The organism is Enhygromyxa salina (assembly GCF_002994635.1).
In the GTDB taxonomy this organism is placed as follows: domain Bacteria; phylum Myxococcota_A; class Polyangia; order Nannocystales; family Nannocystaceae; genus Plesiocystis; species Plesiocystis salina_B.
This window is the reverse complement of sequence record NZ_PVNL01000135.1, coordinates 402,918-518,260: the sequence shown is the minus strand read 5'-3', so window position 1 is coordinate 518,260 and position 115,343 is coordinate 402,918. Positions and strand designations below refer to the sequence as shown.

General features: G+C 67.4%; 93 protein-coding genes and 2 pseudogenes (1 of these 95 only partly in view). 37 read left to right on the top strand and 58 right to left on the bottom strand.

What is annotated here, in order from left to right; all coding sequences use genetic code 11:
* Positions 1-803, bottom strand: partial view of an NAD(P)-dependent alcohol dehydrogenase gene (locus tag ENSA7_RS36405; RefSeq protein ID WP_106094098.1) — the 5' portion only. It extends 145 nt beyond the left edge of the window; only the first 803 of its 948 coding nucleotides appear in the window; it begins with the start codon at positions 801-803; its stop codon lies off the left edge, out of view.
* A gap of 92 nt (positions 804-895) precedes the next feature.
* Between ENSA7_RS36405 and ENSA7_RS36400 the strand changes: the two genes are divergently transcribed.
* Positions 896-1,753 carry a LysR family transcriptional regulator gene (locus ENSA7_RS36400; RefSeq protein WP_106094011.1) on the top strand — a complete coding sequence of 286 codons (858 nt, stop codon included), beginning with the start codon at positions 896-898 and terminating at the stop codon, positions 1,751-1,753.
* Positions 1,754-1,759: 6 nt separating this feature from the next.
* Here the strand turns inward: ENSA7_RS36400 and ENSA7_RS36395 are convergent, their stop codons facing one another.
* The 3 genes from ENSA7_RS36395 to ENSA7_RS36385 form a co-directional block, all read right to left on the bottom strand.
* Entirely contained in the window at positions 1,760-2,491 is a 732-nt protein-coding gene (locus ENSA7_RS36395) for an OmpA family protein (protein ID WP_106094010.1), read from the bottom strand.
* A gap of 254 nt (positions 2,492-2,745) precedes the next feature.
* Positions 2,746-4,725, bottom strand: coding sequence for a DUF4215 domain-containing protein (locus ENSA7_RS45590; RefSeq protein ID WP_244924026.1), 1,980 nt, complete (start codon positions 4,723-4,725; stop codon positions 2,746-2,748).
* A 123-nt stretch (positions 4,726-4,848) separates the two neighbouring features.
* A complete protein-coding gene (locus ENSA7_RS36385; RefSeq protein ID WP_146158551.1) occupies positions 4,849-6,060 on the bottom strand; it encodes a hypothetical protein in 1,212 nt (403 codons plus the stop codon).
* Positions 6,061-6,403: 343 nt separating this feature from the next.
* Between ENSA7_RS36385 and ENSA7_RS36380 the strand changes: the two genes are divergently transcribed.
* Positions 6,404-6,955 carry a DUF1801 domain-containing protein gene (locus tag ENSA7_RS36380; protein WP_106094097.1) on the top strand — a complete coding sequence of 184 codons (552 nt, stop codon included), beginning with the start codon at positions 6,404-6,406 and terminating at the stop codon, positions 6,953-6,955.
* A 56-nt stretch (positions 6,956-7,011) separates the two neighbouring features.
* Complete coding sequence (locus ENSA7_RS36375) at positions 7,012-7,929, top strand: hypothetical protein (RefSeq protein ID WP_146158550.1); 918 nt, start codon at positions 7,012-7,014, stop codon at positions 7,927-7,929.
* A gap of 4 nt (positions 7,930-7,933) precedes the next feature.
* Here the strand turns inward: ENSA7_RS36375 and ENSA7_RS36370 are convergent, their stop codons facing one another.
* The gene (locus ENSA7_RS36370) at positions 7,934-8,662 is read right to left on the bottom strand and encodes a histidine phosphatase family protein (protein WP_106094007.1); all 729 of its coding nucleotides are present in this window, start codon (positions 8,660-8,662) and stop codon (positions 7,934-7,936) included.
* Between the two features lie 53 nt (positions 8,663-8,715).
* On the opposite strand from ENSA7_RS36370, the gene ENSA7_RS36365 reads away from it, so the two are divergent.
* Positions 8,716-9,513, top strand: coding sequence for an SDR family NAD(P)-dependent oxidoreductase (locus tag ENSA7_RS36365; RefSeq protein ID WP_106094006.1), 798 nt, complete (start codon positions 8,716-8,718; stop codon positions 9,511-9,513).
* Positions 9,514-9,778: 265 nt separating this feature from the next.
* Here the strand turns inward: ENSA7_RS36365 and ENSA7_RS36360 are convergent, their stop codons facing one another.
* From ENSA7_RS36360 to ENSA7_RS36345, 3 genes are all read right to left on the bottom strand, one after another.
* Positions 9,779-11,299, bottom strand: coding sequence for a Kelch repeat-containing protein (locus ENSA7_RS36360; RefSeq protein WP_146158549.1), 1,521 nt, complete (start codon positions 11,297-11,299; stop codon positions 9,779-9,781).
* A gap of 932 nt (positions 11,300-12,231) precedes the next feature.
* The gene (locus ENSA7_RS36350; RefSeq protein ID WP_181234454.1) at positions 12,232-12,705 is read right to left on the bottom strand and encodes a transposase; all 474 of its coding nucleotides are present in this window, start codon (positions 12,703-12,705) and stop codon (positions 12,232-12,234) included.
* A gap of 690 nt (positions 12,706-13,395) precedes the next feature.
* Complete coding sequence (locus ENSA7_RS36345; RefSeq protein ID WP_146158548.1) at positions 13,396-13,956, bottom strand: hypothetical protein; 561 nt, start codon at positions 13,954-13,956, stop codon at positions 13,396-13,398.
* A 351-nt stretch (positions 13,957-14,307) separates the two neighbouring features.
* Between ENSA7_RS36345 and ENSA7_RS36340 the strand changes: the two are divergent.
* Positions 14,308-14,718: pseudogene (locus tag ENSA7_RS36340) on the top strand (IS3 family transposase); the annotation flags it as partial.
* 171 nt (positions 14,719-14,889) lie between these two features.
* On the opposite strand, the gene ENSA7_RS36335 reads toward ENSA7_RS36340, so the two are convergent.
* The 3 genes from ENSA7_RS36335 to ENSA7_RS36325 form a co-directional block, all read right to left on the bottom strand.
* Positions 14,890-15,972, bottom strand: a complete 1,083-nt coding sequence (locus ENSA7_RS36335) for a hypothetical protein (RefSeq protein ID WP_106094000.1) — start codon at positions 15,970-15,972, stop codon at positions 14,890-14,892.
* Positions 15,973-16,098: 126 nt separating this feature from the next.
* The gene (locus ENSA7_RS44585) at positions 16,099-16,434 is read right to left on the bottom strand and encodes a hypothetical protein (protein ID WP_181234452.1); all 336 of its coding nucleotides are present in this window, start codon (positions 16,432-16,434) and stop codon (positions 16,099-16,101) included.
* A gap of 28 nt (positions 16,435-16,462) precedes the next feature.
* A complete protein-coding gene (locus ENSA7_RS36325; RefSeq protein WP_106093998.1) occupies positions 16,463-16,831 on the bottom strand; it encodes a histidine phosphatase family protein in 369 nt (122 codons plus the stop codon).
* A 53-nt stretch (positions 16,832-16,884) separates the two neighbouring features.
* Here ENSA7_RS36325 and ENSA7_RS36320 point away from each other — a divergent pair, with 53 nt between their 5' ends.
* Positions 16,885-17,682 carry an SDR family NAD(P)-dependent oxidoreductase gene (locus ENSA7_RS36320; RefSeq protein ID WP_106093997.1) on the top strand — a complete coding sequence of 266 codons (798 nt, stop codon included), beginning with the start codon at positions 16,885-16,887 and terminating at the stop codon, positions 17,680-17,682.
* Between the two features lie 48 nt (positions 17,683-17,730).
* Here the strand turns inward: ENSA7_RS36320 and ENSA7_RS36315 are convergent, their stop codons facing one another.
* Both ENSA7_RS36315 and ENSA7_RS36310 read right to left on the bottom strand, forming a co-directional pair.
* Positions 17,731-18,747, bottom strand: a complete 1,017-nt coding sequence (locus ENSA7_RS36315; RefSeq protein ID WP_181234451.1) for a fibrinogen-like YCDxxxxGGGW domain-containing protein — start codon at positions 18,745-18,747, stop codon at positions 17,731-17,733.
* A gap of 554 nt (positions 18,748-19,301) precedes the next feature.
* Entirely contained in the window at positions 19,302-19,484 is a 183-nt protein-coding gene (locus ENSA7_RS36310; RefSeq protein WP_106093995.1) for an FKBP-type peptidyl-prolyl cis-trans isomerase, read from the bottom strand.
* Positions 19,485-20,568: 1,084 nt separating this feature from the next.
* Here ENSA7_RS36310 and ENSA7_RS36305 point away from each other — a divergent pair.
* Positions 20,569-21,255: a hypothetical protein gene (locus ENSA7_RS36305; RefSeq protein WP_146158547.1), complete on the top strand. Its 687-nt coding sequence runs from the start codon at positions 20,569-20,571 to the stop codon at positions 21,253-21,255.
* A 172-nt stretch (positions 21,256-21,427) separates the two neighbouring features.
* Here ENSA7_RS36305 and ENSA7_RS45585 read toward each other — a convergent pair whose 3' ends face one another.
* Together ENSA7_RS45585 and ENSA7_RS36295 are read right to left on the bottom strand one after the other, a co-directional pair.
* Positions 21,428-22,378, bottom strand: a complete 951-nt coding sequence (locus tag ENSA7_RS45585; RefSeq protein ID WP_106093993.1) for an FKBP-type peptidyl-prolyl cis-trans isomerase — start codon at positions 22,376-22,378, stop codon at positions 21,428-21,430.
* 50 nt (positions 22,379-22,428) lie between these two features.
* Positions 22,429-23,904, bottom strand: a complete 1,476-nt coding sequence (locus ENSA7_RS36295; protein WP_106093992.1) for an SDR family NAD(P)-dependent oxidoreductase — start codon at positions 23,902-23,904, stop codon at positions 22,429-22,431.
* A gap of 105 nt (positions 23,905-24,009) precedes the next feature.
* Here ENSA7_RS36295 and ENSA7_RS36290 point away from each other — a divergent pair, with 105 nt between their 5' ends.
* Positions 24,010-24,666 carry a hypothetical protein gene (locus tag ENSA7_RS36290; RefSeq protein ID WP_106093991.1) on the top strand — a complete coding sequence of 219 codons (657 nt, stop codon included), beginning with the start codon at positions 24,010-24,012 and terminating at the stop codon, positions 24,664-24,666.
* A gap of 3 nt (positions 24,667-24,669) precedes the next feature.
* Here ENSA7_RS36290 and ENSA7_RS36285 read toward each other — a convergent pair whose 3' ends face one another.
* The 5 genes from ENSA7_RS36285 to ENSA7_RS36260 are packed head-to-tail and all read right to left on the bottom strand — an operon-like array spanning position 24,670 to position 32,451.
* Positions 24,670-26,355, bottom strand: coding sequence for an aminotransferase class V-fold PLP-dependent enzyme (locus ENSA7_RS36285; RefSeq protein ID WP_106093990.1), 1,686 nt, complete (start codon positions 26,353-26,355; stop codon positions 24,670-24,672).
* 43 nt (positions 26,356-26,398) lie between these two features.
* The gene (locus ENSA7_RS36280) at positions 26,399-27,100 is read right to left on the bottom strand and encodes a hypothetical protein (RefSeq protein ID WP_146158546.1); all 702 of its coding nucleotides are present in this window, start codon (positions 27,098-27,100) and stop codon (positions 26,399-26,401) included.
* A gap of 40 nt (positions 27,101-27,140) precedes the next feature.
* Positions 27,141-29,108: a hypothetical protein gene (locus tag ENSA7_RS36275; protein ID WP_106093988.1), complete on the bottom strand. Its 1,968-nt coding sequence runs from the start codon at positions 29,106-29,108 to the stop codon at positions 27,141-27,143.
* Positions 29,109-29,151: 43 nt separating this feature from the next.
* On the bottom strand, positions 29,152-30,609 hold the full coding sequence (locus tag ENSA7_RS36270; RefSeq protein WP_146158545.1) for a hypothetical protein: 1,458 nt from the start codon (positions 30,607-30,609) through the stop codon (positions 29,152-29,154).
* A 39-nt stretch (positions 30,610-30,648) separates the two neighbouring features.
* Complete coding sequence (locus ENSA7_RS36260; protein WP_106093985.1) at positions 30,649-32,451, bottom strand: AMP-dependent synthetase/ligase; 1,803 nt, start codon at positions 32,449-32,451, stop codon at positions 30,649-30,651.
* Positions 32,452-32,674: 223 nt separating this feature from the next.
* On the opposite strand from ENSA7_RS36260, the gene ENSA7_RS44580 reads away from it, so the two are divergent.
* On the top strand, positions 32,675-33,751 hold the full coding sequence (locus tag ENSA7_RS44580) for a hypothetical protein (protein ID WP_244924024.1): 1,077 nt from the start codon (positions 32,675-32,677) through the stop codon (positions 33,749-33,751).
* A gap of 106 nt (positions 33,752-33,857) precedes the next feature.
* Here ENSA7_RS44580 and ENSA7_RS36250 read toward each other — a convergent pair whose 3' ends face one another.
* The gene (locus ENSA7_RS36250) at positions 33,858-34,685 is read right to left on the bottom strand and encodes a glucose 1-dehydrogenase (RefSeq protein ID WP_244924023.1); all 828 of its coding nucleotides are present in this window, start codon (positions 34,683-34,685) and stop codon (positions 33,858-33,860) included.
* 26 nt (positions 34,686-34,711) lie between these two features.
* Between ENSA7_RS36250 and ENSA7_RS44575 the strand changes: the two genes are divergently transcribed.
* Together ENSA7_RS44575 and ENSA7_RS36235 are read left to right on the top strand one after the other, a co-directional pair.
* Positions 34,712-36,613 (top strand): IgGFc-binding protein, encoded by a 1,902-nt coding sequence (locus ENSA7_RS44575; RefSeq protein WP_181234449.1) that lies wholly within the window; start codon positions 34,712-34,714, stop codon positions 36,611-36,613.
* 122 nt (positions 36,614-36,735) lie between these two features.
* Positions 36,736-39,582 (top strand): MSCRAMM family protein, encoded by a 2,847-nt coding sequence (locus ENSA7_RS36235; protein ID WP_181234448.1) that lies wholly within the window; start codon positions 36,736-36,738, stop codon positions 39,580-39,582.
* Positions 39,583-39,593: 11 nt separating this feature from the next.
* Here the strand turns inward: ENSA7_RS36235 and ENSA7_RS36230 are convergent, their stop codons facing one another.
* Both ENSA7_RS36230 and ENSA7_RS36225 read right to left on the bottom strand, forming a co-directional pair.
* Complete coding sequence (locus tag ENSA7_RS36230; RefSeq protein WP_106093981.1) at positions 39,594-41,033, bottom strand: cytochrome P450; 1,440 nt, start codon at positions 41,031-41,033, stop codon at positions 39,594-39,596.
* 105 nt (positions 41,034-41,138) lie between these two features.
* On the bottom strand, positions 41,139-43,106 hold the full coding sequence (locus tag ENSA7_RS36225) for a protein kinase domain-containing protein (RefSeq protein ID WP_181234447.1): 1,968 nt from the start codon (positions 43,104-43,106) through the stop codon (positions 41,139-41,141).
* Between the two features lie 258 nt (positions 43,107-43,364).
* Between ENSA7_RS36225 and ENSA7_RS36220 the strand changes: the two genes are divergently transcribed.
* On the top strand, positions 43,365-43,919 hold the full coding sequence (locus ENSA7_RS36220) for a hypothetical protein (RefSeq protein ID WP_106093979.1): 555 nt from the start codon (positions 43,365-43,367) through the stop codon (positions 43,917-43,919).
* Complete coding sequence (locus ENSA7_RS36215) at positions 43,916-44,233, top strand: hypothetical protein (RefSeq protein ID WP_181234446.1); 318 nt, start codon at positions 43,916-43,918, stop codon at positions 44,231-44,233. The genes ENSA7_RS36220 and ENSA7_RS36215 overlap by 4 nt, the downstream gene beginning before the upstream one ends.
* A gap of 19 nt (positions 44,234-44,252) precedes the next feature.
* Here the strand turns inward: ENSA7_RS36215 and ENSA7_RS36210 are convergent, their stop codons facing one another.
* On the bottom strand, positions 44,253-45,059 hold the full coding sequence (locus ENSA7_RS36210) for an SDR family NAD(P)-dependent oxidoreductase (RefSeq protein ID WP_106094095.1): 807 nt from the start codon (positions 45,057-45,059) through the stop codon (positions 44,253-44,255).
* A 33-nt stretch (positions 45,060-45,092) separates the two neighbouring features.
* Between ENSA7_RS36210 and ENSA7_RS36205 the strand changes: the two genes are divergently transcribed.
* Complete coding sequence (locus ENSA7_RS36205) at positions 45,093-47,186, top strand: M1 family metallopeptidase (protein ID WP_181234445.1); 2,094 nt, start codon at positions 45,093-45,095, stop codon at positions 47,184-47,186.
* A 12-nt stretch (positions 47,187-47,198) separates the two neighbouring features.
* On the opposite strand, the gene ENSA7_RS36200 is transcribed toward ENSA7_RS36205, so the two are convergent.
* Positions 47,199-47,762 (bottom strand): hypothetical protein, encoded by a 564-nt coding sequence (locus ENSA7_RS36200; RefSeq protein WP_146158542.1) that lies wholly within the window; start codon positions 47,760-47,762, stop codon positions 47,199-47,201.
* An 8-nt stretch (positions 47,763-47,770) separates the two neighbouring features.
* A complete protein-coding gene (locus ENSA7_RS36195) occupies positions 47,771-48,394 on the bottom strand; it encodes a bifunctional 4-hydroxy-2-oxoglutarate aldolase/2-dehydro-3-deoxy-phosphogluconate aldolase (protein WP_181234444.1) in 624 nt (207 codons plus the stop codon).
* 196 nt (positions 48,395-48,590) lie between these two features.
* Here ENSA7_RS36195 and radC point away from each other — a divergent pair, with 196 nt between their 5' ends.
* Together radC and ENSA7_RS36185 are read left to right on the top strand one after the other, a co-directional pair.
* Complete coding sequence (gene radC / locus ENSA7_RS36190) at positions 48,591-49,349, top strand: RadC family protein (protein WP_106093975.1); 759 nt, start codon at positions 48,591-48,593, stop codon at positions 49,347-49,349.
* A gap of 159 nt (positions 49,350-49,508) precedes the next feature.
* A complete protein-coding gene (locus ENSA7_RS36185) occupies positions 49,509-50,525 on the top strand; it encodes a hypothetical protein (protein ID WP_106093974.1) in 1,017 nt (338 codons plus the stop codon).
* On the opposite strand, the gene ENSA7_RS36180 is transcribed toward ENSA7_RS36185, so the two are convergent.
* Positions 50,480-51,940, bottom strand: coding sequence for a DUF2306 domain-containing protein (locus ENSA7_RS36180; RefSeq protein ID WP_106093973.1), 1,461 nt, complete (start codon positions 51,938-51,940; stop codon positions 50,480-50,482). The two genes, ENSA7_RS36185 and ENSA7_RS36180, sit on opposite strands and share 46 nt — an antisense overlap.
* A 160-nt stretch (positions 51,941-52,100) precedes the next feature.
* Between ENSA7_RS36180 and ENSA7_RS36175 the strand changes: the two genes are divergently transcribed.
* From ENSA7_RS36175 to ENSA7_RS36155, 5 genes are all read left to right on the top strand, one after another.
* Positions 52,101-52,340, top strand: a complete 240-nt coding sequence (locus ENSA7_RS36175; protein WP_106093972.1) for a hypothetical protein — start codon at positions 52,101-52,103, stop codon at positions 52,338-52,340.
* Positions 52,341-52,672: 332 nt separating this feature from the next.
* On the top strand, positions 52,673-53,788 hold the full coding sequence (locus ENSA7_RS36170; protein WP_106093971.1) for a hypothetical protein: 1,116 nt from the start codon (positions 52,673-52,675) through the stop codon (positions 53,786-53,788).
* 1 nt (position 53,789) lies between these two features.
* Positions 53,790-54,305, top strand: a complete 516-nt coding sequence (locus ENSA7_RS36165) for a hypothetical protein (protein ID WP_106093970.1) — start codon at positions 53,790-53,792, stop codon at positions 54,303-54,305.
* Positions 54,306-54,424: 119 nt separating this feature from the next.
* Positions 54,425-56,695 carry a thiamine pyrophosphate-dependent enzyme gene (locus ENSA7_RS36160; protein ID WP_106093969.1) on the top strand — a complete coding sequence of 757 codons (2,271 nt, stop codon included), beginning with the start codon at positions 54,425-54,427 and terminating at the stop codon, positions 56,693-56,695.
* A gap of 200 nt (positions 56,696-56,895) precedes the next feature.
* Positions 56,896-57,162: a hypothetical protein gene (locus ENSA7_RS36155; RefSeq protein ID WP_106093968.1), complete on the top strand. Its 267-nt coding sequence runs from the start codon at positions 56,896-56,898 to the stop codon at positions 57,160-57,162.
* Between the two features lie 17 nt (positions 57,163-57,179).
* Here ENSA7_RS36155 and ENSA7_RS36150 read toward each other — a convergent pair whose 3' ends face one another.
* From ENSA7_RS36150 to ENSA7_RS36135, 4 genes are all read right to left on the bottom strand, one after another.
* Positions 57,180-57,533, bottom strand: a complete 354-nt coding sequence (locus tag ENSA7_RS36150) for a hypothetical protein (RefSeq protein WP_106093967.1) — start codon at positions 57,531-57,533, stop codon at positions 57,180-57,182.
* A 252-nt stretch (positions 57,534-57,785) separates the two neighbouring features.
* A complete protein-coding gene (locus tag ENSA7_RS36145; RefSeq protein WP_106093966.1) occupies positions 57,786-58,979 on the bottom strand; it encodes a hypothetical protein in 1,194 nt (397 codons plus the stop codon).
* A 73-nt stretch (positions 58,980-59,052) separates the two neighbouring features.
* Entirely contained in the window at positions 59,053-60,141 is a 1,089-nt protein-coding gene (locus tag ENSA7_RS36140) for a hypothetical protein (RefSeq protein WP_146158541.1), read from the bottom strand.
* Positions 60,142-60,210: 69 nt separating this feature from the next.
* Positions 60,211-61,041: an AAA-type ATPase lid domain-containing protein gene (locus tag ENSA7_RS36135; protein WP_181234443.1), complete on the bottom strand. Its 831-nt coding sequence runs from the start codon at positions 61,039-61,041 to the stop codon at positions 60,211-60,213.
* A 163-nt stretch (positions 61,042-61,204) separates the two neighbouring features.
* Here ENSA7_RS36135 and ENSA7_RS36130 point away from each other — a divergent pair, with 163 nt between their 5' ends.
* The 3 genes from ENSA7_RS36130 (at position 61,205) to ENSA7_RS36120 (ending at position 63,222) form a co-directional block, all read left to right on the top strand.
* Positions 61,205-61,486 carry a hypothetical protein gene (locus ENSA7_RS36130; RefSeq protein ID WP_106093963.1) on the top strand — a complete coding sequence of 94 codons (282 nt, stop codon included), beginning with the start codon at positions 61,205-61,207 and terminating at the stop codon, positions 61,484-61,486.
* Between the two features lie 10 nt (positions 61,487-61,496).
* Positions 61,497-62,324, top strand: coding sequence for a 2,3,4,5-tetrahydropyridine-2,6-dicarboxylate N-succinyltransferase (locus ENSA7_RS36125; protein WP_106093962.1), 828 nt, complete (start codon positions 61,497-61,499; stop codon positions 62,322-62,324).
* Positions 62,325-62,643: 319 nt separating this feature from the next.
* Positions 62,644-63,222: a hypothetical protein gene (locus ENSA7_RS36120; protein ID WP_106093961.1), complete on the top strand. Its 579-nt coding sequence runs from the start codon at positions 62,644-62,646 to the stop codon at positions 63,220-63,222.
* A gap of 19 nt (positions 63,223-63,241) precedes the next feature.
* On the opposite strand, the gene ENSA7_RS36115 is transcribed toward ENSA7_RS36120, so the two are convergent.
* The 4 genes from ENSA7_RS36115 to ENSA7_RS36100 all read right to left on the bottom strand — a co-directional run bounded on the left by ENSA7_RS36115 (position 63,242) and on the right by ENSA7_RS36100 (position 70,248).
* Complete coding sequence (locus tag ENSA7_RS36115; protein WP_106093960.1) at positions 63,242-65,632, bottom strand: lytic transglycosylase domain-containing protein; 2,391 nt, start codon at positions 65,630-65,632, stop codon at positions 63,242-63,244.
* A gap of 109 nt (positions 65,633-65,741) precedes the next feature.
* Positions 65,742-67,904: an AAA family ATPase gene (locus ENSA7_RS36110; protein WP_106093959.1), complete on the bottom strand. Its 2,163-nt coding sequence runs from the start codon at positions 67,902-67,904 to the stop codon at positions 65,742-65,744.
* A 9-nt stretch (positions 67,905-67,913) separates the two neighbouring features.
* Positions 67,914-69,206, bottom strand: coding sequence for a P-loop NTPase family protein (locus tag ENSA7_RS36105; RefSeq protein WP_106093958.1), 1,293 nt, complete (start codon positions 69,204-69,206; stop codon positions 67,914-67,916).
* 46 nt (positions 69,207-69,252) lie between these two features.
* Positions 69,253-70,248, bottom strand: a complete 996-nt coding sequence (locus tag ENSA7_RS36100; protein ID WP_181234442.1) for a S66 peptidase family protein — start codon at positions 70,246-70,248, stop codon at positions 69,253-69,255.
* Positions 70,249-70,356: 108 nt separating this feature from the next.
* Here ENSA7_RS36100 and secA point away from each other — a divergent pair.
* The 5 genes and pseudogenes from secA to ENSA7_RS36080 form a co-directional block, all read left to right on the top strand.
* Positions 70,357-72,354, top strand: a pseudogene (secA, locus tag ENSA7_RS46380) (preprotein translocase subunit SecA); the annotation flags it as partial.
* A gap of 84 nt (positions 72,355-72,438) precedes the next feature.
* On the top strand, positions 72,439-73,533 hold the full coding sequence (locus tag ENSA7_RS46375) for a hypothetical protein (RefSeq protein ID WP_443655672.1): 1,095 nt from the start codon (positions 72,439-72,441) through the stop codon (positions 73,531-73,533).
* A 17-nt stretch (positions 73,534-73,550) separates the two neighbouring features.
* Positions 73,551-73,997: a Holliday junction resolvase RuvX gene (ruvX, locus tag ENSA7_RS36090; protein ID WP_106093955.1), complete on the top strand. Its 447-nt coding sequence runs from the start codon at positions 73,551-73,553 to the stop codon at positions 73,995-73,997.
* The gene (gene mltG / locus ENSA7_RS36085; protein ID WP_181234441.1) at positions 73,994-75,163 is read left to right on the top strand and encodes an endolytic transglycosylase MltG; all 1,170 of its coding nucleotides are present in this window, start codon (positions 73,994-73,996) and stop codon (positions 75,161-75,163) included. The genes ruvX and mltG overlap by 4 nt, the downstream gene beginning before the upstream one ends.
* Before the next feature lie 205 nt (positions 75,164-75,368).
* On the top strand, positions 75,369-76,430 hold the full coding sequence (locus ENSA7_RS36080) for a PEGA domain-containing protein (protein WP_181234440.1): 1,062 nt from the start codon (positions 75,369-75,371) through the stop codon (positions 76,428-76,430).
* Between the two features lie 68 nt (positions 76,431-76,498).
* Here the strand turns inward: ENSA7_RS36080 and hisB are convergent, their stop codons facing one another.
* The 17 genes from hisB to rplU form a co-directional block, all read right to left on the bottom strand.
* Positions 76,499-77,116, bottom strand: a complete 618-nt coding sequence (gene hisB / locus ENSA7_RS36075) for an imidazoleglycerol-phosphate dehydratase HisB (protein ID WP_106093952.1) — start codon at positions 77,114-77,116, stop codon at positions 76,499-76,501.
* A gap of 10 nt (positions 77,117-77,126) precedes the next feature.
* Positions 77,127-77,645: a J domain-containing protein gene (locus tag ENSA7_RS36070; protein ID WP_106093951.1), complete on the bottom strand. Its 519-nt coding sequence runs from the start codon at positions 77,643-77,645 to the stop codon at positions 77,127-77,129.
* Between the two features lie 59 nt (positions 77,646-77,704).
* A complete protein-coding gene (locus ENSA7_RS36065; RefSeq protein ID WP_106093950.1) occupies positions 77,705-79,336 on the bottom strand; it encodes an Hsp70 family protein in 1,632 nt (543 codons plus the stop codon).
* Between the two features lie 75 nt (positions 79,337-79,411).
* Positions 79,412-80,008: a polysaccharide biosynthesis/export family protein gene (locus tag ENSA7_RS36060; protein WP_106093949.1), complete on the bottom strand. Its 597-nt coding sequence runs from the start codon at positions 80,006-80,008 to the stop codon at positions 79,412-79,414.
* Between the two features lies 1 nt (position 80,009).
* A complete protein-coding gene (locus ENSA7_RS36055) occupies positions 80,010-81,368 on the bottom strand; it encodes a hypothetical protein (RefSeq protein WP_146158540.1) in 1,359 nt (452 codons plus the stop codon).
* Between the two features lie 124 nt (positions 81,369-81,492).
* Positions 81,493-82,245 (bottom strand): hypothetical protein, encoded by a 753-nt coding sequence (locus ENSA7_RS36050; protein WP_146158539.1) that lies wholly within the window; start codon positions 82,243-82,245, stop codon positions 81,493-81,495.
* A 285-nt stretch (positions 82,246-82,530) separates the two neighbouring features.
* Positions 82,531-84,483, bottom strand: coding sequence for an AgmX/PglI C-terminal domain-containing protein (locus tag ENSA7_RS36045; protein WP_106093946.1), 1,953 nt, complete (start codon positions 84,481-84,483; stop codon positions 82,531-82,533).
* Between the two features lie 332 nt (positions 84,484-84,815).
* Positions 84,816-85,349, bottom strand: coding sequence for a biopolymer transporter ExbD (locus ENSA7_RS36040; RefSeq protein ID WP_106093945.1), 534 nt, complete (start codon positions 85,347-85,349; stop codon positions 84,816-84,818).
* A gap of 42 nt (positions 85,350-85,391) precedes the next feature.
* A complete protein-coding gene (locus tag ENSA7_RS36035; RefSeq protein WP_106093944.1) occupies positions 85,392-85,967 on the bottom strand; it encodes a biopolymer transporter ExbD in 576 nt (191 codons plus the stop codon).
* 112 nt (positions 85,968-86,079) lie between these two features.
* Positions 86,080-86,712 (bottom strand): MotA/TolQ/ExbB proton channel family protein, encoded by a 633-nt coding sequence (locus ENSA7_RS36030; protein WP_052555059.1) that lies wholly within the window; start codon positions 86,710-86,712, stop codon positions 86,080-86,082.
* An 873-nt stretch (positions 86,713-87,585) separates the two neighbouring features.
* A complete protein-coding gene (locus ENSA7_RS45930; RefSeq protein ID WP_181234439.1) occupies positions 87,586-89,100 on the bottom strand; it encodes a tetratricopeptide repeat protein in 1,515 nt (504 codons plus the stop codon).
* Positions 89,097-92,609: a tetratricopeptide repeat protein gene (locus ENSA7_RS42785; RefSeq protein WP_146158538.1), complete on the bottom strand. Its 3,513-nt coding sequence runs from the start codon at positions 92,607-92,609 to the stop codon at positions 89,097-89,099. The genes ENSA7_RS45930 and ENSA7_RS42785 overlap by 4 nt, the downstream gene beginning before the upstream one ends.
* The gene (locus ENSA7_RS36020; protein ID WP_106093942.1) at positions 92,609-95,017 is read right to left on the bottom strand and encodes a tetratricopeptide repeat protein; all 2,409 of its coding nucleotides are present in this window, start codon (positions 95,015-95,017) and stop codon (positions 92,609-92,611) included. Before ENSA7_RS36020 ends, ENSA7_RS42785 begins: the two co-directional genes overlap by 1 nt.
* A 23-nt stretch (positions 95,018-95,040) precedes the next feature.
* Positions 95,041-96,036, bottom strand: coding sequence for a COX15/CtaA family protein (locus ENSA7_RS36015; RefSeq protein WP_146158537.1), 996 nt, complete (start codon positions 96,034-96,036; stop codon positions 95,041-95,043).
* Between the two features lie 171 nt (positions 96,037-96,207).
* Positions 96,208-97,689, bottom strand: a complete 1,482-nt coding sequence (locus ENSA7_RS36010) for an Obg family GTPase (RefSeq protein ID WP_219908119.1) — start codon at positions 97,687-97,689, stop codon at positions 96,208-96,210.
* A gap of 109 nt (positions 97,690-97,798) precedes the next feature.
* The gene (gene rpmA / locus ENSA7_RS36000) at positions 97,799-98,089 is read right to left on the bottom strand and encodes a 50S ribosomal protein L27 (RefSeq protein ID WP_106093940.1); all 291 of its coding nucleotides are present in this window, start codon (positions 98,087-98,089) and stop codon (positions 97,799-97,801) included.
* A 45-nt stretch (positions 98,090-98,134) separates the two neighbouring features.
* Positions 98,135-98,452, bottom strand: coding sequence for a 50S ribosomal protein L21 (gene rplU, locus ENSA7_RS35995; RefSeq protein ID WP_244924022.1), 318 nt, complete (start codon positions 98,450-98,452; stop codon positions 98,135-98,137).
* Between the two features lie 237 nt (positions 98,453-98,689).
* Between rplU and ENSA7_RS45170 the strand changes: the two genes are divergently transcribed.
* The 4 genes from ENSA7_RS45170 to ENSA7_RS35975 all read left to right on the top strand — a co-directional run bounded on the left by ENSA7_RS45170 (position 98,690) and on the right by ENSA7_RS35975 (position 102,198).
* The gene (locus tag ENSA7_RS45170; protein WP_219908118.1) at positions 98,690-99,667 is read left to right on the top strand and encodes a lytic transglycosylase domain-containing protein; all 978 of its coding nucleotides are present in this window, start codon (positions 98,690-98,692) and stop codon (positions 99,665-99,667) included.
* A gap of 25 nt (positions 99,668-99,692) precedes the next feature.
* A complete protein-coding gene (locus ENSA7_RS35985) occupies positions 99,693-100,931 on the top strand; it encodes a cysteine desulfurase-like protein (protein ID WP_106093938.1) in 1,239 nt (412 codons plus the stop codon).
* Entirely contained in the window at positions 100,928-101,644 is a 717-nt protein-coding gene (locus ENSA7_RS35980; protein ID WP_106093937.1) for a hypothetical protein, read from the top strand. The genes ENSA7_RS35985 and ENSA7_RS35980 overlap by 4 nt, the downstream gene beginning before the upstream one ends.
* 146 nt (positions 101,645-101,790) lie before the next feature.
* The gene (locus ENSA7_RS35975) at positions 101,791-102,198 is read left to right on the top strand and encodes a host attachment protein (protein WP_106093936.1); all 408 of its coding nucleotides are present in this window, start codon (positions 101,791-101,793) and stop codon (positions 102,196-102,198) included.
* 297 nt (positions 102,199-102,495) lie between these two features.
* On the opposite strand, the gene ENSA7_RS35970 is transcribed toward ENSA7_RS35975, so the two are convergent.
* The 4 genes from ENSA7_RS35970 to trxB all read right to left on the bottom strand — a co-directional run bounded on the left by ENSA7_RS35970 (position 102,496) and on the right by trxB (position 108,584).
* A complete protein-coding gene (locus ENSA7_RS35970) occupies positions 102,496-105,402 on the bottom strand; it encodes a protein kinase domain-containing protein (RefSeq protein ID WP_106093935.1) in 2,907 nt (968 codons plus the stop codon).
* A 57-nt stretch (positions 105,403-105,459) separates the two neighbouring features.
* Positions 105,460-106,032 carry a Crp/Fnr family transcriptional regulator gene (locus ENSA7_RS35965; protein ID WP_106093934.1) on the bottom strand — a complete coding sequence of 191 codons (573 nt, stop codon included), beginning with the start codon at positions 106,030-106,032 and terminating at the stop codon, positions 105,460-105,462.
* A gap of 168 nt (positions 106,033-106,200) precedes the next feature.
* Positions 106,201-107,550 carry an NHL repeat-containing protein gene (locus tag ENSA7_RS35960; protein ID WP_106093933.1) on the bottom strand — a complete coding sequence of 450 codons (1,350 nt, stop codon included), beginning with the start codon at positions 107,548-107,550 and terminating at the stop codon, positions 106,201-106,203.
* Positions 107,551-107,642: 92 nt separating this feature from the next.
* A complete protein-coding gene (trxB, locus tag ENSA7_RS35955; RefSeq protein ID WP_106093932.1) occupies positions 107,643-108,584 on the bottom strand; it encodes a thioredoxin-disulfide reductase in 942 nt (313 codons plus the stop codon).
* A gap of 159 nt (positions 108,585-108,743) precedes the next feature.
* On the opposite strand from trxB, the gene ENSA7_RS35950 reads away from it, so the two are divergent.
* Both ENSA7_RS35950 and ENSA7_RS35945 read left to right on the top strand, forming a co-directional pair.
* Entirely contained in the window at positions 108,744-109,982 is a 1,239-nt protein-coding gene (locus tag ENSA7_RS35950) for a fatty acid desaturase family protein (protein WP_106093931.1), read from the top strand.
* Positions 109,979-110,953 carry a MerR family transcriptional regulator gene (locus ENSA7_RS35945; RefSeq protein ID WP_106093930.1) on the top strand — a complete coding sequence of 325 codons (975 nt, stop codon included), beginning with the start codon at positions 109,979-109,981 and terminating at the stop codon, positions 110,951-110,953. Before ENSA7_RS35950 ends, ENSA7_RS35945 begins: the two co-directional genes overlap by 4 nt.
* Here ENSA7_RS35945 and ENSA7_RS35940 read toward each other — a convergent pair.
* Positions 110,947-111,693 (bottom strand): hypothetical protein, encoded by a 747-nt coding sequence (locus tag ENSA7_RS35940; protein ID WP_106093929.1) that lies wholly within the window; start codon positions 111,691-111,693, stop codon positions 110,947-110,949. The two genes, ENSA7_RS35945 and ENSA7_RS35940, sit on opposite strands and share 7 nt — an antisense overlap.
* Positions 111,694-111,800: 107 nt before the next feature.
* Here ENSA7_RS35940 and ENSA7_RS35935 point away from each other — a divergent pair, with 107 nt between their 5' ends.
* The gene (locus ENSA7_RS35935; protein WP_146158536.1) at positions 111,801-112,499 is read left to right on the top strand and encodes a glutathione S-transferase family protein; all 699 of its coding nucleotides are present in this window, start codon (positions 111,801-111,803) and stop codon (positions 112,497-112,499) included.
* A gap of 36 nt (positions 112,500-112,535) precedes the next feature.
* Positions 112,536-113,192, top strand: a complete 657-nt coding sequence (locus ENSA7_RS35930) for a hypothetical protein (protein ID WP_146158535.1) — start codon at positions 112,536-112,538, stop codon at positions 113,190-113,192.
* 123 nt (positions 113,193-113,315) lie between these two features.
* On the opposite strand, the gene ENSA7_RS35925 is transcribed toward ENSA7_RS35930, so the two are convergent.
* Positions 113,316-115,148 carry a hypothetical protein gene (locus ENSA7_RS35925; RefSeq protein WP_146158534.1) on the bottom strand — a complete coding sequence of 611 codons (1,833 nt, stop codon included), beginning with the start codon at positions 115,146-115,148 and terminating at the stop codon, positions 113,316-113,318.
* Positions 115,149-115,343 lie beyond the last annotated feature (195 nt).

Below are 115,343 nucleotides of genomic sequence, written 5' to 3'. Positions count from 1 at the left end.
TCGGCTTGGGTCGGCTGCGCCGCCAACACCACCACGTTGCGACCAGGCGCGAGCGAGAGCAACAGCGCCCTGAGCAACCACCCGGTTCGGCCAACCGAGGACACGTACACACCAGACGGGCTCAACACACGCCTACAGGCCGAGATCGACGCGCTCCCAACCAGATCGAAGATCACATCATAGCGCTCCGCGGTAGCTGTAAAGTCACCCTTCGTATAGTCCAACACATGGTCGGCGCCGAGCGACCGGACCAAGTCGAGGTTCCTGGTGCTGCATACCCCGGTGACCTCGGCGCCCAAGGCCTTGGCGATCTGTACGGCGAAGGTACCGACCCCCCCGGATGCACCATTGATCAAGACCTTGTGCCCAGGCTGAACCTTGGCCTTGTCACGGAGCCCCTGCAGCGCTGTCATTGCAGCGACCGGCATGCAGGCCGCCTGCTCGAAGCCGAGGTTGGCGGGCTTGAGCGCGATCTGATCCTGGCGAACGCTCACGCGCTCGGCGTACGCTCCGGCGATCTCACCGTAGACTTCGTCGCCTGGCTTGAACTGTGTGACGGCGGCGCCAACAGCCACGACCTCGCCGGCCATGTCCATGCCAATCACCGGGTTGCGGGGCCGAAGCAGACCATAGACCAGGCGCAAGGGGAGCGGCTCACCCATCAAGATCAGCCAGTCGGCGTGGTTGATCGAGGACGCCCGAACGCGAATCGAGACCTCGTCGTCACCGATGAGCGGTGCGTCGATCTCTCGCAGCTCGAGGACGTCGGGCCTGCCATAGCCGAGCTGGACGATCGCCTTCATGGTCATCGCTGTGTGCATCCCGCTCAACATGAGCGGGCGCTCGCGGCCGGGCCACAGTCGATTCCGCCCACGCGCTGTGCAAAGATGCACAGGTGAACTGGGACGACTTGCGGTATGTACTGGCGATCTCCCGCGACCAGACCCTGAGCGGCGCGGCCGAGCGCCTGGGGGTGACCCACACGACCGCTGGGCGGCGCCTGCGGGCGATCGAGGAGGCGTTGGGGGTACGCCTGTTCGATCGAACGCCAGAGGGCTTCATGCCTACGGCCGCCGGGCAGGACATCGCGGAGGTCGCCGAGCGGCTCGAGGGCGAGGTCTTGGCGCTCGAGGGGCGGGTGCTGGGCCGCGACGCCCAGCTGCGCGGCAAGCTTCGGGTCGCGACGATGGACATGCTGTTCCGCCGGTACCACGGCGCGTTCTCGTCCTTCATGACCCGCTACCCGAGCGTCGAGCTCACGGTGGTGTGCAGCGACAACGAGGTGTCGCTGACCCGACGCGAGGCCGACGTGGTCCTGCGGATGACCAACACGCCGCCGGAGTACCTGGTCGGGCGCAAGGTCGGGCGGGTCGAGTTCGCGGTGTTCGCAAGCACGGAGCTGTACGAGCGCATGGGTCCCGACGCGACCTACGCCGACTACCCGTGGATCCACTGGGACGAGCGCCTGAACATGCGCTGGCTCGACGCGTGGCTGGCCGACAACGCCCCCAACGCCCGGGTTGCCATGCGCATCGACTTTCAGCCGCTGTTGCTGCGGCAGGCGATCGCGGCGGGGATCGGCGTGCACTTCCTCGCCTGCTTCGAGGGCGACGACGATCCCGGCCTGACGCGCGTGGGCCCGGTCCAGTCGGATTACAGCCGCGACCTGTGGCTGCTGACCTTGCCGGACCTGCGCAACACCAACCGCATCCGCGCGTTCATGGATCACATCGCCGAGCGGCTGTGTACCTGAAGCCGATCAGTCGTCGGTCTCCATGATCGGGGTGAGCTCGCTGAGGTCGGGCAGCAGCACGAGCTCGATCCGCCGGTTCTTCTTGCGCCCGTTCTTGCTGTTCCTGGCGACCGGGTCGAACTCGGCGTGGCCGGCGGCGCTGAGCCGCTGCGGCGTGACGCCCTTGTCGATCAAGTAGCGGGTGACAGTGAGGGCGCGCTCGGTCGAGAGCTGCCAATTGTCGGTCCACTTCGACTTCTTGGTTGGCTGATCGTCGGTGTGGCCAGAGACCTGAATACGCTGATCCGTCATGCTCGCGAGCGCGGCCCCGACTCGCTCGAGCGACCTGCCGCCCTTCTCCGACAGCTCGGCGCTGCCGACCGCAAACAGGACCTCCGAGGGCAGGGCGATCACGGGCAGGCCGTTGCGCACGTAGACCTCGAGATCACCAGCGGCGATCAGCTCGGCGAGCTTCTCATTGAGCTGCCGAAACGCCTCGAGCCGCTTTTCTACGGCCTCGCGCTGGCGGCGAAGCTCGGCGAGCTCGGCCTCGGTCGCGGCGAGCTGGTCGGCGAGCTGGGCGTCAGAGTTGACCGAGTTGGTCGCCATCTGAGCCTGGCATGCCGCGAGCTGCTCGGCGAGCCCAGTGTGGGCCTTGCGGGTCGCGTCGAGGTCTTTGAGCGCGCTGTCGTACTCGGCTTGTGCGACACAGCCCGCGAGCGACAACAGCATGACCAAGGGAAGCGAGGAGCGAAACATGGTGACCAGGCTACGGCAATCCGGCGTCGCGGGGGGATAATTGGGGCTGCGTAATTTGCGCGAGTTGATTGAGTGGCTCAGCTAACCATGACTACGATCATGCCCATGAACTGACCTAGTTGTAATTGCACATATCTAACTTTGCTCGCGCTACCGATAGTCAGTCGCCTCGACCCCAAGCTCGTCGACCCAGGGGAATGGGTCGTTGCTAGTCGGGAGCTCATGGGTCGGGCCGCGCTCGACCAACCGCAGGATTAGGGTCGAGGGCCTCTGGATCGCGCGGAGACCCGGCCGCCGGACGACCCGAGCGCGCTCAGGGCGAGGAGTCCCAACAATGCGAGCCATCCTTGCCACCAGGTTCCGGTCCGCGACGCTCGACACTCGCACCCGTCGCCTTCGACCAGGCCAGCGCCACCGGTCTCGCCGCCGGCCGTCTCATCGCCTCCCGTGCCGGCCTCGGCCGGCTCGTTGGCCTCCTCCTCTTCGTCGACTACTTCGAGACCACAGGCGACGCAGCCGTCATCGGGGACGTCGTTGCCGTCGTCACAGGTCTCCGCTCCCTGCACGATCCCGTTGCCACACACGACCGCCCGGGGCTGAAACATTCGCGGATGGGGATCGTTCACGCTGCCCCACAGCCCCACGCCGAGCGGCCATTCGTCGTTTGGATTGGGGAACGCCTCCGTGCCGTCTGCCGCCAGCCCAGGGTAGCTGCCCAGCGAGAATCGCCGCTCACCCGTGCTACCCAGCAAGGTCTCGCCGCCGTCGAGCAAGCTGAGGGCGCCGTAGGTGTTGACCGTGTCCAGGACCTCGGTCGACAGCAACAGCAGGGCCTTGGTCCGCGCGTCGATCTGGATCTCGGCGACGCCGAAGTCGGGGCCACCAAACGCCGACTCCGAGAATGGCACGAGGCAGCGATCACCCGCGCACAGCGGCGCACCAACGCCATAGGCGTGCACGCCCTCGAGGTTGAGCACCGGCCCCAGCGCGGCGCCGTCGAGGTCGAACAGCACGACCTCGAGCTGGGTCGTGTCCGCCTCCAGGGTCGTCACCACAAACACCCCCGGAGCCGGGGCATACGCGGCCGACAGCCGATTGACCCGAAAGTCGCCGGGGTGGTTGGAGAAGGTCCAGTCGAGGTTGTCCGTCGAGCGCACGCCCGTCCGCAAGGTCATGAGCGAGCTGTTCGGCTGTTCGTTTGCCATCCAGGCCACGAACACGCGGTCGTCAATCCCGTCACCGCCGAGCGCGACCGCGGGCATGGCCCAGGTCCGCCCGCTCGAGCCCGGGTCGACCACGGCGTCGCCTGGTGCGGGCGTCAGAGCACCCGCCTCGTTCATGAGTCGGTGCAGGACTCTACCATCGGGCCCGGTGGTCACCAGCGCCTGGGTGCCGACAGGCGAGCGGTTCGAGACGACCACAGAGCGCGAGACCGGCATCCCGACCACGGAGGTCCCGGCGGCGTCGAGCGGGTAATCTGGATAGTCGGTGTCGGGCCACCACGCGATCTCGAGCGGCTCGACCGCGGATCCATAGATATGCTCGAAACCCGAGAGATCGTCTCTGCGCCATGATCTATACGCGGCAAAATTGGAGGGCACCGCGGTCTGCATGACCCCGCTGGCGCCAGCGTCGAGGCCCCCGTGCACGAGCCCTTTGTCGGCGCACTCGGCCTCGGCCTGATTGGCGTGATGCAGGCCCAGGGTGTGCCCGATCTCGTGCAGCAGCAACTGGCTCGCGTCGACATACCCGGTCATCAGCAAGCTGTCGTTGTTGGCGCCGTCGCAGTTGGGCGGCACCACGGCCACCATGCCGATCGGATCGCCCCAGCTCGCCACCTCACCGAGCTTCGGGCGGGCGACAAAGCGTGCGCAGGCCTTGGCGCCGCCGTTGCAAATGGGCTGCTGGGCCGCCTCGGCGCAGGTCATGCTCAAGATGTTGACCCCAGCTGGCAGCTCGATCTCCGGGATGCTCGGGTCCTGCGCGAGCGGGTCATAGGGCGCGCTCGTAAAGCCGGCAAAGTACAGCTTGGGCGCCGAGACCGACTCATTGTGACGCGCGATGACCTCGATGATGAGCCTGGCCACGTCTTGCGGTGTCTGCCCCGTGTGGGCGACTGAATAGTTGGTCGAGATATTGAGCCAGACCGGTAAGCGAAGATCCGGGAACTCCGTCGACCAAAACGTCACCATGCCAGCAGGGGCCACGCAGTAGGCGTGGGCCGGAGCGGGCACTGTACAAAGGGAGAGCACAATGGCTGCCAGTATTGACACTGACGCGGCTCGTCCGGTTCTAGTTCTAGTTCTAGCTCTTCGATTCAGCTGCATTGTTCACCTCGATGGGTTCGCCCTCAGTCTCTAGTACGATATCAGACACGAGCGGAGCAGGGACGAGTCGCCGGGCCCCCACGCCTTGCTAGCTGCCCGGATCCGGCCCTCGGCATCGCGCACCAACACCTTGTACTCGTTGTGGTCGTGGTCGGCTGGGCGGTTGGCATGTTGCCACCGAAGCGCGCCGTCGCTGGCCACGCTGCCCAGCCAAGCGTGGATGCTGGGCGTGTCAGCGTCGGCTGTGATCAGCTGGCCGCCGGCCGCGAGGACCCCGTCGTCGACGCCCACGATCCCCGCGAACCCAACGCTGTCGAGGAGCTCGTCGCTCGTCCACTCCCAGCGCTGCTCGGGGTCGACTCGCGCGACCCACAGCTGCGCGTCGACGCCAACACTTCGGGGCCGTTGCACACCACCGACAAACCACCGGCCCGCAGCGTCCGCGCTGATGCTCGACGCGTGCCTCGCAATCGGTGAGTCTGGCGTCGCGGGCAGCAGCGTGCGCGTGCGCTCGGTGCCTTGCAGGTCGAGCTGGATCACCAAGATGTCGGTCGTGGCCGTGAGCAGCAGGTCGTCGTCAAAATTGGGGCTGGTGCTCACGGTTGCTGCAATCGCGAGCTCGGTTGGACTGACGCCCATCGCCTGGACCTCATCTTTGAACCCGAGGTGGTCCTCGAGCAAGCGCGTGGTCGTGGCGTTGGTCGTAGGATCGTGAACCGCCAGCCACATGTCGGCCTGACTCGTGCCCGCGACCCAGATGCCCGCGCTCGTGGCCGCGATGGCGCGCGCGCTGACGTAGAGTCCGACCTCTGCGTCGAGATCGACCGTGCTGACGCTGGCGCCGTCCTGATCGAGATGGACCAAGTAGTCCATCGTGGGCGACACCGCCAACGCCCACACACCACTGGCTTGATCGGGCGCGAGCGCGAGCACCCGGACGTCGACATCGACGTCGTCGGAACTGGGGAGCTCGATCTGGGTGAGCCATCGCTGCTCCCCGGACTCACTGAAGCTCGAGACCCAGCCGCGCGTGGTCGACCCCACCTCGATCGCGCCGGCCGCGAAGAACTGGCCGCTATCGGCAGGTAGCAGCGCGAGTACGTCGTTGTTCGACGAACCCTCGAGGAGCTCGACACACCCGCGCTCGGTGCCCACGGGTCCGCAATCTGGGCCGCAGTTGTCGTCGGCGGAGCCGTCGTACTCGATGACCTCGACACTGCACCCGCTACTCAGCGCGACCACCAGACCAACCACTCGTATTCTCGTGCGTGCGCAACATGGGAGCCCTCGGCCTGCCATTGCAGGTACGTAGCACGGGGCGATGGGCGGGCTACGAAAGCGCACCTTTGGCAGCGTAATCGCTGCCCCGGCGGGACAAGTCTGACATGGTGTGAGTCGGGTGAGGTCGATGCTGCTTGTCTCGGTGGCCCTCGACACCCGAAGATCGCCAGGTGTGCGGGGCGGTCGAGACCACCAGCGCGATCAACTGGATAGTTGCGTGAAGATCCGCCGGTCCAAATCAGCGGAGCGCTCGCGTGAGAACCGAGTCACCTCCGCTTCAGCTGGATCTTCGGTAGACTTGGCCGTGGCCGAGCTCCAGACCAAACCCACAGACGCAAAGGTTACGGACTTTCTCGCCGCGATCGCTGACGAACAGCAGCGCGCCGACGCCCAGGTGATCGTCGAGTTGATGCGCGAGGTGACCAAGGCCGAGGCGCAGATGTGGGGACCGAGCATCGTTGGCTTCGGCTCCTGCCACTATGTCTACGAGAGCGGTCGTGAGGGCGACTGGTTCTTGACCGGCTTCTCGCCGCGCGCCCGCAACCTCACGCTCTACATCATGCCGGGCTTCGAGGACTACGCGGAGCTGCTCGGCCGGCTTGGAAAGCACAAGACCGGGAAATCTTGCCTGTACATCAACAGGCTCGCGGACGTCGATCTGAAGGTCCTGCGCACGCTGGTCAAGAAGTCGGCCGCGCATATCAAGCGCAAGTACAAGCCGTCGTCGCCGGGCGCCGCGAAGGGGGTGGCGAAGCAGCCCGTGGTGAAGAAGCCCGCGGCGAAGAAGGCCGCTGTGAAGAAGGCTGCGGCGAAGAAGAAGCCTGCGGCGAGGAAGAAGTCCGCGAGTCGGGTCTGAGGGCCGGTCGCTGGGCAGAATTGCGCGGCGTCGTCGGGCGGTCCTATGATGAGGGCATGTCTCGCGCGTGTTTGACCTCGATCGCCCTCGCCCTCGCTGGTGGGCTCGCCTGCGGCCAAGGCCAGACCACTGGCGACGACAGCAGCACCACGTTTGGGATCACGCTCGGACCCAGCGAGACCAGCGGCGACGGCGATCCAACTGGTGACGGCGATCCAACCGGCGACGGCGACCCGACTGGCGATGGCGATGGCGATCCAACCGGCGACGGTGACGGCGACCCAACCGGCGAGCCCAAGTTCGACATCGCCGCGGAGGTCGACCTCATGCAGATGGAGTGCATCGACTGCGCGCTGACGATCGCCTCCATGCAGTCGGGCGTGTTCGAGATCACCGGAGACGACGTGTTTGCGAGCGCGACGCTGATGAACGAGATCGTCTACGCGTTGGGCAACCATGGCAACGGTCGCTTCATCGCTTCGGCCGACAGCAGCCTGCCCTTCAACGAGTCCACCAACTGCCCGCTGCACGCGTGGCTGGCCGGGACCGAGGGCGATCCGACCATTTTGAGGTTCGGCTGGACCGACTCCGACGGCCCGATTAACTTCAACATCAACGCGACCGTGGCGGGCATTCACATGCCCGCGCAGTATATCGGAAACCCCGGGCAGCTCGCCGCGGACTTCGACCTCGTCATCTACTTGGAGGCGTCGGGCCAGTTCGACGGCGGCGACGAGCCCAGTGACGCCGAGATGCAGACCCTGATCGACTATGTTGCGATCCACGGCGGCGGGCTGTACATGGTCTCGGAATTCGCCAGTCCCAACCTCAACGCCTACCTCAACCAGAATGACCTCGACAGCGTCAATCGGGTGATGCAGCCAATGGGGGTCACGGCGCTGCAGGTCAGCCTCAATTGGGGCAACGTCGACGGCAACATCGAGTTCGACTGCTTCCCCGCGCCGGTTGGCTGAGTGATCAGCGGTGGGTCCACTCGCCGAGGGGCAGGTGGGCGACCTCGTTGAAGCCGTCGAGGGTCATGCGATCGCCGCTGTAGATCACCCGCGTGATCGAGGTGTTGTACAGCCGCCAGGCCTGCTCGAACGCCCGCTCGGGCGGCAGGCCCAGGACCTCGTGAAGCACCACGGCGGTCGGCCCCACCGAGGTGAACAGCGCCACCTCGCCCTTGGCGGTGGCGCGCAGGGTCGCGAACGCGTCGCGCACTCGCTGGTGAAAGCTCGGCCAGGTCTCGACGCCGTCGAGCTCGAGCCCGCCGCGTAGCCAGCGGCGCATGATCGCCTCGAACAATTGCTGCCACGACTTGGCGCGCTGACGCGGGTTCACGGTCGTGTCCATCGCGTGCGTGGCCAGCTTGGCGAGCCCAGGTTGATCGTGTGGAAGCTGGCCGAGCGCCGCGACGACCAGCGCCTGCCCGTCGTGCTCGTCGAAGCCCGCGAGCACGACCGGATCGGGAAAGCTCAGGTCTGCGCTGGCGAAGCCCGCGGCGGCCAGCGCAGCGGTGTGCTCGTGGCGGCGCGCGGGCCCGCTGAACACCGCGTCGAACCCAGGACGCTCGGCCGCCACCCAGCGCCGCGCCAGCACCTCGCCGAGCGTGCGCGCCTGCTCACAGCCGTGGGCTGACAGCTTGTCGTAGTCGGCCGCGAACATCGAAGCTTGGGCGTGGCGGATCACATGGACGGTGCTCACGGCCGCAGCCTACCGCCTGGACGCGGTCGCGGCAGCCGTCTAGAACCACAGGCATGAGCGAGACCACGCGCGCCACCAAGTTCGACCTCAGCGGCAAGGTAGCGATCGTCACGGGCGGCTCGCGGGGCATCGGCCTGGCCGCGGCCACCTCGCTCGCGGCCGCCGGAGCCAAGTTGGTGTTGGCCTCGCGCAAGCCCGAGCCGCTCGAGCTCGCGGCCGCCCAGATCCGCGAACAGACCGGCGCCGAAGCGATCGGTGTCGCCGCCCACACCGGTGACGAAGAGGCCGTCAACCGCGTCGTCGAGCGAGCCGTCGCCGAGTTTGGCGGCGTCGACATCCTCGTCAACAACGCCGCGACCAACCCTCACTTTGGGCCGATCCTCAGCTCCGACGACAGCCACTGGGACAAGACCTGGGACGTCAACGTCAAGGGCTACTTCCGCATGGCGCGGGCCTGCGTCCCGCAGATGAGCGAGCGCGGCGGCGGGCGGATCATCAACATCGCCTCGGTCGCCGGTCGCCGCGTGCAGCCCGGCATGGGGATCTATTGTGTGTCCAAGGCCGCGGTTGTGATGCTCACCCAGGTGTTGGCCGTCGAGCTCGCGGATCAGAAGATCAACGTCAACGCGCTGACCCCCGGGTTTGTGAAGACCAAGTTCTCGAGCGCGATCTGGGGGAACGAGGCGATCTCCGACGCGGTGATGAAGGCGATCCCGCAGCACCGCATGGCGGCGCCGGAGGAGATTGCGAACATGATCCTGTTCTTGGCCTCGAGCGAGAGCAGCTTCGTGACCGGGTCGATCATCGACATCGACGGCGGCCAGCTCGCGGCCTCGGGCGTGGTCGTCTAGAGCACCGACCAGTTTGAATTCACGACGCCAGGCCCTCTCGTCGACCGGCGGGCGCCGAGCGCCATGGTCGTTCGCTCGACGACCTCGACGACACCAAGCTCGCGCCGATCTGCAACCCGACGCTGGAGCGGCTTGGGTATGAGCCCATCGTGCATCGGCGATGACGACGACGGCGACGAAGAAGACTACGCCGAGGCGGCCCGGCGTCGCTACGAGTTTGGTTTGCTGCTCAACCGCATGAAGAAGCAGTGAGGGGCTCCCGCGCTCAACCGCAGCTGGCGTCGCAGATTGATGTGGCCTCGTGCACGCAGAGGGGGTCCCAGGCCCCGTCCGGATCACAGCAATAGGGGTCGACCGCACAGACCTCGGCAGCGCACGGATCATCGCAGCTCGATGCCAACGACTCGCCGAGATTACAGACATCATGGGCGCAGGCGGTGGTCGACGCCGCCGTGATCGCGACGGTGCCTTGCCAATCCCCCCTCAGACCGACCGGGGCATACCAGCCGGTGTCCGGGTTGACGCGCCACAGCGTCCCGTTCTGCACGATGTACAACCAGCCATCGTCCGTCGTCATGCTGACGGTGCTCCACCAGTCGTCCTCGGTCCCGATTCGAAGCCACTGTCCGTCGCTCGGCTGGGCCTGCCACAGGGTGTCGCCCTGCACGATGTACAACAGCCCGTCGACAGTCGTCATCGCGGCCGTATCCCCCCAGCTTCCGGGGGAACCGAGTTGTTGGTAACTGCCGTCCTCCGGGCTGGCCCGCCACAAAGTGCCGCCCTGCACGACGTAGAGCATGCCGTCGATCGCGGTCATCGCCGCGGTGTTGGACCAGGCGCCGGGTGAGCCGAGCTGTTGAAAGCTGCCGTCTTCCGGGCTGGCCCGCCACAAGGTGTTGCCTTGAACGATGTAGAGCATGTCGTCGATCGCGGTCATCGCCGCGGTGTTGGACCAGCTCCCCACGTTCCCGAGCCGCCGCCAGCTGCCGTTGGCGGGGTCGGTCTGCCACAGAGAGTTGCCCTGCACGATATAGAGCATGTTGCCGAGTGAGGTCATCGCGGCCGTATTCGACCAATTGATCTCGGTCAGGCGATTGATCGGCGTCCCCGTCAACACGGTTTGGTCGGTGACATACAGGCGGTCTTCCGCGACGGTATAGAGGCTCACGTCCGGGAAGTCGTGGTCGGGGTCGAGGCCGCAGTCGCGTGGGGGCTCGGTGCTCAGCGTTGCGCCAACCCGGATGTTGCCGGACATATGCGTACCGCGCCGGTTCTCCTCACAGTAGGCTGCCTGGACTTCGCCCGACCAGTCCATGACGCCGTGCGCGAACCCTTTGGCGAGGGTCTCATCAAACGCGTCGTCGTCATACCAAGGGTACGGATAATGGTAATTGACGATAAGGGCCTGAGCCGCGTCGGCGTGTGCGAAAGCGTCATCCCAGGTGGCGAACCAACTACAGTACAGGATGTCGTAGGTGCCGGTGAAAAAAGTGTCGACCTGAGCCCACTCGTTATAGTCGAGTTCCCAGATTGCGTTGTCCAACTCGTCGACCCTGCCGAGCGGCACGTTGTAAAGAGGCGGGCAACAGGTGACGAAGCGCGACGAGGCCGATGCGTCACGATTCCAGATCTTCGACGCCTCCGCCTCGGGGGCGACGAGACACAGACCAATGCTCAGCAGGGTGAGAATGGGCTTGGTTTTGATGCTTCGATATAAACACGACGCTCGCCACGGTCCATGAGGGGTTGACCCTAATGGCGAAGGGGTCTCTCCCAGGCGCGCCACGATCTCCAAATTGATACGAAGCCGGGGGCGGGCACACAGATCCGCGTGCGCCTGCCTCCGGCTCCGACTCCGACTCCCGTCGATACTTCCTATGGACGATAGCGAAAGCCGAGCTGCCCGGGTGGATAGGATGCACGATGGGGGTCGGGCTGCGCGAACGTCGCGCCACTACTGTTCAGCGTGCGGATCGGCCGGCGCAGGCAGCCGGCGCAGGCAGGCGAAGTGGTCCCAGGCCAGGTCGGGTGACGAACAGGCCCCCCGACTTCACCCGGTTCGGCGTGGTCTCGCGCCGAACCTGCCTCGGTCCCTGAGCCCAAGCCACGGCTCGACCATCACGGCCTGGTGCGCCTAAGACATCCAATCCATGGTCGGCGGGGGCGTGAACATCGCGCGACTGTGTTCTCGGTCCGGGCAGCCGCAGGTCAGGTACCGCACAGGGGCCGGCTCGGCATGAGTCGCCCCCAAACTTACCCAGATCCGTGAGCCCGCACTCGATGTCGCCCCGAAGCTGCCCAGCTGCGTCCACGCGAGGCACGGCTCGACCATCACGACCTGAGCAGAGTCGGGTCGGTCACGCAGCGAAGTCGAGCGCGAGCTGTCCAGTCGGAGGAGGCCTCGGCCTCGGCGGCGGACGGGCACCGAGGCCCAAGTCGGCGAGCACTCGTGCGATCTGGCCGGGCCTGTTGGCGATCTTGACCAAGCGCATCGCACCGCGGCAGCGCGGGCAGGTCATGATGTCGACCGCGAACACGCGCTGCAGCAACCAAGCCCATGGATGCCGAGTGGGTTGTTTGGCGAGGCCCTCGAGCGCTGTCGGAGCGCCCGCGAACGACAACGGGATCTGCGTCGGCTCAGCGCTCTCGGGCCGACGACCTAGCACGACTTCGGCCCGCGCGTTGACTGCGGTCGGCCTGGCGGCCGTCCTCGTCTACCTACGCGGACTCCGGCCAGCAAGCTGGCCTCCATCCGCTCCGGTTGGCGTGGGCCGCGAGCACGCCATGGTAGCGCAACATGTGGAACCTTGGTGGCGGGATCAGGGCACACAGCCGCGCAATGAGATCGAGCGGATCGAGCAAGACCGCGTGCACACCATTCTTCCACGCATGCCGAAAGTTGTAGCGGCAGCGGCCGTCGGCGGTGAACTCGAGGCGCTCCTGAGCGAGTGGCGGCCGTGCGACGTAACGACACAATCGCTCGAGCCGCCGGCGATCGCGGCTGGGCACGGCCGCACCCGCGTGCACGTTCACTCCACCAACCTCGGCGAGCGCATCGTTGGGCTTGGGCTCGGCGACTTCTCGCACTGCGTGCGCGAGCTTGCGAGTCTGCTGCCCGGGCGCGTCGCCCAGTAGCTGTTGGTCCGCAGCCGAGGCCCCGTAACACGACGCCAGGACCGGCTGCTCTTGCACGAGCACATCGGCCGCGGTGTCGTCGTCCGCGAGCCGGGACCGGCAGTTCTAGTTGTCGCCAAGCGGCAAAAATAGATGTCGTCGATCAGGTGTCTTGGTGAGGTGCCGGTGAGGTGCTAGGATCTGCCGCATGCCCAGGTCCTACAACTACGTGGGTCCCCTTGAGATCAGAGCCGCCGCCGCAGGTTGCCATGTCGGTGTCACGATCCATTCGGCCGAAGACCTTGCCACGTGGGTCCGCAGCGAAACTGAGTGGGATGGGAGTTCTCTCACCGCAACTTTCGTTGTTCTGCCCAACGGTATACTTCGCGTGGCTCCCCGCCGCTCCGAACACGTAGCGTGTGCACTTGACGGAGCCGTGTGGGCTGCTGGTGAGTTGACCATCTGTTTGGAACCACAGCTCGAGATTGTGGGTGCGACGAATCTATCAACAGGATACTGTCCGCAGCCATCTTGCTGGGATGTTGCCTACAAAACCTTGATCGCCATCAAAATCCCATGCCCAACGGAACTCACCTCAGCATACCATTTTCGCCGATGCCCCGCCTGTGGTGAACACAATCTAGTAAAGGAGAACTGGTTCGTGTGTACATTTTGCAACACCGAACTCCCCCTGGAGTGGAACTTCGATGGGTAAATCGTAGCCCATCTTATGCCACGATCTAAATGCTGGGTTTGGGTGTCGACGGGTCAGAGTTTCGAGAATGAATGGGATCGCAGCGACTTGATGGTGGCCGTCTCCACGGCGCCAGTCCAGATCTCCGGCTTGACGGCAAGAACCCAATAGCGCAGCGCGGATTGCGAATCTGTCGCTATCCCTTGGGTCCACTCCAACTTCCACTTGGGGTCGCCGCGAAACCGTACAAGTACCTCCCGTCCGAAGGATCGACAGAACTGGTAGACCGTTTCAGTCAATTCGAGATTCTTAAGGAAGTCCCACACGCTCTGCACCAGGGGCTCTGGCGGCCCCTGCACGACTGCCGCCACCGCCTCTACTGCTGTACCTAATAAGTAGCTCGACCACACCAAACAGTTCGACTTGTCGACAAACCGTTGCAGCATGTGGGCGCAGAGAGCCTCGAGATCCGAGTCCGATATCACAGTGCCTTGTGGTCGCGGACTGGGTAACGGCGGAGCAAGGCCCAGCCATGCGAAGATCGGATAGGATACAGCCCATTGCGGTCGAGACCAGTCGTTTGGGACTGCGCGGCCTTGCGCGACGGCCTCCAGGTATTCGGTAATATCAGTCATGAAGAAGAATCCTGACTGGAGTATCTGCTGGGAGAGTGCCGGCCGCTACTCGGCGCTGTATCTCGTTGAGTCGGTGATGTCCACCGGTGACGTTGAGGCTGCCGTCTGTCATTCCATGGGAGCTAATGGGGTCGTCCGGTCGAAATTGAAGAAGCTCGTCGTTCGACAGTGAGCCAGCTTGAGTCGGATTTGTGGCATGGAGTGTTGAATTTACGTCGATGTCCCCGGCAGAATCCTCGTAGACTCGTGGGTTATAATCAGAAACTGCCGGTGCGGTCGGGTTCGACGGTGTCCCGAAGTGACGTCCTTTCGAATCTGTCCGGCTGATTCGAAAGAGAACACTATCTGGCAATCACCTACGTCTGGACCATCGCCGGCTGGGTGTACCTCGCCGTCGTGATCGACCTGTTCTCGCGTCGGGTCGTCGGCTGGTCGAGCGCCGACCATATGCGCGCTGACCTCGTCCTCGATGCTCTCAGCGCCGCGCTCGGGAGCCGTGAGCCCTCACAGCAAGGCTTGCTCTTCCATTCGGATCAGGGCTTCCAGTACAAGGCCACGCGCGTCCGCGAGACACTCGGCGACGCAGGGATCACTTGCAGCATGAGCCGCCGCGGCAACTGCTGGGACAACGCGGTCGCCGAGGCCTTCTTTGCCTCCCTGAAACGCGAGCACGTCTATCGCAAGATCTTTCTCACCCACGATGACGCGATGACGTCTATTGCAGAATGGATCGAAGTTTGTCGACAGCGGTCAGATTCCGCGGCTAGATGACGGCGAGTCGGACCCCCGAGCAAGCGCGGCTCGACCCGCCCGGTATCTCGGCGGCCCACTCGTGCAGCTCAATGCGCGATTGTGGCCTCGCAGCTGCCACCGCTTCTGCGAAGACTCCCCGCCCGGTTTGTCGCGGGTTCTCCCTTCTTGGGGAACCTCAACCTATTGAGTTTTAGCGAATTCAAGTAGACTTTCGCCCTCGAAGTCTGAAAACACGCTCGGCTGCCTTTCACCGATCGCACAATATCCAACAGCCAGAACGTCACCCAAGACGCCCGTTTCCACCCGAGATGGATCTGGCTGAAGCAGCAAGATTTCCATGACTTCGTGCTTCGCAGCGAGTAACCCGATCTCTCGCACGACAGCGGCCGGAGACTCAGGATCGCCGATGAGCAGGAGCCGCCTTAGATCTCCGCCTGCATCCTTTTGAAGAGAGACGGCAGTCTCCACTGCATGCTCGAGTTCGACAGTTGGCGTGATATCCATGGTCCTGCGAGCCATGCCTGGGTCCAGTACGACCGCCCTCGACGGATCGTCCGTCGCGCGCCCATCAGCGGTTACAAACAAGAAACTGTCCCCGTCAACGGGGAAATCTGGCTGCCAAGAGATACAGTCGACGCCAGGTTGGCGACCGAACTCATATACTCCGCCAACCCAGCGGTTGTCATTCTTAAGTCGCCCGCTTGACGTAATGGAATAGGCCGCACTCATCACAACGCGAACACCGGCTTCGAGGCTCAACGTCACCAGACAAAAGGCGCCCCACGCGATCACCTGCGGCGTGGAATATGCGGACGGCGTCCGTCGCTCGCCCCATACCCACCACGCGATGCTCCCGGCCAAAGCCAGAGCGAGTGCCCCGCGCCCATGCAGGGGAACCAGTGCGTCGTGAGGGGCGGCGCTTGCGATGAGACTCAAACCAAGCACCGCAGCGCATGCCAAATGCGCCAATGGATTGATCTTCTCATCGTCGTGTAGGATTTTACCGAATGATGCAATAGCCCAAGCGGCTCCGTACGCGGCCAATGCGACAACCCCAACCCGGACCTGGATCTCGTCCACCTGCCTCAACCGTGGCTCGGTCAACTCGGTGTAAGGAATAGCGAACCACGCACCACCTTTGAGCACAAACAAGGCATCGACGGTGAGGCAGACCTGGTACATGAGAAGCAACGCCAGGAACCCGAACGCCACGAGCGGGCGCAGAAGTAGACGCAAGGCAACACCGGCAGAAGCCCACGTCATCGCCCGAGTTGCTCCAGAATGACGTTTAGCCAGATGAGCCTCAGGCTGCAGTAAATAAAAAGTCCGACCGCCCCCGAGCGAAGCAGCCGAGGCCAAAACTCGCTCGACAACATGAGTCCTTGATCCTTAGCGAAAGACATCCCTGCCCCCCATCTTCCTCGTTGAGATGACCTCGGGAATTGATCCGCGCAGCACCGGACCGAGACCGATCGAAGATAGAAAAGCGTCTGAGAAAACGACGTCGAAACGGACGATGCCTTCGAAATACGCGGATCCACCCAATGTGGACTGTGACCTCGGCTCGACGAGCGCGCCCTGGTCACCTTCTTCAATCTGGAGCAAGTTTCCGATACGGCCTTTGGCAGCGAAAATCTGCCCCCGCGCCAACGTCGCCACCAAAGGATCTAGCACGGCGAACGGGAGATTTTTGTCCGCCAAATAATCTGCCGACCCAAAACTCATCGATCGCCCCTGGCTTTCTTGGTCATAGTCATGCCGATTTGCCCATCGCGTGCGTGGCCAGCTTGGCGAGCCCAGGTTGATCGTGTGGAAGCTGGCCGAGCGCGGCGACAACCAGCGCCTGCCCGTCGTGCTCGTCGAAGCCCGCGAGCACGACCGGATCGGGAAAGCTCAGGTCTGCGCTGGCGAAGCCCGCGGCGGCGAGCGCAGCCGTGTGTTCGTGGCGGCGCGCGGGCCCGCTGAACACCGCGTCAAACCCAGGACGCTCGGCCGCCAGCCAGCGCCGCGCCAGCACTTCGCCGAGCGTGCGCGCCTGCTCGCAGCCGCGAGCTGACAGCTTGTCGTAGTCGGCCGCGAACATCGACGCTTGGGCGTGGCGGATCACATGGACGGTGCTCACGGCCGCAGCCTACCGCCTGGACGCGGTCGCGGCAGCCGTCTAGAACCACAGGCATGAGCGAGACCACGCGCGCCACCAAGTTCGACCTCAGCGGCAAGGTAGCGATCGTCACGGGCGGCTCGCGGGGCATCGGCCTGGCCGCGGCCACCTCGCTCGCGGCCGCCGGAGCCAAGCTGGTGTTGGCCTCGCGCAAGCCCGAGCCGCTCGAGCTCGCGGCCGCCCAGATCCGCGAACAGACCGGCGCCGAAGCGATCGGCGTCGCCGCCCACACCGGTGACGAAGAGGCCGTCAACCGCGTCGTCGAGCGAGCCGTCGCCGAGTTTGGCGGCGTCGACATCCTCGTCAACAACGCCGCGAGCAACCCCAACTTTGGGCCGATCCTCAGCTCCGACGACAGCCACTGGGACAAGACCTGGGACGTCAACGTCAAGGGCTACTTCCGCATGGCGCGGGCCTGCGTGCCGCAGATGAGCGAGCGCGGCGGCGGGCGGATCATCAACATTGCCTCGGTCGCCGGCCGCCGCGTGCAGCCGGGCATGGGGATCTACTGTGTGTCCAAGGCCGCGGTCGTGATGCTCACCCAGGTGTTGGCCGTCGAGCTCGCGGATCAGAAGATCAACGTCAACGCGCTGACCCCCGGGTTTGTGAAGACCAAGTTCTCGAGCGCGATCTGGGGGAACGAGGCGATCTCCGACGCGGTGATGAAGGCGATCCCGCAGCACCGCATGGCGGCGCCGGAGGAGATTGCGAACATGATCCTGTTCTTGGCCTCGAGCGAGAGCAGCTTCGTGACCGGGTCGATCATCGACATCGACGGCGGCCAGCTCGCGGCCTCGGGCGTGGTCGTCTAGCCCAGTAGGTCGAGGTTCGGCGCTGCCTCAGCGCCATCCCCGCACACGTCACCGCACGAACACTTGAATGTAGTTCTCGCCGAGTTCGGCGGTCCCGCTGTTGAGACCGAGTGCCCCAGCGAAGCCCCGACCGCCAGATTCGAGCATGTCTCTGCCTAGTTCACAGCAACCACACTGGCTGGCGGGACCCAGTCCCGCGAGATCTGCATCGTCGAATGGACATCCGTTGTTGCCACCCCGATTCCATGCCAAACCGTGGGTCGCGGTGGAGCACACATCCGAAACCAGGCAATAGTCCAAGCTGGTCTCGTGATCCCCGATGTTGAAGTAGAGGTCTGTGTCGCACAGCCCGACATCGTTCTCGAGGTTGGAGGCCAGCGTTCCGTCCGTCATCTCGATACCATTTCCCGCCATCGCGTAGTCACAGTTAGGTGAAGGCTCCGCGCCCACGTAGTGCCCGAGGTCTGTGCTGCCCTGCGTGACGTCGTCGTACTGTGCCCAGATGTCCGACGGTGCATGGACGGCGAGAATGTCTCGAAACACCATCTCGTTGTAGGCCCGCGACTTGTAGTCACGATTTGTCTCGTCGAGGCTACCGACGACCGTGGCGTCCGTCGTCAGCCATGCCCGGTGCTCCCACGTCCAGGTGTGTTGGGCGTCGTCGCTCGAAACCAGCACCAAGGTCCAACCACCACCACCTCGTTCGAGTTCACACAGGACCTCGAACGGTGTGTTGGGACCATCCCCGTCGACATCGATCCAGTAGCGACCACTAGGGGCCTCCGGTGTGTTGCTGTTGATCTCCTCGCAGCTCTCGGTGTAGCCACACACACCCTCGAAGCAGCCCCAAGTCTCACAGTCGCTCGAGGCGTTGCAGTTGAGCCCCACACCGCAAGGTAGGCAACCTCCGCCACAATCGACGTCGCTCTCCATACCACTGACCAAGCCGTCACTACAGCCGGGGGCCTCGCACAGGGTCGTGCATGTGTCGTCATTTGTGGCGTTGCCGTCGTCGCAGGCCTCGTGTCCAATGTGAAGTAAGCCATCACCACAGACAGCCAACATGCAAGTGGTCGTACAGCCGCCGTTGTCCGAGTTGAGTGGACCAAGGTCGCACTCTTCTTCCGCGCCGACCTTGCCATCGCCGCATCGGGGTTCGGCTTCGCCGGAGTCCGACGTATCCGTGACGCCGCTGTCGTCCCCGCTTCCACCATCCCTGGACCCGGTGTCGCTCGCATCTGTGCTGGTGACGTTGGTCTCGGATTGAGTCCACGACACATTCGAGTCGGATGTGGGTTCGCTTGATCCACAACCGACAACAACGGTCACGATCCAGGCAGCCAGTGCTCTTGTATTGGAGGGATATTGCCGCATCGGCGGAGGCTACGACAATGGGTTGCGGACCGGTGACCCCGCATGACTCAGCGCGTTCGCCCCCCGATCAGGCCGCCCCGGCCAGGCAGTCACCCCTCCTCCGCCGGGGCAGATCTACATGGGCATGGGTGGCTCCTGCCAGCAGGCTCCCACACATTTCCTGTCGGCGGCCTCGGGAGTGGTCGTTTAGACCAGTTGGTAGGAGGGTCGCTTCTAGACCAGCGTCATCGCCGCACCGATCAAACTCAGCGCGGACGCGGTGCCGGGCGCTGCGGTTGCGCGGGGGCGTCGCGGATCGACATCAGCTCGACAGTAAAAGTCAGCCGCGAGTCAGCGGGGATCTTGCCCTTGGCGCGGGCCCCATAGGCGAGGTCCGACGGGATCGTCAGCCGCCGCAGACCACCGACCTTCATGCCCGCGATGCCCATGTCCCAGCCCAAGCTGCGCAGCGAGGTTGTCCCGGGCCCCGCCCCCCGAGCCGGCCGAGCCCACGCAGCTGAAGCTGTTGTGCGAGGGGCGAAGCGACCGAGTTCGAGCCCGGCACGAAGCCTCCGAGCCGTCACCCTTGGGCCTGGCTGCCGCAGCGAGTGTTCGCAGTCGACATCATGGTCTGCCCGGGTTGGCTCGCTGAAGCTGGTCGAGATCGCCAACGAGCGCGACACGATCACCCGAGTCCTCGCCACTGTTGGACTCGGGCCGAGGCCACCACCGCGACTTCGGCCGCCGCTTCCCGGCCAGCTCGCGCTAAAGTTCGCCGCCTGAGCGCCGCGACTCCAAACAGGTTGCGATGGCGTCGCCGTGTCTCGAAGGGTGAGCTCGACCAGGCCAGGCCCGAAGTCGCTCACGGAGATTGCCGAAGTCGCTGATGGCCATCACCCAAGGGGGTCGCTCGCCCGGACCCGGACCCGGAGACTTGGCCGAGACCCGGCCCGCCCGACACCGATACGTGTTTCTCGCCATCCAGACCGGCGTCTCTCGCTGCCAGACCACCGTTCGGAAGTCCTTGACGCACAGCGACTGCGTGGTGACCATTGATCCCACCGAATGGCTGGAAATTTGAAGTATCAATGGGGACCTAAAACTTTTTGGGAACGCTGGGACAGGCGGCTGTCGGTCGGTCGCCAGAGACTCTACGTCATCTGGATATCTGGCTGTCTCGCCTGCAGTGAGCAGTCGGAGGCAGGTCCCCAGTGCATCAACGCTATCCTCGAGGGTGACGGGATCAACTTCGGTTTGCTCGGCCTCGATCCCGAGGACATCTGCGCGTCGAGCTTCGAGGCATCGGAGTCACACGTAAAGTGGATGTCCGCGGCGTGGGGGGTCGAGTCATCGCCGATCCGATACGCGCTATATGAGTCGCACGACGCAGGCTGCTGGATCTGCTCCGATACTGTATCCGCATGCGGAATCGACGGCAGGCTCGGCTCGACCTTGATTCCCCACCGTCACGAACTGTCCCACGCTGGCCGTGGGCCGAACTGCTCCTCGTTCATCGAGGAGGGGTGGGCAACCTTGTATTCGGACGCTAACGAAAATGCGGAGTCCGTCGGGACCCTGCGCGACGCGATGCTTGCGATTCAAGAGCATGGTCGCCTGACGGGAATGTACTATCCGCTGGCCCAGCGGGTCGTTGCGTTCTTGCTGGAGACTCGCGGGCTCGGGACCGTGCATCGGATGTGTTCCAAGCCACTCGGGAGTGAGGAGGAACTCGAGGTGGCGTTGCTCGACGAGCTCGGATTGTCGATCGACCAGTTCCAAGCCGAGCTCGACGCCTACCCGCCGTGGAGTGTGGCCCAACTTCGTCAGGATCAGGCCTGTGAGGGAGCCGACGCCGTCGTCAGCCAGGCCGCATGGACGATCGAGCTGGGGTGTTCGGCCCCCGGGGTCGAGGGCCGGCTCGGCGGCGAGGTCTCCAGTCACGTGCTCGTCGAGATCGCCGAGTTCGGCCAGTACGCGTTCGACTTCAACACCTCCGAGCCGCTGCAGAACCTAAAGGTAGAGCTACGCGGCTGCGAGCGAGACGGCCTCGCCTCGATCTACTACACGACGTGGATCGGGAGCACCGGTGAGAGCAACCACCTCGCGCCGATCTTCAACGACTTGACGCCGGGCGTCTACGTGCTGCGCTTCAGGCTGAAGGACTCATCCAGCCTTGGACCCGACGTCCAGATCGCGCTCAGCGTCGCCCAGTGGCCGTGACGCTCCACCTTCCATGGCAGCTGTACCGGGCGACGATTGCACAACGGGGGGCATGTCACATTCTCGCGATGGACAACGCAGGGACCCGTACCAGTTGGCTCGATCGTGGTTGGCTTCGCGCCTCGACGAAAAATCCGGCGCGAGGAGCCGCGATGCATTGCACCACCGGCCGCTAGCGCGGACGCGGTGCCGGGCGCTGTGGCTGCGCCGGGGCGTCGCGGATCGACATCAGCTCGACAGTAAACGTCAGCCGCGAGTCAGCGGGAATCTTCCCCTTCGCGCGCGCCCCATAGGCGAGGTCCGAGGGGATCGTCAGCCGCCGCAGACCACCAACCTTCATGCCCGCGATGCCCATGTCCCAGCCCTTGATCACCCGCCCGGTCCCGAGCACGAACGAGATCGCCTTCTTGCGGGTCACCGACGAGTCGAACACGGTCCCGTCGTCGAGCTTGCCCGTGTAGTGCACGGCCACGTTGTCGCCGTCGGCGGCGACCCGGCCTTCACCCAGGGCGAAGTCTTCGATCACCAAGCCACCCTCGAGCTCGGATTTTTGCAGCGGCTCCCCGGCGAACGCGTCGTCGCCCTTTGGATCGGGCAGCGGCGGCACGACCTCGACCAGCTCGAGCGTGAAGGTCAGCCGCGAGTCAGCGGGGATCTTGCCCTTGGCCCGCGACCCGTAGGCGAGGTCGGCGGGGACCGTGAGCCGCCGCTTGCCGCCAACTTTCATGCCGGGCAAGCCCTGGTCCCAGCCCTTGATCACGCGGCCCTCGCCGATCGTGAAGGTGTAGGGGCGGTTGCGCTTCTTCGAGGTGTCGAACACGGTGCCGTCGTCGAGGGTGCCGGTGTAGTGCACGCTGACCTCGCTGCCGACCTTGGCCTCTTCGCCGGTCCCGATCAGGAAGTCGTCGACGATCAGTCCGCCGCCGAGCGTGGCCGTGGACACTGGCTCGCCGGTAAACCCTGGCTCGGCGGTGACCGCTGGCTTTTGCTGCTCACCCGCGGTGGCGGCCGGCGGGGCGGCAGCGGAGGGCTTGCCACCGTCGGCGGCGCTCGGCGGATCGATGCAGGCCGCGAGCGAGACGAGCAGGCACGAGCAGAACAGGGAGCGGGTCAGGGCAGTCATCGCGGCGCAGATATATCAGCCCGAGCGGAGGAAACAATCGCGCCTGGCGATCACCAGTCGGTGGGCTTGTAGTCCTTCAGAAACCGGCCCCACGCGTGCTCACCGGTGATCTGACCCTGGAAGATCGGGTCGACGATCCGCGCGGCGCCGTCGACGATGTCCAGCGGCGGATGAAAGCCCTCTTCGCGCTTGCGATCCGCGATCTCGGCGGGGTCTTCGTCGGTGACCCAGCCGGTGTCCACGCTGTTCATGTGGATCCCGTCGCGCACATAGTCCGGCGCCGAGGTCCGCGTGAGCATGTTGAGCCCGGCCTTGGCCATGTTGGTGTGGGGGTGCCGCGGGGTCTTGAAGGTCCGGTAAAACTGCCCCTCCATCGCCGACACGTTGACGATGTGCTTGTCCCGCTCCGGCGTCCGCGTCATCAGCGACTTGAGCTGACCGTTGAGCACGAACGGCGCGACCGCGTTGACGAGGTGGACCTCGAGCAGCTCGACGGCCGAGACCTCGTCGAGCAGCAACCGCCAGCTGTTGACCTTGCGAAAGTCGAGCTGCTGCTCGTCGGCGTCGAGCGCCCCGGTCGGGAACAGGCGCACGGAGGTGTCGAGATCCTCGGCGAGCAGCGGGACTTGGCTGAGCTCGGCGGCGCCTCCGGTGTGGGAGGACAGTTGGGCGGTGAGCGGGGCAGGCAGCGTCTCGACCCGGGACACCACGCCGCGCGCGGCGGCCGAGAGCTGCTCCGGTTGGCGCTCGGCATCCATCAAGTGCGCATAAAAACCAGCCGGTCGCCGGACGGTCTGGCAGGCGTTGTTGATGATGAAGTCCAGGCGCGACTCCTGGTCGAGCAGCTCGCGGCAAAACTGCTGGACGCTGGGCGTGTGACGCAGGTCCAAGCCATGAATGGCCAGGCGGTGGCCCCACGCTTCGAAGTCGTCTTCGGCGGCGTAGCGGCGCGCGGCGTCATGCGGGAACCGAGTGGTCACGAGCACCCGAGCCCCTGCGCGCAGCAGCTTGATCGCGGCCTGGTAGCCGATCTTCACGCGGGCGCCAGTGATCAACGCGGTCCGCCCGGTGAGGTCTGCGGTCTGGTGGCGGCGCTCGAGGTTGAGCTCGGCGCAGTCGCAGCAGAGCTTGTCGTAGAAGTGGTGGACCCGGGTGAACTTGGACTTGCAGACGTAGCAGTTGCGCGCTGACTCGAGCTCGGGTTGCTCGAAGCTACCGGCCTCGGCCGCGAGCTCGCGGGGGGCGTCGCGACTGGGGGTCGCAAACACGGGCTGGGCTCGCTTGCGGCGGATCATGAGGGCGTCGAGCACCTTCTCGTCCGCGCTGCGCTGCTTGGACTTGCGCTCGCGCTGCTCGGCCCGACGAAACACCCGTTGCTCGGTCCGCGACGGTCGGGAGGCCATGCCCGCGGCCTTCATGAGTCGCGTGCGGAGCTCGGGGTCGACTTGGGCGAGCAGGCCACGGTCGGCGACGATCGCCTCGAGGACGTCGACCGCGTCACCAAGCTTTTGCGCGAGGTTGTCCATGCGGGGGGTCTATAGTTTGATCGCGGGATCGGGGGCAACTGCGGCCGGGCGGGTGATCCGCGGGCGGCAGCTGGTAGCCGCGGGCGGGTATAGTGCGGCCTCGCCATGTCACGGTTCACGCAGGTGTGTCTGGGTCTGATGGTGCTCGCGCTCGCGGCCCTGTTCATGTGGCCGGATCGGTCACCGGGGCCGCAGCAGGCCGAGCCGGTCGCGGACCGTGCCGATCCCGCGGGTCCGCAAGCCGCGTCCAAGTCTGCGACCCGCACGATCGAACGCCCGCCGAGCCAGGCGAAGGCGCCCCCGTCGGAGCCGACGCCGCAGGACGCTCGGGTCGCGCGCGAGCAGCTGCGGGCGAGCATCCTCGCGCAACAGGCTCGGCGCGCGAATGAGCCTGCGCCTGCGCGGCCAGATCGCGCGGAGCCAGTCGAGGCCGCCGCGCCAACCGGTGAGCTGCGCAATCGCATCGGCGGTCACGAGGATCTGCTCGCGCAACTCAACACGGACTTCATGCCCTTGGCCGGCGAGTGCATCGACGCCGCCCGCGAGCGCGACCCCGATCTGGGCGGCATGCTCACGGTCAACGTCGAGATCATGAGCGACGAGGAGCTCGGCAGCATCGTCGAGACCGTCGAGTTTGGGGATCAGGACGGGATCAATGATGAGGAGCTGCGCACGTGCATCCGCGAGACCACGCTGAGCATGATCTTGCCCGAGGCGCCGACCGGCCAGGAGCAGTTCATGCTCACGCTGCCTCTGGAGTAGTTTCTAGGCCATTCGCTCGCCGGGCAGCGGAAACCAGCGCAGGTGCTCGAAGTCCTTGGTCGGCGCCACAACCGGCTCGCGCTGTCCGGGCTCCGCGTTGGCAAGGATCTCGCGCGCAGCCTCGAGGTAGCCGGGGAGCGCGTCTTCGCTGGCGTAGACCCGATGCGGCCGGTGCGACATCCCCTCGGGTCCATAGCTGATGTCGCGGAGGCTGAGCGGCTCGGCGCCGCCGCCCTTGCGGTGCTTCCACAGCCCGGTCTTGGCACAAAAGTCATACTCGTCGAGCAGCTTCCAGCCCTCGCGCGCGACGATGTGCACGGCCTCGAGGATGAACTCGAACACGGCCTCGGAGATGAAGTAGTTGAAGTTGACGCGGACCCAGCCGGGCTTGATGCCCTCGCAGCCCCGCCCGATCTCGCGCTCGAACTCGTGCGAGGTCTCGAGATCGATCCCCAGCAGTCGGTGGCCGTAGGGGCCCGCGCACGAGCACCCGCCGCGAGACTGGATGCCAAACACATCGTTGAGCAGCGCGACCACGAAATTGTGGTGCAGGTACTTGTCGCCGTGGCGGACCACGAACGAGACGATCGACAGGCGCTGGGCCGTCTTGTTGCCGAGGATCTGGATCGCCGGGTTGCCCGACCACGAGTCGATCGCGCGGTGAATGAACGACTGCTCGCACTCGCGGATCACGTCGGTGCCGACCGCCTGCTTGAGCTGAAACACCAGCCCGGCGCGGATCGACTCGACGATCGCCGGGGTCCCGCCCTCTTCGCGGTGCTCGGGGTTGTCGATGTAGCGGTGCTCGGTCGGGTTGACGTACCAGACCGTGCCGCCGCCGGGCACGGTCGGGATCGTGTTGGCGCACAGCTCCTTGCGGAGCACCAGCAGGCCCGGCGTGCCCGGGCCGCCGATCAGCTTGTGCGGCGAGATGAAGATCGCGTCTTTGTACGACAGGTGGCCGTCCTCACCGTCGTCGAGCGGTCCCATGGAGATCGAGACATACGGAGCCGCGGCCGCGCAGTCCCAGAACGAGAGCGCGCCGTGGCGGTGCAGGGTGATCGCAATGTTGCGGGTGTCGCTGACGATCCCGCTGACGTTGGAGGCGGCCGAGAACGAGCCGATCTTGAGCGGGCGATCTGCGTAGTGGATCAGCGCGCGCTCGAGCTCGGCGAGATCGATCTGGCCGTGCTCGTCCTCGCGGATGACCACGACCTCGCAGATCGACTCGCGCCAGGGCAGCTCGTTGGAGTGGTGCTCGTACGGGCCAATGAACACGACCGGGCGCTCGTCGGCGGGGATGTGCTTGGACAGGCCGTAGCGCTGGTCGAGATCCCGCGGGATCCGGCAGTTGAGGATCCCGATCATGCGATCGATCGCGCCGGTCGAGCCCGAGCCGCTGAAGATCACCGCGTGCTCGTCGGTCGCCCCGACCGCGTCGCGGATGATGCTGCGGGCGTCCTCACGAAACCGCGTGGTCTGCAGCCCCGTGCCCGAGCTCTCGGTGTGGGTGTTGGCGTAGAGCGGCAACACGGCGTTGCGGATGAAGTCCTCGATGAAGCTCAGCGAGCGGCCCGAGGCTGTGTAGTCCGCGTAGGTGACCAGGCGCGGGCCGTAGGGCCCAACGACGGCCTCGTTCCCCCCAATGACAGAGGCCCGGACGAGTTCGATGAGCGAGGCGTTGGACATCGGTGGCCGAGTCTATCCGAAGCCCACGCCCGACCCCAGCCGCCTACCCGGGCAGCCAGCCGACGTAGACGTCTTCGACGATCCACGAGTCGACCACGACGGGCTCGAGCCCCTGCGCCTCGAACGTGACGTTGGTCAGCTCGAGGGTGGCGTCGGCCGGCATCTCCCATGGTTGGGGCTCGCCGGTCGGGACCACGGTGAGGGTGACGGTCCCGCTCACGGCCGTCCACTCGTGAGTGATCTGCGGGCCGCTGCCCGTGTCGTTGCAGCCGTCGTCCAGCAGCGTGCCGATCGCCGCGGTGAGCGTGACGTCGGGGCTGGGGAGCTGGCTCTCGCGGACCTGGGTCTCGCCCATGTCGTGAGCGGTCGCCGCGATCTCCGTGCCGCTAAACAGGATGCCGACCGTGCCATCTTGGTTGGTCACGCCAATGTAGACATCACCGCAGCCGCCGGCTTTGGTCAGCGAGGCGGGGAAGTCGGCCGGGAGACTGGTGGGGTCGTCGCCGTCGCCGTCGCCGTCTCCGGTGTCACCGTCGCCGTCTCCAGTGTCGCCGTCGCCATCCCCGCTGTCGCCATCGCCGTCGCCATCCCCGCTGTCGCCATCCCCATCCCCATCGCCATCGCCATCCCCAGTCTCCTCGTTGGCCGCGTCGTCGTTCCCGCCGTTGACAACACAGCCGAGCCCGCTCGTCGCGCTCAGTACCAACACACCAGCCAAGCCAAAGTTAGTCAGAGTCGTTCGCATCTGGCGAGGATAGCAGAGCTCCCCAGCGTGGACAGTGGGCTCACTTCGGACCGCGACCGTCCCCAAACAGAACCTCGCGATTGCCGACATAGGGCAGCGCCGGCCTCGGGACCGTCTGCGACCCCTCGACCGGCGGGATGTCCCAGCGCATCAAGCCTTGCCGGGTCGAGATCAAGAACAAGAACGAGGGATCGTCGAGCGAGCGGGTAAAGCTGAAGCGCAGCCGGGTTGGATTGCCGCCGCCGTCATCCGCCAACACCTCCACGTCCATGGTCGGATAGTCAAAGGTCGAGCCGGCGGCCAGCGAGTGATCCGAGCGGCGAAAGAACAGCTCCCCCGCGGTCAGCAGCCACGCGCCGCGGATCGCCGCGAGCTCGAGCACCTTGTCGCTGGGGCGAAACACCCAGATCGGGTAGTCGCCGCCGAGCGCGAGCGAGCGCCAGCTGTTGGGCTCGGGCATGCCGTGGACGTGGAGCACGAACGGGCCATACATGCCGACCGACTGGCTGGGGCCGTTCATCACGATCACGTCGCGGCCGGCGAGCTCCTGGTCGAGCAGATCCCCCTCGGTGAACGCGGCGGCGTTGGACGCCTGCATGCCGTCGAGGTGGACCAAGTAGCGACGCGTCCACTTTAGATCCTCGACGGTGTGGAGCCACAGCATGACCGCGGCGATCGGCAGCAGCGCGACGCCGAGCACCCGCTGCACCACCAGTTTCGCCGCCCGCCCGCGACCGAGCAGCAGCCGCGCGCAGCCAAACATGATCAGCGAGACCGCCACGCACGCGCCCAGCTGCGCGACCACCAACAGGCGCGAGTGCGCGGGCGCGACCGAGATCGGCAGCAGCCCGAGCGCGGCGCCAAGCAGCACGGCGCGCAGGGTTCGGCGCTCGTCGTCGCGCAGCCCAAACCGCGCGAGCACCAGGCCGACCGCCGCGACCGCGACCCCCACCCGGCCGAAGTTGGCGTGAGACTGGTGGTAGCCAGTGGGCGTGTCGCTGGGCCACAGCTCGTTCCACCACTGCGCCCCGGGGTGCCGAAACACCTCGATTGTGGACGCTGGCACGGCCCACAGCGCGCCCGTCGCGAGCTTGGGCAGACGCAGCTGAACCCACCCAAACCACGCGCGGGGCGAGTTGATCGGATCCGCGTAGACGTCGGCGCCGATGGTGCCGTAGCCGAGCAGCTTGTGGCAGGTGAGATACACGAACACCGGGACGATCGCGGGGACCAGCGCGCGCCCGCGGTCGCGCAGCCACGCGCGGGTGGTGGACGTGGCGACTCGCGGACCCGCGAGCAGCTCCCACGCGGCCACGTACACGACCACGCCCAGGCCATACTCGCCGGCCGCGAGGCTCAGGCTCATCAGCGCCAGCTCGATGATCGGCCCGTGGCGGCGCAGCCAGCCCGGCGTGTCTGGATCCGGCTGGCGCCACTCGATGTGGGCCCAGATCGCCGCGAACCCGAGCGTGGCGCAGACCAGCACGCAGCGGTTGGCCAGCCACCCGAGGGGGGAGTCGAACGCGGCCTCGCAGGCGTAGAGCAGCACCGCCAGCGCGGCGGGCCAGCGCGGGAGCATCCGTCGGACGCACAGGCCAAACCCGAAGATCGAGGCGGCGAACCACAGCAGCGAGTGCACGTGCCACAGCCGGACCGCGTTGGGTGCGATCACGTGATCGAGCCACAGCAGCAAGCTCGACAGCGGACGCAGGACCGCGCCGTGAAAGTCGGCCTCCACGAACCACGGCAGCGTGCCCTGCTCGACGTGCGGCACGACGCTGGCGCCGCTGCGGGCGAACGCGTAGAGATCGAAGGGGACGTAGTGCTCGCCGGGGTACGACCCGTTGATCATCGCGTCCTGCATGTAGTCGTCGCTCAGCGGGCCGATCTCGACGGCCGGCCAGCGCACGGCGATCGCCGCGATCGCGACCAGCAGCAGCGCGATCAGCCAGCGGCGGCGCTCGTCGCGAGCGAGGGGCTCGCGCGCGAGCGGGACGGCGGGGAGCATCGCGGTGGAGTCTACCGCCCGCGGCGGTCAGCGTCGCCCTCGCTCAGAAGCTGGTCGGCAGATCCCAGGTCGACAGCGGCATGTTGCCGACGAGGTACTTCGCCGGCACCCACCACAGCTTGCCGTCCGGGCTCACCGTCACGCGCCCGAGCGCTGGCATCACGCCAAAGTCGGTCACCTCGGCGCTGAACGGATCAACCGCGACAATCGACAGATCCGACAGCGAGGCATAGACGAGACCCGAGAAGCTGTCGTGGCTCAATGTCGTGATCCCGGCGTCGAAATCCATGACCGGGGTGGCCTCATTCAGCGCGGTGTTGAATCGCAGCAATTCCCCGGTGTCGAGGGCGATCAGCAAATGCACGGAGGTGAGCGGGGCCGCGGCCGTGACCCGCGACTCGAACATGGTCAGGAACTGCTGGGTCTGCTGGTCGAGATCCGCGGTGTCCAGATTGCCGTTGGCCTCCGAGTTGCCGACGTACAGGCGCAGATCGTCGCCCCAGGTCAGGCCCATCGGCCCCGCGTCGCCCGCGTTGCTGCCAAACGGCCCGTTGGCGCCCTGGGTGGGCGTGCCGGGCAGCACGATCGGCAGCGGCACCATCGCGCCTTCGATCAGCCGCGCGACGCCCTGCGGCGGATCGACGAAGCAACCGCAGGTCGGGCAGCAGGTATAGGTGATCGCAACTTCACCGAGCATGTCCCCGCCGTCGGTCATGGGCGGGCCGGCTGGGCTCTGAATGTCGCCGACCAGCGGCGCGGCCGGGTACTGCGGGTTGAGGGCCTTGAGCACCTTGACCTCGCCCATGTTGAGGTTGGCGACCCCGTCCCACTGGGTCAGCGTCGCGTCCACGGTCATGCGCCGCACGTAGTCGGTGCCGCTGCGCAGGGTGACCATCCACGCGGTGCAGTCATCGGCGAACTCGAGGTCGAAGATGTCGGTTGCGAACGGACCGTTGAGGTCGGCCTCGCTGGCGGGGTTGCAGGGGATCGGGCGGTCGCACACGCAGCTGTCGCCCCAGCACTGGTCGCCCTCGCAGGCCACGGAATTGCACGGCGCGATCGGGATGCACGCGCCCTGATCGTCGCAGACCGAGCCTGGGCCGCAGTTGAAGTTGCCGCAGGCCGTCGCGTCGCCCGCGAGGGTGCAGGGCGCGTCTGGATCCACGCACTCGCCCGAGATCACGTCGCAGACGAGGTCGGGCTCGCAGACCTCGGGGTTCGGCTGGCAGCCGTCGCCGTCGCCGTCGCCGTCCCCGGGATCGCCGTCACCATCACCGGGATCGCCGTCGCCGTCGCCGGGATCCCCGTCGCCATCCCCGTCCCCGTCTCCGGTGCTGTTGGTCTCACCGCTCTCGCTGGGATCGCCGTCGCCGTCGCCGTCGCCGTCGCCCGCAGTCTCGGCTGGCCCTGAAGTCGCGTCCGCGACCCCGTCGTCACTGCACGCGAGCAGGAGCAGCGAACACGAGGTCAGGACGGTCAGGGTCAGGGCAGCGGGGCGCATCCGTGGACCTTACCACTCGCCCACGGGCGCGCCCACAGCTCAGTGCTTCTCTTCGTAGAACGCGTCGAACAGGTGCCCGTACTTGCTGCTGACGACCTTGCGCTTGACCGACAGCTTCGCGGTCAATTCGCCGGTCTCGATCGAGAAGTCCTTGTCCAGGATCTCGAACTTCTTGATGGTCTCGTAGCTGGCGAGCTCACTGTTCGACTCGCTGATCAGCCGCTCGACCTCGGCGCGGACCTTCGAGTCTTTGCACATCTGCTCGTAGGTGCCAGACACCCCAACCTGCTGGGCGAACGAGCCGATCTGCTCGGGATCAATGGTGATCAGCGCAGAGATGAATTTGCGGCGATCACCATGGACCACACATTGCGAGATGATCTTGTGGGTCTTGACCAGGTTCTCGATCCGGGTTGGCGCGATGTTCTTGCCGCCCGCGGTGATGATCAGGTCTTTCTTGCGATCCGTGATCCGGACCGCCTGGGTCTTCGGATCGAGCTCACCAATGTCACCGGTGTGCAGCCAGCCGTCTTCGTCGATGGTCTCGGCGGTGGCCTCGGGGTTGCGCCAGTACTCGCGCATGACGCCGGGGCCCTTGATCAGGATCTCGCCGTCCTCGGCGATCTTGACCGTGGTCCCGGGCAGCGCCGCGCCGACGGTGCCGATCTGGTTTTGGTGGGGCAGGTTGATCGTGGTCGCGGCCGAGGTCTCGGTCATGCCGTAGCCCTCGATCACCGTGATCCCGGCGTCGCGGAAGAACCACGCGATCTTCTTCGAGAGCGGCGCGCCGCCCGAGATCATGACCCGCATCCGACCGCCGAGGATCTGCAGCACGCCCTCGCCGACCTTGGCGAACACGGCCTTCTTGAGCATCCCAAACATCGCGCTCTCGACCAGCCCAAGCCGGTCGCCGCGCTCCTCGAGCTCGCCGTTCTTGACCGACAGCTCCATGGCCTTGACGAACAGCGTGCGCTTGACCCCGTCCGCCGAGGTGCCCTTCTCGACCACCGCTGCGTAGAATTTCTCGAACACGCGCGGGACCCCGGCCATCAGGGTTGGCCGGACCTCGCCGAGGTTGGGCTTGATCGTGTTCATGCTCTCGGCGAACGCCAGCACGTGGCCCGTGCCCAGCCACCCGACCTCGAGCACCTTGGCGAACACGTGCGCCATCGGCAAGAACAGCAGCTGGATGTCGTCTTGCCGGATCACGTCGGCCTCGGCGGTGACCTTGGCCTCGTAGAGCATGTTGCCGTGGGTCAAGACCACGCCCTTGGGCCGCCCGGTGGTGCCCGAGGTGTAGATGATCGTGACGAGCGAGTCGGGGCCGAGCGTCGCGCCGCGCTCTTCGAGCTGCGCGTCGGTGGTCGACTCGCCCGCGGCCAGGAACGCCTCCATGCTCACGACCCAGTCGTCGTCGACGCGCGTGTCACCGCGCCACTGCACGACCTTCAGCACGTCGCCGAGCTCGTCACGCTTCTCGATGAATTTGTCGACCTGATCCGCGTTCTCCGCGAACACCAGGCGCGCGCCGCTGTGGTCGGTGACGTACTGGCACTCGTCGGGGAGGTTCGACGGGTAGATGGGGACGGTCACCGCCCCCGCGGCCAGGATCCCGAGGTCGGTGGTGATCCACTCGTACGCGGTCCCGCCGATCACGTTGACCCGATCGCCCGCGTTGACACCCGCGGCGATCAGCGCCTTGCCGACCTTCTTGGCGTCGTCCCAGACTTTGGCCCAGGTCACCGGTCCATACTTGCCGTCGACCTTGGCCAGACAAGCTGTGTCGTTGCCGCGGTTTTGGGCGTGATCGTGGAGCAGATCGAGGATCGAGTTCTTGGCCATGGCGTGGAGTTCTCTCGTCGGCGCTGCGCGAAGTTGCGCGTCACACTGTCGGTCGTGATTTATCTAGTTATGGAAGGGCGTTCAAGTGACTGCGCAGATGCTCGGTCCGAGCGCACTGTCGGTGCACGGATCGGCCATTGCGATGGCGTCGTGGTCTGTGTAGATCGGAGGTATGCGCGCCGATCTGACTCGAATTTCTGCCTTTTCCATCCTCTCGTTGGTCATGCTGTCCGCCTGTGGGGGCGACGACGTGACCGAGGGCGGCAGCGGGGCCGAGTCCGGCACCGAGACCGCGGACACGACCGGCGAGTCCAACAGCGAGAGCGTGGGCGAGAGCATGGGCGATGGCGATGGCGACCCCACGGGTGATGGCGACGGGGATCCGGGCGACGGCGACGGGGATCCGACCGGTGACGGCGACGGGGATCCGACCGGTGACGGCGACGGGGATCCGACCGGTGACGGAGATGGGGACGGAGATGGGGACGGAGATGGCGACGGAGACGGAGATGGAGACGGCGATGGCGATGGCGATGGCGACGGAGATGGCGACGGCGATCCGATCATCCTCCCCGGATGGATCCTCAGCATCGACGAGGTCGACGCGACCACCGACCGGCTGATCCGCATCAGCGTCGACGACAACGACGTCGGCACGGTCACCGAGATCTGCGCGGACATCATCCTGCCCAACAACATCCCGGCCAACACCAACTTCACCTCGCTGACCTTCAACCAGAACGTGCTCTACGCTTCGGCGCAGGACAACGCGATCGGCGACACGCTGATGGTCATCGATCCGTGTACCTGCGAGGCGACCGAGATCGGCAAGTACGGGTTCACGAGCGTCAACGGCATCACCTCCAACGAAGCGCAGAGCATGTTCGGGGTGGCCGTGACCGAGGACGTGATCATCGACATCGACCCGGGGGACGCGAACTCCGTGGAGCTGCAGCCGCTCGGCTCCAACTGGGGCTCGACCGGCCTGACCTGGTCGCAGCCAGTGGACAACGTGCTCTACGGCATCAACGCGACCACGGATCGGCTCTACACGTTTGACGGCGACACCGCGATGGAGCTCGATCAGATCCAGCTCAACGGCAACTTCTCGTCGGTCGGCCTCGAGCTGCACCCCACCTTGGGCACGCTGTACGGGTGTGGAATCGCGGGTCAGCAGCGCTCGCTCTACACCGTGGACGTGCAGAGCGGCGACGTCACCCAGATCGCGGCGAACGTGTGGGCGGCCAGCTGCGACAACATCGCGGCGCCGTTCGGGCCGGTCGACTGCATCCCCATGTGAGCTTGGGGGCTCCTCGCCATCTGGGCCACAGGAGTCTGGCACCAGGTGCAGGGCGTCGTCCTCACCGATGCAAAACCAGGTCTCCGCATCGTCACACACCGTCTGATCAGCGCGCCGTGGTGCCACCGTCGATCGGAAGCTCGACGCCGTTGAGGAAGCTCGCCGCCGGGCTCGCCAGAAACAGCACCACCTCCGCGACCTCCTCGGGCCGGCCCAGGCGACCAGCTGGGCTGACGCGCTCGAGGATCTTGCGCGCGCGCGCAGGGTCGGGCGCGGCCTCGATCATCGCGTGGACCATCGGCGTGTCGATGTACGAGGGGTGCAGCGAGTTGCAGCGAACCGCGTCCCCTCGCTCGGCGCAGTGCAGCGCGATCGACTTGCTCAGCAGCCGCACGGCCCCCTTGGAGGCGCAGTACGCGGCGAGCTTGGCCGCCCCCCGCAAGCCCGCGACCGACGAGAGGTTGATGATGCTCGCGTCACCGGTCTCGCGGGCACTCCGGCGCAGCAGCGGCAGCGCGGCCTTGCAGCCCAGGAACACCCCCTCGACGTTGACGGCGTGGACCCGGCGGAAGTCCTCGAGGCTGGTGTCCTCGATTGTGCCCATGATCCCGATCCCGGCCGAGTTGACCAGCACATCGAGCCGCCCGAGCTCGGCTTGAATCGCAGCGACGACCGCCGACCACCGCGCCTCGTCGCTCACGTCGTGAACCATGAAGCGAGCGCGTCCGCCAAGTTTGCCGACCAGCGCTCGACCGCGCGGCTCGTCGATGTCGGTCAGCACGACCGTGGCCCCCGCGGCGATGAACCGCGCTGAGCAGCTCGCGCCCAGCCCCGAGGCTCCGCCCGTGATCAACACGACCTTGTCTGTGAAGTCGAACACGCGCGCAGCTTGACCGCCGATCCCGGCGCGGGTCAACACGGCGTGGTGACGCACGCGCTGGCCTTCGATATGCTGGTTGGATGCTTCGTTCGTCGTTGGCCTGGACTTGCTTCGCTGCGTTCACCCTCACTGCTTGCAACGGAGCGCCGCCCTCGAGTGAGGCCGGCAACGAAGGTGTGTCGACGACTCCGATCACCACCGAGACCGGCAACGACGGAGATGGCGACGCGGGCGATGGCGACGGTGACCCCGGAGATGGCGACGGAGATGGCGACCCGGGCGACGGCGACGGCGACGGCTCGACCACCGGGATCAAGTTCGATCTCAACCCTGCCAGCGACGGTGGTGACGGTGGCGGCGTCCTGTGCTCGGACGACCTCAAGCAGATCCTCGACGAGAACAACACCGTGCTGGCCAACTGCGAGCCTGGGACCGCCTGCTTCGAGGGCGACTGCATCGAGATGTGCCTGGCCGCCGGCCTGTCCAAGGGCTCGATCGGCTGCGAGTACTACGTGCCCACCCCGCCGTTTTACTCGAACCAAGCCGGCAACGGCACGACCTTCGACGGCTCGTGCCACGCCGTGATGATCGCCAACTCCTGGGACACCCCCGCCCAGCTCGAGCTCAGCTTCCTCGGCCAAGACTACGACTACGCCGCGCACGCGCGGATCCCCAGCGGGATCGGCAACAACGTGGTCTACGACCCGATCCCACCCGATGGTCTGCCCGCCGGTCAGGTCGCGATCTTGTTTCTCTCGCACAACACCAACGCCGCCAACGGCGGTAACCCGCTGACCTGCCCGGTACCCCCGGCGCTGGTCAATCAAGATGCCGTCGTGTTCGGGACCGGCTCGCTCGAGGCCTGGGAGATGATCTCCGACACCCCGGTGACCGTCTACGACATCCTGCCCTACGGCGGCGCGAGCAGCTACCTGCCCTCGGCCTCGCTGCTGCAGCCGCGCACCGCCTGGGGGCAAAATTATGTGATCGCCAATCCCCACGACACCTCGGGCTACGCCTGGCTGCTCGCCGTCGCTCGCGAGGACAACACCACCGTCTCGATCAACGTCAGCACGCCGGTTCAGGCCGGCACGATCATGGTCCCGCCGGTCAACACCCCGACCGACTACATCATCAACGCCGGCGAGACCTTGCAGTGGATGAACGCCACTCAGCTGGCGGGGACCATCGTCGCCTCCGACAAGCCGATCGGCATGTACTCGGGTAACACCTACCTGCGGGTTGCAACCATGGACGTCAACGGCGGCGGCCAGGACTCATCGCACCAGCAGCTGCCGCACGTGCAGGCGCTCGCCAGCGAGTATGTCGGCCCCGGCATCCCCACCCGCAAGTCCAACATGCAGCCCGAGAGCGTGCTCTACCACATGGTCGGCATGGTCGACGGCACCGAGCTCAGCTACGATCCCGCCCCGCCGGCCGGCGCCCCGGCGATGCTCGACCTCGGCCAGATCGTCGAGTTCGAGTCGTCGACCTTGTTCACGATCCGCTCGCAGGACGACGATCACCCGTTCTCGTTCACCCAGTACATGGCCGGGGCGATCAACCCCCACTTGGGCGGCTGTCTGGGTCAGTGCGCCGGGCTCGGTGACGAAGAGTGGATCAACCTGGTCGCGCCGGCCCAGTACATGCGGCGCTACGTGTTCTTTGTCGACCCCACCTACGGCGTCAGCAGCTTGGCGATCGTGCGCACCCAGGGCACCAACGGATTCGAGGACGTCGAGCTGGCCTGCTATGGGGTCGTCGATGGTTGGTCGTCAGTCGGCAACGAGGGGCTCTACGAGGTCGCGCATCTCGATCTGTACCGGGGCGGCGTGGGCCAGTGCGCGCAGAGCCAGCAAGAGGCGTGGAGCGTGGCGCCGTTTGGGATCATCGTGTGGGGGGTGGACCACTACGCGAGCTATGGGTATCCGGCGGGTGGGAACGCGCGGACGATCAACGACCTCGTCGTTCCGGTCGGGTGAGTCAGTCAGCGGTCCATCATGTACAGTCGAGTCGATGTCGGCCGACAGCCGCGTCACGGTCGGAGAGTCGCGGCGTGAACCAGCAAAATCGACCAAACTCGAGGCCGCATTGGCTGGTGCTCGTGGGCCTGCTGATCGGTTTGCTGGTCGTCGGTTTCGCGGTCCGTTTGAGCACGGCAGACAAGCCGGACGACGACGGCGCGACCGGGTCGAAGATGGCCAAGCGGGCCGGACCGGGGCCGGCGCGTGCGCGTCCCGAGCAGCCCGAGGCGCAGCGCCTGTCGGTTGGTGTGGTCGATGGCACCGGACAGCCGATCGTGGGGGCGCAGGTGTGCCTGCTGCTGACAGGGCGCGAGGTCCTGGCGCAGCGCTGCGCGGCGACGGATGCGGGCGGCTTTGTCGACGACCTCGAGGTGAGCGCGGGCGAGCGCTGGCGAATCGCCGTCTCGGCCGAGGGCTACCGGCCGGCCATGGTCCCCCGACCCGGCGAGCTGGCGCCACGCGGCGACCACGTGCAGGTGACCCTGCGACGCGGCGGGGTTCGTGTGACCGGGGTCGTGGAGGACGCGACCGGGGGGACGATCGAGGGGGCGCTAGTCCGAGTCGAAGACGCTAGCGGCGCGGCGATGGCCGCGAGCGTGTCCCGGGCGGGCGGCGAGTTCGAGCTGTGGGCGAGCGAAGGCCACGCGAGGATCGAGGCCGCCGCCGACGGCTATGTGAGCGCGAGCGAGCGACTGGTCGTGCCCAGCGGACCGGTCCAGCTGGTGCTGCTGCCCGAGGCGGTCATCGCCGGGCGGGTGCTCGACGCTCAGACCGGGGCGGCGATCCCCGACGCGCTGGTCTCGGCGCGGCGGACCGACAACGACGCTCGTGAGGGCAGCGACGACGGTGTGTATCGAGCCCGGAGCGACGAGCAGGGGCGCTACGAGATCCGTGGGTTGCCGGGCGGAGTGTTCGGGCTCAGCAGCCACGGCCCGTGGGGCGAGGGGGCGAGCGAGGGCGGCGTCACTGTCGAGTTCAGCAGCCGGACCGAAGGCGTCGACATCTTGATCCACCGTGGAACGACGGTTCGAGCGCGGGTGGTGATCGCCGAAACTCAACACGGCTGCCCCGGCGCCGAGGTCTCGCTGGTGGAAGAGGACGTCGGACGTCGACTGGCGAGCTCCGCCGACCTCGACGGGCGCGTCGAGCTGTCGGTTGCGGGAGCCGGCAGCTATCGAGTCGCGGTGCGCTGTGAGGGGCACCGGCTCGTGGGGGATTCGCCGGTCCTCCAGCTGAGCGGAAACCCGAGCGACGACGAGTCGATCGAGCTCATGGTCGAGCGCGGGTTCGTCCTCCGGGGTCGTGTCTCGGGCGACGGCGAGCCGATCGCCGAGGCTTCCGTCGCGCTCATCGCTGCGCGCGGGGGCCCGCCCGCGGCGGTGGCCGTCGCCAACTCGGCGGGCAAGGTCGAGCTCTCGGGCCTCGACGATGGCGAGTACGTGGTGACCGGCGTGGCGCCGGGCTGGTTTCCCGTCGACGCACAGTTGCGCGTCACGATCCCGCGTGACGACTCGTTCGAGCTGGCCCTGCGCGCGGGAGGATCGCTGCGCGGCGGGGTCGTCGAAGTCGGCGGACGACCCGTCCCCTCGGCGCGGGTGCTCGCGGTCCGTCGCTCGGTCAACGGTCGCTGGCGGGGCGAGACGCTCACCGACGCCGAGGGACACTTCGCGTTCGCCTCATTGCCGCCGGGGAGCTATCAGGTCGACGTCTTGGCCGAGGGGGGCCAGCCGCTCACGACATCGAGCGGCGCAGCTGCGTCGGCGAGCGCGAGCGTCGAGGGAGGCGAGGCGAGTGAGCTGGAGTTCGTCGTTGTCCCGCAGACCGGGGTGATCACCGGGGTCGTCGTCGATGGCGACGGCGAGCCGCTGACCGCTGCGTTCGTGTGCGCCAAACCGGATGTTCTGCCGCCGGACGCGGTCGTGTCGCGCGGTCGGTGTGCGCCGCGGATGACGGATGTCGACGGCAGCTTCGAGATCCGCCGGCTGTCGGGCGGGCAGTTCACGCTCGAGGCTCGGGTTCGCGGCGGCGGTGAGGCGGTTCTGTCCGGGGTCGCAATCGGCGACGACGTCGAGCTCGTGGTGCGTGACACCGGCTCGTTGCAAGGCAGCGCGCACTACCGCAGCGGCGCGTCGATCCCAGATCTGCTCGTCGTCGAGGTCGTGCGAACGGACGCGGCGGTGCGTCGGCGGGACGTGTTCCTGCGGACGCGCGGCGAGTGGTCGATCGCGGGGCTGCCAGTTGGTCGCTACCAGGTGCGCATCAAGGCCAGCCAGGGCGCGGGTGCGGTCGAGGCCGAGGTTGGAGCGGGGCGCAACGACGCTGGCGACGTACCGCTAGACGATCTGACCCAGCTGATCGGACGCGTGGTGCGACTCGAGACCGGCGAGCCGCTCGCCGACTTTCGCGTCGTCGCGACCGCGCTCGATGCCCAGCTCCGCAGCCGCTACGTCCACGAGGACGCGCGCAACGTCAGCGACACGAGCGGGCGCTTCCTCATCTCCGATCCGCCGACCGGGCGGGTCACGCTGCACGTGATTCCGAAGAACTTGCACGCGCGCCCGCCCGATCTCACCGAGGCGCACCTCAGCGTGACCGTGAACCCGGGCGCCCCGCTCGACCTCGGCGACGTTGGCGTGCCGACGCGCCGACTGAGCCCCGACCAGCGAGCGGCGTCGTTCGGGTTTCGCCTGGTTCGTTGGGACCACGTCGCGGATCAAGCCGACCAGGTCGCGCGGGTGATCAGCGTGGAGCCGGGAGGCGCAGCCGCGGCGGCGGGGTTGGAGGTCGGTGACGTGATCACGGCGATCGACGGCTACGACGTCGTGGGCCGCCGCTACATCCTCCAATATCTGCTCGCGGCGCCGGTTGGGACGTCGGTCGCGTTGGACACCGAGCGCGCGCCGGGGCTGGTGTTGGTCGGGAGCTGAGATGGGCGCCTCTAGCTCAGATCCACCAGCTCATGAATGTTCCCACGCACCCGCTTACCCGCGGGCGCCCCCCCACGATCCCGCGCGAGCAGATCAACCGTCATGCCCGGCAGCGGCCCCATCAACACACCACGAGTGGTGTACGACACCCGGGCCCCCGCCGCCAAGCTGACCCGAAACCGGCGCAGCAACATGACGAGGATGACACGCTGGATCTGTGCGCCAAGGCTCATGCCAACGCACAACCGCGGACCAGCGCCGTAGGGCATGTACTCGTAGGGCCCCGGCGAGCAGCTGAGCCAGCGGTCAGGCACAAATCGGCGCGGCTCGGGAAACACTGACTCATCGCGATGGCTGATCAGCGGGCTCAGAATGACCGTGGCGCCAGCTGGCAGCTCGTGGCCCCCGAGCGTGAACGAGTCGGTGCTGCGCCGAAAGAACAGCAACGCGACCGCCGACAATAGTCGCATGCTCTCTTTGATCACCCGATCGAGCAGCGGCAGGGCCATGACGGCGGCGTGATCGTGCACGTCGACGCCGTCGACCTCGTCGATGAGCGCCGCTTGAATCTCGGGGTGCTGGGTCAGCAAGAACAGCGTCCACGCCAGCGTGTGGGCGCTGGTGTCGTGCCCCGCGATCAACAGCATCGCGACCTGACCGAGCAGCTCGTCGTCGACCGCCTCCGATGACCGCTGATCCGGCTCGCTCGCGTAGGCGGTGATCAACGCCGACAGCATGTCGTCGCCAGCGCTTCGCTCACGGCGCTCGCGGATCATCTGCTCGACGCGGTCTCCCAGCCGCTCAGAGGTGGTCAGGAACCGGCGGAAGGGCGTGCCCGGAACGTTGACGGGCAGCAGCATGTTCGCTGGCGAGAACACGCGCGACAGATAGTCGAGGACCAGCTCGCCCAGGTCATCCGAGGGCCCGCCCGCGGCCGTGGCGTCCACGTCGAACAGGCAGCGCAGCGCGACGCTCAGGCTGAGCTCGACGCACAGCGAGTGCGCATCGAGCTGCTGCCCCACGGCCAAGCGATCCAGCGTGCGCGCGGTCGTGTCCGCCGTCATCCGGGCGTAGGTTGCGAGCCGGTGCTTGGCGAACAGCGGCTGGATCAAGCGTCGGCCGTGCTGATGCGCGAGTCCGTTTTGGTTGACCAGACTCAGCGAAAATTTGGCCGCGGCGCTGCCGGCCGGGAGCTTGACCGGATGGTCGGCAAGATTGTGAAAGCGGTCGCCGTTGGTCAGGACCTCGCGGTTGTGCGCCGAACCAATTGCGAGCAGCCAGCCGGGATCGTCGCGGGTCAACGGCGCGACATCTCCGTACTGCCGTTGCAGGCGGAGCATCGCCTGGACCGGCTTGGCGAGGAATCGAATCAGGTTTCCACGCGCGCCGACCAGTGGCATTGGCCGGGGGCCAGGCAGGACGACCGGCGGGAGCTCGACGAACAGTTGCATGGACCCACGACCCTAGCCGAAGCACGCGGCGCCATCACGCAACATCGTTGACGAGCGAACGCGAGCGAGGTCGTGCGTTTCTGCGCTCGTGAGTCGCTCTCGCGCCTAGAGCAGTGCCGCGAGCGCGAGCTCAACGCGCCGTTGCTGCTCGGCGGCGGGATCGTGAACACCGAGGCCAAGATCGATCGCGCGGCGCAGCAAGGTCGAAGCCTCGAGCAGCCCGTGAAAGGTGGTGGTGCGCCGATCCTCGAGGCTCCGCAGTCGGTCGAGCCCGTCGAGCAGGCGCTGGCGCTCGAGCTGACGCTTGCCAGGATCGCTGGCGCGCGCGTCGACGGCCGCGAGCGCGCGAACCATTGTCGCTTCGTCGAGCTCGCCGAGCTCGCGGTCGAGGCGGGCGAGCTCGCGTACTCGCGCCTCGAGCTCGGTGATCAGCGGCTCGACCGGCCCAGTGAGGAGCTCGAGCTCGCGCGCCTCAACCAGCCCGGTGAGCTCGGCGCGACGATCGACGAGGCGCTGGACCAACAGCGCGAGCTCGCCGAGCTGCGCGCGGACGTCGGCGGGGGTCGGCCCCGCGGAGGTCCCGTCGAGCAGCGCGGCGATCCGCGAGACGAGCGGATCCGAGGCCGGCAGCGCGGCCGGCTGCGCTCGCAGCTGATACAGCGGCCGAAGTCGCCGCTCGACGATCGCCGAGCTCGCGCGGCTGCCCGCCACCACGCTGGTGATCACCCCCGCGGCCACGGTCCAACCGATCACGGCCCCCGCCACGCCGAGGCTCGCCATGCCCGCGCCCAAGATGGTGGTGAGGGCCAGCGCGCCGATCGCTATCCCCGTCCAGCGGCCGCTGCGGTTGGGTTGGACCACGCGCACGTCGAGGCCCAGCTCGGTCAAGCGCGCGCACAGCTCGTGGGCGGTCTGCTCGTCGAGCCGGTCGAACAAGCGAGCCGGCAGGCGCTTGCGCCAGACCAACTCCTGGTCCGAGTACAGCGTCACGTCACCGATCACGAACTCGTCGGCGCGCAGCGGACCCTGAGCCACGGAGTAGACGAACTCGCGCAGGCTGGCGAGCAGCTGGGCGTCCTCGCGCAGGGTCGTGAGCTCGACGCCCCACGTGGGCGCGCTTCCGTCTTGGTGCACGAAGCGGACGCCGAGCCGGCCACACGCCAGACACAGGCGCTGACCCAGGCGCAGAGCGGCGCCGCAGTGCTGGCACACGGTCTGATCACCCTGCAGCAGTCCATCGCCCGCGCCCCCGCGCAGCACCCACGCGATCTCGGCCGCGCTGTCGGGCCGCTGCTCGGGCTGCTCGGACAGACAGCGGCGCAGGAGCAGATCCAAAACCGGCGGGGCGTCGCGCCGCAGCGCCGTGATCAACGGCAGCTCGAACCGCTCGCGCAGCAGCGCCGGGCCCTCGCCAAACGGGAGGTTGCCGGTCGCGGCCTGCCACAGGATGACCCCCAGCGAGTACAGATCCGCGCGCTGATCCACGACCGTGCGCATCAGCTGCTCGGGCGCCGCGTAGGCCGAGCCGGTGATCAACAAGCTCGATGCGGTGTGACTCGACAACAGATCCACCCGCGCGAGGCCGACGTCGGTCAGGACCACGCGCCCTTCGGCGGTCCACACGAGATCTCGCGGGTGCAGGTTGCGGACCACGGCGCCACCGAGGTGCACCGCGTGCAGGGCGTCCGCGAGCGCGGCTCCGCGGTGCGCGAGCTCGTCGATCGGGATCGGCGCGCGCTCGAGCCAGGTCGAGAATCGCTCGCCCTCGGGCTCGAGCCGCAGCCGCCATGGGGGCGGCGCGGCGGGATCTCGGGGATCCGGGCGGGGGCCGGTCGCCAGCACCGGGGCCACGCTCGCTGCTGCGCACTCGACCAGGCGCTCGACGTCCCGGACCCAGCGGCGTCGCACCGACTCGTCGCGCGCGAACTCGGGCGAGAGCCGGCCGAGGACCGCGAGTCGACCGTCGGCCAGCCGCAGTAGCCAACGCTCCTCGGAGCCGGCGTCCCACGGCCCCTCGACCAGCTGCCAACCATCGAGCGGCAGCCCCTCCAGGTCGGCGAGTATGCTGTTCAAGACCCCCACAGCCATCGTGCACCTCGCCGCCTGCGGCCGAGTCGCGGCCGGTCGTTGCGCTGCTCGGGCCGCGCAGGTCCACGAATCTACCAAGTATTGACCCCCGCGGGCACACTGCACTTTGTCAAACTGATCCGCGGCTCAGGGTGCGTCACTGGCCTTCGCGGCCGCGAAGCCAAGACGAAGCTGTATCGGGCCGCGCCGAGAATTTCCCCGGCCTGCTAGCGCCGACGCCCAGTTTTGGCTTAGTTTTGGGCGGTGCAGGTCACCGGCCATGTCATTCGCTCGCGCTATACGTACGTGCGCAGGCAAGGCGAAGAGGCCTTCGCGCGCGTGATCGCCGAGCTTGGCACCGAGGGCCGCAAGATCATGGAGGAGGGTCCGCTCGAGACCGTCTGGTATCCCTACGACGTCTACATCGAGCTCAGCACCACGATCGACCGCGTGCTCGGCAAGGGTGACCTACAGCTGGTGTTCGAGATGGGCTCGTTCTCGTGCGAGCACAATTTGACCGGTATCTACCGGGTCTTCTTTCGGTTCGGCAACATCAATTTCCTGGTCGACCGCGCCGCCAAAGCGTGGCATTCGCAGTACGACTTTGGCGTGATGAAGACCGTCCGCGACCCAGACAACAAGAACCGGGTGACACTCGAGCTCTCGGAGGTCCCCCGGCCCAGTCGCGTGCTGTTCCTCGCGGTCAAGGGCTGGGTGGTCAAGGCCGCGCAGCTGTGTGGCTCCGAGTTGACGAAGACCGAAGACGAGTTCAGTGAAGAGCCCGGCTCCACGATGCGCTGGGTGTTCGAGTACCTGTGAGCCGGCCATCGCCCAGTCGTGCCAGCTTGGTGGAGGCCGCTTGTCGGCTCGCCCGCGAGCTGCACCACATCACGCCCCCGGAGTCCGAGCTCCGCGAGCGCATCGAGTACGTGATGTGGGGCCGCAAGCGCGCGTGGGACTGCCTCGAAGACGGGCTGATCACCGAGGTCGAGCTGCGCCAGCTGCTGATCGACCACATCGACTACGAGTGCGCCCACGCGTCGGGGCACTCATGGCCGGAGTTCGATCCCGACGCGCGCCAGCGCTTCATCGAGCTGATCGACCAGCTCTTGTTCGGCCGCACCGCGATCTGACCCTGCGACCCGCTCGGCCTCAAGACGCGCTGTCGCCGAGCGCGGCCTTCATGATCAGCACGCGGCGCCGCCGGGGAAGCCGCGCGAGCAGCAGCGAAGCGAGCTTGTTGGCGATGCCCGGGATCATACTTGGCGTGCTCGGCCGCCAGCTCAGACCGGCGAGCGCCTCTTCGACGACCTGGGCGGGATCCATGACCGGGCCCTGGGCCGTGCTCGCGGCCGCCTCGAACCCGGGCGTGCGCGTGGCTCCTGCGACGCAGGCGAGCACGTCGACGCCCGCGCCCTTCAGCTCACCCCACAGGCTCTCGGCCAAGATCAGATCAAACGACTTGCTGGCGGCATACACGGCCAGGCGCGGGGTGCCTTGCATGCCCGCCATCGAGCTCATCAAAACGATCCCGCCGCGCCCGCGCGCTCGCATGGCGGCGCCGAGCTCGTGACACAGCACGATCGGACCCCGGCAATTGACGTCGAGCATGCGCAGCTTGTCCTCCAGGGTCTGCTCGAAGAACCCGCCAATGCGCGAGTAGGCGGCGTTGTAGATCAGCAGGCCAACCTCGCGCGGGCCGACGCCCGCGCGCACGCGCTCGAGCAGCTCGGGGTCGGCCAGATCCAGCGCCAGCGTGTGAACCTCGACGCCGTGTCGCTCGCTGATCGCCGAGGCCGTGGTCCGCAGCGGCTGCTCGCGCCGCGCGATCAGGATCACGTTGAGTCCACGCCGCGCCAGCGCGTGCGCGTAGGCTTCGCCGAGACCTTCGCTGGCCCCGGCGATCAGCGCCCAGGGCCCGTAACGCTCCACGAATTGCGGCTGGATCGTCTCGCGCATTGGCAGGATGATACGTCACGGTATAACTCGGCCGTGCTCGTGCCCGAACCTCGCCTCGCGCTGGCCTTTGTGGTGCTGCTGACCGGCTGCAAGAGTGAGCCCGCGCCGCAGGTCCAGGCCAAGCCCGACCCCAAGCCCGACCAGACAGAGCAGGCCGTGACCAACGACGCGACTGATCCAGCGACGAACCCGACCCCGAGCCTGCTCGCGGCCGGCCCCGATCCGCACTCCTTCAGCCGCCCGGATCAAGTGCGCGTAGTTCACGTCGGGCTCAACTGGGTCGTCGACTTCGACGCGCAGACCCTGACCGGTGACGCGGTGCTGCTGCTCGATCGCGTGGACAAGACCGCGCCGCTGGTCCTCGACAGCCGCGACCTCGACATCAAGCAGGCCTACGCGATGACGCTGGATGCCAGCCCGGGTCCGCTCGGGGCCCCGGAGCTCGGTCTGGATCAGGTCCGCAACGCCCCGGGTGACGCGGACGCGGCCGGCTGGGTCGAGACCAGCTGGGAGGTCGGCAACACCGAGTCGAGCTTCGGCGCGCCGATCTTCATCGACCTCCCGCCCGAGGCCAACGCGGTCAAGCTGCGCTACGCGACCCGACCGGGCGCGACCGGGCTGCAGTGGCTCGAGGCCCAGCAGACCGCGGGCAAGCAGGCGTCTTACCTGTACAGCCAGTCCCAGGCGATCCACGCCCGCTCGTGGATGCCGTCGCAAGACAGCCCGGGCGTGCGCGCGACCTGGGACGCCGTCGTGGTGGTTCCGCGCAAGTACACCGCGGTCATGGCCGCCGAGCAGCTGGGCGAGCTGTCCAGTGAAGCCGGTGAAGCGGGCGAAGCCGGTGACGGGGCGACCCGCGCGTTTCGTTTCGTCATGCCGCAGAAGGTGCCCGCGTACTTGATCGCGCTCGCGGTCGGTGATCTCGAGCGCCGCGAAGTCGGGCCGCGCACGGCGGTGTGGGCCGATCCAACCGTGGTCGCGGCCGCGGCCGACGAGTTCGCCGACATGGAGGCGATGCTGACCGAGGCCGAGCACCTCTACGGCGACTACGCCTGGGGTCGCTACGACGTGCTCGTGCTGCCGCCCGCGTTCCCGTTTGGCGGGATGGAGAACCCCCGCCTGACCTTCTTGACCCCCACGCTGCTCGCGGGCGATCGCTCGCTGGTCTCGGTCATCGCCCACGAGCTCGCGCACTCGTGGTCCGGCAACCTGGTGACCAACAAGACCTGGGGCGACCTGTGGCTCAACGAGGGCTTCACCGTGTACTTCGAGCGCCGGATCATCGAGCAGATCTACGGCACCGAGCGGGCGGCGATCGAGGCGGTGATCGGCAAGCGCGAGCTGGTCGACGAGCTGACCGACCCCGAGCAGATGGGCGACAAGCCCGACTTTCAGCGGCTCGCTCAGGATCTGCGCGGGATCGATCCTGACCAGGCCTTCTCGGGGGTGCCGTATGAAAAGGGCGCGCTGCTGCTGGTCGCGCTCGAGCACGCCTACGGGCGCGAGGTGTTCGACGAGTTCTTGCGCAAGTGGTTCACGACCCACGCGTTCGGCAGCGTCTCGACCCCCGACTTCATCGACTTTGTCGGCATCGAGCTGGTCGGCAAGCACCCGGTGCTCGACGGCCATCACCACCCGCCGCTCGCCGAGTGGATCGACGGCGCCGGCCTGCCCGACGACGCGCCCGAGCCCTCGGCCGAGCCGCTGGATCTGGTTCAGGCCGAGGCCGAGCGGTTCGGCGCGGGCGAGCTTCAGGCCAAAGAGATCCGTGCCAAGGGCTGGACGCCGTGGCACTGGCTGCACTTCCTGCGCTCGCTGCCGCCGGCCGCTGGGGCGGAGCAGATGGGCGAGCTCGACCAGGCCTTCGAGCTGACCAAGTCCAGCAACGCCGAGATCCTTGGTGAGTGGCTCGAGATGGCCGCGCGCCACCGCTACGAGCCCGCGTACGCGCGCATGGAGTCGTTCTTGATCGAGGTTGGGCGGCGCAAGTTCCTCACGCCGATCTACCGGGCGCTGACGCAGACGCCCGAGGGGTGGAAGCAGGCCAACGCGATCTACGCCAAGGCTCGGCCGGGCTACCACTCGATCAGCCGCGCGACCCTCGACAGCCTGCTGCGCGTGCCGTAGCTGGGCCCGGGGCTACTCGCTGGTCTCGTGGAGAATGTAGCCCTGCCGGCTGCAGGGATCCGTCACCAGCATCTCGATCCGCTGGTTGGCGGCGAACGACCAGTTGAAGACCTGAACCAGCACGCTGCTCAGCTCGTACCAGCCCTCGCTGGTGGTCGTCAGCGTGCTCGAGTCCGCGACCAGCTCACGGACGATGTCCGTTCGCCAGCTGCCGGGGTCGTCACAATTTTCCTCGCAGTAGGTCATGCTGATGCGGACCTTGAGCAGCGGCCGCTCGAGGTCGGCGTTGACGACACGCACGCCCAGCCACAGGTGTTGACCGCCTTGAAACCCGCTGTGGACCTCCGCGGGCTGATCCGCCGCGAGCGGCGAGAACTCCTCTTGGCCCTCACCGAACTGCAGCTCGAGATCACCGCTGAGCTCGCAGCTTGGGTCCTCGACGAACTTGGCCGTGTCGTCCGAGCAAGACGTGAGGTCGTCGTCGCAGGGCGGGCCGCCTGCGGGTGGCGGCTCCGGACACCCGGTGAGCAGGATCGCGGGCAGCACGAGCGCGGGCGCAAGCAAGGATCGAGGCATGGGTCGGATCATATTACGCGAGACACGATCGCCCGGGCCCGGGCCTCGATCGCGTCCCAGTTGCCCGCGTCGATGTCGGAGCCGAACAAGCTGGCCACGAACCCGCCGGCCCACGCACCCGCGGCGAACCACTGATCCATGTTGTCGACGTCGATCCCGTTGGTCGGCACGACCTTCAAGAACGGCAGCGGCCCTAGCACCGAGCGCAGCCAGCTCGGCCCGCCCGCGGGCGCGGGGAACAGCTTGCACAGCTGCGCGCCAGCCCGATGCGCGCGGAGCATCTCGGTCGGCGTGTGGGTGCCGGGCATCGCCGCGACCCCCAACGCCCCGGCCGCGGCGATCACCGCCTCGTCGACCACGGGCGAGACCAAGAACCGCGCGCCAGCCTCGACCGCGAGCCGGGCCTGCTCGACCTCGAGGACTGTCCCGGCGCCAACGATCACGCCCTCACGCCGGGAGAACTCGGTGATCAGCTCGTAGACGCCGGGGGTCGTCAGCGTGAACTCGACGATCTCGAAGCCGCCGCGGATCGCCGCGGACATGGCTTGCTCGGCCTTGCGTTGATCGTTGGCCCGAAGGATCGCGGACACGCGCGCGCGCCCGAACTGCTCGACGAACTGTGCCGGAGTCACACCGCGAGTATGCACGGGTCTGGAAGTCGCTCGACGGCCAAGTTCTGGGTTCACCGAGTGAAGCGCAGGGCCTGGCCAAGTGGCCCGCCTGCGGGCCACCGTCCCGGCTACGGGCCACCCGCGTGCACGCACACACGCACAAGTACCCGAGATCACAGCCCTCCCACCTGGCACGAGCCTCGAATTACACCCGGACATGCACCTCGAGCTCGCCCCTGATCTCTCCACCTTCGAGTCCACCCCGAAAGCCGAGAACGCCGACGCCGAACCCGAGCCGTGCACGCTGCTCGAGCGGCCCCGCGAGCGCATGCTGCTGTACGGCCCGGCGGTGCTGGGCGACGTCGAGCTGATCGCGCTGTTGCTGGGTGGTGGACGCGCCCTGCACCGCGCTCGGGCGGTCCTCGACGCAATCGGCGGCCTCGCTGGGCTGTCGCGCGCGTGCCCCCAGGAGCTGCGCGAGATCAGCGGGATCGGCGACGCGTCCGCGACCGCGCTCGCGGCCGCCGTCGAGCTCAAGCGCCGCATCGATCGCATCGAGCTGTCGTGGGGTCGGCAGCTGGTCACCCCCCGCGACGCCGAGCTGTTCTTGCGCTCGATCCTGCACGGCGCGTCGCAAGAAAATTTTGTGGTGATCGGTCTCGACGCGCGGCAGCGGGTTCGGCTGGTCCGCACGGTGGCGGTCGGCACCCTCACCCGCGTCGAGGTCCACCCGCGCGAGCTGTTTCGGCCGCTGATCCGCTCGGGCATGCACAGCTGCTTGCTCGCCCACAACCACCCGAGCGGCGACGCGACCCCCAGCGAGGCCGACGTGCTGCTGACCGAGCGGATGGTCCGGGTCGGCCTGTTTCTCGGGATCCCGGTGATCGATCACATCGTCATCGCCGACGACAGCTTCGTCTCGCTCGCCGAGCTCGGCCTGCTGCCCACCGACCTCGCGTGCTTCGACGACTCTTAGTCACTGCGCGAGAGATCGTGGTGCCTGACCACGTTGCGAATCACAACGGCTGCCGAGTTGCGACACCCACCGACATCGGATCTGACCGCCAAGTATTTGAAATTATTGGAATAAGTTAGATTGTCCTATCTGGCGCGAGATTCGTAAGTACCGTCACTCATGGCCCGCAAGACTTCGCTCCTCCCCTCCCTGCTCGGTGTCGGTGTGCTGCTCGCAACCGTCGCTCCCACCAGCGGCTGCCTGTTCGGCGGCTACGATGGCGTGTTCTTCGAGGAAGAGGACGTCCGCATCGAGATCCCCTCGAGCGGGTTTCGAGCGGATGACATTCACGGCGACGCGTGGTGGCTGATCAACGAGACCACCGAGCACGTCAACGGCTGGGTCACGACGGTCGTCGAGACCAGCGGCTACGTCGTCGAGTTTCTCAGCAACCACCGCGAGAGTGGAGTCGACGGGACCTGGCGGATCTACGGTCCGTTCGACGATCAGGGCGGCCGCGACGTCGCGTGGCTGGTTCGGATCAACGGCACCGACATGGACACCAGCTTCGAGTTTCTCGTCGCGCCGAAGGGCACCACCAGCGCGGACGAGTTCGAGATCATGGCCGAGGGCAGCCTGACCGTCGAGGACGAGCTTCGGTTTGGCAACATGCGGATCGACTTCGACACGATCGAGAATTTCCCAGACCTCGACCTGACCTTGCTGTGGAGCTACGCGGGCGACATCAACATCGAGTTCGAGCGCAACGTCGACACGGGCGAGAAGCGGATCGACCTCGACTTCGATGGCTTCGTGGCTAACCGCACGGGCTACCTGGACGACGATCACTTCGAGAGCGACGAGACCTACGCGTTTCACAAGGCGGCCGACGGGTCGGGCAGCTTCCACCTCGCGCTGATGGGCGAGTGGGACACGTACCCCTACGGCTGGAGCGGGCCCGAGCAAGAGCGCATGCAGCTGGACATGGTCTGGACGCCGACCAACGAGGGGCGCGCGTTCGGGACCATCACCGAGGTCGAGGGCAAGGGCGACATGTTGCACGGGGATCTCAGCCTCGACGAGTGTTTCGACGGCTCGGGCTACCTCACCTACCGATCCCTGTCGGAGCTGTACGCCGCCGAGGTCCCCACTTACAACTTTGGCGACGCGGCCGAGTGCGTGGTGGCGCTGCCGTAGATGGTCCCCGGTTGCGGGTGGGGCCGCGGTGATCGCAATCGTCGACTCCGCAGCCAGTCGTCCCGCCGCCGCCGAATAGACTGGAGCGCCCGACTGGGGGCGAAGACTCGCGCACCAAAGCCGACCACGACTCCACCGGCGGCGGTCAGGCTCGAGGCGACGATGAGCGCGCCGTAGCTGGACTCGGCGAAGGAGGCGCCCACGAGCAGCCCGGGCGCGAGGGCTGCCGGCCACACAGCGGGGGTGAGCAAGGTCGCCGCGCCGATCCATGCCCACCCACGGGCCGACCCGTCCGCGCGAGAGACAGTGGCGGCAACGAGCGCGAGCAGCACGAAGCCGCCGGTTCCGATCCAGCATGCGGCCACACCGACCCGGGCGAGCGTGTCACCTGTCATGGTCGCGCCGGCGACGATCCAGCCGACTGCGGCGAGCAGGCCCACGAGGGTGAAGGGCAGAGGCAGTCGCTCGCCACCCATCACCGCACGAGATGCGCGCGGCAGCAGGGCGAGGGCCGCGAAGGTCGGCAGGCTGGCCAGTGCGCCACCGAGGGGAGTCAGGCGGTCCGACGCGTCGCGGAGGTCACCGAGCGCGTCGAGGCCGTAGGGAGCGAGGAGCCCCTCGTGAAGGAGGACCAGGCCGGCGGCGACTGCCGCAACGATCAAGAGGGCGGGGGCGCGGTCCGTCGTGGGCGCGACCTTGCGCGGCGGAAGCTCCTGCGCGCCGAAGGTGGCGAGCCACCACGCCATGACAGCGATCGTCTGCAGCAACACGAACCCGGTCACGGCGAGGTTGATGTGCTCGTGATCCAGCGGGAGCAGGTAGTGGAAGACCACCCAGTCCAGCCGCAGCATCGGCGCGGTGCCGAGCGCCGCGAACACCAGCGCCATCCAGACCATGTGGGACCGGAAGTCGCGAGCAAAAACGGTGATGATGGCCTGGGACAGGAGGCCGAGGGTCAGCAGCGCCAGGGCCCAGAGGGCGAGCCAGAAGCCAGGGCCGGACGCGGTCGCCGTCATCGGCGTGACCGTCAGATACGCCATCGCGCCGATCATCGACACAGTGGTCGTGACCCAGACCGCGACGCCGCCGAACCGGTGCAGTCGAGGAAACCGTCGGCGCATGCCGGGGATGAACTGCAGCGCTCCGAGCCCGAGGGCGGTGCCCCCCAGCGTCATGTGGAACGCCATCTTCAGGGCTTCGACCGGGTAGTGCTCGTTCGCGTAGCGGATCGAGCCCTCACCGAAGATGAAGCTCGGCGAGGTCAGCAAGGCGTTGACGACCGCCTCCAGCTCGGGCCCGTCGCGGTAGAGCGACAGGCCGTGCTCGATGGCGAGGCCGGCGAAGAAGACAGTGACTGCAAGGGTAGCGATTAGCGCGATACCCCCTGCGACGGTGCGTCCGGTTTTCGTGGTCATGTGTGCCCCCAAAAAGGATGTGGGTTCGAAAGCGGTGACCTGAGAAGGTCAGGACCCAAGCGTAAGCCAGGGAGCGGGGTGCAGGGGCGAGCAACGCCTCAACGTGTGTCAGACGGGTGCTGCGTTCGGGGGCGCAGTGTTGCGTTCCCCGCAGCGGCCGGTGGGCCGCTTCGAGGTCGCCTCCAATTCGCTCGACGTCTCGCTCCAATCGCTCGGAGATGCAGTGAAGAGCTTGACGAATGAGCGGCTCATCGTCTCGGCGTCCGGGGTACACCCGGACTCGACCCAGGTCTTGGTCGAGGAGGGGGGCCGCGAGCACGTCGCGGAGCACGTGGAGCGGGTGAACTTTCTCGGACACGGGCGCTCGAGCGCCGGGTGGCCCGAAGCAACCGACGAGTGAAACGACGAGGCCTCCGCGCTGCGCGACGGCTACGACCCGACGCGCGAGAACGAGGACTTTCACTGCGACCGTCTCCCCTGGTTCGCCCTGCGAGTCCTCGTCACAGACGAGGCGGTCCTCGAGGGGCTCCCGAGGTCTTCGGCACCACCGCCTACGACGTCTGGTGCGATGAGCCGACGAAGGAGAGGGCAAACCCGTGCGCGAGCTGGCGAGTCTGCTGACCAGGTGCGTCGCCAAACAGCTGTCGATCCGCTGCCGCGGACCGGCCGAGTGCGTGGTGGCGCTGCCGTAAATGGTCCCCGGCTACGGGCGCGCTATACTCCGCGCCGCACATGGTCGACACCCCCCCGAAGCCCGCGTCTCGCGGCGGCACATCTCGACTCCGTGTCGCGGGCCGGCTCGCGGCGCTCGCTGGCCTGCCGCTGCTGGTGATCTTTCTGATCTTCGCCAGCGGCGTGTACTGCGGGGCGTCGCGCTCGTATCGGGTGCAGACGCTCGAGGCCAAGTGGTTGGGCCTCGACGGGCCAGAGTCGGACGCGGCTGCAGGCGGCGCGGCCGAGCCAACGAGCGGCGAGACGCCGGATCAGGTCACCGCCGAGCCAGACACAGGCGACTCGAGTGGGGGCACCAGCGGGTCCGAGCAACCGCAGCCCGAGCAACCGGATCCCTCGTTGACCGAGGTGGGCACCGACACCGGGGACGAGCCCGAGCCGCCACCCACGATCGACCCGCCGACCACGGAGCCCGCGGCCTCGGTCAGCGGCTTGCTCACCGCTACCGCCGAGCCGGTCGGGTCCGAGCTGCGGTCGCGCTTCGACGAGACCCGGGTGGTGCGGGTGAAGGTCCTCGTGGATCCGGCCCTGGTCATCGCCCGCGACGACTGGCTGAGCTACATCGCGGAGCTCGTCGACGCCACCCACGCCAGCTTCGAGGTGTTGTTTGGCGTCGACGTGCAGCTCCACGGCGTCGTGATCTGGGATCTCGCGACCGACGCCAACGTCGACGCGCTGCTCGCTGCCCTGACCGAGCACGACCGCGAGGGCGCCGACGTGATCCTGGGGATGCTCGCCCGGCCCCGGCCGCAGGGCTTCGAGCCAACGCGCTGGGTGGGCGCCGAGCATGGCGACCACGCGCTCGTGTTCGCCGACCTCGCCCAGACCGATCGCTTTTATCGCAACATGCTCCGCGCGCTCGCGGGCTTGCTCGGCGCCGAGCCGGTCTCGCAGGCCGAGAGCTTCATGAGCGACACCGCGCCGCCGCCCGGCGCCGCGCCAATCCTCGACCCCGACAACCGCGGCAAGGTCGTCTTCAACAAGCGCCGACCGTTCGCCAGCTCGGCGACGCCGGGCGACGGCACCGACGAGCCCGAGTCCAAGCCCGGCGAGCGCAAGCCCAACAAGCCGAAGCCGAAGCCCGCGGCCAAACCCGAACCCAGCGAGCAGCCCTGAGATGGCCAAGACAACCGCCAAACCATCGGGCGCCGCGGGCAAGTCTTCGGACGGCGCCGCGGACAAGTCCTCGAGCAAGCTCGGCTGGCTGCTGGGCTGGGTCGTCATCCCCGGCCTGCTCGTCGCGGCCCTGTTCTTCGCGGGCGTGCACGTCGGCGCTCGTCACCCGCAGATGGGGCTGTCGCGCGCGGTGCTGTGGGTGCTGGGCAGCGAGGCCCAGCTTGGCCCCACGACGGACGCGCAGCGCCAGCCGCTCGCGCGACGGCTGCGGCTGATCGCGCTGCCCAGCAAGATCCAGACGCTGGAGGCGGAGCTGAGCAAGGCCGAGTTCGACGCATTTGTCGCGGCCGGTGCCGGCCCCAGCATCGCCGAGCTCGACTGCGCGGCGGTGTGCGAGATCCGGTGGACCGCCAAGCACGCCGACAAAGAGTTCATCAGCGCCGAGAGCTGCGAGCTGACGCAGCCGACGCTGTTCACTCAGGGCAAGCTGCAGTGCGACGCCAAGGTTCAGCGCTGAGGGTTGTCATGCGCACCAAGCTTCGCGCAGCTCCCTCACGCGTGGCTGCGCTGCGGGCAACCGACAACCTGGAAGCGACGCCATAGATCGCTTACGTTGCGGCCTCACCCCAGGTGAACATGGCCGCGAAATACCCGCTCGATAGGCTCCAAGACCACCCCACGCTCACCCCCGAGCTGCTGCGCCTCGCGTATCGCGAGATGTGCATGGCTCGCTGCCACGTCGAGCGCGTGGTTCAGGAGTGCTCGAAGGGCAACATCAAATTTTCGATCTGGGGCCCGGGCGAAGAGCTGCACGGCGCGGCCCAGGCGATCGCGTACAACGAGGTCGCCAACGTCGAGGCGTTCGGGATCGCTGGGCACTACCGGTCGGCGGGGTTGATCTCGCTGTGGTCGCGGCTGCGTGGCTACGACGACTTTCACCTCGATCACATGCGCCAGCAGCTGTCGCGGGCCACGGATCCATGGAGCGGCGGCCGGCAGATGACGGCGCACTTCAACGACCCGCGCTTCAACATCCTGCCGGCCCAGAGCGCGCTCGGGATGCAGCTGGGCAAGGCGGTCGGCTACGCCCACGGCATGCGCCAAAAGGGCCACGACGACGGGCTCGCTGTCGCGATCGTCGGCGACGGGACCATGGCCGAGAGCGACTTCCACGAGGGCGTGACCGGGGCCTCGATCCTCGACGTGCCGCTGCTGCTGTGCGTGACCGACAACGGCATTGCGATCAGCGTCAAGCCCGAGGACGGCCGCGGGCTGCGGGACCTGCAGGCCTACGCGAAGGCGTTTGACTTCGAGTTCTTCACGGCCGACGGCAACAACTTCATCGAGATGTACGAGGTGACCAAGGCGGCCGCGAGCTTCTGCCGCGACAACCAGCGCCCGGCGCTGTTTTGGATCCGCGGTCTGTCTCGCCTCAACGGCCACTCGAACGCGGGCATCTACAACTTCTCGTTCGACGCGCACGACTGCATCAACGACTTCGGCGAGGCGCTCGTCGAGCAGGGCATCCTCGAGCCTCAGGACATCGTCCGGCGCAACGACGAGACCCGCGGCGACTACTACAAGCGCCACGACTTCGGCCGGGTCGGCAAGCAGGCCGACGACTACATCCTCGAGACCATGCGGATCGCGGAGTCCGAGCCGGAGCCCACGCCCGAGTCGATCTGGGAGCACATCTACGACCCGTACCCGGAGGCCGAAGAGGCTCCGCTGGTCGGTCGCGAGACCGTCATCTCGCTCAACGGCGCGATCCGGGCGGCGATGCGCGACATTCTCGAGCAGAACCCGATGACGTGGATCTACGGTCAAGACGTGGCCGAGCGCGGCGGCGTGATGCAGGCGACCAAGGGCCTGTGGGACCGGTTCCCCGAGCAAGTCCGCGATGCGCCGATCAACGAGCCGTTGATTTTGGGCACCGCGGTCGGGTTTGCGATGCACGAGGGCGCCACGGCGCTGCCCGAGATCCAGTTCTCGGACTACAGCCTCAACACCCTGCACTGGCTGGTCTACATGGGGAACCTGCTGTGGCAGACCAACGGGACCGTGCGCGCCAACGTGATCGCGCGGCTGCCCGTCGAGCCGCTCCACGGCGGCGCGATCTACCACTCGATGTGCATGGAGGGCTTCTACGGCTCGATCCCCGGCCTCACGATCATCGCGCCCACGACCTCGCGCGACTTCTACGGGATGCTGCGCTCGGCCGCCGAGTACACCGGGCCGGTCGTGGTGTTCGAGTCCAAGGGCCTGTACCGCATGACCCTGGGCGACGCGTTCCCCGGCGAGCCCAGCGACCCCGAGGAGATCAAGCGGCTCAAGCGGGCGATCGGCATGCAGGGCTTGATCCCGGACCTGCCCACCGACTTTCGCGTGCCGCTGGGCAAGGCCGCCGTCCGCCGCGAAGGCAGCGATCTGACGATCGTGACCTGGGGCCGCTGCACGCTGTTCGTGTACGAGGCGATCCAGACCCTCAGCGAGCGCGGCGTCGACGTGGAGATGATCGATCTGCGCACGATCGTTCCGCCCGACATGGACACCGTGCTGGCCTCGGTCCGCAAGACCGGCCGCTTGCTGGTGGTGCACGAAGATCGGGTGTTCGCCAGCATCGGCCGCGAGCTACAAGGCCACACGATCGAGGCGATGGCGGATCAGCCGGTCGTCACGCGCGTGCTCGGGCAGGACCCCGTCCCGGGGATTCCGCAGAACGTCAACCTCGAGCATCACATCGTGGTCTCCCCCGAGAAGATCGTCGCTGCGGCCGAGCAGGTCATGGCGACCAAGCGGGTCAGCGCGAGCCAGCCGGTTGCGCAGCCCAGCGCGAGCGCACCCACGGTCGCCGAGCCGGCCCGCACCCGGGTGCTGTGGACGCCCAGCCGCGCGTTCGTGGGCTAGCGAGTTTAGGACCCCCACAGGCGGCTTCGCACTTCGCGGTCACTCGCTTCGCTCGCTCCCATCGGGCTGGATGTTTGCGACCGCATGTGTGGCCCCCTGGAAGGGGGCTGGGTATGACCCCCACAGGCGGCTTGGCGGCGAAGCGACTGCAGCCGCTGGCGCGTCTGGTTGCTGCGAAAGCCTGCTAGGCTGCGTGTTCAATGGCCGGCCTGTCCGACACCTCACCCGAGGTTCGCGCGCGGATGCTCGAGATCTACGCGCGGATGACTCCACGTGAGAAGTTTCGGCGGGTGCTCGCGCTCACGGAGATGTCCTGGCTCATGGCGATCGCGGGTCTTCGCACGCAACACCCGGACGCGTCCGAGCGGGAACTGCGACGGCTGCTGGCCCAGCGCATGTACGGCAAGGAGCTGGTCCCCGACCTCCCCAAGACTACGCCTCCTGAACCGGCGACGACGCCAGCGTGAGCTTCGCCAAAGACATCCTACAGACGATCGACTGCTTCAGCGCCGAGCTCGACAAGCTCGGGGTCGAGTGAGCTGTCGGTGGCTCGGTCGCCAGCTCGATGCACGCCGAGCCGAGGTCGACCAACGACGTCGACTTCATCGCAGCGCTTCGCCCGGCCCACGCGTCCGCGCTCGCGCGTTCGCTCGAAGCAGACTTCTACATCGACGAGGCGACGGCCCTCGACGCCATCCTCAATCATCGTAGCTTCAACCTGATCGACGAGCAGACGTTCGTGAAGATCGACGTGTTCGTTCCCCCGCCAGGGCCGCTCGGTGCCGACCAGCTTCGACGCCGGGTCAAGGTTGCTGTCGCCTTCCATCAGCAACGCCATGGGCTTCAGGCGCTTCTAGGCTTGGGCTGGCGTTTGTTGCCGCACCACGATCAGCTTTTGTCAGCTCAGCGCGAGTCGTCTTCGGCTCCGTCGTCAAGCTCTGGGATCCAGTGACCAACGCGTTGCGCCAGGGCCACCACGGGCGACATGAACGGGCTGCGCCGTGCGTGGTTCGACATCGGCCCGTACGGCAGCAACAAGCACGAGAGTGAGCTGCACATCGCAGACGCCGACTTCGCGCGCGAAGCCGGCTCAGGGCGTCACTTTGCAGCCGATCCGCTCGCGGGCGACGACGACGTCGTCGTACAGGATCGTCTGCGTCTCCTGAACTGGATACCCGTTGTCCTCTTTCTGGTCGAGGGTGTTCTTCTGGTAATAGGCATCGAGGACGACGAGCCGCCAGCCAACATTTTCACTGGTGCGGAAGTTGAACCCCTCGAACGGGCCCTCGTCGGCGTAGTACTGCCCGTGAGTGTAAAAGTTCTCGCGCAGCCACCGGCCATTCGGGGTGCCGGTCCGGTAGTCGGCGGCGAGCTCATTGTTCAGGTAGAAGCTGAGCTCGCCTCCGTAGGCATCGATCTCGTTGGCCTTGCCGTGTAGCTCGAGGCAAAACCATTGATCGCGGGGAAAGCTCTGTTGCTCGGCGTAGTGGAAATTGTTGCCGTAGTGGGGGGTGTCGCTCGGGCCGTTGTACCCTGCGCACCCGGGATCGGTGCTGCCGTCGTTACACATCCACGAGCGCATCTCGTGCCAATACGTGTAGAACTTGAACGTGTCGTTGGTCAGCACATCAAAGTCGAACCAGAATCCACCGTCGCCCTCGGGCGCGTAGCCGGCGTGGCCGTCGGCGCTGTAGTCGTCGCTGAGGGCGATGGTCCGCACCCAGTGGTGAGGTGGGGCGGTGTTGCCCTCGAACCGGGCGTAGAAGCGCCAGTACAGCTCGTCTTCGGGCTCGAACGTCACCCGGGCCTGCGCCGATATGTAGGGTTGGTCCTCGAGCATCGTGCGAGTGATCGACGCACGCAGGTAACGGCTCCCGCCGTTCGCCAGGTCCGGCTCTTCATCGACGTTCAGCCGGTCCGAGTTTTGTGTGTAGGAGTCCCAACCGGCGAACCCATTCTCGAAGTCGGAGTGGAAGATCACGCTTGGGTGCTCGCCGATGCCTTCGTCGTTGGGGTACAGCGCGCTGAGGCCAACACCGTCGCCGTCGCCGTCGCCGTCGCCGTCGCCGTCGCCAGGGTCATCGCCATCGCCATCGCCATCGCCATCGCCATCGCCATCGCCGTCGCCGTCGCCCGATCCGCCTTCGGCCTCACCGGCGTCGGTCTCGGTCTCGGTCTCGCCGGTGTTGCCGAGTTCCGCGTTGGAGCCTTCGTCGCCGCAGCCGGCGAGCGCGAGGGCAAGGGTGAGCAGGTGGGGGATGGTAACGCGGCGTGAGCAGGTCATTGCTCTAGTCTACTACGTGCAACCCACCTGACGCTTATTGGGATTGAGGACCGCCAAGCAGCCCCAAGCGCAATCAGGGACACACAAACACGACCGGGATCGCCCCAGTCTGCTGGATCACGCACTTCTCTTCGGCGAGCCAGTTCGGATTCTCGAGCCACGAGCAGCACGGAAAGTCGGGCACACCCTCGGTATCGAACTTGGGGCAGGGCGAGCCCTTGGCCAGGCAGCAGCCGAACGCGTCGGGGCCCGGGGCGATGTCGTCGGGCGGGGCGAAGCCCGAGCAGCCCGCGTTGCACTCGAAGTCGCACAAGACCTCGACGTCACCGTTGATCGGGCTGTCGCTCGGGCACAGCGGCGCGCAGTAGTTGATGAGCAGCTGTTGATCCGCGACCTGTTGGCCGTCGCACTTCTCCGACGGAAACTCGGTCAGCTCGCCGCTGGGAAACACCAGATCTTTGTACTCGGGGTCGAGCACGCCATCGCCACAAAAGCCGCAGTCGTTGCGACCAAAAAAGCACTCTGAGGTGCAGCGGTCGATCGTGCCCGAGGTGTAGGGCTTGTCGACGCCGATCGCCTTGTTGTTGTAGGCCCCGCAGGCCAGGTTGGGCGCAAAGTTCTCGCCAACGGCGACGCACTGACCAAACGCCTGGTAGCAGACCGTGCCGAGCGGGCAGTCGTCGTCCACGGCGCACGAAGCCGTGGGCTCGCACTCCTCGACGCCGCTGACGACGTCGTCACCACACACCGGTGGGCAGTTGGTGTGATCGAGGGTGCAGTCCGACTTGCAAGTTGGCAGGCCGACACCCGCGCTGCAGGTGGTGCCGCGCAGATCCTGGCCGTCACACTCTTCCGTATGGGACGCCACGCCATCGCCACACCTGGCGCAGTCTTCCTCGGTCGCGCGCAGCTCACAGGTGACCGGATCACAGACCGCGTCCTTGTCCCAGCCCTTGGCGCGGCAGGCGTTGAGGTGCGAGGTGTCTCGCGGGTCGCACTCTTCGAACTCGGGATCCCACCAGCCGTCGCCACACGAGACGTCGCGCTCGAGCTCGAGCGGGCACCCAGACACGACACCCGCGGTCAGCCCCACCGCCATCGTCAGGATCCACCTGCGAACGCGCAGGCCGATCCCAGCGCTAGCGGTGGAGGCTCCGAGCATGGGCCAAGCATAGCCCCAGTCACGGCTGTGTGTCCTGACCGTGAACAGCATCGCGCCCGAGCGCGCGGCTCATGGCAGCGAGTACTCTCGGAGCCGCCGGTACAGCGTTGTCTTGCTGATCTGAAGCAAGCGCGCGGCCATGCGCTTGTTGCCTCGGGCCAGCCGCATGACTCGCTCGACCGCGCGACGCTCGGCCAGCGCGAGCGCGAACGGCTGGTCAGGGGCCGTCGAACTGGACCGGTGCGGAGCTCGCTGGCGCAGCTGGGCGGGGAGATCCCGCCGCTCGATCTGCGTGGTGGATCCGACCGCGAGCGCCTCGGTGATCACGTCTTCGAGCTCGGCGACGTTGCCGGGCCAGTCGTAGCTGCGCAGGCAATCGAGCGCCTCGTCCGAGATCGCACCGACGGGCCGCGTGGTCGCCACGCGGTGCAGCAACCCGATCACGAGGGCCTCGAGGTCGTCGAGCCGCTCGACCAGGCTCGGCAGCTCGATCCGAATCGAACAGCCGCGCAGCAGCTCCGGCGACAGGCGGGCCTGGGCTTCGGGGCTGTCGGGGTCGAGGCGGGTACCGACGACCAGGCGACCGTGCTCGAGGTCGCGCAGGAGCTCGGCTTGCTGATCCAAGCCGAGCTGCTCGAGCGGAGAGATGAACGTGAAGTCAGAGATGTGACCGCCCGCGAAGTGCTGCAGGATCTCGGCGACCGTGCGCTTGCCGGTCCCAGCCGCGCCAACCAGGAGCACCGCGGAGTTGCCGCCAATGGCGACCTGGATCTGACGGCGCACATCCCGAGCGGCGGCGCTGTGGCCAACGAACAGCGGCGCAGGCTGGGCCAACCGCCCGCCATGGCTGGGGCCTGGAGGCGAGATCGCTTGGTGATCTGGGATGAGATCGTTGGGCATGACGCTCCGGCGCGAAGCTCGAAGCGAAGGTGAAGGTCGACCGGTGTTGGATTGCCACGCCAGCTGCGATTGATCGTGTCTAAGCTCACAAATTCGTCGGTCGCCTCGAGCCGTCGCCAGCGATCGCCAACGACCCGGGCCCTCGCTAACGTGCGGCCGCCGCATGAAGAACCTCCCGGCCAGCGTGTTCGTGCTCGTGCTCCTGACCCTCGGCGGCTGCAACGCCACCGACGAGGACTGCGCCAAGCTCGGCGACAAATTCGTCGAGCTGTACAGCAGCGAGCTGAGCGACAACAGCAAGAAGCTCAGCCCGCAAGTGCTGGAGAACGCCGCCGAGGCCGGTCGCGAAGAGGTGGTGGATCAGTGCAAGAAGCAGTCGTACTCGAAGGCCAGCGTCGAGCGCTGCCTGCAGGCGACGAGCATGGACGCGTTCAAAAAATGCTAAGCCGCCGGGCATGACCGAGAACCTCCAGGGTCTGATCCGCGCCGCCTACGACGATCGCTCGCTGCTCGAACAGACCGAGTACGCCGCCGCGGTCGAGCAGACGATTGGCTTGCTCGACGCAGGCGAGCTGCGAGTCGCCGAGCCGGGCCAGACCCCCGAGTCCGACTGGGTCGTCCACGCGTGGGTCAAGCAGGCGATCCTGCTGTACTTCGGCCTCTCCAAGCTCGAGACGATCGAGGTCGGACCCTACGAGTACTACGACAAGATCCCGCTCAAGCGCGGCTGGGCCGAGGCTGGCGTGCGGGTGGTGCCACCGGCGACGGCGCGCCGCGGGGCGTTCATCGAGCGCGGCGCCGTGCTGATGCCCAGCTACGTGAACATTGGCGCGTGGGTCGGCAGCGGGACCATGGTCGACACCTGGGCGACCGTGGGCAGCTGCGCGCAGATCGGCCGCAACGTGCACCTGTCCGGTGGGGTGGGGATCGGCGGCGTGCTCGAGCCGCCGGGAGCGACCCCGGTGATCATCGAAGACGGCTGCTTCATCGGCTCGCGGGCGATCGTGGTCGAGGGCGTGCGGGTCGGCAAAGAGGCCGTGCTCGGGGCCAACGTCGTCATCACCGCGTCCACGCCGGTCATCGATGTCTCGGGGTCCGAGCCGGTCGAGTATCGGGGGCGGGTGCCGGAGCGGGCGGTCGTGATCCCCGGCACGCGAGCGAAAAAGTTTGCGGCCGGCGAGTTCCAGCTGAGCGCAGCGCTGATCATTGGCCACCGCAAAGCCAGCACGGACATGCGCACCAGCCTCAACCAGGCGCTGCGCGACTTCGCCGTGCCCGTGTGAGCGCAAAAAATTTGAGCAGCCAGCTGAGCAACCACCGAGCGCCAGTTGCGCAGTCCATCGGGCGCGAGCGCCTCGTTGAAGCTGAGCGCTCGCGACCGTACGCATGTGATGCCCGCGGTACCGTTCGCCGGGGATCGTTGGCATGCTGTGGACGAGCCCACGCATGACCGAAGGCAAGTCCAAAACGGCGAGGCCTCTGGCCCGCCGGCCTGAGTCGGGTGAGCCGGAGCGCCGCGCCGAAACTTCACAACCCAGGGGACCGCTCAACGATCGCGGAGAGGTCGGCTGGGACCATGACGCCCTGCCGAGCCCCGCGCGGGTGACCAGCGCCAGCGATGAGCACAGCCCGCTCACGGCGCGGATCCTGAGCCTGTTCTCGGAGCCAACGGTGACCACGATCACCGCGGTCTCGGCCGGTCGCGCGCTCGAGCGTCCCCGCGCCGACATCCAGACCGCGATCGATGTGCTCGTGCAAGCCGGCGAGCTGCGCCCCGTGTCCGACAGCAGCCTGCGCTACATGGTCAGCCCCGAGCGCAAGGCCCAGCTCGAGGCGATGTTTCGGGAGGCCGCCCACGAGCTCGGCGAGACCACGGCGCTGGTCTTGCGCGAGCCCGACGAGATGGTCGTCTACGACGACGAAGAGCCGCGGCTGCCGGTCACCGCCGGCTTGCTCAGCCTGTTCTTGCCGGGCACCGGGCAGCTGCTCAACGGCGACGTCGGCCGAGCGTCGCTGGTGTTCGCGGTGTGGAGCCTGGCGCTGCTGACCCACCTGTCGCCGATCTGGACGTTCGTGGCGCTCTACGCCGGGGCCGAGGCCTTCTTCACGGCCAAGGTCCGGGGCATGGAGCGCAAGCTCGCAATGGACGGCACCAAGAAAGAGGGCGAGTCGCCGGCTTGAGGCGCCGCCCGGCTGCTCGTCACTTCGGGATCTTCAGCGGGATGTACGGCATCCGAGCGGCGTCGTCGCCGGAGCCGTAGAGCCAGCGATAGGCCGCCCAGCGACCCAGCACCGACTGTGTGTAGTGGCGGGTCTCGTCGAACGGGATCGCCTCCACGAACAGATCGAGGTCCCAGTCGCCGCGCAGCTTCAGCCACTCGTCGGTGCGGCCGGGGCCGGCGTTGTAGCTGGGCACCGCCAGCGCCGGGGCGCCGTCGACGTTGTTCCAGCGCGCGGTCAGGCCCGCGAGGTAGCGCTGACCAATGTCGAGGTTGGTGGCGGGGTCGTAGAGCTGGCTCGGATCGACGTCGAGGCCGGCCCGCTGGGCCACGTTCTTCGCGGTCTCGGGCATCAGCTGGATCAGCCCGCGAGCGCCCGCCCATGACGTCGCGCCGGGGTTGAAGCGGCTCTCGCTCTGCATGATCGCGTAGGTCAACAGCGCGGGCACGCCGTGGTCCTGCTCGCCCGGATCGACCAAGCTGCGAAACGGAACCGGGTGCGCGAGCTCCCACAGCTGACGGCGGGTCCCGCTTGGACCGCCGCCGCGCCAGCTGCTGCCGACGCTGGCGAGCGCCCGCTGGGCGTCGCTGTAGAGCCCGGCCTGAGCCAACACCGCGACCGCTGGCCAGCCTGTGATCGCGGCCGCGTCGAGCTCGTCGCGGGCTTGGTCGCCGAGCCCAAGGCTGGCCCACATTTTGACGCGAGTGGCCGTGGGCGTGGAGGGCAGCGCGAGCTCGGGCAGCGGGGCGTCGCTGCTCGCGGAGATCTTGGCGAGCCCAGCCGCGGCCGCGGTCTCGCTGCGCTCACGCAGTCGCGACAGCGCCTGCAGCGACGGATAGCTGAGCGGCCGGGTCTCGATCGTCTGCAGCCACGCGGCCTCGGCCTCGTCGCCCTTGCCGAGCCGATCGAGCGCCTTGCCGCGAAAATAGTGGAGCTTGGCGAGCTCGTCGCCGTCGACCTTGCCGCCCGCGATCGACTTATCGATCAGATCCACGGCGTCCGGGAGTCGGCCCTCGGAGAAGGCTTGAACCAGCAGTCGGCGCAGCGCCTCGCCGTACATGTCGCCGCCTGGGTGCTTGGCCAGGGAGGACTCGTAGGCGGCGCGGGCCTTGGCGGGATCGCCAGCGGACTCCCACGACTCGCCCGCTTTGATTAGGCAGTCGTCGGCGTAGCTGTGATCCGCGTGGTCGCGGGCGAGCTGCTCGAACCGCGCGGCCGCCTGCTCGTACTTGCCGGCCGCGTACACCCCCCGCGCGGCCTGGTAGCGGGACTTGACCTCGAGCGAGACGTCGCCGGCCTTGGCGCAGTGCTTGGCCGCGCTGTCAAACACCGGCTGCGACGCGGTCCGCTTGCGCATCTTGAAGATCGCCGAGCCCTTCACGAACAGCACCTCGCAGCGATCGCCGTCGTCCGCCCCGTGCTGCTTGGCGTGCTTGATGAAGTCGTCGACGGCCGCGATCGCGGAGCCGTAGCTGTGCTGACCCAGGTGGCGCTCGGCCTCGGCCTTCGCCTGGTCACGCGCGAGCCGCTGCCGCTCGGCCTTGCTGCGGGTGATCAGCTTGGCCTTCTCTAGCTTGGTGAGCTCGGCGTCGGCCTCGACGCCGTAGTCCGAGAGCGGGACCTCGGCGGTGAGCTGCTCGAACAGCTTGGCGGCGGCGCGCTTGTCGTCGTCGTTGCCCTCCAGCAGCAGCACCGCCAGCTTGCGCCGGGCTTCGTGGCGGTCGCTGCCGCTCGCCTGACGCAAGAACGAGTTGTAGGTGGTGATCGCCCCGGCGCGATCGTTGGTGCGGGCCTGGGCGTCGGCCTTGACGAGCAGCACGCGAACGGGGACCCCGGCCGCGAGATCGGGGCTCAGATCCGCGACCAGCTTCAGCGCCGCGTCGCTCTCGCTGGCGTCGAGCCGGGCCTGGGCTTCGAGCATGCGCAGGTACGGCTCGATCGGCGTCAGCGCGGACGCGACCCGGGCCTGGGCCAGCAGCGCGGCCGCCTCGGTGAACTGATCGACGCGCAGATGTTCGAGCGCCCGCAGCAGCTCGGCCGCCGCCCGATCCCCGCTCGAGAGCTTGGGATCCGCGAGCAGCTTGTCGAGCAGCGAGATCGCGCTGGCGTGATCCCGGCGCTCGCGGGCGAGGATCGCTTCACGGCCAGGGCCCGTGCGAAACCACAGGTCGCGGGTGTCGAGCTGTGGTTTTGCCGAGTCAGCCTCGTCGTCCTCGAGCGAGGGCAGCTCGTCGACGCCCGCGCTGTTGCTCTCTGCCATCGACAGCGAGGGCAGCTCTTGATGACAGCCCAGGCAGGCGACCAGAGTCAGGCAGGCGCCCGCGAACGAGCTTCGGAGCGCGATCGAGCGAGGTGGGGCGTGCCTGGTCATATCTTCAGCTTCTAACTCTGCCCGCGCCAGCGGCCAAAAACGAGAGGAATTTGCGATGCCGTGTGTGGTTCGAGGTCCGACGGCCCGGCGCTGGCGTGTGTTCCCGCGCTCATGGGCTGGCCTCGGCGACGCGTGCGCCCAGGCTGGCCGCGACCTCGGGGGGGCCGTGCTCGGCGTAGAACTCGATCATTGTAGCGAAGATCGTGTGAGGAGGGGAGACGTAGCGGAGCCGGCGGCGGCACTCTTCGGCGAGGGTGCGTGCCGCGTCGAGCTGACCCAGGCGATCACGCAGGCGCAGCGCAACGGTGAGGGCGGCGAGGGTGCCGAGGTGGAGGGGGCCGAGGAGCTGGTCGCAGCGGGCGAGGGTCGCGTCGAGGTTGGCGGCCGCGGGCTCGAGGTCGCCGGTTGCGAGGGCGAACTCGAGGGCAAGCAGGTGGGCCCGCAACAGCGGATAGGCGAGGCCCCAGGTCTGCGCCGTGTCGGTCACGCGGTCGAGGTGGTGCCTGGCTTCGACCCAACGCGCACCGCGAAGCTCGAGGATGCACAGGTGAGCGTGGACGAAGTGGTCGTAGAGCTCGGGGTGGGCGGTCTGCTTCGCCAGGTCGGTGAAGCGGGCCGTCATCTGTGCCGCGTTGGCGTGCTGCACCAGCGCATCCGCGAACGCACGGATCGCTGGCGGCTCATGGTCGCCGGCGTCCGACAACTCATAGCGCACGCGGGTGAAGGCGGCGGCGTCTGGGTGGGCGGCGGCGAAATCTGGCCCTCGCTCCAACAGCAGCTTCGCAGCTCCCCCGTCGTCGAGCGGGGCCGGGGGCATGAGCGCGAGGACCAGCGTGGTGTCGAACAACCAGACGGGATCGGGGTTCTCGCCAGCCAAGGTCGCGGCGGCGCGCGAGAGCAGCCGCTGAGCCCGCCCAAGCTGGCCGGAGTTGATCGCCGCCACGATTGCTCGATGGATCCAGGTGGAGGCTTCGTCGGTGCCACGCACCTCGGCGAGGCCAGCAGCAAAGCTCGCGCGCTCATCCACGGGTAAGCTCTCGAGAGCCTGCAGCGCGAGCGCCTCGGAGGTCGCTCGCCAGTGTCGACTCCACTGCACACGGGCCTCGGACTCGTAATCGTCGGGTTCGCAGGTCCAGTCGCGGGTACGCGGCCGTGAGCCCCATTGTTCGAGCTCGGCCCGGGTCACGGTGTCGTCGGCCGACAGCGGCCCGACCTCGAGTGTCGTGTCCGCGCTCGCCGAGCCCGTGGTGGCTTCTTCGATCAGCAGCGAACCCAACGCCGGAGTCGGGAGCTCGAGGTTCTCTTCTGGGTTTCCCGTCAGCTCCACGACGATCAACACCCGCTGGGTCCGCGTGAGCTCGTGATAGCGCGCCTCGGTGTCGACAGGATCCGCCGGACATCGCCCGCGCACATCTAGAGCCCGAACGACCGCGCCGAGGATCGCCGACACCGTGTGCGCGGCCCATCCCTGCAACCACAAGACCCGCTCGTAGTGACCCTCGAGATCGCGGACCGCCGCAGCAACCACGGCGCTCTTGCCGACCCCGCGCGGCCCCCAGACGCGGATCCGCCCCGGACCCCGAGCCATGGCCGCACGCAGGCGGCCGACCTCCGCAGCGCGACCGAGCAGCGGGCTCGGGACCTCGGGGACAGCCTCGAGATAGCTGGGCATGCCGTCGATCGTCGGGGGCGCAAACGCCTCGCCGACGCCGAGCAACCCAAAGACCTCGTGGGGCAGCAGTAGCCAGTCTGGGTGTCCGGCGTCGTAGGCCGAGCTGAAGTGAAACTGGGCCGCGTGCACACTAAATAGATCAGGCGCGACGTCGCTGAGCACGCGCAGGGCATCGACGCGAGTGATGACGACGAGCGGGCCGGCGAGCTGGGTGATGATCTGATCGCGGCGGCCGTTGAGCTGGACGCAACAGCGCTCGAACGCCTCGCGCTCGCGCTCTAGACTGCCGTGGGTGCGCAGGACAGCCAGCGGGCGCTCGCCGAGCTCGCTCGAGAGCCGTTGGACCGGGGCCTCGGCCCCCGCCGCTCGAGCGTCGAGCGAGATCGGATCGCGGTCGAGCTCGGCGGCGAGCTCTTGCAGCCCCGCGAGCGCGAGCGACTCGGCTTGCAGGTTCGCAACGACGACGAACAACAGCGCAAACCCCTCGCTCAGCTCGAGCGCCTCGCGCAGCCGGGCCCACTGCGCGGCGTTGTCGGCCATGCCAAGCAAGTCGAGCCAGGCCCGTGTGGCCTTCTTCGTGGGGCTCGCCGAGGTGGCCATGGTCGCAGCTCAGCCTGCGCCCTCGAGCCGGGTCCAGTCGGGGAGGTCGGCGGCAAAACCCAGCTCGGCCCACGACAGCGGGTGCGCGTCGTACCAGGGTCCGCCGTTGTGGTAGCGGAACATCTTGAACCCCTGCAGCAGGCTGTCCATGCGCACCTGAGAGGCCTCGTCATCGGGAAATTCCTTGCTCGGATGCAGCTGGCGAAGCAGCTGCTTGTCCTCGAGCACGAGCGCCTGCAGATAGTTTTGCCGGACCTGGGCGACGGCCAGCTCGGCGTGCTCGCGGGTGAAGCACGAAGCCTCGCCGACGCGGTAGGTCATCTCGGTCAAGAAGCGCAGGAGGTCGCGAAAATAGCCCCCGCAGCGCGAGACCAGCCAGCGCGGGATCGCGGGATCCGCGAAGTGCTTGGCGGCCACCCGGCGATGCAGCGCCTCGACCATGGCCTCGACGCCCGGCAGGTTGAGCACGCCGTCGCGCTCGTAGAGTCGGACCATCGGCAGGAACTGAAGCTCGACGCCGAAGTTGGCCGTGAGCTCCGAGGCCCGCCGGACCATGAAAGGCGGCACGGTATAGATGGTGTGAACCGGCGGCTTGAGATCCCGCGCCTGAAGGATGAAGCTGGCGAACCAGTGGTTGTGGAACTCCTCGCGGCGCGCCGAGGCGTCGAGGTCACCCGTGGCGCGCTTCTCGGCACCGTCGAGAATGATCACCAGCTCCTGACCGTGGGTGCGCGAGCCCTCGGCGGCGCTGGCGAGCAGCGCATGGATATCCTCGCGCAGGCCGTCGAGATCGCGCAGCTGCTTGGCGACACGCTGAAACAGGGTCTCGTCCGTGGTCAAGCTGGCCTTGACCGCCGCGATGCCTCCTTGGAGCTCGACCTTCGAGTTGAGGAAGTTCCAGGCTTGCGTCGCGTACTCGCCGACCCAACCGCCGACGTCCTCGGGCCTGCCGTCCGGGAACAGGGCGAGGACCAACGCGAGCATGAGATCCTCGGTGGTCAGCGGTCGCTCATTGCTGAGCCACTGGCCCGCGTCGGCCATCACGACGCGGTATCCACGCTCGGTCAGATCGCGCTCGAGCTGCCGAAGCTCCGTCGTCTTCCCGCTGCCCCGCAGGCCCGTGACCAGCTGCGCCGTCGGTTCGGCTGCGAGATCGATGACCGCTGAGAGGCGCTCGCGCCATGGCTCACCCCGGAGGCGCAATGTGGGCGTGTCAAAGTCGTAGTGGCGGGGATCTTGGGGACCGACCGGCTCATCGGGCTTGCAGCTGGCGATGAAGCTGCGCTTGAGTTCACGATCCATCCGCGAGCCATGCTATCGCCGGGCTCCGTCGCTGTCGATGCGAAGCTCACGTGGCTTCGCCAACCGCGACCGGCTCGAGCTGCTCGAGCGCGCCTTGATCCGCGTCGAGCCGCGCCCGCACCCCGAACCCCAGCGCCGCGTTGCGAGTCGGCGCGTGGCCAAACGGCAGCCCGATCAACACGGGCACCCCGAGGCGCCCGAGCCGATCATCGAGGACCTCGGACACCGTCCAGCCGCGGCTGCCGCCGTGCTCGGGCTCCTCGCAGCCGTGCAGATCCCCGACGGCCACGCCCACGACGCCGCGCAGCGAGCCGCTGTCCAGCAGCTGCGTGAGCGCGCGATCGATCCGGTAGGGCCGCTCGCCGACCTCTTCGAGCGCGAGGATCGCCCCGCTCAACGAGGGCATGTGCGGCGTGCCGATCAAGCTGCGCAAGACCTCGAGGTTGGTGGCGATCAACCGGCCCTCGACGCGCCCGCCATGCAAGCTGGCGCTGTGCTCGTCGGCGCACAGCGGCTCGGGCAGCTCACCCTCGAGCAGCGTCCACAGCCGCTGCCGATCATCTTCGTGGAGCTCGTCGAGCTGCCCGACGACCGGCCCGTGGATCGAGGGCACCCGCGCGTGGGTCCACGCCCAGCACAGCAGCGCGCTGATGTCCGAGAACCCGACGAGCAGCTTGGGTCGCTCGAGCAGCGCCGGGTCGAGGCGCCCGAGCAAGCGGGTGGCTCCGTAGCCGCCGCGCGCGGCCCAGATCACCTGGGCATGCTCGTCGCGCAGCGCCAGCTCGACGGACGCGAGCCGCTCGCGGTCGTCACCCGCGAAGTAGCCCGCGCGCCGCTCGAGGTTGGCGGCCAGGTGCGGCTCGCCAAGCCGCCGACGCACGTGCGCGAGCCCACGCCGGACCCGCTCGGTGTTGACCGGGCCCGACGGCGCCACCACGTGCACCCGGGCCCCCGCGGACTCGGTCGCGCGCGCCAGCGCTGGGGGCCAGCGCGGCTGGTCAGATCCCGGACTCGTGGGGGTAGCCTTGCGCTGGTCCGCCATTGTCTGCCCACCGAGCATACGCGAAGGTGCCCCCGCGACTGGAACGGACTCATGCCAGCGCCGCGCGTAGACAGCGCGTGCCCCCCCACATACCCTGACGCCCCCACCATGCTCCAACGCGTCCTCAAGAAGGTCTTTGGCACCAAGCACCAGCGCCAGGTCAAGAAGATCCAGCCCCTCGTCGACAAGATCGGGTCGCTGGAAAAGACCCTGCAACCGCTGCGCGACGACGAGCTCAAAGCCAAGACCGCCGAGTTCAAGCAGCGCATCGACAACGGTGAGTCACTCGACGAGCTGCTGCCGGAAGCCTACGCGACCGTGCGCGAGGCGGCCACGCGCACGCTCGGCATGCGCCACTACGACGTGCAGATGATCGGCGCCATCGCTATGCACCGCGGCATGGTGCTCGAGATGCGGACCGGCGAGGGCAAGACCCTGACGGCGACCGCGGCGCTGTACCTCAACGCGCTGTCTGGTCGCGGCGCGCACCTGATCACCGTCAACGACTACCTCGCGTCGCGCGACGCCGAGTGGATGGGGCAGATCTACAACTACCTGGGGCTCTCGGTCGGCGCGATCGTCCACGGCCTGTTCCACCACGAGCGCCAGACCGCCTACCGCCGCGACATCACCTACGGGACCAACAACGAGTTCGGGTTCGACTACCTGCGCGACAACATGAAGGAGACGATCGAGAAGTACGTTCAGCGCGAGCTGAACTACGCGATCGTCGACGAGGTCGACTCGATCCTGATCGACGAGGCCCGGACCCCGCTGATCATCTCGGGTGAGAGCGCCAAGCCGGCTGAGCTGTACAAGACCGTGGACCGGGCGGTCCCGCAGCTGCGCAAGGATCTCGACTACGTGGTCGACGAGAAGGCCAGCAGCGCCCAGCTGACCGACGCTGGCGTCGATCGCATCGAGAAGCTGCTGGGCTGCAAGAACCTCTACGCCAAGGAAAACACCGAGCTCAAGCACCACGTCGACCAGGGCCTGCGCGCGCACGTGCTCTACAAGCGCGACGTCAACTACCTGGTGGAGAAGGGCGAGATCGTCATCGTCGACGAGTTCACGGGCCGCAAGATGGAAGGTCGGCGCTGGAGCGACGGCCTCCACCAGGCGATCGAGGCCAAGGAGAACGTCCCGATCCAGCCCGAGTCGCAGACCCTCGCAACGATCACGTACCAGAACTACTTCCGCATGTACGACAAGCTCGCGGGCATGACGGGCACCGCGGACACCGAGGCGGAGGAGTTCCACAAGATCTACAACCTCGAGGTGTTGGTCGTCCCCACCAACCGCGAGATCATTCGTAACGACATGGACGATGTCGTCTACAAGAGCGAGCGCGGCAAGTTCATGGCCGCGGTCAAGCAGATCCGCGAGTGCCACGAGCGCGGCCAGCCCGTGCTAGTGGGCACCACCAGCGTCGAGAAGTCCCAGGTCATCCACCAGCTGCTCGAGCGCTCCGGCGTCCCGCACTCGGTGCTCAACGCCAAGAACCACGAGCGCGAGGCCTATATCGTGGCGCAGGCCGGTCGCAAGCACGCGATCACGGTCGCAACCAACATGGCCGGGCGCGGCACCGACATCATCTTGGGCGGCAACGCCGAGCTGATGGCCAAGGCGCACTACGACCCGGACAAAGAGCCCGAGGCGTTCGCCAAGCTGCACGCCGGGCTCAAGGAGCAGTGCGAGGCCGAGAAGAAAGAGGTGCTCGGGGTCGGCGGTCTGTTCATCCTGGGCACCGAGCGACACGAGAGCCGCCGGATCGACAACCAGCTGCGGGGCCGCGCAGGCCGTCAGGGTGACCCCGGCGCGTCGCGCTTCTTCTTGTCGCTCGAGGACGACCTCATGCGCATCTTCGGGGCCGATCGGATCAGCGGCCTGATGGAGCGGCTCGGCATGGAAGAGGACGTGCCGATCGAGGCGCCGATGGTCAACAAGGCGATCGAGAACGCCCAGACCAAGGTCGAAGCCATGCACTTCGACACGCGCAAGAACCTGTTCGAGTACGACAACGTCATGAACGAGCAGCGCAAGGCGATCTACGCCCTGCGCCGGCAGATCCTCGAGGGCCGCTACCAGCCAGAGATCCTCGACGACGAGGCCCGCAAGGAGCAAAAGCGCAAGCTCCCGCCGCCGCCCGAGACCTCGGGTCCGCACACGATCCCCTCGCTCGCCGAGTCCATGCGCGAGCGGACCGTGGCGATCATCGATCGTCACTGTCGCGAGCAGCTCGTCAAGGCTGGCCTCGATCCCGAGGTCGAGGCACCGTTCCCGCCCAGCGGCATCGTCCCCCACGAGCTGACCCACGACATCTACCGGCACTACGGCTCGCTGGTGAGCGTCGACGACGTGCGCATGGATCGCGACAAGCTGATCGCGCGCGCGCTCGATGTCGTGGCGGCCTCGCTGATCCAGCAGCGCGAGCGGATCCACGATCTTTGCTACGAGCACATCGAGAAGGCCGTCATGGAGCAGTGCCCCGAGGACGTGCACCCCGATGAGTGGGAGCTCGAGGCCCTCGAGAACCAGCTGCGCGCTCGCTTCTACGTAGACGTCGATCTGTCGAGCGTGCAGGACGACATCGACAAGCTCGTCGACACCTGCTGGGACCGCATCGAGGCCTCGCTGCTCGCCCGCGAGCAGGAGTTTGGCCTCTACGTGTTCCTGTATCAGGTCCGCCGCATCTACCTGCGCGAGATCGACGAGCAGTGGATCGGCCACCTCAAGGACATCGAGCAGCTGCGCGCGGGCATCGGCCTGCTCGGCTACGCCAACAAGAACCCCAAGAACGCCTACAAGATCGAGGGGTTCCAGCTGTTCCGCGACATGTGGGAGAGCATCGCCCAGACCGTGCTCGACCAGGTCCTGCAGATGCGCCTGTCCGAGGAGGACAAGCGCCGCGCAGAAGAGGGCGCCGAGTACGAGAGCACCCTGACCAAGGCTTCACGACGGCGCGAGCGGTCGACGGTGGCCGGTCGCTCGGACGGTCAGCTTCAGCGGCTCGACGCCGCCGCCAAGGCAGCCGTCGCCAAGCTCAAGGAGCAGAGCCTGGGCACCCGCACCAGCTCGGGCCTGGGTGCGGGGGTCGGGGCGGGTGAGCGAGCCGCGGCCGCGGCCGCGATCGCCCAGATGCAGCGCGAGGCCCAAGCCGCCGCCCCGGCGCCGACCGCCGACGAAGTGATCGAAGCCAGCGCGGCCGAGGCCGTCGCCTCGCTCAAGATCCAAAAAGACGCCAAGCAGTCGACCGGGCGTCGCAAGCGACGCAAGAAGGCCTGAGTCGCCGGCGAACCTCCATGCGCGCGCTCGCCCTCGACGTTGGATCCAAGACCATCGGCGTCGCCGTCAGCGACAGCGGCGGGGCCATGGCCCACGCCCGCGAGGTCCTGCGTCGCGCAGGCCACCAGGCTGACGCCGTCACCGTGTGCGCCCGGGCCCGCGAGCTCGAGGCCGAGGTCATCGTCGTCGGCCTCCCGCTCGAGCTCGACGGCAGCGAGGGTCACCGCGCGCGGCTCGTGGGTCGGTTCATCACGGTCCTCCGCGCCACGATCACCGAGCAGGGCCTGGGGCTGGGCCTCGAGACCTGGGACGAGCGGTACTCGACCTCCGCCGCCGAGCGGACCATGATCGAGGCCGACGTGTCCCGGGCCAAACGCAAGCGCAGCATCGACGCCGTCGCGGCTCAGTTCATCTTGCAAGGCTGGCTCGACGCCCGCCCCGAGAACCGGGAGCGCGCACGGTGAACCGAGCCGCTCGCAAGCCGCATCCTTGGTACCTGCCCCGCAAGTCGAGCCGGCCGCAGCGGTGGGCGCTGGGGATCATCGTGACCCTGCTGGGTCTGGCGCTGTTCACCGCCTACTCGGGCTACAAGCGGCTGACCACCTACCCGGAGCGGCCCGGCGTGGGGTCGAGCGAGCCGATCACCCTCACGATCCCAGCCGGCGCCAGCTTTCCGCGGGTGCTCGAGCTGCTGCAGGAGCACGAGGTCATCGCCGCCGACGAGGCCCAGGCGTTCAAGCTGTTCGTCCTGCATCGGGGCGCCGCCGCCAAGGTCACCGCAGGCAAGCATGAATTCCGCGGCGACATGACCCCCACCCAGATCCTCGACGAGCTCATGCGTCGGCAGGGCGCGCAGGAGCGGCGGGTGACGATCCCCGAGGGCAAGCAGAGCCTGCAGATCGCGCAGATCTTCGCGGAGGCCGGGCTCGGGGGCAGCGAGGCCGAATTGATCGCCGCCATGCGCGACCCCGAGCTGCTCGCCAGGCTCGAGATCCCGGCCGCCAGCGCCGAGGGCTATCTGTTCCCCGACACCTACAAATTCTCGACCGAGGCCACCGCCACGCAGATCGTCGAGCGCATGATCAAGCGCCACCAGCAGGTCTTCAACGAGGTCCGGCGGGCCAACGGCGAGGGCGCCCGCGAGCTACTCGACGAGCTCGGCTGGGGCGACCACCAGATTGTGACCATGGCCTCGCTGATCGAAAAAGAGACCGGTCAGGCCGCCGAACGCCCGCGGATCGCCAGCGTGTTCATCAACCGGCTGCGGTTCACGTCCTTCAAGCCCAAGCTGCTGCAGACGGACCCGACGATCATCTATGGATGCACCGTCCCCGTGCGCAAGTCCGAGGCCTGCCAGCAATTCGAAGGCCGAATTCGCCGCATCCACCTGCGCGACCCGGACAATCCGTACAATACGTACACCCACGAGGGCCTGCCTCCGGGCCCGATCTCGAACCCCGGGCGGGATGCGCTCGCGGCCGTGCTCGCGCCCGAGAAGACCCGCTATCTGTATTTCGTCGCGCGCAACGACGGCACCCACCAGTTCTCCAAGAGCGTCGAGGAGCACGAGGCGGCCGTCAACAAGTACATCCTCGGCGGAGCCAAGGGCGACGGCTCCGTCCAAAAATGACCTGCGTTTCTAGACCCCACAGGCGGCTTGGCACTTCGCGGTCACTCGCTTCGCTCGCTCCGATCGGGCTGGCTGTTTGCGAGCGTTTGTGTGGCCCCGTGCGGCAGGCGAGCGGTCGTGCAACGGCCAAGCGGGAAACCGCCTGTAGCCGTCTAGACTTGTGATAGCCTGCCGCATGGCCTCCCCTGCGGGTCGTTCCCGATCCATGGTCGCCGCCTGTGCGACAGCCACGGCCCTCGCGCTGGGGCTCGCGCAAGCGCCAGTCGCCTTCGCCGCGCCCCCTGACGGTTCGGCGGAGAGCTCGGCCAGCTCCACGGACGTCGCTGGCAAGGCCGCGATCTTGCCGCTCGTGGTCGACGGTGATCTACCCGACGCCGACCGCGACACGCTCACGGGCCAGCTGGTCGAGGGCCTGCAGCGCGGCAGCTTCGAGATCGTCACCCCCGATCAGGTCGCGGCGGTGGCCGGCAGTGGCGACTGCGACAAGCCGGGCTGCATGAAGAAGATCGCCGGCCAGACTGGCGCGACCCACATCGTGCGGGCGACCGTCCAGGTCGTCGATCGCGACTACAGCGTCCGGGTCGAGCTGTTCGACGGCAGCGACGGCACCAAGATCGTCTCGGCCAGCGAGGGCTGCGAGATCTGTGGCGTCGTCGACGTGGGTGGCCTGATGCAGACCCAAGCCGCGACTCTGCGCACCAAGCTCGACGCCCTCGCGAGCGGCCCGGCGGCGGTCAACATCACCTCCGATCCCGAGGGCGCCGAGGTCACCCTCGACGGCGAAGTGTTCGGCACCACACCAGTCGACAAGCCCTTGATCCCGGGCGACCACGTGATCCGCGTCAGCAAGGACGGCTACATCTCGGTCCAGGAGAAGCGAACCTTCGTCGAAGGCGCCCGCGAGACGCTCAGCTACGAGCTCGAGAAGGTCCCGAACCGCCTGCCCAAGCGCCCATGGGGGTACGCCTCACTGGGGGTCGGCATCGCGGCCGTCGGCGGCAGCTTGGCCCTGACCTATCTCGACTACGAGGATTTCAGGATCGGGGGCGCGTGCAAGGGCGAGAACGTCGACTTCGAGGGCGACTGCCGCCACGTGTTCAACACCAAGTGGTACGGAGTCGGCCTCGGCCTAGCCGGCGGCGCACTGGTAACCCTCGGCGTGGCGATCCTGATCAGCACCGCAAAGAGCCCCCGCAAGCAGGCCAAGATCGAAGCCGCGGCCAAGCACCTGCAAGTCGGCCCCGGCGGCGTTGGAGTACGGTTCTAGAGTTTGCGGATCGCATGCGGAGTCGTGCGCGCCGCCCCCAATTCACAGAAGCCCCCGAACACAACGCCCTAGATCACCCCTTTGGTCGACGGAACCACCCCCGCCGCCGCCGGATCCCGACCACAAGCCATTCGCAGCGCCCGCGCCAGCCCCTTGAACGACGCCTCCACCACATGGTGAGCGTTCCCCCCCGCCCGCAGGTGCACGTGCAGGTTCATCCGCGCCTGCACGGCCAGCGCCTGATAGAACTCGCGGACTAGTTCGCAGTCGAACCGCCCGATCCACTTGCCCGAGATCGCCGGCAGGTCGTAGACCAGGTAAGGCCGGCCGCCGAGATCCAGTGCGACGTCGACGAGGGTCTCGTCCATTGCCAGTGAGAAGTGCCCGTAGCGGTAGATCCCGGTGCGATCGCCGAGCGCCTGATCCAGGGCCTGCCCAAGTACCAGGCCGACGTCTTCGACGGTGTGGTGATCGTCGATCTCCACGTCGCCGCTGGCCTCGACCTCGAGTCCGATCGCGCCATGCCGGGCGAGGGCCTCGAGCATGTGCGACAAGAACGGCACGGGTGTGCTGATCTTCGGCGGCGCCGGGGCGTCCCCGGGCAGCGCCAAGGCCACGCGGATCTGCGTCTCACGGGTGGTCCGCTCGACCTCGGCTCGACGAACGCTGGCGACCGTGTCTTGCACGGGCGGAATCTTAGCGGCCAGCTAGGGCCTTGACGACCGCGACATGCAGGTTGCGCAAGGGCGGGGTCTCTTCGAGGGACAGCCCGAGCTCGCAGTCGATCCACGCGCCGTTGAGATCCCCGGTCTCGTACTTGCGCCGTCCGGCCCGCAGGTAGATGCGGGCGAACGGGTTGGAGACCTGGCGCTCGTCGGCGTCGAGGCGGCGCGAGCGGGACTCCGCCGCGAGCCGCACGGCCCCCGATGGCAGCGCCTGATCGTAGGCCGAGCGCAGCTCGGGATCGCTGAGCACCTGGTAGGCCTCGGTCATGCGCTTGTAGACCGTGTAGACCGCCCGCTTGACGGTCTCGCCCTCCATCGACACGAAGCGATCCGGGTGGAACTGCTGCGCGCGAGTGTAGAACGCGTCACGAATGCCGATGTAGTCGGCCCTGGGCGTGACCCCGAGAAAGTCGTAGTAGCTCAGCGTCTCGATCTCATTGCTGAGACGCGCGACCTCAGACACCAGCTCTCCCATGCCGGACTTCGACATTTCCCGACGAGCCTATCAGAAGTCTCGGAGACCTCACAGGCGCAGTAGAAACCCAGGGCTCAGAGCCGTCGCGCGACGGAGCCGTCGCCGGGGCCGCGCAGCTCCTGCGCGCGGGCCATGATCGCCTCGACTTCGTCCTGCGGCAGGCCACCGAGCACCCGCATGGTCGCGACCTGCTCCTGACCAGTGTCCTGGTCGAGCGCGCGGACCTCGAGCAGGCCGTCGGTGTTGATCTCGAATGTGACCGCCACGCTCACCGAGCCGCGCGGGGCCTCGCGCAGGCCCGTCAGCAGGATCTCGCCGAGCTTGGTGTTGCCGTCGAAGTTGGCGCTCTCGCCCTGGCACACCTGGATCCGGACGTAGCGTTGGCTGTCGGTCGTGGTCGTGAACACCCGGGTCTGCTCGACGGGGATCACCGAGTTTCGCTCGATGATGAAGTCGACGTTGCCGCCGATCGTGCCGACGCCCAGGCTCCGCGGGGTCACGTCGAGCAGCACCGCGCTCTGAGCCATGCTCGGCATCGAGACCCCGCCGCTGGCCATCGGCACCAGCGAGCCGAGCAGCGCGGCGCCCTGGATCGCGGCGCCCACGGCGACCACGCTCATCGGGTTGATCGAGGTCTGCGGCGGCTTGCCAAAGATCTCCTGGATGACCTCGCGGACCAGCGGCAGGCGGGTGGTGCCGCCGACCAGCACGATCTCGTCGATCTGGGAGGCGCCGACGCCCGCGACCCGCATCGCGTCCTCGCAGACCGGGATCGTGCGTCGGATGATCGGCCCGGCGATGCTGCGCAGCTCGGCTTCGGACAGCGAGAACTCGAGGTCGCGGTTGCTGCCCGGCGGCACGTTGGCCACGCGGATCGACGAGTGCGAGGTCTCGGACAGCTGGATCTTGACCTGCTCGGCGACCGCCCGCAGCTGCTCCATCGCCCGCGGATCCCCGCGCAGATCGACCCCGTGCTGCTGCATGTAGACCGCCGCCATGCGCTCGAGGATCACCGCGTCGACGTCGTCGCCGCCCAGGAACATCTCGCCCGAGGTCGACAGCACCTCGAACACGTTGCGCGTGATCTGCAGCAGCGTGACGTCGAAGGTCCCGCCGCCGAAGTCATAGACGGCGATCCGCCGGTCCATGTCTTCGATGTAGCCGTAGGCCAGCGCCGCCGCGGTCGGCTCGTTGATCACCCGGATCACATCGAGCCCGGCCAGCCGCGCCGCGATCCTCGTCGCGCTGCGCTGCGAGTCCGTGAAGTTGGCCGGGACCGCGATCACGGCCTTCTTGACCCGCCGACCCAGCGCCTCCTCGGCCATCTGCCGCAGGTACTTGAGGATCAGCGACGAGATCTCGACCACGCTCAGGCGCCGTCCGCCGACCTCGATCATCACCGACTCGTTGTTGCCTTCGACGATCCGATACGGCATCGACCGCACCATCCGCTGGACCTCGGGCGACGAGAACCGCCGGCCAATTAGCCGCTTGGCGCTGTACACCACCTGGGCCGGATCGATCGCGCGCTGCAGCTTCGCCTCGCTGCCGACCGCGAGCTCGCCGTTCGACAGCACCGCGATCACCGACGGGACGATGCGATCCTCGCCACGCCGAACCACCGACGCGCGCCCATCTTGAACGACCGCGCAGGCCGAATTCGTCGTGCCCAGGTCGATCCCCAGGACGATGTTCGGATCCGTCATCCGTCTACGAGTGTATCCGAACCCGCCCACGTACAAAAAAATCGCCAAACCCGCACTGGTTCAGGCCACCGATCGTCATATCGGAGCGAGCGGAACGAAGATGATGTCGCCGGGCTGCAGCAGCAGATCCGGCTCCCGCCCCTCGGTGATCGCCTTGATCGAGACCTCGTAGGTCCCGACCCCGGTCGGCCCCTTGCGGGTCAGCTTCACCCGCCGCGCGTGGGCCAGCTCGTTGAGCCCCCCAGCCTCGGAGATCGCCTGGACCAGCGTCAGCTTCTCGGCGTAGGGGAACGTGCCGGGCCGGGTGACCTGGCCGAGCACGCTGACCTCGAGGTTCTCGCGCGAGGTCAGGACCACCGTGACGTGCGGGCTCCGCAGGTAGCCGTCGCCCAGCTGCTGCTCGAGCAGCGCGGCGAGGGCCGCCTGCGTCTTGTCGGTCACGTCGACCCTGCCGATCAGCGGAAAGTCGATCGTCCCGTCGTCTTGGACCTGAAACGTGCCGCCGATGTCCTCTTCACCGAACACCCGAACCTCGAACACGTCCCCGGCCGTCAACCCCGAGGTCACCTCGACCGGCTGCGCAGGCGGGATCAGGCTGTGATCAGGCTCGAAGCAGCCGCCAGCCAGCACCACCAGCAAGACCCCGAGCAACCAAGCGCTGAACCTGCGCACGTCAGTACCTCACGGCCACGAAGCCCATGAGCAGGTGGCGGGTGAAGCGGCCTGCGTTGGAGTACCCGTCGGCGTAGTCGACGACGAAGTCAGTCAGATCCGCCGCGATCGAGTAGCGAGCCCCGACCACCAGGTACTTCCCGAACGGCTGCTCGAGCTGCAGGTTGAGCGAGATCAGGGTGTCGCGGCGGACGAACCCGTCGGCGCCGGTGTAGCCGGTGATCTCCTGGGTATCCACGCCGGGGATCGGCAGGCCCGCGTAGCGCCGGCCGTAGACCCCGAATCCGGCGTCGAGGCCCATCTTCCAGCGAAACACATGGCTGGCGACCAGCGACCCGCCGACGTCGTTGAAGTAGTTCCCGAACACCGAGTCGTGGAAGTCGTGACCGACCCGCAGCCCGATCTGGGTCTTGGGGGTGGGGAACACACCCAGCGCCGCGTAGCCGATGAACTTGTTGTGGTTGGGCCCGCTGGTGTCTTGCTTGTACAGGCCCCAGCCCCAGCCGCCGAACACGTCGAGCACGACCTTCTTGCCGAGCTGGCCCACGTAGCCGCCGAGCAACCGGTGCGCGTGCGAGTCCTCGTTGCGGCCGATCCCGACATCCGTGCAGCACAAGTAGTAGGTGTAGTGGTACGAGTAGCGGACCGCGAACGCGCTGCGATCCCGAAACCGGTACTTGGTCTCGGTCTCGGCGCCGTTGATGATGCGATCGGCCGTGCTGATGCTGCCGCTCTCGAAGTACAGGAGCTCGTTGCGATAGGCGACGTTGAGGCTCAGCCGGCCGCCGCTGGGCCGGAGCAAGAACCGCAGCGCGGCCGAGTTGTCGATCCGGTTGAAGTTGTACGAGCGCCCGGCCTCGAAGTTGGTCGGCTCGCCGATCCGGTTGAAGTCGTCCTCGATCGCAAACGAGAACCGCCGCCCGGGCGCGAACATGACCCTGGCGTTGGCGGCGATGTTGAGCTTGCTGGCCTGCCAGACCGTGGGCCGACCGGTCAGGTACAGGCGCCAGCCCGCGAGCAGCCCGAAGTGATAATCGACCTTGCGCCCGCTGCTCTTGGGCGGCGTGTCGAGCAGGCCGCGCCGCAGCGGACGGTTCTCGATCGTCAGCCACACCGAAGGCAGCGCGTAGGCGGCCGGCTGCGGCCGACGCTCGCGGACCTCGGAGAACACGTTGGAGTCGAAGCCGATCGACAGGGCCGCGCCGCCGTGGAAGGTCGAGTTCTTGCCGGTCTTGAGCCCCGGGCCGTCAGCGACCCGAGGAACCTGGGTCGCCGGGTTGCCGGGCGCCATGCTCGGACCGCCGGGGGTCGACGCATGCACCAAGCCCGGCGCCAAACCCAGCACCAAGAGCGACAGCACGAACGCGAGCAAGAGCTCGAGGCGTCCTCGTCGTGATGTAGACCTGCAGTTCAAGGTTAAGTGGTGGCCGATTCGGCCGCCCCGGCCGTCGCGGCCGTCTCGGTCGTCCCGGAGCCGAGCGAGATCATTCGATCGGGCTCGCTACCGGTGGCCACCCGCCGTCGAGCGGCGGTGGCACAGGGTTGTGGCCAAGGCCCAAGCTGGGATCCCACATGGGGACCGTCTGAGGCTCGTCGGACTGGTTGCGCACGATGTCGACTTCGTCCTCCGGGCCCTCCTGACCTGTGCAGGCCTTGGCTTCTTCGACGAGCAGATCGATGCGGTTCGCCGCGGCCTCGAGCTTCTCGAGCGCGAAGCCTCGCGCCTGCTCACTCGCGCCAGGGTCACGAATGACCAGCAGCTCGCTGGTGCCAAGATCCATCACGTCGTTGGCGCGATCTTGCTTGTCGAGCACACAGGTCGCGCGAACGAGATCCGCGTCGTTGCGAGCCTCGACCGCGAGCTCGCCGAGGTCGGACATGCCCGACTCCATCTGCCCGCGCAGGGTGCTCGCGCCTGGCACGGAGGTCTCGGGTAGTTCTTGCGCTGGAGGCAAGCCAGCGTCGGGTGGCGGGGGAGGTGTGGCCGCGCTCGACGTCGGATCTGCGTCCATGATCGCGTCGAACTCAGCGCTGGCATCAGCCCCAGGGGCGGCTTCCGAGGGCGTCGCGGCAGGGGACGCACCCTCGCCAGCGGAGTCAGCGGCGGAGTCGGCCGGGGGCGCGCCCCAGACCGTGCGGCCGAGGCCCAAGCCAGCGGTCAGACCCACGATCACGACCAGCGACGCAATCGGAACGAGCCGGGTCCGAGAGCGATGAGAGAGTTGGCGGTCGGTCATGAGGTCCTCCACGGGGTTGATGGCCGGCGCCAGCGGATCCTTTGCGGCCAGTTGATTTTCTAGGTCCCGCGAGAACCGCGAGCCTGCTGAACCAGCTTGCCCGGCGTTGGCCGTCAAATCAACTTAGCCCCAGTCGCTAGAGTGTTCCGCACGTGTGCTCGGAGCCCCCTGCCAGGGGGCCACACATGCGCCTGCGAACAAACAGCCCCGAGGAGCGAAGCGACCAGACGCGCCAGCGGCTGCAGTCGGCGAACTGCCACGGTGTCTGTGGGGGTCATCTACCCGCTAGCCGGTGAAGGCTACGGAGAAGGTCACCTCGGATGACTCCTCGGCGCCCTCGGACAGGAACCGCCAGCTCTTGATCTTGGCGATGGTGCAAGAGCGGACCGAGGCGTCGCCTACGGTGTCGTCTTCGATGTCCACGTCAGTCACGCGCCCGGACGGGTTGATCGTGATCGTGTAGGTCATCTTGCCCTTGAGGCTCTGGTTGGACCGCAGCGCCTTCTCGTAGCAGGCCTCGAGGCCCGGCATGCGTCGGCGGATCGTGGCGGACACCGACTTCTTGTCGACGTCGCCGACCACGTCGTCGGTGCTGCTCTTGGCCTGGACCTTGCGCTCCTTCTTGTCGGTCGCGCCGACCTCGGCCGGACCGTCGCCGGTCTGCAGGCCGGCGTTCTTGGCCATGTTGCCGGTCGACTCGATGCCACCGCCGCCCGCGACAAAGTCACCGATCTCGCCGCCCCGGTACTCCTCTGTGCTCGACATGCCCTGCGCGAACAGGTCACCGAGGTTGTTCTCGGTGCCCTCGATCACATCGAGCACGGTGCCCTCGCCCGGTCCACCGTAGGTGCCGAGCACACGCGCAACACCGACGCCGCGCGCCTCCTGGAACGCCGCCTCGGACACGTTCTCGGGCTTCTCGAGCTTGTCGTCCTTCTCTTCCTTCTCCTCTTTCTCTTTCTCTTCCTTCTTGTCTTCCTGGACCAGCGCGTCTTTTTCTTCGGTCTCTTCGGGCTCCTCTTCCTTCTCTTCGTAGAAGGACGCGGGCATGCCCATCTCCCGCATGAACCGCTCGGCCGGGGGGGCCGGGGTCCGATCCGCGAAGTACACGAACCACACGCTGAGCAGCACCGCGATCGCGGCCGCGGCTCCGAACGAGGCCGCGTCGAGGCTGGACGGACGAAGGTGGGTGAGCGGGTCGACGTACTCGACCGGAAACACCGGGGTTGCGGCTGCGCTGGCCGGCCGGGTGGTCTGAAACAGGATCTTGGTCTGGCCGATGAGCAGCTTGCCCTTGGCCTTGGTCCCGAGCTTGACCCGCAGCGGGTCGCCGGCGCCCGAGCCGGCGCCGAAGCGCTTGCGCAGCTGCTCGACGGTGGCCTTGTTCGAGCCCAGCGCGATCTTGCCGCGGGTCTCGGGTGGGATGTTGATGTAGTAGAGGCCCTCGGCCGCGACCCACTCGAACAGCGTATGCTCACGCGGCGCGTGCCCGCCCTTGGGGGGGCGCTTGCGCGGTTTGACCGGCGTTTCCTGGAGGTTCATCGTGCCGATGACCAGCGGGACCAAGCCGAGCAGCCCGATGATCAGGCCCAGGCCACCAGTGCCACCTTGTTCCTCGGCCTTGAAGGCCTGCATGTCGCCGCGCTTGACGTCGGCGTTGACCGAGGAGGGCGCGCGCTGGTTGACCTCGTAGGCGAACAACCCGCCGCCGCTGAGGGCCACGACCGCGCCGATCGCCAGCCACACCGGTGCGCGCTTGCGGTAGTCCGTGGGCCGCGACCACCCGTCGTAGACCGTCAGCGGGCGCTTTTGGCGGCTGCGTCGGCCACGCAGCATCGTGGCCCCGGTCATGAACGGAAACACCCCCAAGAACGCCAGCGTCAGCGCGATCGTGCTGGTGAGCTCGGTCTTGTCCTCAGCTGCGTCGCCGTCAGTGGGCGCCGCGAGCACCGCATCGGCGGTCACGTACTGGCTGACCTCGTACGCGAACAGCCCGCCCATGATCACGATCATCAGGGCGCCGATGACCATGAGCGCGCGGGGGAGTGTGTACGCGTTCGGGCCACCCTCGGCGGCGACCCCAGTCTCGAGGTCCAGGCTGGGACCCATGCTCAGCGACGAGCCCGAAGCCCGTCCGATGATCACGTCTCCCGGCTCCGTCTGGTGGAGCTCCTCGCACGACTCGCCGTCGACGACGACGGCGACACGGAGGACTTTGGGGCTCGTTGCGGCGGACATTTGTAAGGGTCATTGAGAGGCGCGGCAGGCCCGGGGTTGTGGCCGGGTGCCGGCGCCTCAGCGAACTGGAGTACTGGTCGTCAGCGACGCGTTGCGGAGCATAGCAGCGAGAGCATTGAGGCCAAGGGATCGATGTCCCCCCTGGATGAAGCCTTCACAACGAAGTGGTTGCAGCTGCCGGGGGGATCGATCAAAGCGCGAGTCTGGCCATGACTGCCATGAAGGGCATGAAGGGCATGCCGAGCATACCGGGCATGACGGGCATGAGCGCCAAAACGAGCGAACCCGATAGCGCTATTGGCGCTATCGGGTCCCACGGCTGCAATTGCGGCTCAGCCCTTCTGGATGATGCAGAACGAGTACTCCGAGTACTCGAGACGGCCTGCCGTGTACATCAGATCCACGATCGTCGAGAACTTGAGCGCCTCGTCACCAATCAGGATGACGTGGCCAACCCACTCCTCGCCGCGACCCTCGAACACCTGTTTGGACTTCTCGGTCTCCTCTTCGAGCTTCTCGAAGAGCGGGCGGATCACGTGACCCTGCACCACGTTGGGATCGAGCTCGCCGTCGGTCAGGGTTGCGACCTGCTCCTCGTTGAAGATCAGCTCGCGCGAGGAGATGTAGATCGCAATGCCCTCTTTGATGGGCATGTCCATGCGAGACATGGGGATCTTCTGCTCGGAGATCGGCTGAATCAAGATCGGGTCCGAGGCATACGACTTGAGCAGATACACAACGATGATGGCGACGATGTCCATCAGCGAGGTCAGCCCGAGGTTCGCCGTGTCCTCTTTCTTGTGGCGGCGTTTGGCCTTCTTGATTTCCTTTTTGAGCTTGAAGAGCTCATCGGGTGTCATGCTCATGACGACTCCTTGACCTGCGGTTCGGGGGCGGAAGGGGAAGGCTCAGCCGGCGCCGGCTTCGACGATTGGTTGGAAGAACAGACATTCCGGGGGAATCTCTTCGTCTTCCTTGATAGCGAGGAGCTTGCACTCCGACCCGCGAACGGCGTCCATCGTGTTGATCAACACCGCCATCGGGATGTCGTTCTCTGCGCTGATGGTCACCACGGTCTCGTGCTTGGCGATCTCTTTGAGCTCTTTGGCCTTGGCCTCGAGCGCATCGTAGTTGTAGCGGCTGTAGTCGCTGGCATCGGCGCTCGGCTTGGCGAGCGGGATGCTGGGACCCGTGCTGTCTTGCTCCTTGCCAGCCTCGGCGCCCTCTTGCTGGGACGCAGTGGTGACGCGGAACCCGTCGTCGAGGATGAAGACCTTGAACTTCAAGGGCTTCTCTTCCTTCTTCTCTTCTTCCTTCTTGGGGGAAGGAGCCGCCGCGAACTTCGGCGGAGACACGGCGATTGCCGCCAAGCTTGCGACTTCCATGGCCAGCAGCAGCGCCGGGATGAGAAGGAACATGATGTTCATGACGGGAAGCACGTTGGCTTCCTCGACTTCCAGCTCTTCGTTATGCCTTACGCGCATGGTGTACCTCGAAGGAAGTGGCGAGCGACGCCCGTTGCAGTGTCTTGGTCAGGTGGCCGCGAGGGGAGTTCCCCCGCGGCCCAGAAACCGCAGCACCTGGACGCCTGACTGACTAGCTGTGGCGCACGCGCGCCGCGAGCAGGTTCTCCAGCTTGACCGAGTAGAGCTCGACCTCGTCGGAGATCTTCTTCGCCAAGTTGGAGATGAAGATGTGAGCGGCGAGCAGCGGGATCGCGACCATGAGACCGAAGCCGGTGGTGTTCATGGCGATACCGATGCCGCGTGCCAGAGCGGTGGAGCGCTGGTCGGCGGGAGCGTCGGCGACGGCGCGGAACGCCTCCAACATGCCGAAGATGGTGCCGAGCAGACCGAGGAGGGTCGCGATGTTGGCGATCGCGGCGATCATCGGAACGCGCTTGTTGATCGCGGGACCGACCTCGAGCATCGACTCTTCGATGGCAGCCGAGATGTCGGACTCGCTCTTGTTCGCGCGGGTGAGGCCAGCCTTGACCACGCGTGCGAGCGCGGCTTTGTCGGCGGCGTTGCAGAGCTTGATGGCGCGATCAATGTTGTTCGCCATCACCAGCTTCTGGATCTGGTTGAAGAACTGTTGTCCGTTGATGTTGAAACGGAAAAACAGGAAAATGAAGCGCTCTACCATGACGGCGAGGCCGAGAATTGCGCAGAGCGCAATAGCGTGCATGAACACGCCGCCGTTGGCGTAGAACGTTGCGAAATCACCCATGACCGGTGTCCTCCTGAAGGGGCTGGCGATGCTTGCCCGAGTGCTGCGTTGCCCGAGGGGGCTTGGTGTGGTTGAACGAAGAAGTTGGTGAATGTCAGCAGCGCACTTCGCGCTTTTGACTGGTGTTAGAACAAAGGATCTTGAACGGATTCGAGAACGAGAGGCGCAAACTTCGCGTCAAGGCGAGCCCAGTCGTGGTCGAGCGCAGAGCGCTTGAACACGAAAAAGGCGCTCGGCTTCTCCAACTTGCCCTCGACGAGGAACTCGTCGTCGAGAGATATCCGCTTCGTGCCGGCCGAGGACCGCGATCCCGTTGCCCCTGATGTAGGAGCAGAGGAGCCACCTTCCGGTGTTGGATCCTGTGCGAGTGCCTGGCAAGGAAGCAGCATCGTAGACAAAACCCCAGCGACTGCCAAGACCCAAAAAGCGAGCTTTCGTATCAACACGGTGTCGCTCCCATGGTCTTGTGTTCAGATCGCCCCCGTGTGTTCAGGCGATCGAGGCCCACTGGTGGGGCGATCGCGGGGCGTGCGGGGGAATTTGGCATGGGCGGGCGCGGCGTCGGGCGGAGCGTTGAGCAGCGTGGGTCGGACAGTGACGCCAGCGAGCTGCGAGGAATACCGCGTTTCCCAGGTGTCTGCGGGGGGAAGACCGCCAGCTGCGCGCCGTCGAATCGCGTCGGTGCGCTTGCGATCGCGCGCATCTTAGATCGAACGGGCACCGCAATGAAAGTACTGTGTGCGAATGCTCCGTGGGGAGGGCGAGATGATCCGTGGCGCTGGCCGCTCATACCACAAAACTGGTGCGTGATGGCTCGCATGCTCCGGGGCCGACGAACGACTGACATTCCTGAGGGATCTCCCGAGACCATCATCAACCCCCAGGTTTGAGCACTTTTGGCTTCTGTGGCGCCGGCTTCTGCGGTGACTGCGGATTTTGGGTGGGTGCCTGTGGCTTGGCCGGCCCCGGTGGCTTCTCGGCCGGCTTTTCGGCTGGCTGAGCCGGTTTCTCGGCGGGTTGCGCCGGTTTTTCGGCTGGCTGAGCCGGTTTCTCGGCGGGCTTGGCCGGTTTTTCGGCTGGCTGCGCCGGTTTCTCGGCTGGCTGCGCTGGTTTCTGCCCAGGGGTCTGGGGCTTCGCGGGCTCGGCGGGCTGAGCTGGCGGGTCAGCGGGCTTTTCGGCGGGCTGAGCCGGCTCGCCGGACTCCGGGCCGCTAGCGGGCTCGGCCTCGGGCTCGGGCGGCGCCTCGGCCTGCTTTTGCTTGCGCTTGGCCTCGCGCTCTTGCCGACGCTCCTCGCTCTCGATGCCCTTGTTGGCGGCCTTGATGTAGAGGTCGGCCTGGGCGACGGACACGAGCTCGTTGCCCATGGCGTCGGTCGGCCCGCGCTTTTGCTTGCTGCGCTCGACGGAGGTCTTGCCCTTCGCGACCAGCGACTTGTAGGTCTCGAACTCCTTGATCGCGGCGTCGAGCTTGGCGGTCTCGTCGTGCTTGGGGATCTGCTCGGCGTCGAGGTACAGCACGCCGAGGTTGAAGTGGATCTCGGCCCAGTCCGGGCGCAGCTTCGAGGCGGTCCGGAACGCGGCCTCGGCCTCGACGAGCTGACCGTTGGCCCGCTGGGCCGAGCCCAGGTTGAGGTGGGCCTCGGCGAACTTGGCGTCGAGTGACACGGCGTACTCGAAGCAGCTCTGGGCGGTGGCTGGCTCCCCGCGCCACATGTACTGCACGCCGAGGTTGTTCCACGCCGAGCTGTTGTTCTCGTCGGTCTCGGCCGCGTTCTTGAACGCCTCGAACGCCTTGCCGCGCGAGCCCCCCTGCAGGTACGCGAAGCCCATCAGGTTGTAGGCCTGCGACTTCTCTTCGGGGCCGAGGACCTTGGGGTCGACCTTGAGGATCGAGCCGGTGACCGACAGCACGAGCTCGTGCTTGCCCTGCTTGTAGAACGCCTCGGCGATCACGAGCATGGCTTCGACGTTCTGCTCGTGGTCGCGCAGCGCGTTGCGGGCCTCGGTGATCGCCTTGTCGTTTTGACCCGAGCGCAGCAGCTGCTTGGCCTTGGCGCTCGTCTGCCGCGAGCGCTTCATCTTGGCCTTCTCTTGGTTGGGGTCGCGATCGAGACCGGGGGTCACGACCGGCTTGGCTGGCGTCTCGACCTTCTTGGCGGCGACCTTCTCCGCGTTCGGGTCGGCGCTCGGCTCTGGCTTGGACCCGGCGGTCTTGTCGGCGACCTTCTTCTCCGGCGGCAGCTCGAGCTCGTCGGGGGCGTCGGTGTCCTGCTGCTGCTTGGCGCAGCCGACCGAGGTGACACAGATCAGCGCCGACAGACCCAGCCCCAGCCCCAACCCCAAGCTGGTCGCGAGCGCGCGTGGTCCATGGCGTGGGGGGATCTTCATCGTCGGTCCTCCAGCTCGAGGGTCAGCGCGGCGTCGCGCAGCGAGGGGTACTCGTCGGCCTTGAACACGTTGAGGCGCTCGAGCGCGCGGGCCGTCCACACGTTGTTGACGCGGAATTCCTTGCTGCGCGCGATGCATTCCTCGTAGAGCCCGATCGCCTTTTGGTTGAGCGGCTCCATCTGGTCCTGGATCGTGATCTTGTAGGCGTAGTAGGCCTCCGAGCCCTTGCGCAGCTGGCTGGGCACGGGCGAGTCGGTCACGGTGGCGGCGACGGTCTCGAACGCGTAGCCGCGCCGGAACATGGCCGCGAGCGCCCAGTCGAACGAGCGGTAAGGGAAGACCTTGTCGTACTCCGACGACACCCTCACGAGCGAGTCGAACAGCTTCTTGGCCTCTTCACCGATCTTCTTGTTGCTGGTCGACTTGATCTTGAGCTTGACCACGTCCTCGAGCTCGTACTCGGCGAGCAGGAACTGGGCCTCGGCCGGGAGCGCGGCCTCGGGCGTGCCGTTTTGCAGCCCGCGGGCCGCGTAGAGGTCGATCGCGGCCTGCAGCTCGCGGGTCGCGGACTTGCGATCCTTGCCGTTGCGGTACAGCTGCCCGAGCCGGAGGTGAGCCTCGACCTCGCGCAGGGCCTGATCGGCTTGACCGCCGTGAGCCTTGAGAAACGCCTTGTAGGCCGCGATCGTCTTGCTGTCGTTGCCGGCCTTCTCGAGCACCTCGGCGGCCTGGTACATGGCCTCGGCCTTCTCGGCTGGGGCCTCGGCCTTCTTGGCGACCTCGTAGTAGAGCTTGGCCGACTTCTCGTACTCTTGCAGGCTGTCTTGCAAGCTCGCGGCGTTGCGCAGCGCGGTCAGCCGGTACTCGCTGTTCTTGTAGTCGTCCTTGGTCGCAAGCACGATGTACTTGTCGACCGCCTCTTCGAACTCGAAGAAGCGCGAGTGGTTGAAGCCGGTGCGCAGCAGCGCATAGTCGGCGAACTCGCTGCACTTCTCGCCCTCTTTGAGCTTGGGCGCGCTGCACGGCTTGTAGGTGGTGTAGATGCGCTCGTAGGTGTTTGACGCGCTCTCGAACCGGCCGATGTTCTCGTAGGCGACGGCCGCGTTGTTGAGCGCGTTGTCGGCGTGGGGATCGTCGGGCGCCTGGTCGACGAGCGCGACGTAGCGATCCGCGGCGGCCTCGAACTCGCCGGCCTCGAACAACAAGGTGGCCTCTTGAAAAATCACCGCGTTGCCGATCGAGCGCAGCTTGCCAGCGAACTCGGTCTTGGCGTCGCCGCTGCCGCAGTTCTTCATGTTCTTGACGATCTCTTCGGTGAGCTGGCCCTGCAGCGCGTAGCCGTCGATCAGCGCCAAGCTGGCGTTGATCGAGACGTCGGCGTCGCAGTGGCGATCGATGACCCGCTGGAAGCGTGGGCGGGCGTCGGCGAACAGGTTGTGGCGCTGGCTGATCTCGCCGGACTTGAAGATGATCGTGGCGGCGTCTTCGTTGTCGGGGTTGAGCTCGGCGTAGCGGTCGTAGGCCGACTGCAGCGCGGCGGCCAGCGGCGGGACGGTCAGCGGCTCGTACGGACCCGCGTCGGGATCCTTGGGCATGTCGGGCAGGGTGTACTTGCCGGCCGCGGTCTGGATCTCGGCGTAGGACTCGAGCGCCGAGACCACGCCGCTGGCGGCGTCGGCCTGCAGGCGGTTGTCGAGGTTGGAGTCGCGGACGATCGCGAACTGCTTGGCCGAGTCCAGGAATTGATCCGAGTAGTACAGCGAGTCGGCGAAGTTGTAGCGGTACTCGTAGGAGCTCGCGGTGTTGGGGAACCGCTCGAGGTAGGCCGCGTAGGCCCGCGCGGCGATCTGGTACTCGACCTTGGCGGCCTCGGTGTTGCCGTCGGAGCGCAGCGCCTGGGCCCGCGCCTGGTGATCCACGGCGGTCGCGACGAGGGCGTCCTCGGCCAGCTTGAACGCCCGCTCGATCGCGTCGGGGTCGTTCTCGTTGGCGTAGTACCAGTTGGTGCCGCGCAGGTAGTTGGTCGCGAGCTTGTCGCGGGCCTCGGTGATCCGCCGGTCGTCGCGCTGGGCCTTCCAGGCGTCGAGGATCTTGGACTGGATCTCCGGCGCCGCGGCGGCCAGGGGCCAGCGCGCGAGGGCCAGCTCGTAGATCTCCACGGCGCCCTCGAACTCGGTCTCGTAGGCGAGCAAGTCGGCGTAGGCGGCGTAGATCTCCGGGACGTGCGGCTCGTCCTTGCGCTCGGCGTAGTCCTGCTCGAGGCGCTTGAGCCCGTAGACCTTGTCGCGGCGGCCGTTGCCGTCCCAGTCCTCCTCGTTGTAGGTCTTGGCCATCCAGCGGATCACGTCGCCGCGGTAGGCTGCCTCGTCGTCGTACTTGTCGGTGCCCTTGAGCGAGTCCGCGTAGAGGATGTACTCGTCGAATCGGGCGATCGAGCCGGCGAAGTCGCGCTTGAGGTAGGTCGTGAACGCGATGCGCAGCAGGGCCTGGGCGAACAGGCTGCTGCCGCGCTCACCGAGCGCCTGGGTGTAGGCCTCGAGCGCCGGGTCGAGCTCGTCGACGTCGTAGTGGAGCTCGCCGACGCGCAGCCAGCTCTCGGCCACGAAGGTGCTCTTGTCCGACAGCGGCACGCAGCTCTGGTAGTCGCCGAGCCGAAATTGCGAGGTCGAGACGATGTTGGAGAAGTCCTCGTTGGGGACCCCGTACCGGTTCGCGCACGACAGCGCCAAAAACGCCTGGCGGCTGGCGTCGAATTCTTCGCTCTCGTACAGCAGCACGCCCATGCGGTACAGCGCGGCGTCGTTGAGCGCGTAGCGGGGGAACCCGCCGACGACCCGGGTCAGCAGCTCGATCGAGCGCTGGTAGTCGACGGTCGGCGGCGGGCGCATGTCGGGCAGGTTCTGCTCGCCGGCCTCGCGGCGCTTCTCGAGCGCGACCAGCTCGTCTTGCCAGGCGTCCTCTTGTCGCTGATAGCGCTCGAGCGACGACTCGAAGTGCAGCTCCGCGAGCCGGAACATGATCTCCGGGGTCCAGGCGGCGTCGTTGGGGTGGAGCTCGAGGAAGTCTTCGTAGCGGGTGATCGCCTTGGCGCGCAGCGATCGGGCCTGGGCGCGGTGCTCTCGCAGCTCGCGCTCGAACTGGTTGTCGAGCTCCTCTTGGCCGGCCTCGAACTCGATGATCAGCTGATCGCGGAGCGTGTCCTCCGTGGCGATCGCGGCGGACTCGAAGCGCTCGAAGATCTCCTCGAGCTCGCCGATCGCCCTGGCCTCGTCCTCGTTGCGGGGCCGGCGGGGCAGCGGGGCTTGCAGGCGGATCGGATCGCCAGCGCCCTCGACGACCCGGCCCACGCCCGAGCCGGGCTCACCGGGGAGGCCGATCAGTTGCTCGCCGCCGCTGGCCGACTTGGTGGGCCCCGAGGCGGCGACCTCCGCAGCCAACAGCAAGCACAGGCTGCCGAGGCTGATCGCGCTGACAACCGACGACCTGAACACGCGTCGAGAGCCGTTCATCACTCCTCCTCCAGGGCTTCGTCGATCACGCGTTGGAGCTCGCGGGTCTCGCGGTCGCGGGTGGTCTCGAGCCGACGGATCTCCTCGGACTCGACCTCTTGGATGGCCCAGGCGACGTCGAGCAGGCCGACTTCGGAGCGGGTCACGAGGTTGGCGAGCTCGCCGACCACGTCGCGGTAGCTGGCCTGCATGACCTCGCCGACGAGCTCGCGGGCCTCACCCTTGTTGTCCTCGAGCTCGAGCTTGTAGCGATCGAGGTTGACCCGCTCCTCGCGGAGGATCTGAATCGCGCGACGCAGGCGGCGGCCGGCCGCGTTGTCGAGCCGCTCGCGGCCCTCGCTGACGCGACCGTGCAGCGAGACGGCCCGGTCCCAGACCTTCTTCGCGCTGGCGTCGGCGCGGACCTTCATGAGCGCCGCGAACGCGCGGTCGAGGAACTTGGTGTACTCGTTCACGGCGCGGCGCTGGGCCTCGGCCCAGGGATCCGAGAACCGCAGCGCGGTCTGAACCCGCTCGACGTCGGCCTCGAGCGTGGCGACGGTGAGCTCGAGCCCGGCGACCTCGTCGCGCAGCTCGGTGGCCTGCTTGAGGAACCCCTCGGGGTCGATGCGCTGGTCCTTGCGGGTCTCTTCGTAGTAGCGCTCGGTCGCGATCAGCTGGGCGCGCAGGGCCTGAACGGTGAGGTCGAGCTGGTGCAGCTGCTCGGCGCGCTCGCGCAGGCTCCCGGTCACGTCGTCGCGGCTGCTGCCGTCACCGAGCGGGTTGTCGACTCGCTTTTTGAGGGCTTGGCGCTGGGCCTCGATGTCGGCCATGCCGGCCCCGGTGATCCCGGTTCGGGCCCGCACGAGCAGCTTCTCTTTGAGCTCGATGATCTCGAGGTCGGCGGAGTCGAGCGAGCTCAGGTGCGCGCCGAGATCCGTGAACAGGCGGGCCCGCTCGCTGGCCTTGACGGCCTCTTCCATGCGCGCGAGCAGGGCCCGGGTCTCGAACAGCATCTGCTCGACCTCGCCGACCTCCTGCGCGAGCTCGACGGTCTGGACCGCGCGCGGGAGCGTGTCGGCCACGGGCACCGCTTCGACGGGCATCACCGCGCCGAGCGAGAAGTGCTGCATGTCCTCGGCGGCGACGGCCGAGAAGTACCCGGCGGCGTCGGCCTTGGCCTCGAGCTGCCGGCCGAGCCGCTGGGACAGCTCGTCGAACTCGCGGCGCAGGGCCAGGAACTCGCCCTCGGCCGCCTGCCAGTCGCGCATCTGGATCTTGACCTTGCCGCGCAGCTGCTTGATCTCGGGCACGATCGGGCCGTCGGGGTCGTAGACCAACAGGAGATCCAGGGCCTGCAGCGCGCGCTCGTGGTTGCCCGCGCGCAGCAGGGTCCAGGCGGTCTCGTACATGGCCTCGGCGAAGAACGGCGAGTCGCGAGAGATGCGCCGATAGGCATGGACGGCGAGATCGGTCTCGGCCAGATCGTGGTGGATGCGGGCGCGGGCCAGCCACGCGAGCTCGACGATCCGCTTGTCTCGCTCGTTGATCGGGGTGGCCACGGTCATGGCCTCGAACCGACCGATCGCGTCGTCGATCTCGCCCATCGCCAGGGCTGAGGTCGCCGCGAAGTACGACGCACGGATCCGCCACTTGGCTCCGAGCCCGCCGCCGGACATTGGCACGCTGAACGGGGAGAGGCTGTCGAACTCCGTGATCGCGGCTGCGTAGTCGCCACGAAAGTACAGCCAGCGACCGAACGCGTAGCGCAGCTCGAGCTCGCGCTGCTCGGGGGCGATCGCGGCGACGCCGACGGCGATGCGGGTGATCACGGCCTCGTCGACCTTGCCCTGCGGCGGCTCGATCTCGACGTTCATGCCGATCGCCTCGAGCCGCGCGCGGACCTCCGGGGTGGCCGAGAGCCCGGGGCGTCGGGCGAAGCCCTCGTCGCGGCGCGGGACCGCGAGGTCGAACATCCGGGCCATGCTGCGCTGGTGGTAGCGGCGGCCGTCCTCGGAGTTGTCGATCAGGTTGCCGCTGAAGCACTCGATCGCCCAGCGATCCATCTGCAGCAGCGCCAGCGCCTCACCGAGGAAGTACAGCGCCTGACTCGCGGCGAGGCTGCCCGGGTGGTTCTCGAGCACGTCCAGGAACACGATCGCGGCCCGCTCGACGTCGCGGTCGACGAGCATGAGCTGCCCGGTCACGACCCGCTTGGCGAGCTCTTCTTCGGTCTCTTCGTGCTCGAGGTTGGCGGCGTTCTCGGCCGAGACCAGCACCGACTCGATGTCCTCGATCCGCTCGATCGCAACGTCGAGGTCGAACTCGCGACCTGGAGCGGCGACGGCCGGGGCCGGGCGCATGACGATCGCGGCGTCGACGAACAGGATCGCCGCCAGCGAGATCAAGAGTTTGCCGCGTTGCTGCATTGCTGGCTGCGTTGCGCGGGTGCTCACTCGCCCGCGGGCTTGGGCTCGGCGGGCTTCTGGGCGGCGGGCTTCTGAGCGGCGGGTTTTTGGGCGGCCGGGGTCGCGGGCTTGTCGGCGGCCGGGCTCGAACTGGTACCCGGGCTGGCCGGCTCCGAGGGCTTCTTGGTCGCGGGCTTGGTCTTCGACTTGGACTTGCTCGGCGACTTGCCGGGCTTGCGCTGGACCTGCGGGAGCGGCTTGCCGGAGGCGTCGAGCGGGATCTCTTGCCAGTCGATGCTGGGCCGATCCTTCATCTCCGTGGTCACGTTGCCCTTCTCGAAGCCCGAGCTCATGAGCCGGACCGAGCCGTTCTCGGGGGCGGTGAAGTTGTGCGAGCTGCGGCTCTCGAACGTGTAGCCGTTGAGGTAGCTGAACACGCCAAACCCCTGACCCTGGTAGGTCAGCTCGACCGTGATCGTGTGGGGCCCGGGGACGATGTTGCCGTCGAGCACGGTCAGCTCGTCTTCCTGATCGAGGGCGCCGCTGTCGTCGGTGCGCGCGTAGATCTGCGCGCCGTCGAGGATCACCGCGAGCTTGGTCAGGCGAAACTGCGAGCCCATCAGGTTGCGGTGAGCGATGATCACCCGGCTGCCCGCGAGCACCCCGTGCAGCACCGTCTCTTTGAGGACCGACAGCCGCGCCTTGCTACGAAAGATGCGCTCCTTGAGGTCGTCGACCTCGCCCTGCAGGCCGTCGATCCGGGCCCCGTAGATCTCGCTCTCGCGGCGGCTGGAGTCGACCCCATCGGGGGTCTCGGTGGTCTGAAACAGGTCGGCCGTGTCGTCGTCTTCGGGCGGCGTCGCTGGTTGTTCGGCCGGCTGGCCCTGCGGCAGATCGTCAGGCGGGATCGCTTGACCGGTCGCCGGAGGCGGCGCGGCGAGACTCACCGAGGTGAGCGAGCCCGACAGCGAGACCACGAACGCCAACGTCAACACCGCGAGCCAAGCCCACGGACGAGAGTTCCACTTGGAACGCGACACCCCACAACGGTATCAGGGCGACTCGGGCCTCGCCAGCCGCGAAGCGGTCAGGATCAATGATCGAGAGCGGCCGTTCAGTGCCGGAACTCGCGGCCTGGGGCCAACGCTTGGGTGGCCACTAATTGGGGTGAAGGAACCAAACGACGGCGGCCATGGAGGCTGTTCGACAGGTCAGGACGAGGGCTCAGACTCGGCCGTGGACCCAGTGTTTGGGCCGCTCACCTGGCTGTGCAGCTGCAGCCGTCGCCACAGCGCTTCGAGCAGGGCGTCGGTGCCCTCGCCGGTGACAGCGCTGATCGCAAACAACGGAATGTTGCGCTTGCGAAGCGCCCGGCGGGTCTGCTTGATCAGCTCGCGGCCTTCGTCGGTGTCGATCTTGTTGAGCGCGACCACGCGCGGGCGACCCTCGAACATCGGGCCGTAGCGACGCAGCTCACCCTCGAGGGCGTCGAGATCGCGGAGCAGCTCGCGCCCGGGGGTTGGATCGGGCGCGAGCAGATGCAGGAGCACGCGGGTCCGCTCGAGGTGACGCAGGAACTCGTGACCCAGGCCACGCCCCTCGCTGGCGCCGTCGACCAGGCCGGGCACATCGGCGACGACCATGCTGCGGTGGTGATGATCGTCGCCGGGCAGGCTGACGACGCCGAGCTGCGGGGTCAGGGTCGTGAAGGGGTAGGCGCCGATCTCGGGCCGCGCGCGCGAGATCTTGCTGATCAAGGTGGACTTGCCGACGTTGGGGTAGCCGACGATGCCGACGTCGGCGAGCAGCTTGAGCTCGAGCCGCAGCCACATGCCCTGGCCGGCCGTGCCCGGCTCGGCGCGGTCGGGCGAGCGGTTGGTCGAGGAACGAAAGTGCACGTTGCCCCGCCCACCTCGGCCGCCGCGGGCGATCAGCACGCGCTCGCCGTCGTGGTCGAGGTCGCAGATCAGCTCGCCGGGTTCGTAGCTGCGGGGCTCGTCGCGCTGGCCCTGACGGCGTCCACGCGGGCGGATGTGACGGCGCTGGGCGCCGCTCGAGATGGTCTCGCCGGCCGCGATCACCTCGGCGGGCGCGCCGAGCTCGATCAGCTCGAGCCGCTGCTGGTCGAGCTCGCCGAACTCGACCAGCGAGGCGGTGGTCTGTGGCTCGGCCTCGGCTTGCTCGGCCTCGCCGCCATCAGCGTCGTCAGCTTGCTCGCCATCAGGATCGGCGTCCGGGTCGTCTAGACCTGGATCATGATCGACGACGCGATCGCCGACGACCCAGAAATTCTGCATGCCCTCGCCGTCATCGCCGTCATCATCGGACTCGATCGTGATCCCGTCGGGCGCACCGTCGAGCCACGGAGGTGTCTCACCGTGAGCGGTGGCCTCACCCTCGTAGTAGACCGCGGTGCCAACTGGCACGCGGATCTCCAGGAGCTCCCCGCCGCGCCCGTTCTTGCTGGCGCCGCCGCCTGGGCGGCCGCTCTCGGCGTCGTGGTGCTGGCGGTACTTGAGCTCGAGCAAGGTCGACAGCTGGGCGTCGACGACCAGGCACACGTCGCCGCCGTCACCACCGTCGCCGCCGGCCGGGCCGCCCTTGGGCACGTGAGCCTCACGGCGCCACGCGACCGCCCCATCGCCACCGTCGCCGGCACGAACCTGAATGCGAACACGATCGATGAAGCGCATGAGCTGTCCAGATGATCCAGATGATCGGAAACGTCAAAGGCCCTCTCGACCGGGGTCGGAGGGCCAGGAGGATGCCAAAGCGCCGATCAGACTGATCGGCGCCCCGTGCTTACTCCGCGGCGGCTTCGAGGTCTTGCGCGACCGGGTCCACCGAGATGTAGCTGCGGCGCTGCGCCTTGCTGCCACCCTTGTGGAACCGGACGACCCCGTCGCGTGTGGCGAACAGGGTGAAGTCGCGCCCGCGGCTGACGCCCTCGCCGGCCCAGAAGGTCGAGCCGACCTGACGAACGATGATGTTTCCGGCGCGGATCGCTTGGCCGCCGTAGATCTTGACGCCACGCCGTTGGGCGTTGGAGTCGCGGCCGTTTTTGATCGAGCCCTGGCCTTTTTTGTGTGCCATTTCAGTGCTCCCTTTCTAGTTCGAGTCTAGTTCGAGGCTCAGGCCTCAGGCGGAGATCCCGGTGATCTCGACCTCGGTGTAGGACTGACGGTGCCCGTTCTTGCGCCGGTAGTTCTTGCGGCGGCGAAACTTGTAGACGATCAGCTTCTTGCCGCGGCCGTGGGACTTGACGAGGCCGCTGACCTTGGCGCCCGCGACGAGCGGGGTGCCGATCTGGGCGTCGTCGCCAGAGCCGACGAGCAGGACCTCGCCGAACTCGACGGACCCGCCAACCTCGGCGGAGAGCTTCTCGATACGCAGCTTGTCGCCCACGGCGACGCGGTACTGCTTGCCGCCGGTCTTGATGATGGCTTGGTCGCTCACTGTCGTTCTTCTTAGCGACGATGCGCTCGTCTCGGCGGGGACGTCGACCCAGGTCCCGGGGCCACCGCACATGCGCGGGGGAGCGAAGGATATGGATCTGCTGGCGGCGGTCAAGTCGGATGGTCGTGAGGGGTACCGGTCCGGTTGCCGGCCTGCGGGAGCGGCACGGATGTCTAGGTGGGCCGCGGGTTTGTCGATAAATTCGGTGTCGGCGCGGCTTTCCTTAGTGTGGCGGCCATGCGGCTGTCCCCAAATCTCCATCTTGGCTTGGTTCTCGGTGTTGCGACGGCTGGCGTGATCCTCGCGCTCGGCGGCTGCGTCGCGGGATCGACGACGGCGCAGCCGAGCGCTGCACCCGCGGGACAGGGTGCGGTGAGCCCAGCGCCGGTCGTCGCGCTCGAGGCCTTCAGCGACAACGAGCGGGCCCGGATCCTGGCCGTTCAGGAGATCGTCGAGCACGCCGCGAGTGAGCACGGCGTGGATCCGGTCCTCATCAACGCGGTGATCTGGGTCGAGAGTCGGTTTGATCCCCAGGCCAAGTCCCCCGCGGGGGCCCGCGGCCTGATGCAGCTGATGCCAGCGACCGCCGCGTACCTGGCCAAGCGCATGGGCGAGCGCAGCGCCCACGCCTACGATCCGAAGTTCAATGTCCGCGCGGGATCGCTGTACCTGGCCGAGATGCTCGCCAAATTCGGTGATGAGCAGAAGGCGGTCGCGGCCTACCACGCCGGCCCCGGCAACGTGAAGCGCTGGCTCGAGGCTGGCGAGACCTTCCCCGACTACAGCCAGACCTACGTGGCCAAGGTCATGGAGGCTCGCGCGCGGTTCGAGGGCGTCGCCGTCCACGGTCGACGCAGCGGCGCCGCGACCATGCCCGCGCCCACGCCCGCGCCCACGCCTACGCCCAGGCCGGCGCCGGCGCCGGACCCGGAGCCGCAGGTCGTCCCCGATGTCGCCACGCTGCCGGACGCGGCCGACATTCACGGCGTCGCGCGGGTGATCTACGCGGAGCCCGAGCCGGACGAGTTCGAGTCCGCAGAACCGGTGTTCGAGGTTCATCCCGAGCTCGACGTCGATCCGAGCGCGTCGGGCTGGGGGATCTCGCGTCCGCGCACACGCGAGCCGAGGCCGGTCGTGCCCGCGCCGAAGCCGAAGCCGGCGCCGAGCGAGCCCAAGACCGACGAGGCCGGCCTCGGCGTGCTGCCAGATCTCTGAGCGATCGAGGGTGTAACCTGAGTCCGTGCCCGCGCTCGACGTCGACTTTGTCCGCTCGCAGTTTCCGGCGCTGGCCCAGCACTGGCCGGACTGGGCGCTGATGGACAACGCTGGCGGGTCCGTCGCGCCGCAGCAGGTTCAGACCCGGATCGCCGACTACCTGCGCCGCTACATGGTCCAGCTCGGGGCGAGCTACTCGCTGTCGCAGCGGGCCACGCAGATCGTGAGCGAGGCCCACGCCTTCGCCGAGCGGCTGCTTGGCGCGCAGCCGGGCGAGGTCGCGATCGGACCCTCGACGACGCTCAACGCCAAGATCTTGGCGATGGCCCTGCGCCCGCTGTGGCGCGACGGCGACAAGATCATCGTCAGCGAGCTGGATCACGAGGCCAACATCGGCCCCTGGGCAGCCCTCGCCGAGCAGGGGATCGAGGTGCTGACCTGGCGTCTGCGACCGGAGACCGCCACGCTCGAGCTCGACGACCTCGCCCCGCTGCTCGACGAGCGGGTCCGCCTGGTGTGCATGACCCACTGCGCCAACGTGGTCGGGCGCATCCACGACGTCAAAGCGATCGCCGCGGCGGTCCACCAGGTCGGCGCGCAGCTGTGCGTGGACGGGGTCGCCTACGCGCCGCATCGGTTGGTCGACGTGGCCGCGCTCGACGTCGACTACTACCTGGTCAGCCTCTACAAGATCTACGGGCCGCACCTGGGCTTGCTCTGGGGTCGGCGCGAGCTGCTCGAGGCCGCGCGCTCGCAAAATCACTACTTCGTCGGCGAGCAGCAGGTGCCGTACAAGCTCGAGCCCGGCAACGCCAACCATGAGCTGTGCGCGGGCTTGCTCGGGATCGGCGACTACCTCTCGGCCGTCGACGCCCACCACCACGAGCGGCCTGCGACCTCCGATCGCCACGCGTTTGGGCGCAGCTTCGAGCTGTTCGCCGCCCACGAGGCCCAGCTCGCCGAGCGCCTGCTCGGGTTCTTGCGTGAGCACCCCAAGGTGCGGATCATCGGCCCGCGGTCGAGTGATCCTGCGCTGCGGGTCCCGACGATCGCGTTTGTCGTGGACGGCCGCAAAGCCAGTGAGATCCCGCCGCTGCTCGATCCTCGCAAGCTCGCGATCCGCTGGGGTGACTTCTACGCGCGGCGCGGGATCGAGGCGCTCGGACTCGCCGAGGCCGACGGGATCGTGCGCGTCAGCATGGTCCACTACAACACCCTCGACGAGGTCGACCGTCTCGTGCGAGCGCTCGACGAGGTGCTGTGAACGCGATCACGTGGGCTCGGATCGGACTGCATCACGGGGCGCTCGCGCTGGTGTTGGTCAGCGGGTGCAAGCCCACCGTGGTCCTCGAGGCGCCCGCGCCCGCGCCGTCGGTTGCCAGCGCGGACCCGCTCGTCGAGTACGAGGCCGTGCGCGAGAGCGTGCGTCACTACGCCGCCGCCCTCAGCGCCCATGATCCCGCCGCCGCGCGCGAGTGGGTGGTCGGGGAGACCTCGAACCTCTACGAGCACCTGCGCGTGGCGGCGCTGCGAGCGACCCGCGACGAGCTCGAGGACTTGGATCTGATGCGCGTGATGCTGGTCTTGCAGATCCGCACCCAGATCACGCGCGAGGAGCTCGAGGCGCTCGATGGTCGCGGCCTGTTCGAGCGGGCCGTCAGCGCCGGCCTCGTTGGCGAGCAGCTCGAGGACATCGTGCTCGACGACGTGTGGGTCGACGACGCGGGGGAGCACGCCGAGATCCGGCTCGATGGTGAGCCGGTCGTGTGGCTGCGCAACGAGGCACGCGAGGGCGATGGCGAGCAGGGGCGCTGGCGCGTCGACATCCCCGAGATGATCCGCCTGCTCGGTCCCGCGCTCGAAGCGATGGCACACGAAGCCGTGAGCGCCGACGGCAAGGTTCGCACCGCGCTGACCTTTGTGGAGCTGAGCACCGACACGTGGGTTGACGTCGCGGTGCTCGATGGGCCGCTGTAGGCGCTGCCCAATACGACTGATCCATGTGGGGATAACTACATTCAGTGCGATGGCACCGGCTGGCGCGCAACCTCGCCTGAGCTGCCGAAAAAACCGCTTGCGTATTCGCAATCGAGGATCCGACAATCAGAGCACTGGAGGTGTGAATGATTCCGACCCTGTTTGTCGTCGCTGACCAAGGCCAAGCCCACCTGTATAAAGTTGGTGGGACCAAGCTCAACCCCACGCTCGAAGAGATAGAGCAGCTCGAGCACCCTGAGGCGCGCGAGCGCCTGGATCCGACCGATTCCAACGCCCACCTGCACATCGACACCAGCGGCGCAGAGGCTGAAGAGCAGCGCCGCTTCGTCCGCGAGCTGGTCGAGCGTCTGCGTCGGGGCCAGTCGTCGGGGGAATTCCGCAAGCTGTACATCGCCGCGCCCGCCAACTTCGTCGGCCGCCTGCGCAAACATTATGGTTCGCTGTCGCGCTTCGTCGAGCGCGAGATCATCGGCGACTACACCCGCCAAGACGAGCGCACCCTGACCAAGCGCTTCGCCCAGTGGACGAGCTGACTTAGACCCCCACATGGGGTTTGGCACTTCGCCGATTGCAGCCGCTGGCGCGTCTGGTCGCTTCGCTCCTCGGGGCCGTTTGTATGCGAGCGCATGTGTGGCCCCCTGGGAGGGGGCTCTTGGGGTGCGGTAGGACGTCACAGTGGGTTTGGCACTTCGCCGATTGCAGCCGCTGGCGCGTCTGGTCGCTTCGCTCCTCGGGGCCGTTTGTATGCGAGCGCATGTGTGGCCCTTTGGGAGGGGGCTTGGGGTGCTGTAGAGCCTCACAGTGGGTTTGGCACTTCGCCGCTTCGCTTCTTAGTGGTCCAGGAAGTGCGACTCGGGGACGACCACGCCGATCCACAGCTTTGGGCGGTCGGGGCGAGTTATCTGGCGCACGCTGACCCAGTAGCGCCCGTGGGCCATGAGGTCGAGGACGAACGGCTCTGAGGCGCGGCCGAGGGCGCTCCACTCGAGCACGGCTGCGCGCGAGAGGGGGGCGGCGTCGAGCTCGGTGATCGGGACGAGCAGGAGGTCGTTTGGATCACCCGATGACGGTGGGATCTCGCGCGGGAGTCCGAGTACGCGCAGGTGTTCGTCGAGCACGAACACCTGACCCTGCTCGATGCCCTCGGGCAGCCGTCGGGTGATCCGCGAGAGATCGTCGAGCTTGACGTCGAACGCGAGCACGAACTCGCGCCCGCCGACGCTGGTCACGGGCGTCGAGACCGAGATCCCCAGCTCCTGGGTGGTGAAGAACCGGTACGGCTCGGTCCAGAAGATCGGGCGGGGCTTGGCCTGGGCGACGGCCTGGCGGGCGTGCTCGCGCAGATCTGCGCCGCCCTGGTACCACGGGCGCGTGTGCGGGTCGTAGGGTGTGGCCGGGCTGACGTCGGCGGGCGGCTCGAGCAGCTCACCGTGGAGACCCCACACGCGCAGCACCCGATCCCCGCTCGCGCTGGTGCTGCGCGTGCGCCAGCCGGTGGGATCGCGCAGCAGCATGTACTCGTTGCCCTCGGCGTCAGCCCACAACACCGAGCTGGCCGACTCGAGGCCGTCGAGCAGCGGCATGAAGTAGCGGTTGAGCAGCTGCGGATCATCGAGGTCGAAGTTGCCGTCGGTGGCCCACCAGGCCGCGGTCATCAGGGCGCCGTGGATCGGGCCGTAGTGCAGCTCGATCTGGGCCTCGACGCCGTTGGCGGTCTCGTTGAGCAACACCTTGGAGATCGTGTCTCGCTCGGCGCGGGCCCGGTCGCGCTGGTTGGCGAGCGCGATCCGGCCGACCACGAGGATCACGAGCAGACAGACCCCCAGCACGCCCGCGAGCGCGGCCGCCCACCACAGCTTGCGCCTGCGTCGCTGGACCGCCTGCTCGCGCTCGCTCAGCTGCTGGCGCAGCCGGTGGGCGGTGGCGGCCAGCTCGAGCTCATCGTCGCGGAGCGCCTCGGTGCTGACCTGCTGGATCTGCACGCTCGCCACGCTCGCCACGCTCGCCAGCCTCGCCAGGGTAGGGTGCTCCTTGCGGCGATCGAGCCGAGCGCCGCTGCCGGTGGTGGACTCCACGTGGATCGTGCCTGCGACCTCGCGCTTGCGCGCGGGTGTGTCGGTCGGCGCCTCGGCCGAGCCGCTCCACTGGTTGGAGCTACTCACCGCGAGCAGCGAGTCGGTCGGACGCGGGGCGCCGACCAGGGTGCCGTCGACCGGGTGGAGCGTCAGGCGTCGGCTGACGCGATCGGGCTCGGGCTCGGGCAGCGGTGGCAGCCGCTCGTAGGCGTCGATGCTGAGCTTGGCGAGCTCGAGGTCACTGTTGGTCAGCGCCACCTTTGCGAGCTCGAGCTGGGCCTGGCCCAGGGTCTGGCGGGCGGCGAGGTTGCTCGGCCATGACTCGAGCGCGCCCTCGAGCCGCGCGATCAGGGCCGAGAGGATCCGATAGGAGTCGTCGCCATGCACGTCCTGCTCGCTCCAGGCGTCGAGCTGCTCCTGCGCCTGGCTGGCGATCTTGGCCGAGTCATAGTTGCGGATCGCCAGACGCAGCGCCTCGACGAACTCACCCGCGTCGGCGAAGCGCAGGCTGGAGTCGCTGGCCAACGAGCGGTTGAGCACCGGTCGCAGCAGGGCGTCCCACGGCTTGAGCCGACCGGGGATCTTGGCGGGGAAGGTCCACGCGTTGACCTTGGCCTTGGTGATCACCTGCTTGACGGTCTTGCCGTGGTGCGGCGGCCGGCCGTAGAGCACGTGAAACAGCACGGCGCCGAGCAGGTAGACGTCGGTCGCGGGGCCGATGCGCTCGCGCTGGGCGTTGGCGGTCTCGGGCGACATATAGGCCGGGGTCCCACAGACCAGCGCCGAGCGGGGCAGCGAGGCCAGGGTGCCGGTCTGGACCCCGCCCAGCGACGGCAGCGGATACAGGGCGACCGCGAGGCCCCAGTCGACCAGCAGCACCTCGCCGTAGTCGCCGATCATCACGTTGGCCGGCTTGATGTCGCGGTGGATGATCCCGCGGCTGTGCGCGAACGCGACCGCCTGGCTGGCCTCGATCAGGATGTCGAGGTGATCGCGGAGCTCGACCTGGACGACGGAGCCATCGCCCGTCCGGCGCTGGCCAGAGGCGATCACCTCGCGCCAGGCCGTGCCCTCGATCCGCTTCATCGTGTAGAACACGCGGCCGGCCTGATCGCGCCCGAGCTCGTGGACGGTCACGATGTTGGGGTGGTCGAGCGCCCCGGTGAGCCGCGCCTCACTCTCGAACTGCTGCTGGATCGAGCGCGAGGTGTCCTGCCGCTCACGCAGGCGCTTGAGCGCGACCGGGCGGCCAAGCGAGCGCTGCCGGGCCTCCCAGACCTCACCCATGCCGCCTGTGCCGATCTGTTTCAGCAACATGTAGGGCGCGTCGACCCCTGCGCCAGGCGGCTGGCTCTGCGCACCGCCGGGCTCGTGCACGGGGATCAAGAACGGCCCCGTCTCGTGGGTGACCTGCTCGCCCGGCTCACCGCTCGACCCTGTCGGGGGCTTGTACGTGGTCTCCAGCTCGCTGTTGCTCGAGCGCGCCGAGTGCTGCGAGAGCTCTACGGTCGCGGTGACGAGCGGCGGATCTCCAGACAGCTCCGGGCGGATCGACGCCATGGGGTCGCCACCCTCACGCGCGACCGGACCCGCCTCGGTCGGCAGGTGCGACTGCTTGACCGGCGCGTCTGGATCCGGCCTCTCGTGTTCGGCTGAGTCCATGGGCTACCCGAGAAGCACCCGAGCCAGTGTCCCCGAGCAGTGTACCCGAGCGCAGGCTCAGAATTTCGAGGTCGCCGTCAACATCATCAGGCGGTCGTTCGAGTCGCGCAGGCGCGCGCTGAGCCCCCGGACAAACCGCCACAGCAGCTCGTAGGCGAGCTCGCGGTCGACGAACATCAGGTCGCGCAGATCGAACTTGGGCAGCTTGAGCAGCCGCGCGTTTTCGTGACACACCGCGTCGGCCGAGCGGGGGATGTCGTCGTCGATCAGCGACATCTCGCCAAAGTGCTGGCCCGGGCGCAGGACCGCGAGCGCCTCTTCGCCCATGCCCCCCATGTTGCGCGAGATCCGGATCGCCCCGTCGAGCACCAGGTACAGCCCGTCGCCGTCGTCGCCGTGGCGAAACACGTACTCGTTGCGGGCATACTCGTAGACCCGCGCGAGCTTGGCGATGCGCTGCAGGTGGGTGGGCAGCAGGCCGGTGAACAGGTTGACCTCTTCGAGCGCCTTTTTGACCAGCGCCGGGTCAGTCTCGCGGTCGTCGACTGGCTTGCCGCCGGTCAGCTCGGGGGAGCGAGCGATCGGGGCGTCATCATCGACGATGCCAAATTCTTCCAGACCCGAGGTCATCCGGGGCGAGGGTAGCCGACGCTCGGGCCAATCTGGAAAAAACCCACCTGGGGGCCGGCTCGGGGCTCGGGGCGAGAGATCCAGGCGAGCGAGCGCGGCCGCTCGGCACGGCCGTGCGTGACCGGGGTGTGCCTCGCAAGCGCGCGATTCGGCCGCGGCCGCGCCTAATTAGCCACTGGGGACGCCCGCGGCCGACAGCGCAAACCCAGTCATGTCGCTGTAGGTATACGCGCCGACCAGGCCGCCAACCGTGTCGATCGTGAGGTTCACGGGATCCACCCGAAACGCCTCGTCCCCGCTAAACTCGACGCCCCAAATGTAGCCTTCGAAGTCAATGCTGACCCCGTGCACATACGAGGGAATGTTGATCGACTGCACGAGCTGGACGGTGTCGGTGTCGATCCCGACCAGCACCGGGTCGGGGTAGCGAGCGGTCCACAGCACCCCGTTGGCGTCCTCCATGCACCCACCGAGCGCGCTGCCGCCATTGGCCGGCGGCAGGTGGGTCCACTGCTCGGTCTCGGGGTCGAAGCGAGACGCGCCACCGCTCCCGCACAGCCACGCCCGGCCCTTGGAGTCGACCGCCAGCCCATAGTGGACCTGACCCGTGACCGGCCAGGTCTGGTAGGTGAACATCTCGCGATCGACGTACACCAGCGTGCTCGCGCCGTTCCAGTTGTGATCGACGGTCCAGAAGTTGCCAAGCCCGTCGACAGCGCCGCCGTACAGCCCGGCCCAGCCGATCACGTTGGGGATGATCACCGTCTCTTCGACGACGCCCGTGTCGCCGTCCATGAGCACGACCTCGGCGTTGCCAATGTTGCCGGCCGTCCACAGCTTCTCGTTCTCGTACTTGCAGCTGCCCTCGTTGAAGTCGCCCTGCGCCCACGCCAGCGGCCGCTGCGTGGAGTAGTTGAACGGCGTGTACCAGGACATGCACTCGTCTTGCCCAAATGGCAGCACGTCGTTGGGCCCGCTCGAGGTCTGGATCCCGGGCACGCCGTTGGTGTCTTCGCACTCCTCGACGTTGGAGATGAACTTGACGACGCCGCCGCTGCGGTTGGCGACCGCGACGTTACCGGACAGCGCGACCGAGGTCCGCGACGGGTTACCGGGGGTGTCGCGGGTGCTGTAGCGAGCCTCTTCGACCAGGGTCTGGGTGTTGATCTTCGAGACGGTGCTCTGGCTGCTGTTGGCGATCCAGATGTACGACTGGGTCTCTTCCCCGGTGTTCTCGCAGTTGTGGGCGGCGTCGGGGATCGTGCCGAGGTCGAACTTCGACGAGCCGCCCTCGCCTGAATCGCCGTCGCCGTCGCCTGGATCACCGTCGCCGTCGCCTGGGTCACCGTCGCCTGGATCGCCGTCACCCGAGTCCCCGTCACCGAGCGAGGTGACACCGGTCTCCGAGGCAGAGGCCCCCGTGGTGCGCCCCTCGGAGCCCGAGGAATCACCACAGCCGAGCGCGAGCGCGAGCGAAGCAACCGATGCAAGACGAGTCAGTCGAACCAGTCGAATCATGGCTGGAGCGTACCAAGCTCGCCATCCGCAGCCCAGATCATCTCCGCGCGTACTCGCCTGTGTGATCAGCAGCCCACACCAGGGTCGGGCGGTCAGCCCGCTTGCTCGGCCAACCACCGCTCGGCGTCGATCGCTGCCATGCACCCGGTCCCGGCCGCGGTCACGGCCTGGCGGTACACGTGGTCGGCGACGTCGCCCGAGGCGAACACGCCCTCGACGTTGGTGTAGGTCGTACCGGGCTTGACCTTTAGGTAGCCGGTCTCGTCCATGTCGAGCTGGCCCTCGAAGATCTTCGAGTTGGGCACGTGGCCGATCGCCAGGAACAGGCCCGTGCAGACCAGCTCCTCGGTCGAGCCGTCGACGGTGTTCTCGAGCAGCAGGCCTTCGACGCGATCCTTGCCGAGCACGTCCTTGACCGCGCGGTTCCAGTGGACCTCGATCTTGGGGTTCTCGAGCGTCCGCTTTTGCATGATCTGGCTGGCCCGAAACTCGTCGCGGCGGTGGATCAGGTGGACCTTCTTGCACATCCGCGTGAGGAACTGGGCCTCCTCCATCGCCGTGTCGCCGCCGCCGATCACCGCGACCTCCTGACCCGAGTAGAAGTGCCCGTCACAGGTCGCGCAGGCGGTGACGCCGCCGCCGGACTTTTGCAGGCGCTGCTCGTTGGGCAGCCCCAGGTACTTGGCGGTCGCGCCGGTCGAGATGATCAGCGCGTCACAGGTGAACACCTCGCCGCCGTCGACCTCGATCTCGAACGGGCGCTTGGACAGGTCCACGCGCACGCCCATGTCGTAGTGGATCTGCGTACCAAACCGCTCGGCCTGCTCGCGCAGCTCGTCCATCATGTCGGGCCCGGTCACGCCCTTGGGGTAGCCCGGGTAGTTCTCGACGTCCGTGGTCGTCATCAGCTGACCGCCGGGCTCGTTGCCCGTGATGATCAGCGGCTCGAGGTTGGCGCGCGCGGTGTAGATCGCCGCGGTGTAGCCGGCCGGGCCGGAGCCGAGAATGATGACCTTGCGGTGGAGCTCGCTCATGCCGCGCGAGAATACGGTCGGGCCCCAGTGCCGGCAACGGCCGAGCCTCGCCCGGATGGGCGGGCGCGGGCCCGCGATGCGCCGCGGAAAACCGTGACATAATTACTTTGACAGTAAACACTGGCACGGTTATAGATGTCGCAGTAAGAAGTGCAGGACATGCACGTCAAACCCTCCAACGCGACCTCTCAAACCATGAATTCGACCGACTACACCACTTCTGGGCCCGATTCTGGAACCACTTGGGCGACCGAGGACGAGCGGCTTCGCTCGTTTGGACAGGCGATCGACGGGATCCGCAGGCGCACCCTGGCCAAGGTCGGCCAGGAAGATCTGCGCTACATCCGCGGCGTCGACCGGCTCTCGCGCGTCGCCGAGCTGGTCGGGCGCACGCTGATCGCGGTCAGCCCTGGCCCGCTCACGTTCAGCGTCGGCGTGGTCTCGCTGTGGGTCTACAAGCAGCTGCAGGCGACCGAGATCGGCCACGCCGCGCTGCACGGGGCCTACAACCGGATCGACGACGCGGGCAAGTACCACTCGCGGCAGCACAGCTGGCAGATCCCGATCGACGAGGCCTCGTGGATCCGCGGCCACAACGGCCGCCACCACGGCCTGACCAACGTCGCTGGCCATGACGCCGACATCAACTTTGGACCGGTGCGCCTGACCGAGCAGACGCCGCACCGGTTCGTCCACTACTTTCAGCTGCCGATCACCTTGTTGTTCGTGTTTCCCAGCTTCGCCGCTGCGATGAACCTGCACTTCACGGGGGTCTCGGACGTGCTGGCCGGCGACAAGGGCGGGCGCGAGTTCGACTTCATCGAGGATCGCTCGCCGGCCTCGGTCCGCGACGCGTTCGGCCGAGCGCTGCGCAAGTTCGTGCCCTACTACGCCAAGGAGTACCTGCTGTGGCCAACCCTCGCGACCTTGGCGTTTGGCTGGTGGCTCGGGGTCCTGGTGTTTGCCAAGTCCGTGCTCGGCAACCTGCTGTCCGAGCTGCTGCGCAACGTGTACTCGGCGGCCACGATCCACTGTGGCCACGTGGGCGAGGAGACCAGCTCGTACCCGGCGGGCACGGTCCCCCGCAGCAAGGGTGAGCGGTACGCGATGCAGGTCGAGGCGACCAACAACTTCGAGGTCCCGTGGCTGGTCTCGGTGTTCTGTGGCGCGCTCGATCGGCAGATCGAGCACCACCTGTTCCCGACCTTGCCGACCAACCGGCTGCGCGAGGTCTCGCGGGAGGTCCGGGCGGTGTGCACGGCTCACGCCGTCGCGTATCGGTCGGACAGCTGGGGCCGGACCCTGACTCGGGCGCTGGCGCAGATCGGCCGGCTGAGCCGCCCGCTGGCGCATGAGCGCCGCCGCGCCGACGCGCCGCTCGCCGGGGCCAACTCATGAGCATGATCACCGCCGAATTCAGTCCGCTCGCGTCTTCGGGTACGCTGAGCCTCAGCCAGCGGAGCCCTGTGCCGAGCAAGACCAGCAACTCGAGCACGTCCCGTCGTGCGAAGCGCCGCGCCGCCAAGCGTGGCGAGGGTGAGTCGGCCGAGGTTGAGCCCGAAGACGCTCCGGCCGAGCAGGTCGAGGCCGAAGCAGCTCCGGCGTACACGATCGACGATCTCGCCGCGGCGACCAGCATTCCCAGCCGGACGATCCGCTTTTATCAGTCGTCGGGTGTGCTGCCCAAGCCGGAGAAGATCGGGCGCATCGCCTACTACGGCCAGCAGCACATCGAGCGGCTCGAGATGATCGGCAAGATGCAAGATCGCGGGCTGCGGATGCGCGCGATCAAGGATCTCGTGACCCAGGTCGAGCGTGGCGACGTGGTCCTGCACGAGTGGCTGGGGCTCGAGGAGCAGCTATCGTCGGCGTGGGTCGATGATGGGCCGAAATTGCTGACCCGGGCGCAGCTGCGTGAGCTGATCGGTGAGCGACGGCCGGGCTTCATCGCCGAGCTGGTCCGCGCGGGGACGCTGGAACAGCACGGTGATGACGCCTATCTCGCGCCCAGTCCTGGGCTGCTGCAGGTCGCCGCGCGGCTCGACGACGCTGGCGTGAGCGTGGACGTGGCGACTGGGGCTGCGGGGATCTTGCAAAAGCACCTGGCCAAGGCCGCGAAGGAGCTCGCGGGGTACTTTGCGGATCACGCGGGTGACGGGTTTGGCCACGGTGACTCGGTCGTGAGCATCAGCGACGCGTTTCGCGAGCTGCGGTCGACCGGGCCCGAGTCGGTGCGGTTGATCTTCGCGCGCGAGATGGAGCAGGTGCTGCGCAAGATGGTCGAGACCGGCGAGACCTCGCGGATTGAGAAGAAGATCGACAAGAAGAAGCGCCGACGCAAGCGCGGGGCTGCGGCTGGGGATCAGTAGTTGGTTGCGTTGTGCAGGGCCGTCGCCATGCGTGAGGCGGCCTCGCGTGCGCCGGGTAGCTCGTCCTGAGCGGCGCGCTCGAGCAGCTGGACGCCGTCGGTGAGGTGGGCGATGCGCTCGTGTTGGCGGCCGAGATCTTCGGCGAGATCGGCGAGGAACAGGAGGCCGCCAGCGAGCAGCGGGAGTGAGCGTGGGAGCAGCTCGCGGCCTCGCTCGACGAACGCGGTGGCGACCGTGTAGGCGCGCTCGAGCTCGCCGATCTGCGCGAGCGCGAGCGCGTGGCGGGACATCACCTCGGCGAGCTGTAGGTGCTCGGGCGCTGTGGATCCTGGGAGATCGATCAAGATCGCGTAGCCGGCTGTGGCTTGCTCGTAGGCAGCGGCGGCGCGCTCGAACTGGCGTAGCTGTTGGTAGCAGCGACCGAGGTTGTCGGTTGCGCGGGTGAGCAGGGGGAGGTAGCGGGGGGGATCGTTGCGGGCGAGGGTGGTGATCAGCCGTAGCGCTCGCTCGGCGGGATCGAGCGCCTCGGCGACGCGGCCTTCGGTGCGCAGTAGGTTGGAGAGGGCGTCGAGGGACTCGGCGAGGGCCTCGGTTCGAGTCGAGTCTGGGTCGGGGGTGTCGAGCGACTCGGCGGCCTCGCGTAGGGCGAGGATCGCTTCGGTTGGGAGGTTTCGCTGGAGCAGGTCGGCGGCCTCGCGGCGCTTGGTCAGGGCGTCGAGCAGGGGCTGCGGGACCGGCATCTCGCGCAGCGTAGCAGGGTCTGGTGGGTGCTCAGTTAGGGTGGGTGTACATTCCCGGCGTGGCAGACACACAGCCGTGCATCGTCCTCCACACGTTTCCCGCGGCGATGGGCCTGCCGCTCAGCGAGAGCCCGCCCTGCGCGAAGGTCGAGGTCTACCTCGTGCTCACGGGGACGCCGTTCGAGGAGGTTGTCGGAGACACGCGAAAGTCCCCGACGAAGCTCGTCCCTTATGTGCGCTGGCCGAACGGTGAACTTCAGGCTGAGTCCGGGGAGATCATCGCGCGGCTCGAGGAGACGATCGGACTCGATGCTGGCATTGATCCTGAGCGCCTCGCCCGTGGGAGGGAGCTCGCGGCGTTGGCCGAGGAGATTGTTTATGATGCGATCCTCCACGATCGCTTCATCACGCCTGAGGGAGCTAGGCTGCAGCGTCCGCTGACCGAAGCTTTGGTTCGCCACTTTGTGCCTGGGTTTCTCGCCCCTCTCGCGGCGATCTATGTCGACTATACGCAACGCCGTCGGGCCATGCGTACGCGGATGGTCGACCCCGAGCTGGGCTACGCGGCTGCTTTTGACGTTATCGCGCAGATCGTTGGTTTGCTCGGTGACGACCCCTTTCTGTGCGGCGAGGAGCCCTGCACGGTCGATTGCTCGATCTGGCCACTCGTCGTCCACGCAGGCGCGACGCCTAATCGGACTCCGCTTCGGGACGTCCTCCGGACTTACCCCACGCTCGTCGAGTGGGTGGTGCGCTTCGGCGAGCGGCTCGGCCGTCCGATCGAGCCGCGGCAGTTCCACGCGTAGGGGTGGTGGTCGATGAGGTTACGCGAAGTGCAGAGGATGGCCGCCCTACTCCATAGGGCTCCTGGGGCCCTGTTGGCCCCGCTGTTCCTCATGCTCGTCGCGTGCGGAGACACGACCGGACCGCAGGACGACGGGCCCTGCGAGTACCAACTACAAGCCCTCGAGACGAAGGACTTCACCCCGTGGGGGGTCCCCGTCGGTGAGGAGCTTGCGAAACTCGCCGGGCCCTACGTGGGCACGTGGACATGGTCTCCGGGCACCGATGAGATCAACATCGAGAACGCCAACGCAGTGTTCGAGGCCGAGGCCACCTTCGAGGTGGACCAGAGCAGCTATCGGATCAATCGCTACGTCGGAGGCGGTGCCGGCGTGGCATGTGCTGGAGATGCCGTCCAAGCCGACGGCATGGTCTCGTTCGCCGACTCCGATGGCATGGTGTTCGTGTCCATCCCCATCACCGTCGAGCGGACCAACGACCAGCCGGTCTACCAGGTCCACGCTCAGCTCTCGCCGATCTCCGTGTTCTCTTCCGACCTCACCGAGCTCGTCGAGGTCAGCGGGACGTCGATTCGCGGGCTAATCAGCTGGGGGCTCGAGGGCGAGTCGCTGCGGGCAACGTTCGAGTACACGGGGCAGACGACCGGCCCGAGCGGCGGCCAGGGCTTCATCGTTAGCGTGGCGGAATTCGAGTAACGCTTCCGCAGTTCACGTCGCACGTGCTGCGAGTCTGACTTCCATCACGGCGGCAGCTCGACCTCATCCGCGAGTCGCTCGGCGCGCCCGTGCTGGGGGTCGAGCTGCGAGATCAAGACTCGTTCACAGCCCCCCGCAGTCGAGTTCGTAGTCGATGCGCTGACCGTCGTCACCGATCGCGAGAATCTCACAGACATGGTCATAACCCAGAGCGTCCGGCTCGTAGTCGTAGCCAGCAAAGCTCATATAGGCGCGGTCTTGGACCTGAGAATCGGGCGGGCAGACATATGAGTTGGCGGTCTCGGGGCACTCGCCCGGCTCGCAGCTCTGACGAGAGATGAACACCGCGCTGTGGCTGATGCTGTCGACGTTCTGGCCGTTGGGGAACCATGAATCCATGTCGCCGGCAGCGACAAAGAACACATCTGCGAAGGCGCCCTCGTCTTCATCGACGATCTTGGCGCTCTCGCACTCCCCCGCGTCGACTTGGACGCTCATGCGCGTCCTGACCGCGCCAGACCACAGCTTCTTGCTGCACAGCAGGTCGTCGCGGGCGCTGAGCTCGAAGGGATGCAGCCAGCTGTCGAAGGTCTCGCCGATCGCGGCGAGGACACCCCCGGGGAGTGTGGGGGGGACGTGCCAGTGCGAGTCGACGAGCCCGAGGATGAAGCGCTCGCTCGGGTAGGCACGGACCACCACCGACTCTTTGACGGAGATGTCGTCATCACAGCAGTCTTCAAAGCTGCCTTGCACGTGGACGTGTGCGCCGACTTGCAGCTCCACGGGCGGCTCGGAGTCGATCGTCCACAGGCGCAGCTCCATATCCGCGACGCCGTCGCCGACGAAGAGATCGGGCTGAGGGCTGTCGATCTCGCCGAGACAGGAGCCGGGCGGCTCCGGATTGCCGGCCCCGCCCGAGTCGCTCGGTTCGAGGTCGGGGTCGCTCTCGAGGACCATGGCCCACGAGACCAACTCCCCGCCGACGGCGTCCTCGCATGGGTCTTCCTCGCCGTCGCCGCCGTCTTCGCCGTCTTCGCCGCCAATTGAGTGGTTCTGCACCTCGCTCGTCTCGACCGCCATCGCGTCGAAGCGGATCGCGCGGTACTTCTTGCCCCCGGACTCCAGATGGGTCCACGGGAAGCCTTGGGCATCGATGACGGCCTCGCCGTCCGCCGTGGCGAAGCGCAGATCGTAGAGCTCGCCTTCGGCGCAATTGGACTCGCAGGGAACCGGGTTGATGGCCTCGAGCGCGAGGCCATTCTCGTCGAGGTGGGTGAGCGTCGAGCCGACCGAGTAGATCGGGAGCTCGGGGTTGTCGGGATCGACGATGTCGACGCGAGCGAGCCGGCAGGTGTCATCGCCCGCAGGCTCGGTGAAGAAGTACATGTCTACACACTTCATCATGTAGAGCGAGTCCTCGTTCCACTCGGGCTCCCAGTTGTTGTTGGGGAGGCCGAACCGAAACTGGAACTGGAGCTGGGGATTTTCTTCGCTGTTGCAGCTGTGAGCCGCGGGAGTTCCGCCCTCGTACTCGAAGTCGAACGACGCGACCGCGGGGAGATCGCACGAGGTTTCGTCGATCGGGACCCAACCCTCGAGAGTCTTGATCGCGCCCGTCAGCCGCAAGTGGGGGAGTGTGGGAGAACTGGGACACACACCGTTCTCGGCCTCGCCCTCGCCAGTCTCGCCCTCGCCAGTCTCGCCCTCGCCGGTCTCGCCCCCGCCGGACTCGCCCCCGCCGGACTCGCCCTCGCCGGACTCGCCCTCGCCGGACTCGCTCTCGGTGTTCGGGGCAGTGTCCGAGCTCGGCATGTCCCCCGAGAGCGACATCTCGCCAGCGCTGGCGCCCATCGAGTCGTCGTCGTGGCTCGTCGAAGCGTCGTCGTCAGCAGGGCAGGCAGTGCACAATGCGCCTGCCAGCGCGACCACAGGAATTCCAGGTTTGAACATCGACATGACGAGGAAATGTTATGAAAATGTATGACGAAAGGAAATCCATACTTTGCGTCGACTCTGTGTCATTCCTGACAAGTGGAAGCCGTACGCGCGACGAGTGATGGTGCGCGGCCGCTCGGGTTCCAGGGGTGCTCGTGTTCGGCGTGGCCTCGAGCGTGGTAGTCTATCCGGCGTTGCGGCGCATGGGCGTGGCGC

Excerpts from the sequence above, each read along its gene's own strand:
- ENSA7_RS36395 (WP_106094010.1), bottom strand. The coding sequence starts at position 2,491 with ATGTTTCGCTCCTCGCTTCCCTTGGTCATGCTGTTGTCGCTCGCGGGC.
- ENSA7_RS36375 (WP_146158550.1), top strand. The coding sequence starts at position 7,012 with ATGTCTCGCGCGTGTTTGACCTCGATCGCCCTCGCCCTCGCTGGTGGG.
- ENSA7_RS36365 (WP_106094006.1), top strand. The coding sequence starts at position 8,716 with ATGAGCGAGACCACGCGCGCCACCAAGTTCGACCTCAGCGGCAAGGTA.
- ENSA7_RS36345 (WP_146158548.1), bottom strand. The coding sequence starts at position 13,956 with ATGACTGATATTACCGAATACCTGGAGGCCGTCGCGCAAGGCCGCGCA.
- ENSA7_RS36335 (WP_106094000.1), bottom strand. The coding sequence starts at position 15,972 with ATGACGTGGGCTTCTGCCGGTGTTGCCTTGCGTCTACTTCTGCGCCCG.
- ENSA7_RS44585 (WP_181234452.1), bottom strand. The coding sequence starts at position 16,434 with ATGAGTTTTGGGTCGGCAGATTATTTGGCGGACAAAAATCTCCCGTTC.
- ENSA7_RS36320 (WP_106093997.1), top strand. The coding sequence starts at position 16,885 with ATGAGCGAGACCACGCGCGCCACCAAGTTCGACCTCAGCGGCAAGGTA.
- ENSA7_RS36315 (WP_181234451.1), bottom strand. The coding sequence starts at position 18,747 with ATGTTGGCTGTCTGTGGTGATGGCTTACTTCACATTGGACACGAGGCC.
- ENSA7_RS36310 (WP_106093995.1), bottom strand. The coding sequence starts at position 19,484 with ATGGGCATCGCGGGCATGAAGGTCGGTGGTCTGCGGCGGCTGACGATC.
- ENSA7_RS45585 (WP_106093993.1), bottom strand. The coding sequence starts at position 22,378 with ATGACTGCCCTGACCCGCTCCCTGTTCTGCTCGTGCCTGCTCGTCTCG.
- ENSA7_RS36295 (WP_106093992.1), bottom strand. The coding sequence starts at position 23,904 with ATGGACAACCTCGCGCAAAAGCTTGGTGACGCGGTCGACGTCCTCGAG.
- ENSA7_RS36290 (WP_106093991.1), top strand. The coding sequence starts at position 24,010 with ATGTCACGGTTCACGCAGGTGTGTCTGGGTCTGATGGTGCTCGCGCTC.
- ENSA7_RS36285 (WP_106093990.1), bottom strand. The coding sequence starts at position 26,355 with ATGTCCAACGCCTCGCTCATCGAACTCGTCCGGGCCTCTGTCATTGGG.
- ENSA7_RS36280 (WP_146158546.1), bottom strand. The coding sequence starts at position 27,100 with ATGCGAACGACTCTGACTAACTTTGGCTTGGCTGGTGTGTTGGTACTG.
- ENSA7_RS36275 (WP_106093988.1), bottom strand. The coding sequence starts at position 29,108 with ATGCTCCCCGCCGTCCCGCTCGCGCGCGAGCCCCTCGCTCGCGACGAG.
- ENSA7_RS36270 (WP_146158545.1), bottom strand. The coding sequence starts at position 30,609 with ATGCGCCCCGCTGCCCTGACCCTGACCGTCCTGACCTCGTGTTCGCTG.
- ENSA7_RS36260 (WP_106093985.1), bottom strand. The coding sequence starts at position 32,451 with ATGGCCAAGAACTCGATCCTCGATCTGCTCCACGATCACGCCCAAAAC.
- ENSA7_RS44580 (WP_244924024.1), top strand. The coding sequence starts at position 32,675 with ATGCTGTCCGCCTGTGGGGGCGACGACGTGACCGAGGGCGGCAGCGGG.
- ENSA7_RS44575 (WP_181234449.1), top strand. The coding sequence starts at position 34,712 with ATGCTTCGTTCGTCGTTGGCCTGGACTTGCTTCGCTGCGTTCACCCTC.
- ENSA7_RS36230 (WP_106093981.1), bottom strand. The coding sequence starts at position 41,033 with ATGCAACTGTTCGTCGAGCTCCCGCCGGTCGTCCTGCCTGGCCCCCGG.
- ENSA7_RS36210 (WP_106094095.1), bottom strand. The coding sequence starts at position 45,059 with ATGCGCGAGACGATCCAGCCGCAATTCGTGGAGCGTTACGGGCCCTGG.
- ENSA7_RS36200 (WP_146158542.1), bottom strand. The coding sequence starts at position 47,762 with ATGCCTCGATCCTTGCTTGCGCCCGCGCTCGTGCTGCCCGCGATCCTG.
- radC (WP_106093975.1), top strand. The coding sequence starts at position 48,591 with ATGCACCTCGAGCTCGCCCCTGATCTCTCCACCTTCGAGTCCACCCCG.
- ENSA7_RS36185 (WP_106093974.1), top strand. The coding sequence starts at position 49,509 with ATGGCCCGCAAGACTTCGCTCCTCCCCTCCCTGCTCGGTGTCGGTGTG.
- ENSA7_RS36180 (WP_106093973.1), bottom strand. The coding sequence starts at position 51,940 with ATGACCACGAAAACCGGACGCACCGTCGCAGGGGGTATCGCGCTAATC.
- ENSA7_RS36170 (WP_106093971.1), top strand. The coding sequence starts at position 52,673 with ATGGTCGACACCCCCCCGAAGCCCGCGTCTCGCGGCGGCACATCTCGA.
- ENSA7_RS36165 (WP_106093970.1), top strand. The coding sequence starts at position 53,790 with ATGGCCAAGACAACCGCCAAACCATCGGGCGCCGCGGGCAAGTCTTCG.
- ENSA7_RS36160 (WP_106093969.1), top strand. The coding sequence starts at position 54,425 with ATGGCCGCGAAATACCCGCTCGATAGGCTCCAAGACCACCCCACGCTC.
- ENSA7_RS36155 (WP_106093968.1), top strand. The coding sequence starts at position 56,896 with ATGGCCGGCCTGTCCGACACCTCACCCGAGGTTCGCGCGCGGATGCTC.
- ENSA7_RS36150 (WP_106093967.1), bottom strand. The coding sequence starts at position 57,533 with ATGGCGTTGCTGATGGAAGGCGACAGCAACCTTGACCCGGCGTCGAAG.
- ENSA7_RS36145 (WP_106093966.1), bottom strand. The coding sequence starts at position 58,979 with ATGACCTGCTCACGCCGCGTTACCATCCCCCACCTGCTCACCCTTGCC.
- ENSA7_RS36140 (WP_146158541.1), bottom strand. The coding sequence starts at position 60,141 with ATGCTCGGAGCCTCCACCGCTAGCGCTGGGATCGGCCTGCGCGTTCGC.
- ENSA7_RS36135 (WP_181234443.1), bottom strand. The coding sequence starts at position 61,041 with ATGCCCAACGATCTCATCCCAGATCACCAAGCGATCTCGCCTCCAGGC.
- ENSA7_RS36130 (WP_106093963.1), top strand. The coding sequence starts at position 61,205 with ATGAAGAACCTCCCGGCCAGCGTGTTCGTGCTCGTGCTCCTGACCCTC.
- ENSA7_RS36125 (WP_106093962.1), top strand. The coding sequence starts at position 61,497 with ATGACCGAGAACCTCCAGGGTCTGATCCGCGCCGCCTACGACGATCGC.
- ENSA7_RS36115 (WP_106093960.1), bottom strand. The coding sequence starts at position 65,632 with ATGACCAGGCACGCCCCACCTCGCTCGATCGCGCTCCGAAGCTCGTTC.
- ENSA7_RS36110 (WP_106093959.1), bottom strand. The coding sequence starts at position 67,904 with ATGGCCACCTCGGCGAGCCCCACGAAGAAGGCCACACGGGCCTGGCTC.
- ENSA7_RS36105 (WP_106093958.1), bottom strand. The coding sequence starts at position 69,206 with ATGGATCGTGAACTCAAGCGCAGCTTCATCGCCAGCTGCAAGCCCGAT.
- ENSA7_RS36100 (WP_181234442.1), bottom strand. The coding sequence starts at position 70,248 with ATGGCGGACCAGCGCAAGGCTACCCCCACGAGTCCGGGATCTGACCAG.
- ENSA7_RS46375 (WP_443655672.1), top strand. The coding sequence starts at position 72,439 with ATGCGCGAGCGGACCGTGGCGATCATCGATCGTCACTGTCGCGAGCAG.
- ruvX (WP_106093955.1), top strand. The coding sequence starts at position 73,551 with ATGCGCGCGCTCGCCCTCGACGTTGGATCCAAGACCATCGGCGTCGCC.
- ENSA7_RS36080 (WP_181234440.1), top strand. The coding sequence starts at position 75,369 with ATGGTCGCCGCCTGTGCGACAGCCACGGCCCTCGCGCTGGGGCTCGCG.
- ENSA7_RS36070 (WP_106093951.1), bottom strand. The coding sequence starts at position 77,645 with ATGTCGAAGTCCGGCATGGGAGAGCTGGTGTCTGAGGTCGCGCGTCTC.
- ENSA7_RS36065 (WP_106093950.1), bottom strand. The coding sequence starts at position 79,336 with ATGACGGATCCGAACATCGTCCTGGGGATCGACCTGGGCACGACGAAT.
- ENSA7_RS36050 (WP_146158539.1), bottom strand. The coding sequence starts at position 82,245 with ATGACCGACCGCCAACTCTCTCATCGCTCTCGGACCCGGCTCGTTCCG.
- ENSA7_RS36045 (WP_106093946.1), bottom strand. The coding sequence starts at position 84,483 with ATGTCCGCCGCAACGAGCCCCAAAGTCCTCCGTGTCGCCGTCGTCGTC.
- ENSA7_RS36040 (WP_106093945.1), bottom strand. The coding sequence starts at position 85,349 with ATGAGCATGACACCCGATGAGCTCTTCAAGCTCAAAAAGGAAATCAAG.
- ENSA7_RS36035 (WP_106093944.1), bottom strand. The coding sequence starts at position 85,967 with ATGCGCGTAAGGCATAACGAAGAGCTGGAAGTCGAGGAAGCCAACGTG.
- ENSA7_RS36030 (WP_052555059.1), bottom strand. The coding sequence starts at position 86,712 with ATGGGTGATTTCGCAACGTTCTACGCCAACGGCGGCGTGTTCATGCAC.
- ENSA7_RS45930 (WP_181234439.1), bottom strand. The coding sequence starts at position 89,100 with ATGAAGATCCCCCCACGCCATGGACCACGCGCGCTCGCGACCAGCTTG.
- ENSA7_RS42785 (WP_146158538.1), bottom strand. The coding sequence starts at position 92,609 with ATGAACGGCTCTCGACGCGTGTTCAGGTCGTCGGTTGTCAGCGCGATC.
- ENSA7_RS36020 (WP_106093942.1), bottom strand. The coding sequence starts at position 95,017 with ATGCAGCAACGCGGCAAACTCTTGATCTCGCTGGCGGCGATCCTGTTC.
- ENSA7_RS36010 (WP_219908119.1), bottom strand. The coding sequence starts at position 97,689 with ATGCGCTTCATCGATCGTGTTCGCATTCAGGTTCGTGCCGGCGACGGT.
- rpmA (WP_106093940.1), bottom strand. The coding sequence starts at position 98,089 with ATGGCACACAAAAAAGGCCAGGGCTCGATCAAAAACGGCCGCGACTCC.
- ENSA7_RS45170 (WP_219908118.1), top strand. The coding sequence starts at position 98,690 with ATGCGGCTGTCCCCAAATCTCCATCTTGGCTTGGTTCTCGGTGTTGCG.
- ENSA7_RS35975 (WP_106093936.1), top strand. The coding sequence starts at position 101,791 with ATGATTCCGACCCTGTTTGTCGTCGCTGACCAAGGCCAAGCCCACCTG.
- ENSA7_RS35970 (WP_106093935.1), bottom strand. The coding sequence starts at position 105,402 with ATGGACTCAGCCGAACACGAGAGGCCGGATCCAGACGCGCCGGTCAAG.
- ENSA7_RS35965 (WP_106093934.1), bottom strand. The coding sequence starts at position 106,032 with ATGACCTCGGGTCTGGAAGAATTTGGCATCGTCGATGATGACGCCCCG.
- ENSA7_RS35960 (WP_106093933.1), bottom strand. The coding sequence starts at position 107,550 with ATGATTCGACTGGTTCGACTGACTCGTCTTGCATCGGTTGCTTCGCTC.
- trxB (WP_106093932.1), bottom strand. The coding sequence starts at position 108,584 with ATGAGCGAGCTCCACCGCAAGGTCATCATTCTCGGCTCCGGCCCGGCC.
- ENSA7_RS35950 (WP_106093931.1), top strand. The coding sequence starts at position 108,744 with ATGCACGTCAAACCCTCCAACGCGACCTCTCAAACCATGAATTCGACC.
- ENSA7_RS35945 (WP_106093930.1), top strand. The coding sequence starts at position 109,979 with ATGAGCATGATCACCGCCGAATTCAGTCCGCTCGCGTCTTCGGGTACG.
- ENSA7_RS35940 (WP_106093929.1), bottom strand. The coding sequence starts at position 111,693 with ATGCCGGTCCCGCAGCCCCTGCTCGACGCCCTGACCAAGCGCCGCGAG.
- ENSA7_RS35935 (WP_146158536.1), top strand. The coding sequence starts at position 111,801 with ATGGGCCTGCCGCTCAGCGAGAGCCCGCCCTGCGCGAAGGTCGAGGTC.
- ENSA7_RS35930 (WP_146158535.1), top strand. The coding sequence starts at position 112,536 with ATGGCCGCCCTACTCCATAGGGCTCCTGGGGCCCTGTTGGCCCCGCTG.
- ENSA7_RS35925 (WP_146158534.1), bottom strand. The coding sequence starts at position 115,148 with ATGTCGATGTTCAAACCTGGAATTCCTGTGGTCGCGCTGGCAGGCGCA.